We start from the raw sequence: 115343 nt of genomic DNA, 5'->3' as shown, positions 1-115343 counted from the left end.
ATTGATTTCAAAGCTGCTGATGTAATAGAAGATACTCGGAACAGCAAACGACAATGCAACGGTCATGATGCATCCATAAATTTTATATTTTTTCTGGCTGATTACCATAAGCAGAATTCCGGAAAGTACCGTCAGCATAGTATATGTCGCATATTCATAAAAACTGCCGCTGGAACACATGCAAAGCAGTGTATTAAAATAAATTCCGCCTAAAATACCAATCAGCTCATTTCCGCCACAGGAAAGAATCATGACCGGAATCATGACCGGTGCCATATATGCCGGCATAAAAAAGAAACCCACATAACAGGCTGCTGCTGCAAGAAAGCAAAGAAACAGCTGATGAAAATCACTTTTTTCATTCCGGTTCAGATGCCCTCTGATACGTTCCATTTCAATCACTGCAATCAGCAATGGCAGATATAAAGCATTTATAAAAACAAGTACCAGTACACGGTCTATGGTAAACTTGCAGATTATTGCCAGAAAAACAGAATAAATCGCAACGGAAATAAGGATTCCCAGCATACGAATCATTCTTTTGGGTGAAAATCTATCTTCCTTCATTTTTCGTTACTCTTTTCGTTCTTTTATTTGCTTTTGATTCATAATCGTCATAGGCTTTTACAATCTTCTGTACCAAAGGATGTCTTACTACGTCAGCGCTGGTCAATTTGCAGACGGATATCTCATCTACATTTCGAAGTACACGTAATGCCACATCCAGTCCCGACTTCGTTCCCGGAGCCAGATCCTTCTGGGTAGCATCTCCGGTCACCACAACCTTGGAGCCAAATCCAATACGTGTTAAAAACATCTTCATCTGTGCCGGTGTAGTATTCTGTGCCTCATCCAAGATAATAAATGCATTATCTAAGGTACGGCCTCTCATATAAGCCAATGGTGCGACCTCAATAAGCCCCTTTTCCATATTCCGCTGAAAGCTTTCTGCTCCCATAATCTGATACAGTGCATCATACAGCGGGCGAAGATACGGATCTACCTTGCTCTGTAAATCTCCCGGAAGAAATCCTAATTTTTCACCGGCTTCAATTGCAGGACGGGTTAAAATAATACGATTTACTTCTTCATTCTTAAATGCAGTAATTGCCATTGCCATGGCAAGATAAGTCTTTCCGGTTCCGGCAGGCCCGATTCCAAATACAATCATCTGCTTACGGATGGCATCCACATAAGCCTTCTGACCTAAAGTCTTTGGTTTCACCGGTTTGCCGTTTATCGTATGGCAGATGCAGTCCTTATCGATTTCTACCAACGAGCCTTCTTTATGTTCTCCCAAAAGAGAAAGTGTATATGCAACCTTCTGCTCATCAATCATGTTTCCTCTCTCTGCCAGTTGTAAAAGTTCCGAAAACACCTTGCATGCACCCTCTACATTTGCGGTATCTCCAATGACTTTGATTCCTTCATTGCGGGGCACTACCGTAACATTTAAGGTCCGTTCAATCAATTTTATATTATGGTCAAATTGTCCGAAAATATTGGAAACATGCTCTGCCGGTATATCAATTCTTGTTTCATTCAAGCTCATTTAATACTAGCCCTTCCTCTGTGTCTTCTGTATCAGGTGCTGTAAGCTGTTCCGTTTCGTGCCTTAAAGCAGCTTTTGTGCGCACTTTGATGATTCCTTCCATGATACAGTTTTTATCGTCCATATCTATAATAACATTTTTTTCTAAAATTTGAATATTTTTTTCTGCTAAATGTGACAAATAAATATTAAAATTTTCTGTAGCAACCGCTTCTGCCTGCTCTTTCGTATAAATTGCCTGTTCTGTCCGATACTCTTTTAAAGTACTAGAATAGATTCCAAGTGGCAGATAAAAGTCCCCATGGAGGCAAAGCTGTTTATAATCTGTTGTTTTGTCTGCACATTCAAATTCACCGCTTAATGCCGGAAGTGTTATTACTTTTCCAAAGAAATCAATAGCATACCGTTTCTTTTTTGCACCGGTCATTCTTTTTTCTTCATGGACAAGGGAAAATTTATCATGGTAGGAATATTCCGTCAGCAGATATATATCCGCATCTGCATTGCAATATTCATAGGCATACCGTTCCCCGCTGTCATTAGTCAAATCAATCCTGCCACTTACTAATATATCTCCTGCCTTTACTGCATCGCCGTTCTTTACTAGTGGGGTTCCATTTCTTGTAATAATTGATTCCACTGTCGCATCCTCTTCTGCTATCAGGTCTGAAGCTTCATACGGCAATTCTTCCATTGCTTCCTGCTGTACCAGATTTTCCTTGATTAATACCGTCATTTTCGTTCCGTAAATCTGTACCGATGCCCAGATGATTTCCGGAAACTGTGCCCGCAGATCCCGTTCTAACTGTTCGCAGTCAATCGTACGAATCCGGTCTCCGTAACCACAATCCTCCTCATCAAGAAATGTTAAAACGGTTTCTGTCGTAACAGATGAATTACCATCTACCTCCACATTCCAGAGAAATCGTGATAAAAACCACACCAGACCAGCAGCGAGAATTACTCCCATCAGGAAGCATTTTCGTTTCCGGTAACGGTTCATCCAGAACGGAAATCCTATTTTGCGCAGAATCCGAATCCTGCATCCGGTCTTGCTTATGAACGGACGGATACTCCAAAATGCACGAATGCTGATAAAAAAGCGATAAACATCTTCCTCTTTTCGAAGATTCCAGATTAAAATATTGTGATTGCCACACAGATTTAAAAATCGTTCCGGGGCATAACCACTTAAGACTACCTCAAGGTAACCGCCTATATATTTAAACAGGGAAAGTGTTGTCATAGAAAACCTCTATTCATACTCAATACTTTGGATGATTCCTGTTATTTTCATCTCTTCATTCGTATAATAGGAAATGTTGAGATTTTTCCCACGAACAAGAATCCGGCAGCTTTTCGCCTGAATCCTGATATATTCTTTCTCGTATTCTAAGATTCCCTTATAATTTTCCAACAGCAGTTCCCTGTTACCCATAACGGTTACAATTGCTGCCCGGTAGACTAAGTCTTTCGGCAGTTCTAAGGATTCCACCATATGATTTTTAAAATCTTTTTTTAACTCTTTCTTATTGTTTTTCCTCATATATAACTATATGAGTTTTTTCCTTTTCTATGCGGTAATATATTTTAAAACTGTTTCCGGTGCATCCAGTGGCTCTTTACTGAAAAGAAATGCATTTTGAACCAGTTCCTTTGCATCGTTGCATTTTGCTGCATCATTACCATATAATTCGGCCAGACATTCTCCTTTTTTTACGCTGTCTCCTATTTTTTTCTTAAGGCGGATACCGGCAGTTAAATCAATCTGACTCTCCTTTGTCTCTCTGCCGCCGCCAAGGCTCATGCAGGCAGTTCCAATTGCCATAGCATTTAAAGCTTCTACATATCCATCTTCCGGTGCGGTGATGGTTTCTGTAATTGCTGCTTTTGCCAATAACTGCGGATGATAAACCTGTTCCTTTCTGCCACCCTGTGCTTCTACAAAGTCTGCAAATTTATCCAGTGCTTTTCCGCTTGCAATGACTTTCTCCATCATTGTTCTTGCTTCGTTTTCATCTTCTGCTACACCGGCAGTCTTTAACATAAGATACCCTAATGCATAGACAACATCCATCAGATCCTTTGGCCCTTTTCCATTCAATGCTTCAATGGCTTCCTGCACTTCCACAATATTGCCTACTGTATTGCCAAGGGGCTGTGACATATCTGTAATAACCGCATAAGTTTTCTTTCCAGCACCATTTCCGATGGCCACCATAATCCGGGCAAGTTCCTCTGCCTTTTCCACAGTCTGCATGAATGCACCGTTTCCGGTCTTTACGTCAAGGACAATAGCATCCGATCCGCTGGCTAATTTCTTACTCATAATGCTGCTGGCAATTAAGGATTTCTCCGCTACCGTAGCAGTGACATCCCGGAGTGCATACAGCTTCTTATCTGCTGGTGCAAGATTAGCAGTCTGTCCCGCAATTGCAACGCCAACCTCTGATACCTGCTTTAAAAAGGCTCCTTCTGATATGGATGTGCTGAATCCTTCAAAGCATTCTAACTTATCAATGGTTCCGCCGGTATGACCCAATCCTCTTCCGGACATTTTTGCTACCGGAACACCCAGTGCAGCAATGATTGGTGTCAGAATCAGGGAGGTCTTATCTCCTACACCACCGGTGCTGTGTTTATCCACCTTTACACCTTTAATACCGGATAAATCAAGCACATCTCCGCTATCCCGCATAGCAAGTGTTAATGCCAGTGTCTCATCGTGATTCATTCCCTGAAAACAGATTGCCATCAGCATGGCTGACATCTGATAATCCGGAATTTCACCGGTTGTAAATGCATTTATCATCCACTGGATTTCTTCTTTGCTTAAAGCAGCTCCTTCCTTTTTCTTTAAAATGAGGTCGTACATCCTCATAAAATCTCCTCCTTTTATCCGTTTCTTCTATTTATGATACGGTTGCTTATTTGTGATACGGTTCATGATTGATAATCCGATAGCTCCGGTATAACTGCTCCAATAAAATAACACGCATCAGCTGGTGCGGAAATGTCATCTTCGAAAAGCTTATTTTTTCATCTGCACGTTTTAATACTTCATCCGCAATTCCAAGGGAGCCTCCAATCACAAGAACGATATGGCTGTTGCCCTTTACCATCAAGTCACTGACTTTTTCTGATAGTGCAACAGAATCCAGCATTTTTCCGTTGATTGCAAGGGCAATGACGTAGCAGTTCTTTCCCTCTAAATATTTTAAAAGCCGTTCCCCCTCTTTACGACGAATCTGCTGTTCCTCTGCCTCGGATGCTCCATCCGGTGTTTTCTCATCTGCCACTTCCACAATTTCAAGCTTACAGTATCTGCCCAGTCTTTTTTCGTACTCGGCAATGGCATCCCTGAAATATTTTTCTTTGATTTTTCCTACGCATAATATTGTTATCTTCATACTTGCAGTATACCTTATTTCAGAAATACAGACAAGGTTATTGTATCGTCGGATAAAATCACTTATAATAGTATTATTATAACGAAAGGTCAGGTACATAACATGGTATACAAGGAGAAAGATGCCCAGCTGGAAGATAATCGTTCTACCGCTTATACATTCCTTGGAGTTGGAATTGCCGGTCTGATTTTTGTCATTCTTTTTGCTCTGGACATCATCAAATTACCAATGGCTGATTATATGCGTGTTATTATGATTGTTGTAATGTCTGTTCTGTTTGTTATTTTTCTTGGAATCGGAATTACACATTTCCGTAAAATCAACCAGATGTCTGTGGATGCAGATATGGAAAGCAGACGCACCAGCGAAATTATGGAATGGTTCTCTTCAAACTATACTGCGGAAGAAATCGACCATGTCAGTGGTGCTGACAGCGAGCCTTCCATGGAGCAGCGTTACTTTATCCGTTCCGACAAAATTGCCGCACTTCTTCATGCTAAATTTTCCGGTCTGCCGGAGGATTATGAAGAACATATCTTAGAAAAGATTTATGCCGCTTACTATTCAGACAACAATGAATAAACAGCAGATTTCTGCTTAAATATAATACAATCAAAGGAGTAACAAAATGAAATTATTAGAAGACAAAATTCTTGCAGAAGGAATCGCAGAAAGCGAAAACATTTTAAAGGTTGACAGCTTTATTAATCATCAGGTGGATCCTGAATTAATGAAGAAAATGGGCAAAGATATTGCAGAACATTATAAAGGAAAAGGTATCACACGTATTGCTACCATCGAAAGCTCCGGTATTGCTCCGGCTCTTATGGCTGCAGAAGCATTAGGCGTTCCACTTGTTATTTTAAAGAAACAGCCTTCTAAAATTTTAAATCATGATTTATATCAGACTGTTGTAACTTCTTATACCAAAGGAACCAGCTATGAATTAACCATTTCCGCAAAATACATCAGCGAAAATGACCACATTCTTATCGTGGATGATTTCCTTGCCAACGGTGAAGCTGCTACCGGTGCTATCCGCCTAATCCGTAAAGCACATGCCACCATCGCAGGTGTCAGTGTCTTAATCGAAAAAGCATTCCAGCCTGGTCGTGAAAAATTAGAGGAACAGGGCATCGATGTCTATTCTTTAGCAAGAGTATCCAGACTTGACAAGGGTGTCATTGAATTTGTAAAAGAAGACTAATTTTTAAAATCCCCGGAACGAAGGCAGATAAGAAACATTCTTATCTGCCTTCGTTCATCTGCCATAGCTTATTCCGGCAGATAAATATAATTATATCTTACCACCGGGCTTGCCAGTCCATGGTCATCTACCACAAGAACAGACAACACATTATTGCCCTGCGGCATTTCAAGTGGTTCACTGTATACATCAGAATCCTGTGTTGGTGTTGAACCATCCCAGGTATAGTAAGCGGTGGAACCGGCGGGAACCTGTATACTGATGCTCTGTGCATCATAATATGTTCCGGCAGCAGGTGTCACATTAGCAGAATCCGGAGCTTCAAAAGTAATTTCATAATCTGCTTCTGCAATCTCACTATAAAAGCCTCTTGCGTCCTTTGCTACTGCTTTGATGGTATATTCGTTCTCATCCTCTAAAGAAATCGGTTCTGTATATTCCATTCCCTTTTCAATCGGAGAATCACCATTTAACGTATAATAAATGGTACAGTCTGAGTCTGCCATCAGTTCAATTTCAATCGTATCATTGTATTCCCCGGCTTCTTCCGAAAACTCCGGAGCCTTTACTTCATAATTATCAAACAGGGATTTTATCTTATCAGAGTCTGACTGCTCATATAAATCCTGCAGTTTATCATATTCCTTTTGCTTATCATATAAGGCAATCAGCATCTGATATGCTTCTTCATTGTTCTTATCAAGGGTAAGTATCTGTAACAAATACGCTTCTTCCGATGTTTCATCTTTTCGGAGACGGTACAAATCAGCCATCCGCAGTAATACATCCACATTATCCGGCTGCAATTTCTCAGCCTGTTCAAAATAGGTCAATGCCTTGGTATAATTCTTCTCTTCCGTGTAACTGATTCCCTTCTGATACTGATAATCAAAAGATTTCTTATGGCTGTTCTGCACTAGAAGCACAATGATAACACCAATGATTGCAATAGCAATCAGAACTGATACTGTAATCAGAAGTCTTTTCTGTTTCTTTTTCTGTTCTGCCTCTTTCTTTTTCTTCTGGCTGTTTTTCAATGATTTTTTCTTCTTTCCGTTGGAAGAGGTATTCTTATTCGGTTTATCGTCTTCTTCTAATAATTCTTTTAAAATATCCTCTTCCACATTATAATCCGGAACAATCTGTGCTTCTTTTCCACATACAGAACAGTATACACAGCCTAATTTTATTTCTGCTCCACAATTTGCACACTTCATAGCCTTCTCCTATTCATGTCTCATAGCTTCCACACAATTGTTCATTAACATTGCAATGGTCATTGGTCCGACTCCACCCGGAACCGGTGTAATCGCACTACAAAGCTGCTCTACTTCATCAAATTTTACATCACCGGAAAGTTTATTGTTCTCATCGCGATGAATTCCTACATCAATGACAACTGCACCATCTTTTACATAGGATGCATCAATAAATTCTTTTTTCCCAATTGCAACAATCAGAATATCTGCCTCTTTACAGATTTCCTTTAAATTACGGGTTTTTGAATGCGTTACCGTAACAGTTGCATTCTCACGCAGCATTAAGATTGCCATCGGTTTTCCAACAATATTGCTTCTTCCAACGATAACACAGTGTTTTCCCTCAATATCAATGTCAGAACGCTTCAGAAGCTGGATGATTCCGGCAGGTGTGCAGGAAATATATCCTTTCTGTCCAATCATCAATGCGCCGACATTTTCCGGATGGAAACCATCTACATCCTTCTTCGGAGAAATGGCACGGATTACCGCATCCTCATCAATGCCCTCTGGCAATGGAAGCTGTACCAAAATGCCTTTTACATGTTCTTCTTTATTCAATTTATCGATTAAAGCCAGTAATTCATCCTGGGAAGTCTCTTCCGGAAGCTCATAAGAAAGAGAATCTATCCCAATATATTCACAGGCACGTTTTTTGTTTCTGACATATACACTGGATGCAGGATCATTTCCCACCTGGATTACAGCAAGTGCTCCTGTGATTCCCTGTTCCTTTAACTGTGCTACTTCTTCTTTTAATTCATCTTTTATTTCAGCAGAAATTCTTTTTCCATCAATTAATAATGCCATGATACCTCCTAAAATAATCCTGTAATTACGCCATCATTGGTTACATCAATATTATTTGCAGCCGGTACTTTCGGAAGTCCAGGCATGGTCATAATAGAGCCGGTAATAGCTACTACAAAGCCTGCTCCGGCAGATACATATACTTCACGGACATTTACGGTAAAGCCAGTCGGTCTGCCAAGTTTTGATGCATCATCAGAAAGAGAATACTGGGTCTTTGCCATACATACAGGGAAATTGCCCATTCCCATTTCTTCAATATGTTTTAATTCTTTTAATGCAGCCTTACTGTAAGTTACATCATCTGCTCCATAAATCTCAGTTGCAATCGTCTTAATCTTATCCATAAGAGACATCTCATCCTCATACAGAGGTTTGAAATGTGCCTCTTTATGCTCTAAAGTATCCAGTACTTTCTTTGCAAGTTCGATTCCGCCTTCGCCACCTTTTTCCCATACTTCAGATAATGCGAATTCACAGTTTCTTTCCTTACAGAAGTTCTCTACAAATGCAATTTCTTCTTTGGTATCGGTTACAAAGGAGTTTAAGGTAACTACTACCGGTACACCAAATTTTTGAAGGTTCTCGATATGTTTCTCTAAGTTTACAATTCCCTTCTTTAAGCTTTCCAAATCTTCTTTTGCAAGGTCTGCCTTTGGAACCCCACCGTTGTATTTTAATGCACGGATGGTTGCTACCAGTACCACTGAGTCCGGTTTAAGTCCAGCCTTACGGCACTTGATATCAAAGAATTTCTCAGCACCAAGGTCAGCACCAAAACCGGCCTCTGTAATTGCAATATCACCTAATTTTAAAGCTGTCTTTGTAGCACGGACACTGTTGCATCCATGAGCAATATTTGCAAATGGTCCACCATGAACAATGGCCGGATTGTGCTCTAATGTCTGAATCAGATTTGGTTTGATGGCATCTTTTAGGAGTGCTGCCATAGAACCGGTTGCATGTAAATCATCTGCCGTAATCGGATTTCCGTCAAAGGAATAGGCAACTATGATTCTGCCCAGACGGCGTTTCAAATCTTCCATATTGTCCGCCAGACATAAAACAGCCATAATTTCAGATGCCACTGTAATGATGAAATGGTCTTCACGTACCATACCATCCATCTTGCTTCCAAGACCGATTACAATATTTCTAAGTGCACGGTCATTCATATCCATACAACGTTTCCATACTACCTGACGTGGGTCAATTCCAAGCTGGTTGCCCTGCTGGATATGATTATCTAATAATGCTGCCAACAGGTTATTTGCGGATGTGATTGCATGGAAATCTCCGGTAAAATGCAGATTTAAATCTTCCATCGGAACTACCTGCGCATATCCACCACCTGCAGCTCCACCTTTGATTCCAAAGCACGGTCCTAAAGACGGCTCACGAAGTGCAAGTACCGCTTTTTTACCAAGTAAAGCCATCGCCTCACCAAGTCCGATACTTGTTGTGGTCTTTCCTTCGCCGGCAGGTGTCGGGTTAATAGCTGTTACAAGAACCAGTTTGCCATCTTCCCTGTCTTTTACAGACTCCCATAATTCATCGGAAATCTTTGCTTTGTATTTTCCGTAAAATTCCAGCTCATCCTCGTTTATTCCGAGCTTCTCAGCCACTTCCTTAATATGTACCAGTTCTGCTTCCTGTGCAATTTCAATATCTGACTTCATCTTCATTTCCTCCTCATGGATTGTATTCTATAAATCTTTCTTAATTACCCTCTTCAATAAATGCTTCCAGCTGTTCCGGAGACATTAACACCTGTCGCGGCTTGGTCCCTTCATCCGGTCCTACTACACCAGCTTCTTCCAGCTGATCCATAATTCTTGCCGCCCGGTTAAAACCAACTTTAAAATAACGCTGAATCATTCCGATGGAACCTTTATCTTTATCAATCAAAAGCTTTGCAGCATCCAAGAAATAAGCATCTCTGTCATTTCCATCACCAGATGCCGCATCAGCACCAGTGCTTGCGGATACAGAAATATTGTTCATCCGCTCTTCAATATCACTACTGTAGCCTTCTCCCTCATTGTGTTCCTTTAAGAATTCAACCACATCTGATACCTCTTTATCGGATACAAACGCACCCTGTACACGAAGCGGTTTCTGTAAGCCCTGCGGATAATAAAGCATATCGCCTTTTCCTAAAAGCTTTTCCGCACCGTTCATATCAAGAATGGTTCTTGAATCCACACCGGACGTTACAGAAAATGCGATTCGGGATGGCATATTTGCTTTAATCAGTCCGGTAATGACATTTACGGAAGGACGCTGTGTTGCAATGACAAGATGGATTCCTGCGGCTCTTGCAAGCTGCGCCAACCGGCAGATAGCATCTTCCACATCCCCCGGTGCAACCATCATCAAATCCGCCAGCTCGTCCACAATAATTACAATCTGTGGCATCTTCTTTGGCTTATCCGGGTCATCAATATCTTTGATTCCTTCTATTTTCTGGTTATAGCCCTTCAGATCACGGACACCGTATTCTGCAAATTTCTGATAACGGTCTGTCATTTCAGCTACCGCCCAGTGCAATGCACCTGCCGCCTTCTTCGGATCTGTAACAACCGGAATAAACAGATGTGGGATTCCATTGTATACACTTAACTCAACCACTTTCGGGTCAATCATGATAAGCTTTACATCCTCCGGATCTGCCCGGTACAAAATACTCATAATAATTGTATTGATACAGACAGATTTACCGGAACCGGTAGCTCCTGCAATCAATAGATGCGGCATCTTTGCAATGTCCGCAATCATGACTTTTCCGGCAATATCTTTTCCGGCTGCAAAAGCAATCGGTGATTTATTGGCATGAAATTCCTCTGACTCTACCAGATCACGGAACATAACCGGAATACTTTCTTTATTCGGCACCTCGATACCAATGGCTGCTTTACCCGGAATCGGTGCTTCAATCCGGATATCCGCCGCCGCAAGATTCATCTTGATATCATCGGACAAATTTACGATTTTGCTGACCTTTACACCCATTTCCGGCTGGAATTCATATCTCGTTACTGCTGGTCCGCAGTTGATAGCCGTAATTGTAATATTAATTCCAAAATTCTTTAGAGTCTCTTTTAATTTTGCTGCTGTCTGATTCAGATAATCTCTGGTATCACCGGAAGCACCTGTATTTCCTTTTTTCAGCAAATCTACCGGTGGGAATACATATCTGCCACCGGAGCTTTCCTGCTTTACAATGGATTCTTCTACTGCAGCTACTTCATCTTCAATTTCCATCTTATCCTGCTTTTTATTTTTCCTTGGTTTTTCTTCTTCCATTGCAGGTTGCACCAGTTCTTTCTGCTTATAGCTTTCTGTCTTTTCTGCAACAGGTTCCGGCTCAAATGCAGGCTCAATTACCGGTTTTACCTCTGTTCTATGTATGGTTGCCACCGGCTCATTCAGTGTGTGAATTACCGGCTCCCGCCATACCGGCTGTTCCATTCCCCGACTGCCGTTGGCTGCCGTAAGTACAACTTTATTTTCTTCCTGTACCACCGGCATATCTTCGATATCACTCAAAGTAATTTCATTAATATCATCTGATTTGACTTTCTTTTTATCCGGGGATGGTAATTTGGTATCCAATGCTACACCACTTACCTTCTTCTCCATCCGTCGTCTTGCCTGCTCTTTTTCTCTTTCTTTCTCCCGCTCCTCCCGGCGTTCCTTTGCTGCATCCATTCGGCGGATTGCATCATCCTTGGCAGAATCGTAAATGACTTTTCCGCCTTTTTGCATGCCTTTCATAATAGAACGTTCCGTAATCAGCACCAGGGAAATTATCAAAACGATAATATCAATGACATAAGTACCCGGCACACCAAAATTCGGACACAGAAGCTGTTCTAATAATCCACCGATTATACCGCCACCAGCCTTATTTTCAAAGCCATAGCGGAAAGCGGATATTGCTCCTGCTTCCTTGCTGCTGTCTGTTACCATCTGCACAAACAGGCATAAAAAGGATACAAATAATACCGCCGCTACAATTTTGACTGCTGCTACTTTATTTTCCCGGTTAGACACTGCGAACACCACGGCTAAAAAGAAACAGATTGGGAATACATATGCCATTAATCCAAATATTCCAAAGAAAAAGGAACTGACTCCGCTTCCGATTTTTCCACCGATTCCAAAATTGGCAAGCAGCAAAACAATACAGACTGCCAGTGCAATCCAAAGAATCACTTCATTCCGGAAGGATTCCTGCTGTTCCCGCTGTTTTCTTGCCTTTGATGCTGTTGTTCCCGTTGTTTTTTTCTTCTGAGTTGTCTTTTTTCTAGTTCCAGTTGCCATTTCAATCTCCCGTTTACATATAGAAATATCCTCCAATTGATACAAGTCCCATTATGAGACAGTAGATGGAAAATATCGTGAATTTCTTTTTGCGCACTACTACCAGCATGGTCTTAATGCAGATATAACCGACTATCGCTGCCACCAGCGTTCCAACTATGTAATTCAAAATATCTGCAGACTGTAATGCTGCAAATTCAACATCCTTAATCTCTACTACCAGTGCTCCAAGTATTGCCGGAATAGACATGATAAAAGAATATTTTACCGCAAATTTGCGGGTCATTCCGGTAGAAAGACATGCTGTGATTGTGGTTCCTGACCGCGATAAGCCCGGCATGGTTGCGATTCCCTGACTGATACCGATTAAAAATGCATTGGTATAAGTTACCTGCTTTGGTGTCTTGCCGCCATCCGGAATCCGGTCTGCAATAAATAAAAGCACTGCCGTAATAATAAGGCAGATTCCAGGAACCAGTAAAATCTGCTCTGCCGCAGACACCAGATCTTTCGCTGCAATTCCAATAATTCCGGTTGGAATCGTGGAAACAATGACAAGCATCACAAATTTCCGGTAACTATTATGCACGATTTTACGGTATGGTAAATCTTCTTTTGTTATCACACGTTTAAAAAAGGTTGCCACATTTACAAAAAAATCGCCAATAATGGCAAAGCCTTCTTTAATCATGCGGAATATATCTTTATAATATACAATAAATACGGCAATCAGTGTTCCGATGTGAAGCAGAATATCAAAAAACATTCCGCCGCTTTCTATTTGAAAAAACTGTTTAAATATTGCCAGATGACCGGAGCTGCTTACCGGCAGAAATTCGGTTAATCCCTGTATCAGACCTAATAAAACAGACTGTAATAATGACATAGCTGCCTCCTTGGTATCTCTCACTACAGTTACTTGTATAAAATTATCAACACTGTGCATTAGTATACCATATTTTGATGCGTTTGTCATTACAGGCATTCGTTTTTCTGTTCTCGTATAATCTCATGCAATTTATGAAGTGCCTGGTCGATTCCCCCCACTTCGTCAATCAGTCCTTCTTTTACTGCATCCGCTCCTACAAGAATGGTTCCCAGATCCTTTGCCAGCATGGTGGTATTCATCATGAGCTGCTCTAATCTTTTTTCATCCGCTCTGCTGTGAGATGCTATAAAATGAATAATCCGATTCTGCATCTGCTGGAAATAATCATAAGTTGGCGGTGCTCCGATTACTGTCCCGCTCATACGCACCGGATGGATGACCATGGTTCCAGATGGCACAATAAAAGAATAGTCCGTTGAAACCGCCAGCGGCACACCAATGGAATGACTTCCACCTAAGACAAGGGACACTGTCGGTTTACTTAAGGAAGATAGCATTTCTGCAATGGCAAGTCCGGATTCCACATCACCGCCTACTGTATTCAAAAGCACAAGAACACCATCCACCTGGTCAGAATCTTCTATTTCTGCAAGCTTCGGCAGTACATGCTCATATTTCGTTGTCTTGGTATTGGAAGAAAGACATTCATGACCTTCAATCTCACCAATCACCGATAATAAATGAATCTTCTGATGCCATCGGCTGTCAGATAAGGAAATCTGCCCGGATTCCCTGATCAGTTCTTGTTCATCTAACTGTTCCTTTTTCGATTCATCTTTTTTCCGTTCTTTGTTTTCTGTTTTTTCTAGTTTTGATTCTGTATTTTGTAATTCTGCATTTTTGATTTCTGCATTTTTCAATTCCACATTTTGGACTTTTTTCTTTGGCAGCACTTTGTTTTCTTTCTGCTCCATATCAGATGCTCCCTTCTTTCTGTCCGGATTATTTCTCGCTACTCGCGAAAAAAATAAGACAGGCAGTTTTACACTGTCTGTCTTATTATCTACATGATATTCTTTTTTATACCGGCCAGCCCTTTAAATAATTGTAAAGGTTCTCATAACGGCACTTAGAACTCTTCCAGGAGAAGTCTTTTGCCATGCCACGGTCAATAATCTGGTTCCACTGTTTCTTCTTGTCAAAGAAAATGTGTTTGGAATAATTAATGACAGAAAGCATTTCCTCCCCATTGTAATTACTGAATGAGAATCCGTCTCCGGTATTCTCATATTCATTATATGGAACAACAGTATCTTTTAATCCGCCAGTCTCGCGGACGATTGGCACTGTTCCGTAGCGGAATGAAATAAGCTGTGTCAGTCCACATGGCTCAAACCGGGATGGCATTAAGAAGGCATCGGCAGATGCATATAACTTATGCGCCAGGTCATCGGAGTAACAGATATTTGCAGACACACGATCCGGATATTTCCATGCATAATAACGGAACATATTCTCATACTGACCTTCACCAGTTCCGATTACTACAAGCTGTGTAAAGTCATCTACGATACGGTCGATAACGAAGTTAATCAAATCTAAGCCCTTCTGGTCAGTCAGACGGGAAATCAGACCAATCATATATTTCTTCTTATCTACGGTCAGTCCTAAGTCTTCCTGCAATTTCAGCTTGTTATTGACTTTCTTCTTGCGGAATGACTCAGCATCATAGTTACAGTAAATCTTATTATCTGTTGCCGGGTTGTAAACCTGATAATCGATACCGTTTACAATTCCCTGCATATCATAATGACGGGCGGAAAGCAGACCATTTAAACCTTCCCCATAATATTCTGTCTGAATCTCATTGGCATAAGAATCACTGACTGTGGTAATGTAGTCTGCATAAACCAGACCACCCTTTAACATATTAGCATCTTTCTTATATTCCAGCTTATCCGGTGTAAAAAGTGATGCCGGAAGTCCGGTTAACCCCTGCATGGTCTTAATATCCCATACACCCTGGAATTTTAAGTTATGAATAGTCATAACAGATTTCATACCCCAGAAGAACATATCTCCCTGAAACTCGTTTTTCAGATATACCGGAATGAGACCTGTTTCCCAGTCATGACAATGGATAATATCCGGCTGGAAGCCGATAACAGGAAGCATAGATAATACTGCCTTATCAAAGAAACAGAATTTTTCGATATCCTGTCTGATATTTCCATAAGGTGAAAAACAGTCAAAATACTCTTTATTATCAATAAAGTAATATGTAATTCCATCTAATTCATATTTTAATACACCCACATATTTGTTTGGGATATAAGAACCTGTTCCCATGTAAAAATGTGTTACATATTCAAACTGGCTCCGGAAATGTTCCGGTATACAACTATAGTTTGGAATTACCACACGAATATCCCAATACTGAGGGTCAAATTCCTTTGGCAGTGCACCACACACGTCCGCAAGTCCTCCGGTTTTAATAAATGGTACACATTCTGATGCTGCAAATAGAATTTTCTTCATTTTGCTACCCCTTTCTGCTTAAACATTCTCCAATGCCTGTTCCAGGTCTGCTATGATGTCTTTTACATTTTCCGTTCCAACGGAAAGCCGGATTAAATCCGGTGCTACACCTGCTTCAATTAACTGCTCATCTGTCATCTGACGATGTGTATGGCTGGCAGGATGCAGGACACAGGTTCTGGAATCTGCTACATGTGTTACAATTGCAGCTAATTTCAGATGATCCATAAAGGATACGGATACTTCCCTACCACCCTTTAAGCCAAATGCAATAACACCACAGGTGCCATTTGGCATATATTTTTCTGCCAGTGCATGATATTTGTTATCCCTTAAGCCCGGATAATCTACCCATGCCACTTTATCATTTGCATTTAAATATTCTGCTACCTTCTGGGCATTTTCACAATGTCTTGGCACTCTTAAATGTAAAGTTTCCAGCCCGACATTCAGTAAGAAAGAATTCATTGGGGATGGAATGGAACCAAGGTCACGCATAAGCTGTGCTGTTGCTTTTTCGATATAAGCCAGCTTACCAAATTTCTGAGTGTATACAATTCCATGATAAGATTCATCCGGCTGTGTCAGTCCCGGATATTTATCCTTATATTTCTCCCAATCAAAATTACCACTGTCAACGATACATCCACCCACTGCCATGGCATGTCCGTCCATATACTTGGTAGTAGAATGAGTTACGATATCTGCTCCCCATTCAAAAGGTCTGCAGTTAATCGGTGTTGCAAATGTATTATCTACGATAAGTGGTACCCCATGTGCATGGGCAACATGTGCAAACTTCTCAATATCAAGTACTACAAGGGATGGATTAGATAAGGTCTCCGCAATCACCGCCTTGGTATTTGGTAAAAATGCCGCTGAAAGCTCTTCTTCCGATGCATCCGGATCCACAAAGGTACAGGAAATCCCCTGTTTCTTAAGTGTGGTTCCCAGCAGATTAAAGGTTCCACCATATAAGGAGCTGGATGCCACAATATGGTCTCCTGCTTCACAGATATTAAATACTGCAAAATAGTTGGCTGCCTGTCCGGATGAGGTCAGCATTGCTGCTATACCGCCCTCTAAATCTGCAATCTTTGCAGCTACTGCATCATTGGTCGGATTCTGAAGTCTCGTATAAAAATATCCGGCTTCCTCTAAATCAAATAACCGTCCCATCTGGTCACTGGTATCATACTTAAATGTAGTGCTCTGGTAAATCGGTAATACTCTCGGTTCCCCCTTGGTTGGTTTCCAGCCAGACTGAATACATTTTGTCTCAATCTGATAATTCTCTTCCATCTTTCCTTCTCCTTTATACCATATGTAATATATTATTAGAAAATACCTGCATCTATCTATCATTGTCTCTGATAAATGCAGGCATCAGTTTTATTCCTCCCAGTTGTGATATACTTCCTGTACATCATCATCTTCATCCAGAAGATCTAGGATTCTCTGGATATTGGTAATATCTTTCTCGTCTGTTAAAGAAACATAAGTCTGAGGAATCATGGTAACCTCAGCACTTGCCATTGGAATATTTTCTGCTTCCAAAGCTTCACGTACTGCACTGAAATCATCCGGTGCTGTAATTACTTCAAAGCTGTCTTCCTCTTCTGAGAAATCCTCTGCTCCGGCATCCAATGCCATCATCATCAAATCGTCTGCATCCATATCGCAGTCTTCCTTGGCAATGATAATCTGACCCTTCTGGTCAAAAAGGTAAGATACACAGCCCTGTGTTCCGATATTTCCCTGACCCTTTGTAAATGCATTTCTTACATTTGCAGCGGTACGGTTCTTGTTATCGGTTAATGCGTCTACAATAATTGCAGTTCCGCTTGGACCGTATCCTTCATAAGTAACCTGTACATAATTTACGGAATCACCGTCTCCGGCTGCTTTTTTAATACCACGCTCAATGGTATCGTTTGGCATATTATTCGCCTTTGCTTTTGCAATTACGTCTCTTAATTTACTGTTGTTAGCAGGGTCTGCTCCACCCTCTTTTACCGCAATTGCAATTTCACGTCCTATAATTGTAAATATTTTTCCTTTTGCCGCATCATTTTTCTCTTTCTTATGTTTGATATTGGCAAACTTGGAATGTCCTGACATAATAAATCCTCTTTTCTATCCGTATTTCGTGTATTATTCTACCATTTTTTCATCCTGCTGACAAGTCGCAGTGTCAGACTCGGCAGATTCTGACCTTTCCGGAACAACATGTACATATTTTATCATCTTATCTTCCACGGAAAGTACTTCGAAAATATAGCCTTTGTATTTTACTTCAAAGACTTCGTGCTCCGATGGAATTTTATCAATAAGCGAAATCAGAAGGCCATTTAAGGTGTCATAATCCTCATCTTCAAAATCAAGATTCAGTGCTTCCCCTACTTCCTCTAACGGTGTCATTCCATTCATTACAAATGTTCCGTCCGGTTTCTTCTCTATATAGGTATCTTCCTCATCATGTTCATCTAAAATATTTCCGACGATTTCCTCTAAGATATCCTCCATGGTGACCAGTCCGGCTGTCTGACCATATTCATCCACAACAATTACCATATGCTCTTTTGCCGACTGCATCTCCTGAAACAATGCATTGATGTTGCGTGTCTCCGGTATAAAATCCACCGGACGGATTAACCCGTCAATTTCCTTAATCGGCTTCTTTAAAAGCTCCGGTTGTCTGCTGTAGGATAAGGTCTCTTTGATATGTAATACTCCGATAATATTGTCTATGGTATCAGAGTATACCGGCATTCTCGAATAATGGCTGTCTATCACCAGAGTGATTACATCTTCAAAAATGTCATTTCCATCCAGTGCAGAAATATTTTTACGGTGTGTCATAATATCACCGGCTTCTTTATCACCAAATTCAAAGATATTATGTATCATCTCCGCTTCATTTTCCCGAAGGACTCCCTGCTCATGGCCTTCATTTACCATGGAAATAATTTCTTCCTCTGTTACATCCTCGGAATCTTTGAATGGAAGTTTATGAAAAATTTTTTTAAAAAATCCTGTATTCGGACTCCCTCCGTCATCCATTTTTGAATACTCTCCTTTTTATACATATTTCTGAAAAATATAACATTTTAGGCAAAAATAGTCAAGTTATGTATATAATTCCAGACTAATCTTCAGTGCTTTGTCGATTTTCGACAGAATTTTTCCATCCAGATGACACACCTTATCTTTTAATCGTGTCTTGTCAATGGTACGAAGCTGTTCCAATAAAATAACCGAATCTTTTACAATGTCATATTCATGACAGGACAGCTCCACATGGGTCGGCAGCTTCGCTTTATTCATCTGTGATGTGATTGCGGCACAGATAACCGTAGGACTGTGCCGGTTTCCTACATCATTCTGTATAATCAGAACCGGTCTGATTCCGCCCTGTTCCGAGCCTACTACCGGTCTTAAATCCGCATAATAGATATCTCCTCGTCTGATAATCATAATATACACTCCATAGAATAGGTTTTACTGAAAGTATTACCAATTTTATCGAGTGTATACTGTTCTAATCCTGAAAATAATCTTTATGTTCTACTTCTTTGTTGTTTTCGAAATAGATTCTTGGAATACGTTTGCCAAGACAGCAGACAAATTCATAATTGAATCTGCCGGATAAATCCCCGATTTCTTCCGCTGTAATGATTTCATCGCCGTCTCTGCCAAGAAGTGTTACCTCTGTTCCAACAACAACATCCGGCACATCAGTAACATCCACCATAAACTGATCCATGCAGACTCTGCCAAGAATCGGTACTCTTTTTCCCTGAATCAGTACAGAACCTTTGTTAGATAAAGTTCTCGGATAACCATCTCCATAACCGACCGGAATCGTTGCCACCTTCGTCTCTCTGGTTGTGGTATAGGTTCCACCATAGCTGATTTCCCTTCCAGCCGGCAGTGTCTTTACATAAGAAACATGACTCTTTAATTCCATTAACGGGTGCATTGACAGTCTGTCTTTTTGCACTTCATCCGATGGCCAGAGACCGTATAATGTAATTCCCGCTCTTACAATGTCCATATTTGCTTCCGGCAAATCAATAATTCCTGCACTGTTTGAACAGTGTGCATGATGGAAAATAACGCCTTCTTCTTTGCACATTGCAATCATTTTCTGAAACAGTTCAAGCTGCTTATGGGCACCCGTTTTGTCCTTTTCATCTGCCCTTGCAAAGTGGGTAAAAATCCCCTCCATTATTATATGTGGCAGCTTACTGATTTGCGCTACCTCTCCTGCATTTTCTTTTTCCACCTGATAACCAATCCGGCTCATTCCAGTATCCACTGCAATGTGAATTGCCACATCCTGATTTTTCTTTGTTGCAGCTTCAGAAAGTGCAACTGCCATATCATACGTAAATACGGCAGGCTCTAATTTCTGTTCTACAATAATCTCATATTCATCCGGGAATGCAAAACCAAGAATCAGAATCGGCTTCTTAATTCCATGATTTCTTAAAATTACGCCTTCTTCCACTGTGGCCACACAGAAGCCATGGAGATACGGAAGCGGCTCTAATACACGGGCAAGTTCCGTTGCACCATGTCCGTATCCATCTGTTTTAATTACCGCAAACATGCTGGTATCTTTCTTTAAAAGCCGGTGCATTGCCTCCATATTCTCAATGGCCGCATCCAGATTCACGCTGGCATATACCCTGCTATATCTTTTCATTTCATTCACCTCAAATTATTATTATGACAACACATCGGATAATCCGTTTATAATTTCACCTGCAGTCAGTCCATACTTTGAAACTGTTTTGCTCCGTTCATCTGCTGCTGCCGCATGTACATATACCCCAAGCGGTGCCGCCTGCTCTGCAGATAGGCCCTGCGCCATCAGACTTCCAATAATTCCGCTCAGTACATCACCACTTCCCGCAGTAGCCATTCCGTTGTTACCGTTCCGGTTAATAAATGTTTTCCCATAAGGAATTGCCGTTACCGTTCTGCTGTCTTTCAAAACACAGATTACATTATATTCCCTTGCGAAATCTTCCGCAACCTGCTCAATATTTTCTTTGATATAGGAAACGGCAAGCTGTTTTAACCGGGACATTTCCCCCAGATGTGGCGTTAATACCAGTTCTGTATGCGGGCGAAGAAGCTGTTCGGTCTGCTCTGCTATGATATTTAATGCATCGGCATCTACTACCATTGGTACTGCCGCATTCTTAAGTACCGTCTTTACAATACTGTGTGCCACATCACTTTTGCCAATTCCAGGTCCTAAAATAATAACATCTGCCCAGGACAGACATTCTATCAGCTGCTGTGTATCAGCCTTTTTTGCAGAATAGGTAGTAAGAATTGCCTCCGGCACTGCTGTCTGTAAGATAATACGGTTTTCTTCCGGTGTATATATTCTCACCAGACCACAGCCACTGCGATAAGCTGCCTTTGCTGCAAGAACCGCCGCACCTGCCATATTCACGCTTCCGGCAACCAGAAGGACTTTTCCAAAGGTTCCCTTGTTCGAATCAGCAGCACGATTATTTAAAGAATTTAAATCTTCCTTTGTGATTGCATAAGCTGCAGGTCTTTTATCTAACCAGCTTTCTTCTCCGATTCCGATATCCTTAACCGTAATATTTCCGCAGTATTCTGCACCAGGAAATAATACCATTCCGGTCTTGCAGTAAGCAAAGGTTACGGTATCATCTGCTTTGAATGCACCACCTAATACAGCTCCATTATCTGCCGAGACACCGGATGGTATATCCACCGCCAGCCGGTGGGCACTGCTCTGGTTTAGCCGTTCCATCAAGTGCACCAGTTCATCATCTAATTTTCGTGATAATCCTATACCAAATAACGCATCAATAATCAGGCTGTAGGAATTTGCATCCTCCATTTCATCAATAAATGGTACACCATATGATGCCAGGATTTCATACTGTTCTTTTGCCTGCTTTGAAAAATGTGTTTTATTTCCATAGAGATATACTTCAACCGGAATGTGGGATAAGTATAACAATCTTGCAATTGCCATACCATCGCCGCCGTTATTTCCGGTTCCACACACTACCAGCACGCGGTTACATGAAATTTCTTTTTCCTGTATTACTTCTATCGCAGAAAGTGCTGCCCGCTCCATCAGAACCATGGATGGCACTTTAAAATGTTCGATTGTATTGGTATCACATGTTTTCATTTCCCGGGAATTTACAAGATATTCCATAAATTAATTCCTTTCGTCCGCATTTTCCACCGCTTTTTTTCCCTGCAGACGGTCTTCATCTTCCTGCCGCAGATCAAAAATATTTAAAATATCCACACCAAAAATATCATGCATATAAGAATAAATCTGCCGGTTGTTGATTTCACGGTTCTGTTTTTTGATGATATTTTTCTTAAGTTCTACCCTTACCTTATCAATCCAAGCCGTAATTTCATCTGCTTCTTTGCTGTTCTGTCTTAGTCTCTCATAGCAGTAACGCATGCTTTCTAACATAAGTTCCTGATTTGCACTGTTTATATTTCGTGGAAGTTCAATTAATTCATCCTCAATTTCTTCCATTTTGACATTGACTTCATCAATCAGTCTCTTGTCTTCATCTAATTTTCTGGAAGAAATATCCCCCTCATTTTCCTCATGAGTTCCTTCCATGTTGACAACAATGCTTTTCATCAACCGATTCTTTGTCTTTTTCAGTTCTTTCAAATCATTATTAAGCTTTCCCTGCTGTTCTAACAACTGATTTAACTTTTCTTCCAGCTGCTTGATTTCACTGGTTTTTCCGCTTAAAGCAAAAAGCCTGTGCCATTTCTGATCCAATACAAGTATTGGTACTTTTCTGCTTTCTAATGCTTCCAGAAATTCCTTGTCATCTTTCATGCAAAACACCTCTATTCCAGCGTTTCCTTTTTCCTTTTGTTCTTTGTCATGTTATAGGATAACTGCATCAGGCTGTCTGATAAATGTACATTTTCCACTACAACATTTTCATCCAACACTTCCAGATCTACATGGGCAAAATTCCAGATTGCATGTACACCAAGGCTTACCAGCTGGTTTGCCACAGCATCTGCCTTTTCTTTCGGCATAGTCAGTGTAGCAATATCTACCTTATGTGTCTTTACAAATTCTTCCAGTTTATCAATCATTTCGATTTTATTGCCACGAATGGATTTTCCGCATAACTCCGGATTCACGTCAAACAATCCTACTATGACGAAGCCGAGTTTTTCAAACTTCACATAATTGGCAAGTGCCTGTCCTAAGTTACCAGCTCCAATAATAATAATATTATGCTGTTCATTTAATCCCATAATCTTTCCGATTTCTTCATACAGAAATTGTACATTGTAACCATATCCCTGCTGTCCAAAACCACCAAAATTATTTAAATCCTGTCTGATCTGCGATGCGGTCACTTTCATTCTTGCACTCAGTTCATTCGATGAAATACGTTCTACCCCTTCATCTAAAAGTTCCCCCAGATATCGGTAATATCTTGGCATTCTACGAATTACTGCCTGTGATATTTCTTTGCTCATTCTGCCAGTTCCTCCTGCTCTCAATACCCTACAATAATTATAGTTTCTTGCCGAAAGGATGTCAATGTGTTACAACTTTAACAATCTTTCTGTAAACTTAATTCTTCCCATTTTGCATAGAGTTCTTCCAGCGCTGCCTCTTCCTGCATCTGCTCCTCATGGATTTTGTTTAATTCATAGGAATTTGATGCTACCTCCGGCTTTGACAGTTCATCATTTAATGCTTCTATCTTTGCCTCTCTCTTAGCAATTTCATCTTCTGTACGCTTTAATTCGTTTTCCAGCTTACGTTTTGCTGCCTGCTGTTTCTTCATTTCTTCCCAGCTTAACTTCTGTTTTCCTCCGCCGGATATCTGCTCTGTTCCATTATTTTCTCCAGTTCCATCGGAAACAATGACATTTCCTTTTGCCCCTGAATTGTCTGCACGATCCTGTGTAGCTGTGCCAAACGCCGCTAACTCCTGAACTTCCTTTTTCTCCAGATAATAATCGTAATTTCCAATATAATTTAGAATTGTTTCATTCTTTAAATCAAGAATTCTGCTGGCAGTTTTATTAATAAAATAACGGTCATGGGATACATAAAGCACCGTTCCGGTATAGGAATTGATGGCTGACTCTAAAATTTCCTTTGACATAATATCAAGGTGGTTGGTCGGCTCGTCTAAAATTAAGAAGTTCGCATTGGATAACATCAGTTTTGCCAGTGAAACACGGCCTCTTTCTCCACCACTGATATCACGAATCCGCTTAAACACATCATCATCCGTAAATAAAAATGCTGCTAACACATTTCGAATCTTCGTTGCCTTCAGATTCGGATAAGCATCTGCAATTTCATCAAATAACGTCTTATCCGGGTCTAAATTCTGATGCTCCTGATCGTAATATCCGATTTCCACATTGCTTCCAAGCTTTATCTCCCCGGCATCTGCGTCTACAATTCCATTGATTATCTTTAAAATGGTGGTTTTCCCGGTACCGTTATTTCCGATTAAAGCAACTTTTTCCCCTCGCTTAATCTGAAAATCAATGTTTGAAAACAGTTTATGCTCGTAAGATTTTGAAAGTCCTTTCACCGAAAGTACATCATTTCCACTGGTAATTTCCGGCTCCAATGTAATATGCATATCTGTTTTTTCATCGATTGGCTTCTCAATACGTTCTATTTTATCCAATGCCTTCTCACGGCTTTCTGCACGCTTAATGGACTTTTCCCGGTTAAAGGATTTTAACTTGGATATTACTTCTTCCTGGTGCTTGATTTCCCGCTGCTGGTTATAATACTGTCGCAAAAGACTTTCCCGCTGTATTTCCTTCTGCCTCGCATATGCGGTATAATTTCCCGGAAATACCGTTGCCGTATGGCGGGATATTTCCACTACCTTCGTAACAATCCGGTCTAAGAAATAACGGTCATGGGCTACGATAATTACGGCTCCTTTATAATTCAAAAGATAGTTTTCAAGCCATGCAATCGATGCCATATCAAGGTGGTTGGTCGGCTCGTCGAGCATGATAATATCAGGCTTTGTCACCAGAAGTCTGCCTAATGCCACTCTGGTCTTCTGTCCTCCGGATAACTCTGACATTTTCTTTCCGAAATCATTTTCCGAAAAACCAAGTCCCTTTAACACACCGTTTATCTCACTGCGAAAAGTCAGTCCGCCCTCTAACTCAAAGGCATGGCTGAAACGGTTATACTGCTCCATATATTTCTCTAATTCATCTGCGCTTACATGCTGCATGTCTTCTTCCATTTTACGAAGCTTTTCTTCTTTTTCGATTAATGCATCGCAGGCATGAAGCACTTCATTATAAATGGTCTCGTTGCTGTCTTTATCCTGATACTGGGCAAGATAACCGATGGTTTTTCCTTTTGCAACGGTTACCTCGCCACTGTCCGGTGCCAGCTCTCCCACTATAATTTTCAATAACGTAGATTTGCCGGCACCATTGATGCCGACAATTGCTGTTTTCTCATTATCTTCTACATGAAAAGAAACATTCTGTATTATGGTGTCTGTCCCAAAGGATTTACTGATATTCTGACAGGCTAAAATCATGGAAGTCTCCTCACTTTTTCTCTTCGCCCCATAAGTAAAGCATTCTTTACAAGGGGCTTTTTATAGCTGAAAATTCCGGGACGGCACACTATTCTGCCCTCCCGGAGTATAAAATTTATAACATTTTCTCTAATGTAGCACGGATTGCCTTGATAAAGTCTTCACTGTTTAATACAGTCGGATTTTCAATTGTAGTAATCAGTGCAAGGTCTTTGGTCATCTTTCCGGATTCAATCGTATCTACACAGGCTTTTTCCAGTTTATCGGCAAATGTGCTTAACTCCTGGTTGCCATCTAATTCACCTCTCTTACGGAGTGCTCCGGTCCATGCAAAAATAGTTGCTACGGAGTTGGTAGATGTTTCTTCTCCCTTGAGGTATTTATAATAGTGACGCTGAACTGTTCCGTGTGCAGCTTCATATTCATAATATCCTGCCGGTGATACCAGTACGGAAGTCATCATGGCAAGGGAACCAAATGCAGATGATACCATATCACTCATAACATCTCCATCATAGTTCTTACATGCCCAGATAAAGCCGCCCTCTGCTTTCATCACACGGGCTACCGCATCATCGATTAAGGTATAGAAGTAGGTAATTCCTGCTTCTTCGAATTTTTCTTTATATTCTGTATCAAAGATTTCCTGGAAAATATCTTTGAAAGTATGGTCATATTTTTTGGAAATGGTATCCTTGGTTGCAAACCATAAATCCTGTCTGGTAGAAAGTGCATAGCTAAAGCAGCTTCTTGCAAAGCTTTCGATAGAATCATTTAAGTTATGCTGTCCCTGGACAACACCTGCTCCGGTAAAGTTATGAATCAGCTCTCTTGTTTCCGTTCCGTCCTCTGCTGTATAAACCAGTTCACATTTTCCCGGTCCCGGAATCTTCATTTCAGAAGCCTTGTATACATCACCGTAAGCATGTCTTGCAATGGTAATCGGTTTCTTCCAGTTCTTAACACATGGCTCAATTCCCTTTACAACGATTGGTGCACGGAATACCGTTCCATCTAACATTGCACGGATAGTTCCATTCGGACTCTTCCACATTTCCTTTAAGTTGTACTCCGTCATACGTGCTGCATTTGGTGTAATGGTAGCACATTTTACTGCAACACCGTATTTCTTTGTTGCATTTGCAGAATCTACAGTTACCTGGTCATCCGTTTCATTACGATGTTCAAGACCCAGGTCATAATATTCTGTGTTCAAATCAATAAATGGTAATAACAGTTCATCCTTAATCATTTTCCAAAGGATTCTTGTCATTTCGTCTCCGTCCATTTCAACCAAAGGGGTAGTCATTTTAATTTTGTCCATCTTTCTATCCTCCATTTACTATTTCAGCAGATTGTCCCAGCCATAATTATCCATATTTTCAATAGTATTTAACATATGACTTGTCGCAAGCAGTTCTGCTTCTTTTGCATTGTGCTGCTTCAATGCTTCTACAATCTTTTTATGTTCATCATTTGATTTTACCACACGATCCGGCATTGACAAAGTGATTTTTCGAACTCTTTCCACATAATGATGAAATGCAGACAATTCATGCTTTAACATTTTGCTTCCGGAAGCTTCATAAAGCACCTCATGAAACTTATTATCCAGCTCCAATATCTGTGCATAATTTTCCTTCTTGGCATGAAATTCCACCAGAAAAATGTTTTCTTCCAGTTCCGCTATCTGCTCCTTGGTAATTCTGTCTGCCGCCCACTTTGTGCAAAGTCCCTCCAGCCGTGCACGGATTTCATAGATATCTTTTACGTCTTCTTTCGTAATTCCCTCTACGAATGCTCCGCGGTTTGGAATGATTCTGACGAGTCCTTCCAGTTCAAGCTGCCTTAAGGCTTCTCTTACCGGCGTACGGCTGACACCCAGTTCATCACCCAGGGTTTTTTCTTTCAATTCTTCATCGCACTTGTATTTTCCGGATAAGATATTTTCACGAATCGTATGAAATACTCTTCCGCTTAAAGAATATCCTTCTTCACCCACGATAAAGCCTCCTTAATTTATAATACAATTCCGAGTTTTTTACAACAGTCAGTTATCTGTACTACAAGTTCGTTATCTGTAATTACAGTTACACGTCCCTCATCATACTGCTCGTCTACCCACTGTTTGATGGTCTTTACCAGCTCCGAATTCTTATCTACTTTACGGTCATCACTGAGACGGTAATAGGTATTAATCCAGTGTGCAATTCCAGCAAGTCCTGATGTATTGGAAACAGATACCAGTGCCGGACGATTTAAGAATTTTTCGGTATCAAAAATGTTATAAATTTCTTCATTTTTCAAAAGTCCGTCTGCATGGATACCTGCTCTTGTAACGTTAAAATTACTTCCGACAAATGGTGTACGGCTTGGAACCTTATAATTCAATTCCTTCTCATAATATTCTGCCAGTTCTGTGATAACTCTGGTATCCATTCCATCCAGGGTACCCTTTAACTGCGCATATTCAAATACCATTGCTTCCAGAGGTGTGTTACCGGTTCTCTCACCAATACCAAATAAGGAACAGTTTACGCCGGATGCACCGTAAAGCCATGCTGTGGTCGAGTTATTGACTGCTTTATAGAAATCGTTATGTCCATGCCATTCAATCAATTCAGAAGGAACTCCTGCATGTGTGGTAAGTCCGTAAATGATACCCGGTACACTTCGCGGAATTACTGCTCCCGGGAAGTTTACACCATATCCCATGGTATCGCAGGCACGAATCTTAATCGGAATATTGTATTCTTTCATTAACTTCATCAGCTCTAAGCAGAACGGAATTACAAATCCGTAAATATCAGAACGTGTAATATCCTCCAAATGACATCTTGGACTGATTCCAGTCTCTAAGCATTCACGAATCACACTTAAGTAAAGATTCATAACTTCGCTTCTGGTCATTTTCATTTTATAGAAAATATGATAATCGGAGCAGCTTACCAAAATACCGGTTTCACGCAGTCCCAAATCTTTTACCAGCTGGAAATCCTGTTTGCTGGCACGGATCCAGCTGGTGACTTCCGGGAATTTATAACCACGCTCTAAGCATTTATATACGGCATCACGATCCTTCTTGCTATATAAGAAGAACTCGCTCTGACGAATTTTACCCTTTGGTCCGCCTAATTTATGTAAGTAATCATAGATGGTTACAATCTGTTCTGTGGTATATGGTGCTCTTGACTGCTGACCATCACGGAATGTTGTATCAGTAATCCAGATATCCTCCGGCATATTATGCGGAACGATTCTGTCATTAAATGCAATTTTCGGAATTTCCTCATATGGAAAAAGATTGCGGAATACATTTGGTTCCTCAACATCTACAAGCTGATAAAAATGCTCTTCCAACTGTAATAGATTAGTTTTTTCATTCATAACGACTTCTCTCATGGAACACACTCCTTTTGATTCACAAATATTCTTGAATAATTGTATACAATTATACTTGTATGTGTCAAGAGCTTTTTCAAGATTATTCCAAAAAAGTGAATATTTATTAGTATTATCCTTTTTTTATCGGTAGATAATAGTATTGTAACCATTCGGTTATATACAAATGCTAAGGAGGAAATTTACTATGTCTAATCGTTCGAAAAAATCTTCTGTTCCAGAAGCACAAAGTGCATTAAACCGTTTCAAATTCGAAGTTGCAAGTGAGTTAGGTGTACCACTGTCTGAGGGATATAATGGGGATTTAACTTCCCGTCAGAATGGTTCCGTAGGCGGTTATATGGTAAAGAAAATGATTGAGGCGCAGGAAAAGCAGATGGCTGAACGTTAACGCATCTTTTTCATTGCACGCTTAGATGTCAGAAGAGGCTGTCCACCGGAATCGGTGAACAGCCCCTTTCTCAGGTTCCCCCTTTTCTTTCTATATCATTTTTCTATCATGACACATGCAGTAACACTTATTACAATACGAATTTTCCGACAACCTCTTTTAATTCTCCGGCAATCTTTTCCTGCTGGGAAGACATTTCAGACACTTCTCCAACAACTGCAGATACTGAATTTACAGACTTCATAATCTGTCCACTATTATCCACTGTATTCTGGGAAGATTCCGCCACACTGGACACTGCCTGGCTGACCTCGTGAATGATTGTCTCAATATTTGTTGCCATCTGGGCAATATCATTGGAAAATTTTTCAATTGCCTGGGCATCATCTCCATACTGCTGTGCTACATTGACGAAAGTATCGTAGTCCGGTGCGACCGTATCTGTCACGAAGTTTAACATAGACTGTGACTGTTCCACAATTCCGCTAAAGGCATGTTCTACTTCGCCAATTGTTTCTTTAATCTTATTAACTGCAGCTGTAGTCTCACCTGCCAGATTGCCAATTTCTCCGGCAACAACTGCAAATCCCTTTCCCTGTTCTCCTGCCCGGGCGGCCTCAATGGAAGCATTTAAGGACAGTAAGTTAATCTGATCTGCGATTTCGGAAATCACTTCTGCCAATGCGCCAATGGATTTTACAACATCTGCATTCTTAATACTCTCCTCCAGACCAGCTCTGTTCTGCGCTGCAAGCTTATTGGCAAGTTCATAAGCATTGCGGCTGGTATCTTCAATTCCATTTGCACGCTTCTTAATTTCTCCTGCCAGCTCCAGACTCTTTTCTGTCTCAGAAGCCAGCATATTAACAGAGGAATTCACTTCCTCTACCGCAGCATTTACTTCTTCCGTCGCTGCACTGGAGGAAGTCATATCGGAATTAACCTGATTCATCAGTGACTCTATCATCTCATAATCCTTCTTTAATTCCTCTACCGAACGCTTCAGTTCAATGCTGGAATCACTCAGAAGTTTTGCATGACCACTGATTTTTGAAATCATGTCCTTATTATTTCCATACATTTCATTTAAAGACTGTCCCATTGCTCCCAGTTCATCACTGCGTCTGTTCTCAAGCGACTGTACTTTAAAGTTACCCTCTGCCAGCTGTACAGCAAAGTTCTTAACTCTATTAATCTGTCTGGAAACTGATTTTACCTGTGATAAAATCACAAGTATCATAATAATAAGAATCACTGCCGCAATGATTGCCAGCTTAATCCCAAGGCTGATAACCGGTGCATTCAGTTCTGAATTTTCAATCGCAATTCCAAGCTTCCAGTCCAGATCCGGAATTGTCTCATAATATACCGTATATCCGGTAATCCCTTCTGTAAAGCAGGCTTTTCCACTATCAGAATCTAACATTTTTGTTCCTACTTTAGCAAGAGAACTATTTTTAGAATCCGTTATTTTCTCATTCATGATTTTACCGGAATCCTGTGTATAAAGATAGGTTCCATCCGATGAAATCAGAAATGCTTTTCCTGTTTTTCCTACTGACATCTGGCTGACCAGATTCTGAATCTCATCCAGCGTAATATCAACAGTTACGCATCCCATATAAGTTCCATCTGCATTATACATCGGTGCAGAACAGTTTACCATATCACAGTCTAAAACCTCATCATGATATGCCTTTGTAAACTTTGGTTCTGTTTCACCATCCGAAACAATCTTGTAGAAATCCCTGCTTACATAATCATAAGAGGACTGGCTCCTGTCATAAGTCAGAATCGGCGTATCTCCATCCTTATATACATAAGGTCCTACAAAACGCTGTTTGGAGTCATACTTATTCGGTGCAAAATAAATTCCGGCACCATAAATAAAATCCTCCTCATAAATCATGGTATTTAAGAAATTAACATATGCCAGCAGTTCCTCATTTTCATAAGTAATCCCAACAATTCCAGCCATATGTTTTGCAAGGCTTGCCGCAGACTGCATCTGTGACTCTACCTCTGTCTTCTCGTTTTCCAGACTCAGCGTCATTTCCTTCCCAATCTCATCGTCAATAATCTGCTTACTGGAAAATACACTGACTGCCCCTAATACAGCCATACCAAGAATCAGTACCGGGAGCATTGCACTTAACATTTTCGTGCTAATTTTCTTCCCTTTTTTCTTCTTAGCCATAAAAATATATCCCCCGCCTTCACTAAATTGTAATTTTGTACTTATTGTATCAACATTTAGGCAATTTAGCAATAAAAACGAGGGATTTTGCGTTAATTTTCGTAAACTTTTCACAAATTATTCCTTAATTTTTCGAAACTTTCTAAATATTTGTGCTGTATTCTGTCATTTTGTACGCATTTTTCAGTGTTGTTTCAAGTCTCATGTCTTTTTCGCAATCGTTTAAGTTACACTTTTCGACATATTCTTTTGCTTCTTCGGATGCAATAGAAAGCATATCGGCATCCGAAAAAACATCTGCAATTTTAAATTCCATCAAACCACTCTGACGTACCCCGAAGAAATCTCCTGGTCCACGCATTTTCAAATCTTCACTGGCAATATAGAATCCATCATTAGAGCCCGCCAGAATATTCAATCTCTCTTTGGCATTCTTTCCATTGGAAGAATTCATAAGAATACAATAGGATTGTGCATTTCCTCTTCCGACACGTCCCCGCAGCTGATGGAGCTGTGCCAGCCCGAAACGCTGTGCATCCTCAATCATCATAACGGTGGCATTCGGCACATTTACACCTACTTCCACTACCGTTGTAGAAACCAGAACCTGGATTTCACCAGTGACAAAGGCTTCCATTACTTTATTCTTCTCTGCCGGGCGCATTTTTCCATGAAGTAATCCTACGCTGATTCTGTCTCCATAATATTGTTCTAATTTCTTTACATATGAAGTAACATCCTGCAATTCCAATTCCTCATTGGCTTCTACCAGAGGACAGATGATATATGCCTGATGTCCTTTTTGAACTTCATCTAAAATAAAATTCCAGGATTTCTCCCGCATTTTCGGTCCAACGACACAATTTTTGACCGGAAGACGTTCTGCCGGAAGCTCATCTACTACCGAGATGTCCAGATCTCCGTAAAGAATTATTGCAAGGGTCCGCGGAATCGGAGTCGCACTCATAACCAGTACATGTGGCAGCCGGCTGCTCTTATCTGCCAGCGTCTCCCTCTGTCTTACCCCGAAACGATGCTGTTCATCCGTTACTACCAGCGCCAGCTTCTGATAAAGTGCCTTTTCCTGTATCAATGCATGGGTTCCAATTATCATGGCATTCTGTTCTGTTTCCATTCTCGCATATGCTTCACGTTTTTCCTTTGCGGTCAACGAACCGGTAAGAAGAATAACAGGAAAGTCCAGTTCAAACATGGCAATCCATTTCTGAAAAGTGTCATAATGTTGTCTTGCCAGAACTTCAGTTGGTGCCATAATAGCAGTCTGATAACCTTCATGAGCAAATTTTGCCATAATAAGGAATGCAAGAATGGTCTTACCGGAGCCTACATCCCCCTGTATCAACCGCTGCATGGCATAAGGACTGTATATATCTTTTTCCAGATCTTCCAGTGTTTTCTTCTGGGCATTTGTCAGTGGAAACGGAAGCTGTTCTGCCACCACTTCAATAAATTCATCCCTTACTACCGGAAATCCATTTGGCGTCTGCTCATGATGTTCCTTAAACCGCTGTATCTGTAGCAGAAATAAGAAAAATTCGTCAAAAGCAAGACGTTTTCTTGCTCCGGTCAGTTCTTCTAAATCTGTTGGAAAATGCACTTTTTCCAATGCCTCTCTCAATCCCATAAACTGATGGCGGGCTAAGATTTCTTCCGGAATATATTCACCATCTTCTTTTACACTGTCAAGGGCTGTACGTACAAGCTTACCAAACTGCTTGCTGGATATGCCCTTAGTCAGCGGATATACCGGCTGAAGTGATATCTGCATTTTCCTGTATTCATCCGGCTTCCACACTGCCGGCTGTTCCATGACATATTTCTTATTTTTTAAGGTCAGCTTTCCATATAATATTACTTCCGGTTCCCGGTTCAGCTGATTACAGATATAGGGCATCCGAAACCAGACCGCCTCTACTTTCCCTGTTCCATCGCTAAACTGTGCAGTAGATATCTGCATGGCTCTGGTACTTCTTGTTACCGGAGAAGAACACAGCCGTACATGAAAAGCATAGACTTTCTCCGGCTCTGCCACACTGATATGCTCCGGCTCCGGCATCTGCTTATAATCCCTTGGAAAAGCAAGGAGTATATCCCCAACGGTATATACTCCAAGTTTTTGCAATACTTTTTCAGTTTTTGGTCCAACTCCATTCAATTCCTGAATGGGTGCATTTCTGTCCATAAACACTCCTGTTACTCTACTGATATTACATAATAGTAAATTGGCTGTCCGCCAAAGTGAATCTCCACTTCTACCTCCGGATACTTCTCTTCTAAAGCAGCACCTAATGCATTGGCATCTTCTTCTGTTACTTCTTCACCATAATAGATACAGATAATCGCAGATTCTTCATCTATCATCTCAGCAACCATATCTTCTGTAGTGCTCTTGATATCCTTACCAACAGCAAGGATGCTCTTGTCGCCAATTCCCATATAATCGCCCTGTTTAATCTCTTTGTCATCGATTACGGTATCACGGACTGCATAAGTTACCTGACCGGTCTTTACATTTTCTAATTCCTCGGTCATACGCTCTGCATTTTCCTCTGCCGACTGATCCGGAATAAAGTTAATCAGTGCTGTAATTCCCTGTGGAATTGTCTTGGTTGGAATAACAATAATCTTCTTATCTTCTACTAAAGATGCTGCCTGATTTGCAGCCAGTACAATATTCTTATTATTCGGAAGAATAAAGATGTTATCTGCATTCACATGGTCGATGGCATTTAACATATCCTCGGTACTTGGGTTCATGGTCTGACCACCTTCGATGATATAATCCACGCCAAGTCCGTTGAAGATTTCATTGACACCGGCACCAATGGATACGGAAATGAAGCCCATTTCTTTTCTTGGTTCCTCTGCCTTTTCTTCTTTGGTTTCTTCCTCTTTCTGCTCTTTTGCGAGTTTCTCAGCATCCTTGATTAATTTTTCCTGATGCTCTTCACGCATATTATCAATCTTGATTTTGCTTAATGAACCATGTTTCAATGCTTCCTGGATGGCAAGACCAGGGTCATTGGTATGTACATGGGTTTTCACAATCTCATCATCTGCCACAACAACGATAGAATCACCAATGGACTCTAAGAAGTTTTTATATTCATGCTCCTGCTTCTCTGTTAATGGCTGATTTAATACAATGATAAATTCGGTACAATAACCAAACTTAATATCAGCTTCTGTCTCAGCAGTAATCTTCATAACACCTGCAGATGCTGCAGAACCTTCAATGCTGTAATCAATTTCTTTGCCAATCAGGGAATCATAACCGCCCTTTAATACCTGAACCAGTCCCTGTCCGCCGGAATCTACTACGCCAGCCTGTTTTAATACAGGAAGCATATCCGGTGTCTTGCTTAACACATGGTCTGCTTCTTTAATAACTTCATCTACAAAGAATACAATATCATCGGTATCATCACAAAGTTCTAATGCTTTGTTGGCTGCCCCCTTAGCAACAGTAAGAATCGTTCCTTCCTTTGGTTTCATAACTGCCTTATATGCAGTCTCAACAGCCTTCTGCATAGCTTCTGTCAGAATCACTACATCAAGCTCATCATATTCTGCAATCACCTTGGTAAATCCACGGAATAACTGGGAAAGGATAACTCCTGAGTTTCCTCTTGCTCCTCTTAATGAACCCGAGGAAATTGCCTTTGCAAGTTCCTTCATGGTCGGATTTTCAAGCTCGCTTACTGCCTTTGCTGCTGACATAATTGTCATAGACATATTGGTTCCTGTATCTCCATCCGGTACAGGGAAAACATTCAGTTCGTTAATCCACTCTTTCTTTGCTTCAAGATTCTTTGCTCCGGCCAAAAACATTTTAGCAAATACCGCAGCGTTTATTGTACTTACTTCCACTTCAACAGTTCCTCCTTAATCAATCACTCTGACGCCTTCAACTAAAATGTTGACTTTCTTAATCTGCATTCCGGTAAACTCTTCCACTTTATATTTTACCGTATGAATCAGATTGTCTGCTACTGTCTCAATACTTACGCCATAGGCAACAATTACATGGAAATCAATTGTAATTTTATTATTTTCATCCACATCCACATTTATACCATGTGTCAGATAATCTCTCTTTAATAATTTAACCAGGCCATCTTTCATATTAACTGCAGCCATTCCCACAATGCCAAAGCACTCAACTGCAACAGAACCGGCATAGGTTGCAATTACTTCATTATCAATTACGACTTTACCTAATTCGTTTTCCATTTTACCTGTCATTCTATAACCTCCAATTAAAATTAATCTTCTCGCATTTCCGCCAGTATATACATAACATGAACTATATTATAACCTCTTTTTCTGAAAAAAGAAACAGTATTTTTCTTTATTTTCAAAAAATGCAATTTTTTTCTTGCATTCTGTCTGTATTTCTGTTAAGATAGCTTTGTTGTGAGCTTGTGTCATAACAGGCTTAGTGAAGAATTTAAAGGAGGTGCTATCATGGCAAAATGTGCAGTTTGTGGAAAAGGCGCTCATTTCGGTAACAATGTGAGCCATTCTCATAGAAGATCTAATAGAATGTGGAAATCAAACATCAAATCTGTAAAATGTAAAGTAAACGGAACTCCAAAAAGAATGTACGTATGTACTTCCTGTTTAAGATCCGGATCCGTTGAAAGAGCTTAATTAGCATTTTCTATCTGGACTGTCCTTTTGGACAGTCCTTTTTTTACTTTACAGGAAATTGCTTTCCTGTAAAGTAAAAACGCTCCGCGAGGATGCACACTGCGGCGTATAAGGTAGTTGTCGCAAGCGACCGCCGCAGGCGCAAGAATGTGCCAAGGCACATTCTTTGTTCCTTTACAAGAAATTGCTTTCCTATTACTTACAGCAGAAAAGATTATACCCTATCAACAGCAATATCAATATAATAATAATCCCAATCACGTCACTTGGAATAATAAACATAAAAAACATGCCAAATCCCACCATGAAAAAGGAATACCCCATCAAGCGTTTCATGTTTTTTCTCCAATCAAAAAGACATATACCATTATAGTATATGCCCTTCTTTTTCACTTAGCACGCTGTACGTTCTTCTGTTACTATTCTATACTGTTCTTATTCTTCATCCTTATTTACTGCATCAGATAAAATTTCATTCATCTCAGACTCTGCTGCTTTCTTGGATTCTTCATCTAACTTTGCAGTTGCTGCCTCATCCTTCTTTCCCCTGGATGCAAACTTATTTACGAAATCTGGTACCATATCAAGAATTTTGGTCACACCATCCTGATTCTTAATATTTACAAGCTTGGTGGTGCCATTCTGAATGACAAGAACCGCACTCGGTGTAATCTTTCCACCCATTCCTCCTGCTCCGTTGTTCTTCTTCTCCTGTGAAAATGCACCTGCGCCTACACCAAAGGATACATCCACTAATGGAAGAATGATGGTATCTCCGATATGAATCGCATCTCCTACCACTGTCTTGGTTGTAATGAAGCTGTCCATTCCTTTGAATAAAGATTCTACCGTATTGCGAAATGTGTTATTACTGTCTGCCATAATAATTCCTCCTGATTCTACTTCATATTGATTCTGTTAAAATTGCTTTATAAAGTGTTTCACATCCGGATTTCTCCAGATTTGAATTGCAGCCTTTAATAAATGAATCACCTGTATCCGTCCCCTTATATCCCAGCTGCCTTCGATATAAAAACGTTCTGCCTCAAAATCCGGCATAATAGATACCTTATCATAATATAAAAATGGTAATACGCTGAGCACTGCTAAAACCTGTCCTGTGGCTGCCGGATCTTCCATACCATAAGCAACATCTGCCTTCATATGCTTTGGTCCGTATTTTTTTAACAGCCCTATTACATCACCCAGGACAAACCGGACGGCACTTCTATTCTGCTCATCCTGTATCCACTGATTCACTTTTTTTATTTTACTGCCGATATTTTTTAATTTCTGCGGAATTGCTTTTATCTTTTCTACTATCGAGCGTATTGTCTTGCTGATTTTACCAAATGCGAAAACAAACTTTTTCTTATATGTCTTCTTATGGTGTTTCTGTTCATACTGTTTTTCCGTCTGTTCTTCTTGCACTTCAGCCGGTGGATTCTGTTCTTCCAGCCCCGTTACATCTATCTTTTTTTCAATCGCCGGTGCTGTTTGTTCTTCCGGCTTCTGACGTTTCTGCACTAAGTCTTTTTCCGGTTCCTTATGGGATTTTTCCCCGGATTTCTTTTTCTGCTTTTTCTTTACTTTCTTTTTCTCTAATTTCTTTTTGGATTTTTCATCCGATGGATACTTCCATGCTTTTATGCCAAAAATCTTTAAAACTGCAAGCCGCTTTCCCTGCTCCATTAGAAAGGAAAAACGCAAAGCCATAAGACACCATGCTCCATGCACTTTTAACGTAGTCTGTCCCTGCCTTGTCTCTCCACGAATCCGGTAAGATACCGGAGCAAACAGCAAAAGCATGATAAGTAAAACCAGTAAACCTAATATGCATAATAATATTATGCCCAGGATTTTCAAAATAGATAACAGCACTGTCATCCTCATGTCTCCATTTCAGTATTTTTACGAGTCTGCTGTTTCAGTACAAATTTACGCACTTCAAATGTTCCTGTTTTATGATAAATATCATTCACAATTGCTGCTGACATCTCTAATGCTGCGTCATATCCTTTTTCCAGACCGATAATAAAAAGTTCTTTCTTCGGATATGCCTTTTGTAATAAATCTGTTGCCGGTATAATATCCAGAAGATTCTCTTCATTTGACGGAAGGGTCAGAAGATAAAGCGACGGCTGTGGCACATTCCGCTCCACTCTGCTTTTTACCTTTGCTTCCTGATTTTTCAGCCTTTCTCCCAGATATAAATTAGAATACCAATGCATGCTACACCTCATATCTGATTTAAAAAAGCAGTCAGATGGCTGCTCTAATAATATTTGTGGGTTCCCCACAGATTACACTTTTTCAAATCCAGATATTCATTATAAGCTTTTTCCAAAATCTGCTTCTCATTGGCAAATTTTAAAAGATGATAGGCTTCATGATATTTATAATATCCGGAATCTACAAAGAACTCTTCACGTTGTGGCTTACTGTAATAACTGTCTGCCATCATCAGATACCAATGTACCTGTTTCTCCACCGTATCTTCTGGCACAGTAAAGCTATACTGGCTCTTCCCGACATATTTGATTATGGATGCATCTACGCCCGTTTCCTCCAATACCTCTCTTGCTGCGGTATCTTTGAATTCTTCCCCGGGTTCTACTGTTCCCTTTGGAAGCACCCAGCCTTCGTACTTATTCTTATAATTCTTATAAAGGACAAGCACCTTACCCCGAAATATTACCACACCACCACAACTTGTTGCTTCAATCATTGCAATACCTCCTGATGTGGTCACTACCTTTTGTTTAACAAACAGTATACCCCTTTTTTCAGAAGGATGCAACAATCCATTTCAGAAGTCCAGGATGTTTCCTGACGCAACATGTCATCCTATCTGTTTTCATTTATCTGTAATAAGCATCAAAAACCTGTTTTGCTGCCGGAACTGCAACGGTACTGCCTGCACCTGCACCTTCTGCAATTACAACAACTGCAATATCTTCCTTATCCTCCCGGTGTGCATATCCAACAAACCAGGAATGGCTTTCTCCCTTATTGTTATTAAACTCTGCGGAGCCAGTCTTGCCGTATGCAGTATAACTCTGCCCATTTAACTTGGATGCAGTACCATCTGCAACTACACCTGCCATAAATTCCTGCATGGTCTTTGCTTCTTTTTCCGAAAGAAGCTGCTTGCTTGCAGCCGGCTCATATTTCTTTACTTCTATACCATTTTCATTTTCCGTATGGTCTACCACATAAGGTTTCATTAGAATACCATCGTTGGCAATTGCACTGGTAATCAATAACATATGGAGTGGTGTTACCAGCGTCTCTCCCTGTCCGATTGCCGTCTGCATTTTCATACTTTCCGGGGATTCATCTGTTAATTTAAACTGACTTTTACTTGTTTCAAAGTTTCCCGGCAGTGTCTTATCAAACATCAGATCTGAACAAAGGTCCGAAAGAGAATCTGTGTCCAAAGATAATCCGATATTGGCATAAGATGAATTACAGGAATTTGCAAAGGACTGCTTCAAATCCTGCGTTCCATGCACGGCATTATTATAACAGTGTATTGTAAAATCATTCTCTGTAATACTTCCGTTACAGCTATAGCTGTAATTCTCATAATCCGGATTTTCGCGGATATATTCTAAAGTTGTAATTATTTTAAAAGTAGAGCCAGGCGGATATAATCCCTGGGTTGCCCGGTTTAAAAGAACCGAGTTATTATTATCTTCTGAAATAATGGAATCCCAGTCTGCCGCAATAGTATTCGGGTCAAAATCCGGTTTGGACACCATGGCAAGCACTTTTCCGGTGGAAGGCTCCATCACAACAACTGCACCATCATAATTACCCAATGCCTGATATGCAGTTTCCTGCAAAGCGGAATCCAACGTGGTAACCACATTGTCTCCCATGCTTTTTTCATCTTTAATCTCATTAAACATACGTTCTAATACAAAAGAATGGGAACGTAAAAGATTAAAGTTCATATTGGATTCAATACCGGACTTTCCATTGGTGGAAAACCCGACCACATGCGCATACATATTACCATAAGGATATTTCCGGGTTTCATTACCGGCAGCATCCACTACGGTCTCGGCCAAAACTTTGCCATCTGCTGACATAATCTTTCCTCTGACCACACGGTCTGCAAAAGTATCCTGCCTGCTATTATATGGACTATTGATAAAATCTTCGCTTTTTACCGTCTGAAAATATACCATATATCCCATCAGGCAGATAAAGATAGCAAGGAAAAGATAGGTAATCACTGCAAATTCTTTATTCTTACTAACTGAGGTCCCTGACTTCTGTTTCGAATCCCGATTTTGCTTTCTTTTCTGCTGATTTATATTCTCCTTTTTCATTATGTGACACTCCTTCGTCTTCCCGCAAAATATATAATCCCTGAATAATGCCAAATATAATCAATGTACTTAACATGGAGCTTCCTCCATAGCTGACTAACGGAAGGGTTACTCCGGTGGATGGAATAAATTTTGTTACTCCGCCAATGGTTAAGAATACCTGAAATCCGTAAATCGTTCCAAGTCCAAGTGCCACCAGCTTATAAAAGGAATCCTTTAACTGCATGGCAATATTTAAAAACATCAGGAAACAGCTTACACAGACCAAAATAAGACACAGGGCAAACATTCCACCCAGTTCTTCTGAAATTGCTGCGAAAATAAAATCCTGTTCTACTACCGGTATTTTATTTGGCATGCCCTGATATAACCCCAGACCGAAGAAGCCTCCGGTCCCGATTGCAAAAAGTGACTGGCAGATCTGATAGCCCTCTTTGTCAATTACTTTTAGAGGTGTTTTCCATGCCACCACACGGACTCTGACATGGTTAAATAATTTATAGGCAATTACTGCCGCTACACTTCCCGCCAGCAGTCCACCGGCAAAATAGAGTGGTTTTCTCGTTGCCACATAAAGCATTGCCATATAAGCCACAAAGAAAATCAATGCGCCACCTAAATCCCTGGATAATACCAGAATCAATACATGCAGTGCTGCAATCAAAGTGGTAATTACCACCTGACGGAATTCCGTTGATTTATGATACATGGCAGCCACAAAAAACACAAAAAGAATCTTAATAAATTCAGACGGCTGTACCGTAATTCCTGCTATGGTAAAGGAAATCTTTGCTCCATAGCTGGTGCTTCCTGCGATACATACAATACCAAGTCCCACAATACCGATTGCCGCATAAATCCAGGTAAGATTCCGGAAAAATCCCATCCTCCGTATCATCACCGGAATCACAAGGGAAATCACACAGGATACCGCTGCAATCGCAAACTGCTTGATAGCATGTCCAAAATTCAGGCGGGTCAGAATAATAAACCCGATAATCATAAGCATACACATATTATTAACCAAAAGTCTTGAAGCCGTCGGATAACATAATTTGTACACATTCCGTACCACAACAAGAAGAATTATCTGCGCCAGATAAAAAATAAAAGTATATGCATCCTCTGTCACCGCAAATATAACTAAATATGCCGTAAAATGAATCGCATACAAAATTCTTGCCTGCCGCCTGAATTTCTTTTCCTGTTTTCGTTCTGATATATTCCGGAATACCGCAAAACATTCATATGTATACACGGAAAACAGAATAATCAGTGCATATTTTGATAATTCCACAATCAAATGAACCATAAATACCTCTGCTTTATTCTACGCCTCGTTTAAAATGTCCATTGGTGCATTCCATTGGCATCTGCCCCAAAATGCCACCATTTTTATAAATATCGCCATAAATTGTTAAAATCTGTTCTGTCTCTTCTTCCGTCTCTGTCGTAAAGGAAAGCCTTACGGCAGCCGGTGCAATCTTTTTCACGGTTACGTCTTCCTTAAAGAGACAGACCGGAAGCGAATTATAAATTACGTTATAACATTCCGAGCAGAAATTTTTCACCGGAAAATATACAGAATAACGATCTTTTAAGTTCAGCACCTTGAGCTGATGCATACAGCCTAACGTGTTCTTATGAATACACTGTGCCGTTATCATAAGTGGAAGTCTGCCATAGATAATCATTTCAGACCGGCTGTTTTCTCTTCTTAAAATCTCCTTCCGGTTCAATTCAACCGGAATTGTATCCTGTATCATTCCAAGACGATAAAAATATTCTGCCGCTTCATTGGAATAGGTATATAAATTACTGTCGGATACCATCTGCCAGTTTTCATTGCCCCATTCCTTTATAAACGCAATTTCATCAAGACTCCGCACCATAATACCATTTAATGGAAGCTTTTTTAGCTCCGGCATGATTTTTTCATAAAAAAGACTGGTCTGCTGCCGGAAAATAAATGGGAATACATAAAATGCTTTCTTACCGGATGCCTGTACCCTGTCTATATCCGCACTTAACATGCGAATCAGATTTTCTCTTGTATACAACATACAATCAAGATAAACCGTATCCACGAAATCGGCTTTTAATACTGCCGGAAGCTGTTCTGCGTCTTCAATCAGTACCCGGACTTCTGTGGATGAACCGGCGGATTGTTGTCCAGAAGTCTGTGATAATGACTGTCCGGAAATCTGCTTTTCTTTTATGGCATTTCCTGTTGTCTGCCTATCTGTTTCAGCGGAAGAAGTTTCCACCAATTCTGGAAGCGTTCTTTCATAAGGTTTCAACAACGCTTCTTCTAATGCTTCCAACGCACCTCTTCGCAGCTGGTTCAACTGGTTTACCGGCATAAAAATATCATCATCCATTGTAACTTCAAGATTTTCAAAAACAAATGGTGTATTTCCAGTCTTTGTAATCTTTTCTGTTACAACTTCTTCCGTCAACGGACGATTCTGCGCTACAAGAACCATATCTCCCTGATAAGAAACTTTTATTTTTCCATATTGCACTTCTATCTTAGCAGGGCATTCTTTATTTAATATTAACTTTCCTTTAATCTTTTCTTTTAATTCGGTGTCTACATATTCTCTACGGATGTTATCCTGAAGAACACCTTCGCTCTTATTATGGGAAGCACTCTCTCCGCTTAGCATATCACTGTCATTATGATGATAGTAATATCCGTTGGTAAAGCCACCTCGGTTTCCAAGTTCTAAAAGTGCCCTGATATCCTTCTTCTCCACCGGAATGCGGCTTCCATCCAGATAGGAATCCATATATTTCCGGTAAATACTTACTACACCGGCAGCATACTCCGGTGTCTTCATCCGTCCTTCTATCTTAAAGGAATATACCCCATGGTCTGCCAGTTCATACAAAAATGGCAGTGTACACATATCCTTAAGGCTCAGAATCGGTGTTGCATGATGTCCGGTAAGACTTTTTTCTCCCTGCAATACTTCATAGGAAAGGCGGCATGGCTGTGCACATCTGCCACGGTTTCCGCTTCTTCCGCCGATGATACTACTGAAAAGGCACTGTCCGGAATAACAGTAACACAATGCGCCATGAATAAAGCTTTCCAGTTCCACGCCTACTTCATCATGGATTCTTTGAATTTCTTCTAAGGACATTTCTCTCGCTGTCACCACACGCTCTACACCCTGTTCCTTTAAAAGCCTGGCTCCCTCTACATTGGTAATGGTCATCTGGGTACTGGTATGTATCGGAAGATTTGGAAAATGAGTTTTGATAAACTCCATAACGCCCATATCCTGCACGATGACAGCATCTAATCCCGCTTCATAATAAGGGTGCAGATAATCATAGAGCTGTCCTAATTCATATTCTTTTAACAGAGTATTCACCGCAAGAATAATTTTGCGTCCATGAATATGTCCGAAACGGATTGCTTCTAATAATTCTTCTTCGTTAAAATTATTGGCATATGCTCTTGCACCGAACATACTTCCGCCAAGATATACGGCATCTGCTCCGGCATGAATGACTGCCTTTAATGTTTTCAAGGAACCTGCCGGTGCTAAAAGTTCTAACTCTTTCATCTTTCCTCATCTCCTATGGCAACAAAAGGGACAGATAAATGTCTGCCCCCTTTCATAGTTTTTATTCTCTATTACGCTTTCTTTCCGGAAGGCTTTTCCTCTTTCTTTTCTTCCGTATGGTCTGTTTTCTTTTCCTCTGGTTTTTCAGTTTTTTCCGGTTTTTCAAGTTTATCTACTTTACCAAGTAAAGCATCTTCTAAGGTTGCTTCTAATCTGGTCTTATTTAAAAGCAGCTCTTTATTTTCTTTTTCCAGATCCTTTAAAGATTTGGCATCACTTTCCATGCGGATCTGGTTGGAAATCAGTTCATGCTTTAAATCATAGATTTCACGGTCTTTTACCTCTAAATCCTGCTCTAATTTTTCAACCTGATTTTTCGCTTTGAAGTAATCATCTGCAATGTTCAATGCCAGCAATGTGGAACGCATATCACTTGGAATTCTCTTATATTCATCCAGCATTTTAAATTCTGCAATCTTATCATTGATATAAGTTGCTACCTTCTGTAAATACTCCTGACTCTCATATCCACTTAAAGTATATACTTTTCCATCAATAATCACTTCTGTATTATTTTTTGCTGCCATTTTCATTTCCTCTCTGCGTATCTGCCTAAAAATATTCTCTGACTACTACATATAGCATATTATAGCTATAAATCTGTCGAAAAACAACTATTTTCTTAGCCCTCTATTCCAAAGTGATGATATGCAAATTCTGTTGCGACCCTTCCCTTTGGTGTCCGGTTGATAAATCCATTCTTTACAAGATATGGTTCATAAACATCCTCTATGGTTCCGGCATCTTCCCCAATCGCTGCCGCAAGGGTATCCAGCCCTACCGGGCCACCCTGGAATTTTTCAATAATCGTAAGCAAAATGTTCCTGTCATTCTGGTCTAAGCCCATCTTGTCTACTTCCAGTAAATCCAGTGCAAAGGATGCTACTTCTTTGGTAATTTCACCATTGTACTGCACCTGTGCAAAATCACGCACCCTCTTTAAAAGGCGGTTGGCAAGACGCGGCGTTCCTCTGGAACGGCGTGCCAATTCGATTGCACCTTCCTCATCAATCTTTACCTCTAACTTTTTTGCAGAATGGACAATAATTGTCTTAAGTTCCTCCACATTATAAAATTCCAGATGATGTACCACTCCAAAACGGTCTCTTAAGGGTGCCGATAAAAGTCCGGCTCTGGTAGTGGCACCAACCAGCGTAAAATGCGGTAAATCAAGGCGGATTGAACGGGCAGTTGCGCCTTTTCCCACCATAATGTCAATGACATAATCCTCCATGGCAGGATATAATACTTCCTCTACCTGCCGGTTCAGACGATGAATCTCATCTACAAATAAAATGTCACCTTCTGCAAGATTACTCAAAATAGCTGCCATTTCTCCCGGCTTTCCAATTGCCGGACCGGAAGTGACTTTCATATGTACACCCATTTCATTGGCAATAATGCCGGCAAGAGTAGTCTTACCAAGTCCCGGAGGACCATAAAACAATACATGGTCTAAGGACTCTCCACGCTGTTTTGCAGCCTCTATATACACTTTAAGATTTGCTTTTGCTTTCTCCTGACCAATATATTCATCCAAGGTCATCGGACGCAGTGTTTTTTCGATTTTGATATCTTCATCCTGCATCTGCGTTGAAATTACACGTTTTTCCATTTTCTGCTCCTCTTATAAGAATGCCATCTGCTTCAAAGCCAGTTTTAAAATATCTTCTACCGAACTGTCTTCCGTAATTTCAATATCACGAAGAACCTTCAAAGCCTCTGTGGAAGAATAACCCAGTGAAACCAGTGCCTCTACCGCTTCATTGCGGATTCCTTTTAAGCCGTTACCAGAAGCAACTTCCTGTGTATGGCTTAATTTCTGTTCAAAGGCATCCTCTAAACTAAGCTTGTCTTTTAATTCTATAATCAACCGCTGTGCCGTCTTATTTCCAACACCCGGAGCTTTTGCAATTGCTTTTGCATCATCAGATAATACTGCAAAACGCAAATCATCCGTTGACATGACAGAAAGAATTGCCAGTGCACCCTTTGGTCCGATTCCGGATACACCAATCAGCAATTTAAATACATTCAAATCATCTCTGGTAAGAAAACCATATAAAATAAATGCATCCTCTCTGACACAAAGATAGGTATAGATTTTTACTTCTTCGCCAACTCCCGGTAGCAGAGATAATACCTGTCCCGGAATATAAATATTATAGCCGATTCCGCCATTTTCAACGACAATATGATTCTCTGCCACTATTTCGGATAATTCGCCTTTGATATATGAATACATAATCTTCCTCCTACTTCCTTTGCCACAATTCCAATCAGGGCACCCGTCACAAAGCCTGCAATCAATAAAACCGGCATATAGTAAATGACATAGTATGAGCTTACCAGAAATCCTGCTACGATAAGCTGTCCCATATTATGTATGATTCCGCCACAGATACTGACCGTAACTACATGAAAACAGTTCATCCGAATCAGAATAAACATAAGTACAAAGCTTAATAATCCGCCGGCAAGTCCATAACAGATGCTGACCAAATTTCCAAATAAAATTCCGGTAAGCACAATACGAAGCACCGATACACAAAGAGCCTCTCTCCAGCCAATCAGATACAGCATCAGCACCGTAACAAGGTTGGCAAGTCCAAGCTTTACTCCCGGTATTCCAATGGCAAAGGGCAATATTGCTTCCACATAACTTAATATCATGGCCAGTGCCAAAAACACGCCAAGATATGCTACACTTTTCTTCATGCTTTCACCTACCCTGCCACATCATCCAATGTATTTTTCTGCTCACTTTCTACGGTTACTACAACCCGGTTTGGCAGACAGATAATGGATTCTTTATCTTTGGAAATTGCTTTCTGATGCATACACAACTGATCCGGGCAGTCCGCCTCAAGCATATAGGCAGTCCCATTTTCAATCGTTACGATATTGGTAACTTTTCCATCTATTTTAATTGGAATCTCTTTATTTTCTGTCAGGGAATATCTGCCATATTCGCTGCCATTTACCGTAATGATAATACTGTCACCGCTTTGTAATGCAGAGGTCATTCCTACATAGAAAACTAAAATAACTACTGCAAGCATTCCCAGCAACAGGATATCATTTTTTCCAAAACGACGGTTCATTTACTCTGCAACCTCTCCCATATAATAAAAGCCTTTGCATTCTTTTAAATGTACCGGTACGATAGTTCCAATCATGGATACGTCACCCGGCAGATGTACCACTGAGTTATTGGATAATCTTCCGGTCACAAGACCTTCCTGCTGTTCATCTAATTCTTCAACTAATACATCCTGCACGCTTCCGGTTAATGCTCCGGCTTTCTTTGCGGAAATCTCCTGTACCAGTTTTAACAGCCGATCAAAACGGTCTTTTATCACATCTTCCGGAATCTGATTTTCCATTTTGGCAGCAGGCGTTCCGGTACGTTTTGAATAAATAAAAGTAAACGCACTGTCATACTCTACCTGTCTTACCACATCCATGGTCTCTAAGAAATCTTCTTCAGTTTCTCCCGGAAATCCTACAATAATATCTGTTGTAATTGCCAGATCCGGCATTGCTTTTTTGATTTTTTCAACCAGTGCAAGATAATGCTCCTTGTCATAGTGACGGTTCATTTCTTTTAACACTCTGCTGCTGCCGGACTGAAGCGGCAGATGAAGATGTCTGCAGATTTTTTTAGAATTCTTCATTACTTCAATCAGTTCATCGGATAAATCCTTTGGATGGGATGTCATGAACCGGATTCTTTCCAGACCTTCAATCTTTTCTACTTCCTGTAAGAGCTGTGCAAAGGTCACTGGTGTATCTAAGTTCTTTCCATAGGAATTGACATTCTGTCCTAAGAGCATAACTTCTACTACACCATCTGCTACCAATTTTTCAATTTCTCTTATGATATCCTGCGGTTTTCTGCTGCGTTCTCTTCCTCTTACATATGGCACAATACAGTAACTGCAGAAATTATTGCAGCCAAACATAATATTAACACCGGACTTAAAGCTGTATTTCCGCTCTACCGGAAGTTCTTCTACAATTTCTTTCGTATCATCCCAGATGTCAATCACCATTTTCTGCTCTTCAAAGCAGCGTACCAGAAGTTCTGCAAATTTAAAGATATTATGGGTTCCGAAAACCAGGTCTACAAAACGATAACTCTGTTTTAATTTTTCCACAACCTCCGGTTCCTGCATCATACAGCCGCATAATGCAATCATCATATCTTTATTCTTTTTCTTAAAGCCGCTTAAATATCCCAGACGTCCGTAAACCTTATTGTTGGCATTTTCACGTACGGTACAGGTATTATAAATGACAAAATCTGCTTCCTCGGAATCGGTCTCTTCAAAACCTACAGTCTCTAAAATTCCGCATAATTTTTCAGAATCTCTGGCATTCATCTGGCAGCCAAAAGTTGTCACATGAAAGGTAAGCGGTCTGCCTTTCTTCCTGGAAATCTGCGCCACATACTGCTTTGCAAGGTCCATAAAATAAAATTGTCTCTGTGGTTCCATTACCGGAACTTCACCGGTGTGATTTATCTTTTCTATTTCTCTCATTTCTTTTCCTGTTTTCTTTATATTTTCTTATTATTCTCTGATCTGTCCATCCCCGTAAATGATATATTTAGTGGTCGTCAGTGCTTCTAAGCCCATCGGTCCTCTGGCATGCAGCTTCTGGGTACTGATTCCGATTTCTGCCCCAAAGCCAAACTCAAATCCATCAGTAAAACGGGTGGATGCATTTACATAAACAGCCGCAGCATCAATCTCATTTAAGAACTTCTGTGCATGCTCATAATTATTGGTAATGATTGCTTCCGAATGTCCGGTATTATATTTATTGATATGTGTAATGGCTTCATCAATATCTGAAACTGTCTTTGCAGAAATAATATAATCCAAATATTCGGTGCCCCAGTCTTTTTCTGTTGCAGCCACTGCATCTTTTGCAGCTTTCTGAACCCGCTCATCCCCACGGATTTCTACATGGCTTTCGGATAATTTTGCAGAAAGGCGTGGCATCAGTTCATCTACGATGCTCTCATGCAGCACTAAGGATTCACAGGCATTGCATACACCGATGCGCTGTGTTTTGGCATTATTAATGATATTCACCGCCATATCAAGGTCTGCGGTTTCATCCACATAAATGTGGCAGTTACCGGTACCGGTCTCAATCACCGGAATTGTAGCATTGGCTACCACAGCACGAATCAGTCCGGAGCCACCTCTTGGAATCAGTACATCCACATACTCATTCATTTTCATAAATGCAGTAGCAGTTTCCCGGCTGGTATCTTCGATTAAAGAAAGCACTCCTTCCGGCAGCTGGTTATTACTTAAAGTTTCATTGATGCTCTTTACGATTGCCATATTGGAATGAATGGCATCACTTCCACCTTTTAAAATCACGGTATTTCCAGTTTTAAAGCACAAAGTAAAGGCATCTGCTGTTACATTTGGACGTGATTCATAAATAATTCCAATGACACCTAATGGTACACGCTTCTTTCCAATCATAAGTCCATTCGGGCGCTGTTTCATGGAAAGGACTTCTCCTACCGGATCTTCTAATTCTGCTACCTGGCGGATTCCTTCTGCCATCTGTGCAATGCGCTCTTTATTTAACATCAGACGGTCTAAAAGTCCCTGATGCATTCCGGCTTCTCTTCCTGCATCCATATCCTTCTGGTTTGCTGCTAAAATAGCATCGGTATCTTCTACTAAATGTTCTGCAACTTCAAGCAAAATCTTTTCTTTTTCTTTCATGCCCATATTCCGCATGATGACTTCTGCTGCTTTTGCTCTCTTACCTAATTCCTGTAATTCCATAATTCCCTCCTGCTACTTATTTTCGTCTCTGTTATCCGTTACTTTATAAATCTTCTCCGGTGTTACAAGATAATCCATCAGAATATCATAAGCCTCCATAGGTACCTGTTCTGCAAGCTGACAGGATAATGCAATTCCAACCCGGGTTACTTTCTTATATTTCTGAAAAAAACGATCATAAAAGCCCTTACCATATCCGCTTCTTCCACCGTTAATATCAAAGACCAGTCCCGGTGTGAATACAATTGTTTTCTCCTGCTCAAGTTCTGCTAAATCCATCGCCGGTATCTCATCCTTTGGCTCCATCACATGAAAATACCCTTCCTGAAAATCATCTGTACGATTGACTTCACAAAAGTCCATTTCTTCTCCACGTACCCGGGGAAAAGCTGCTCTTTTTTGAATACTTTCTTTAAAAAAAGGCAATAAAGAAGCTTCTTTCCCAAGGGGATAATAAAAGAAACAATTTTTTGCTTTCTGAAAGATTTCCCAGGTACTGATATTCTGACAAATCCTTTGGGATTCTTCTCTTACAATATTATCCGGCATTGCATTTCGCAGTGTCTTATACTTAGTTCTGATGCTTGCCTTTGTTTCCATATTTTTCTCCCAGATTGGTTACCGTTCCATCTGCATTTACCATATCAATATTATCTAACTGTCCCTTCAGATTCCGCTTTACACTTGCTATGTATTCCTTGCGAAGTGCTGCCTGTTCTTCCTTTTCTTCCGGTGTCAGTCCTTCTTTCTGAGATTTATGATATAATTCATTGATTCTTGCTATTGTATTTTCAATCATCTTTTTACCCCATGCTTTCTTCTACATAATCTGCAATATAGAAATCATCATTTTTATTGGCTTTAAAAAAGGTTCCCACCGGTTTTCCTTCGAAAATCTGATGCAGAACTCCCACATCCTTTGCATTGGCAATAATCATATCTGCTCCGGATAAGGTTGCAATCCTTGCTGCCGTTAATTTGGTGGTCATTCCACCGGTACCAACATCACTACCTACTGTATCTCCTGCCATGTTTTCAATCCGATTATCAATTTTTTCTACTACCGGTATCAATTCTGCTTTTGGATTCTTTCTCGGATCATCCGTATACAACCCGTCAATATCAGATAAAAGAATCAACAAATCTGCTCCTACCAATGAGGCTACAATAGCCGACAGGGAATCGTTATCACCAAACTGCATCTCATAAGTAGATACGGTATCATTTTCATTTACAATTGGTATAATTCCCATTTCAAACAATTCTTCAAAAGTATTCTGGGCATTTTTTCTCGACACGTTATCAACCATAGTTTTTTTTGTCATAAGAACCTGTCCCACATTCTGGTGGTACTCTGAAAAAAGCTTTTGATAAGTCATCATAAGTCTCGCCTGTCCCACTGCCGCACATGCCTGTTTTACAGCTATTTTCTCCGGTCTTTCTTTGAATCCCATGGACTGTCTTCCTACTGCAATAGCCCCGGAGCTGACCAGACATACATCCATGCCCTGATTCTTAATATCACATAATTCTCTTACCAAACGTTCCAGTTTTAAAAGATTTAATTTTCCGGTCTCTTCATGTAAAAGAGATGAAGAACCGATTTTTACAATTACACGCTTCTTATTCTTTAATGTTTCACGCAACTGTGTATCCATTTTTCCGCCTCTTAATCATCTACGGCATATTCACTATCTGAATGCCGGTTATAATTTTTTATTAATATGCATACATTTTATACTTTATCATACCTTTCGAAAAAAATCATCTGTAAATTTTATCTTCCTTGTGCTATGCTTGTGCTATATGATTTTAAAAGAACCGGAGTATACATGATGAAAACAAAAAAGACGATATTTTCTTATAAATTAGCCTGCAGTTTACTTGCTTTCTTTCTCTTCTTCTGCTCCTTCTCCTTCGTGGGATGCGGACGCAGCAAAGAACCTGTTTCCAAATCTGATTTTTATTTTAATACAGTCATTACCATTACACTATATGGAGAAGAAAATGCTTCTTATATTGATGACTGCTTCAAGCTTGCTTCCCATTATGAGAACCTTTTCAGCAATACCATCGCAGACAGCGATATCAGTAAAATAAACAATGCTGGTGGCACACCGGTTACTGTGGATGATGATACGATTGAATTATTACAAAAAGGTATTTATTATGGTGATTTAAGCCTGGGACAGTTCGATATCACCATTGGTAAATTGTCTTCCCTCTGGGACTTTCCAAATAACAGCGGTACGGTTCCATCTGAATCTGATATTGAAGCCACACTTTCCACCATCGACTATCATGCGATTGTTATTAATGGAAACGAAGTTAGTCTTTCCAATCCGGATGCCATGATTGACTTGGGAGGCATCGCCAAAGGTTATATTGCTGATAAAATGAAAGATTATTTAAATGAAAAAGACATTACCTCCGGCATGATTAACCTTGGAGGCAATGTCCTTACGCTGGGTGATAAACCAGATGGAAGCAACTATAATATCGGTATCCAGAAACCATTTTCCGATGACGGCACTGCCATTGCCAGTGTTGAAGTCTCTGATGAAACGGTAGTAAGTTCCGGTGTTTATGAACGTTATTTCTATGTGGGTGATAACTTCTATCACCACATTTTAAATCCGAAAACCGGTTATCCTTATGACAATAACCTGCTGGGTGTCACCATTATCTGTCCGAAATCCGTAGATGGTGACGGACTTTCCACCACCTGTTTTGCTTTAGGATTAGAGGACGGCATGAAGCTGATAGAATCCTTGGATGACACGGAAGCCATTTTTATCACCGACAATTACGAACTTCATACCACTTCCGGCATCGGCAGCAATATTCCATTTCATGAAATGTAAGCCTTTTTCCTGTCAATGCTCCATAACCATATTGTTGACCCAGATTTTCTTCTTTACCATAACATATCCGATGATGCATTTTATAATCTCTATTAACTGACAGGATAAATAAATAGATACAATCGGAAGTCCTGTAAATCTGGTTAACACAAATGCCAGTGGAATATCTACCACCCAGATATAGACACTGTCAAAAAGGAAGGTAATGACTGTCCTGCCACCGGAACGCAGTGTGAAATAGGTTGCATGCATAAATCCATATAACGGCATGCAGGCTGATGCAATCCGGATAAATTGTTTTGCCAGTCCACGTACTTCTTCTGTCGTATTGTATATTCTTGGAAAGAACGGAGCAATCGCAAACATGCAGGCTCCTATAACAAAACAACAAAATACAGAAAATACAATCATCTTGCGGTCCGTATCCACCGCCTCTTCCAATTTACCAGCACCAAGCTGCTGTCCTACAATGATGGATATCGCACTTCCCAACGCAATAAATACAACATTAAAAAGATTGGCTACTGTATTTGATATATTAAATCCAGCTACAACAGCAAGACCTCTTGTGGAATAACACTGCATCAGGACTGCCATTCCTCCAGCCCATAAAGTCTCATTTAAAAGCAATGGTGTTCCTTTTATGATAATCTGTCGTACCAGTGTTCCCGGTATTTTAAAATCACGGTAAGCTCCTACAATAAAATGATTCTTATCTGCTCTCGCATGGGTCCACAAGACAACAATAACGCATTCCACAACTCTTGCCAATACGGTTGCTGCCGCTGCACCTCTTACTCCTAATGCAGGCAGTCCAAATGCACCAAATATTAATACATAGTCAAACATCAGATTTACTGCTACAGAAGCAATTCCGGCTTTCATCGGAAGAACCGTTTCTCCTGTTTCACGTAATGTCTGGGCATATGCCTGAATCAATGCAAAAGGAACCATGGATGGCATTACCGTCTGTAAATACTGTTTTGCATACAATAATGTAGCTTCAATATCTCCCGTGCTTCCTCCTTCATGCAAAAACAGCCGAATTAACGGTTCATTTGCAAAGCCAAATATCAGCATCCATATGACTGCTAAGAAACCACAGGCTACAATTTTAAAACGGAAGGCATTCCGCACTCCTTTATGGTCCCCTTTTCCATAAAACTGTGCCCCAAAAATGCCTGCACCTGATACTGCTCCAAAAATACAGATATTGTAAACCAGCATCAACTGATTGATGATTGCGACACCGGACATCTGCTCCGTTCCAACCAGTCCTACCATGATATTGTCCAAAAGACTCACAAAGTTAGTGATGGCATTCTGTATCATAATTGGAATAGCTACCATCAGAACCATTTTATAAAAATCTTTATTTCCAATATACTTTTCTCTAAATTTTCTCATATCCAATCCTCATATAACATCAACTACGCAAAACGGGACTGCCAAATCAATGACAATCCCGTTCTTTCTATCACAGAAACGATTATAAAATAATCTTCTTCGGACATTTCTCGGCACAAATGCCACATCCGGTACATTTCTCCTGGTCGATATAAGCCACATTATCTACGACATGAACTGCATCATTTGGACAGTTCTTCTCACAGAGATGACAGCCAATACAACCTACGGAGCAGGCTTTCATAACGTCTTTGCCTTTATCCTTGGAACTGCACTGTACCAGATGCTTTGCTTCATATGGTACCAGCTCAATCAAGTGCTTCGGACAGGCTGCAACACATTTTCCACATGCCTTACATACTTCCTTATCCACCTTTGCAATACCGTCTACAACATGGATCGCATCAAACGGACATGCCTTTACACAGTTTCCAAAGCCAAGGCAGCCATAGCTACAGCTCTTTGCTCCGCCGCCCGGAATAAATGCCATAGCAGCACAATCTTCTACTCCGGTATATTCATAATCATGACCGGCTTTTTCACAGGTTCCTGCACATTTTACAAAGGCAACCTGCTTTGTGCCTTCTTCTGCAGCAACACCCATGATTTCACCGACTTTTGCTGCAACCGGCGCACCACCAACAGGACATCCATTGACCGGGGCATCACCTTTTACAATAGCAGCTGCAAGACCGGAACATCCGGCATAACCACAACCACCACAGTTATTTCCAGGAAGAACACCAACAATTGCTTCTTCCCTTTCATCTACTTCTACTTTGAACTTTTCTCCGGAAACGCCGAGGAAAAATCCAATAAAAAGTCCTACGCCGCCTACAATAACGGCTGCAATAATAATTGCCTGTACACTCATCTTTTCTTTCCTCCTAAATCATTCCTGAGAAGCCCATAAATGCAATGGACATCAAACATGCTGTAATTAATACAATTGCTGTTCCTTTAAATGGCTTAGGGATATCATTATATTCAATTTTTTCACGAATTCCTGCCATAATTGTAATAGCAATAAAGAATCCAAATGCGGTTGCAAAACCGTTTACAACGCCCTCTAAGATACCATACTCTTTGGTTACGTTGGTAAGTGCTACACCTAATACTGCACAGTTGGTTGTAATCAAAGGAAGATACACTCCAAGGCTCTTATAAAGAGCAGGCATGGATTTCTTTAAGAACATTTCTACAAACTGTACCAGCGCTGCGATTACAAGAATAAATACAATAGTCTGTAAATACTGTGTTCCCGTCGGAATCAGTATAAACTTATAAATCAATGAGGTAACAAAGGAGGATATCGTTATGACAAAGATAACGGCTCCACCCATTCCAGCGGCGGTCTCTGTTTTCTTTGATACACCCAAGAAAGGACAGATACCAAGGAACTGGCTTAATACTACGTTATTTACAATGGCTGAACCAATTGCAATCAATAATAATGTCTGCATCTGTCATATTCCTCCTATTCACTTTTTTCCTCTGCATCTGCAGCTTTCTTCTCTTTTTCGCTGCAGGTTGCAGACATGCTGCATCCGGCACAGTCTCCACTGATACAGCCGGCAGGCTCTGCCAGTGGTTTGCCTTTTGCTTCCATCTTCTGACGAACAATACTCATTAAAGCAACTAAGAATGCCAGTACCAAGAATGCACCCGGTGCCATAACAAAGATATTGATTGGTGTATACCATTTCAGTGAAAGAATCTGGAATCCAAACAACTGTCCTGCGCCTAAAATCTCACGGACAATACCGATACAGGTTAATCCGAAGGTAAATCCAAGTCCCATACCAACACCGTCTAAGATAGACAATACAGGTGGATTTTTAGATGCATAGCTTTCTGCTCGTCCAAGGATAATACAGTTAACAACAATAAGAGGGATATATACACCAAGCTGTTTAGCCAGTGCCGGTGTATAAGCCTTCATAATAAATTCTACAATGGTTACCAAAGATGCTACGATAACAATGTATGCCGGCATTCTGACACCATTTGGAATTGCTTTACGGAATAAGGAAATCAACAGGTTAGAGAAAATCAATACCACTGTTGTAGATAATCCCATTCCCAGTGCATTCATTGCTGATGTTGTTACTGCCAGTGTCGGACACATACCAAGCATCAGTACAAAGGTAGGATTTTCTTTAATCAATCCGTTATATACGCGTTCTAAATACTTATTCATTATTCAGCGCCTCCTTCCAATTCATTCTGGAAGTATGTAATGCAGGCATTTACACCATTGGTCATTGCTTTTGATGTAATGGTTGCACCGGAAATTGCTTCAATCTCGTTATCAGCAGATGGTGCCTGTTTCACAACGGTAAAGCTGTCTACATTCTTATTCTTATACTGTTTGGAGAAGTCTTCTGTCTTTGCCTTGTCTCCAAGTCCAGGTGTCTCTGACATACTGGTAACGGAATAGCCGTTTACGGTTCCATCATTCTTTATGCCAACAGAAAATGTGATATTACCCTGGCTTCCGTCTTTAGCTGTTACAGTAATCACATAGCCTAATACATTGCCATCTTTATCTAATGCTTCCTGCACACCATTGATTTCATCACTGTAACCATTCTGCTCTAACAGGCTGGCTGCGGCTTCTGCATCAAAATCATAGGTGGAAAAAGAATCTGCATCTTCAAACACTGCTTTGTATGCAGCCTGTGCAGTTGCCTCTTCTGCCTTTGCAATCGGATCCTTGGTAATCTCATATACCAGTCCGAGAATAAATCCGATTACTACGGTAAATACGGTTAAAATCAACGCGTCATGTACAATCTTCTTATTCATGCTGCTTTGCCTCCTTTACCTGTCCAAAGGCCTTTGGAATTGTAATCCTTTCAATCATAGGAACCAGAAGGTTGCTTAAAATAATTGCAAAGGATACACCTTCTGCGTTTGCTCCAAAGATACGGAATAATCCGGTAAGAATACCTAAAAGAATTCCATATAAAATCTGTCCCTTCGGTGTGATCGGTGATGTTACATAGTCGGTTGCCATAAAGAATGCACCAAGCATTAATCCACCACCACAAAGCTCAGCAACGATATAGTCGATGTCAAAGCCATGTCCGCCGAACAAGCTGATAAATACTACAAATGTAATGATATAGGTTCCCGGAATCCGAAGTGTAATGACACCCATCAGGATTAAGAACATTGCTCCAATTAAGATAGCAATAGCGGATGTCTCTCCGATGGTTCCGGCTGTCTTACCAATTAACATATTCATGGTATTAACAGCTCCAACGCCCTGTTCTCTGATCAGAGCCAGTGGAGTTGCTCCTGAATATCCATCTACGGTAAAGTTTGTCATGTCTGCGGCAAATGCTATCAGTAAAAAGCATCTTGCACCCAGTGCCGGGTTCATAAAGTTCTGTCCCAGTCCGCCAAACATCATTTTAACAATAACGATTGCAAATACACTGCCGATTACAGCTTCCCACCATGGAAGGGATGCCGGCAGGTTTAATGCAAGTAACAGTCCGGTAACTACCGCACTTAAATCACTGACGGTATTCTTCTTATGTACAATCAGATTGAAAATCCACTCTGATGCAATACAGCTTGCAACAGATACCAAAATCAATACTGCTGCTTTATATCCAAAATTAACAATACCAAATATACTTGTTGGAAGCAGAGCTATAATTACATAAAGCATGATTCTGCTTGTTGTATCTTTGGCTCGTACATGTGGTGATGATGATACATGATATAACTCACTCACAATAGTCCACCTCTTTCTTTGTTATTTATTTTTTTTCTTTTCAGCAAGAACCTGTTTTTTCATTGCCTTAATAAGCTGTGCTAACGGACGTTTTGCCGGGCAGATAAAACTGCAGCTTCCACATTCCACGCACTCAAGACCATGCCATTTTTCAAATTCTGCCATATCTCCATGCTCTGAGAATTTAGATAATCTGGATGGAACAATCTGTTCCGGACATGCTTCTACGCAACGACCACAATTGATGCATGCTGTTGCATCTGCATCTGCTTCTGCCACTTCATCTTTGGTCATACAAAGGAGTGCCGAGGTAGTCTTGGTTGTCGGCACATCTAATCCGAACATGGAAAAGCCCATCATTGGTCCACCGGAAATAATTTTCTCCGGCTGCTCTTTAAATCCACCGGCAGCATCTAAAAGTTCCTGGAAACTGGTTCCGATTAAGAACTCAAAGTTACCCGGATCTTCTACTGCATCACCAGTAACTGTAAAGATTCTGCTTGTAACAGGTTTTCCTTCTTTTACTGCATGGTATACGGCAACCATGGTTGCAACATTATCTACGATACATCCTGCATCTGCCGGAAGCATCTTGGAATTAATTGCACGTTTGGTTACTGCATAAATAAGCTGACGTTCACCACCCTGTGGATATTTTGTCATAAGAGGTGCGACCTCCATACGAGGCTCATCTTTCGTTAATTCTAATAATTTTGCGATACAATCCGGTTTATTATTCTCGACTGCAAATACACCCTTGGCATGTTCAAACATACTGAGAATGATACGCATGCCTTCTACCAGTTCTTCCGTGTGATCTAACATGATGCGGTAATCAGATGTCAGATATGGTTCACACTCTGCACAGTTGGCAATAATATAGTCGATTTTTTCCGGTTCCTTCGGAGATAATTTTACGTGGGTTGGGAATCCTGCTCCACCCATACCAACAACTCCCGCTTCTTTTATACGGTTAATAATTTCTTCTTTGGAAAGAGCACTGACGTCTTCTACTGCCTGATACTCTACCTCCTTAAATTCACCATCGCTTTCAATTACAATGGAGTTCACCATATCACCTGTTGGAACTCTTCTTGGCTCAATTTTCTTAACAGTTCCGGATACGGACGCATGGATTGGTGCAGATACGAAGCCGCCTGCTTCTGCTATCTTCTGCCCTTTCAAAACGGAATCTCCTACCGCTACGATTGGTGTTGCCGGTGCTCCAATATGCTGCGATAACGGATATACCAGTTCACCTTTGGGTAATAATTCACGTATTGGCTTATCTTTTGATAAATCCTTTCCTTCGAAAGGATGGACGCCACCTTTAAATGTCATTAAACCCATCTTATGTGCCCCTCTTTCTATGATAGTATTGCACTGCATATGCAATGCGTTTAACATAAAATGTATTATAACACAAATTAGGATTTTTTGACACACTAAAAAGATTTTTTCTCAATATTTTTGTCGATTTTAAACAAGGAATGATTACTTTTTTCCAACATATCGTGTATAATAAAAAAATGACAGGAGGACAGATATGAAAACAATTGTACATGAAATTCCATATAGTCCGGCTTCGAATTTAGATGAGGAAATATTCACTGCTTCCTCTGTCTTTTTCGATATCGAAACTACCGGATTTTCCCCGGCTCATACCAGTCTTTATCTGATTGGATGTGCCTATCACATAGAACAGATGCTTTATATCAAACAGTTTTTTGCCGAAACACCGGAAGAAGAAAAAGAAGTACTTGAGCAGTTTCTTTTGCTATTAGACGGTTTTGATACAATTATCACTTTCAATGGAATCGGCTTTGATATTCCTTATCTGAAAGCGAAATGCAATACTTATGGATGTAACGAGCACTTTGCTGATTTTACTTATGTGGATATTTTCAAATCAATTTCCCAGATAAAGCATATTCTCCAGCTGCCAAATTACAAGCAGAAGACCATCGAAGCTTTTCTTGGTATTGGCAGGGATGACTTATATTCCGGCGGTGAATTGATTGAGATCTATCATTCGTATACCAAGGAACCACGTCCGGATAAATTGGAAATTCTTCTGCTCCACAACTACGAAGATGTTCTGGATATGCCTGCATTACTTCCCGTCTTATCCTATGTCCATCTGTTTTACGGACAGTATTTATCCTGCAGTGCTTCTGTTTCTGAATATACAGATTATAAGCAACAGAAAAAGAAAGAACTGATTCTTTCTATTGAGCCGGAATTTCCATTTCCAAAGCATATTTCCTGCCGCATAGGTTCTGTTTATTTCTATGCAAAGGGCAAAAAATGCACCCTCTCCGTCCGTTTAGAAGAGGATGCCCTGAAATATTTCTTTCCAAATTATAAGGATTATTATTATCTTCCGGCTGAAGATACTGCAATGCACAAAAGTGTAGCATCATATGTCGATAAAGAACACCGCAGACAGGCTACCGCTGCCACCTGCTATACCCGGCATGAAGGAAGCTTTCTTCCACAGTACGAAGAGCTTATTTCTCCTTCTTTTAAACACGACTATAAGGAAAAAATTTCTTACTTTGAACTTACGGAAAAATTTCTTTCATCTCCGGAGCTTATTCATAGTTATGTAAACCACTTGTTAGACGCTATAAAAAACAAGAAAATTAAGTGATACCTACATTATACGCCGCAGTGTGCATCCTCGCGGAGCGTTTTTTACTTTACAGGAAAGCAATTTCCTGTAAAAAAAGACCTCTTTCCCAATTTTGAGAACGAGGTCTTTACTATGTCATTATTATTTCTGAAAGAAAAATGACTGATGCCTTTTTAAATTCAACTCACGATAATTCATAATCTGCTCTGTACTTCCGATAAATAACATTCCATCTTTTGCCAAAGAATCATAGAACTTGCGATAAATCTCGTCTTTTGCTTCTTCTGTAAAATAAATTACTACATTTCTGCAGACAATCAAATGACAACCTGATGGATATGGATCCCGCAAAAGATTATGTTCCCGAAATTCTACATGCTTTTTGATTTCATCGGAAATCTTATAGGATTTTCCTACCTGTGTAAAATACTTACGCTTCAAATCATCCGGTACAGATTCAATGCTCTTTTCGTTATAAAGTCCAACTCTTGCTTTCTCAAGTACCTGTTTATCAATATCAGTAGCAATTATATGTATCTGGTTCAGCGGAACATGCTTTGATAAAGCCATTACAAGAGAGTATGGCTCATCTCCGGTAGAACACGCTGCACTCCAGATTTTCAAATTGCTGCCAAACTGTTTTATAAGTGCCGGGAAAACCTCTTCGTCCAAAAACTTCCACTGTTCCGGGTTCCGGTAAAATTCTGAAACATTAATAGTCAGGAAATTAATAAACTGGTCAAACTTCTCTTTATCTGTATGAAGCAGATGTACATACTCATCATAGGACTGAGCCTTATTCTTTACCAAAAGGCTGTCAATCCTACGACGCATCTGTTTCTCTTTGTAAGCGTTTAAGTCAATCGTGGTCATTGCATATATATCTTTTTTAAACTTTTCATAGCCTTCAAACATATATGCTACCTCCTACCTTATTATTCTTCTGTAGGAACTTCTTCTGTATCAGCTTCCTCTTCTGGCAGAAGTGCTTTCATGCTTAAGCTGATTTTCTTGTCTTCTTCATTAAAGTCAACTACTTTAGCTTCTACTTCCTGACCTACTTTTAATACATCAGAAGGTTTCTCAACATGCTCTCTAGAAATCTGGGATACATGAAGTAATGCATCTACTCCAGGAGCTAATTCTACGAATGCACCAAAGTCTGTCATTCTTGCAACAACACCTGTTACCACATTACCTACTGCATATTTCTCTGCAGCATTATTCCAAGGATTCTCATCCTCAAATTTCATGCTCAGTGCAATCTTACTCTCATTGATATCTTTGATGAATACTTTTACAGTATCGCCAACTTTGAATACTTTCTTAGGACTTTCAACACGTCCCCAGGACATTTCAGAAATATGTAACAGTCCGTCTGCTCCACCAAGGTCGATGAATGCGCCAAAGTCTGTTACGTTCTTTACTGTACCTTCTACAACATCACCAACATGGATTCTCTCCATGAGTTCTTTCTGTTTTTCAGCTTTCTCTGCTACTAAAAGCTGTTTTCTGTCACCAATAATTCTTCTCTTTCTTGGGTTGAACTCAGTGATTACAAATGAAATTTCCTGTCCTTCATACTTAGATAAATCTTTCTCGTAAGTATCTGATACAAGGCTTGCAGGAATAAATACTCTTGCTTCGTCAACTACAACACTTAATCCACCGGATAATACCTGTGTAACCTTTGCGGTAAGCACTTCCTGATTGTTGAATGCTTCCTCTAAACGCTTGCTTCCTTTTTCAGCAGCAAGACGTTTATAAGTAAGAAGTACCTGTCCTTCTCCATCATTTACCTTTAAAACTTTGGCTTCCATAGTGTCACCTACGGATACAACGGTGGTCAGGTCTACATTTGCTTCGTTCGTATATTCATTACGTGTAATAATTCCGTCTGACTTATATCCAATATTAAGGATGATCTCATCTGGCTTAACACCGATAACGACGCCTTCGACTACCTCTCCATTTCTTATTGTTTTAAAAGATTCTTCCAACATTTGTTCAAAACTCATTTCTGACATTATTTTGAACCTCCTCAATAATTTTATTTGGGGTAGATGCCCCTGCGGTAATACCTACGTTATCAATGGTCCGAAGCACTGCCGGATCCAAATCATCTATGGTTTGTATATAGTAAGTATTTGCACATTCGTTTTTACATATTTCAAATAACTTCTGTGTGTTAGAACTGCTCTTCCCACCAACCACAATCATCGCTTCAACTTCTTTTGCCAAAGCCCTCGACTGGGTCTGCCGCTCTTCCGTTGCATTACAGATTGTATTTAAAACAATTATATCATAACCTTTTTTATTTATAATTTCAACTAATTCTTGAAATTTATTGTAGTTAAATGTCGTTTGTGATACGATACAAACCTTTTTTCCTGCTGAAACCCGGAAATTTTCTGCTGCTTCCCTCGTTCCAATTACCGTAATTTCCTCTTCATTTCCCCATCCACGGATTCCTTCTACCTCCGGATGGCTGGCATTTCCGATAATTACAACATGATAACCGGCATCTCCATATTCCCGTACATGACGATGTATCTTCTTTACAAAAGGACAGGTGGCATCCACGATATGGTAACCGGCATTTTCTAATGTCTGATATATTTTTTCGCCTACACCATGGGAACGGATGACGATGGTTCCTTTTTCTGATTCTTCTATTTCTGAAATATCATGGATTACGGTTACGCCCTTTGCCTCTAAATCCTTTACCACTTCTTCATTATGAATAATCGGTCCGTAAGTATAAATCGGGTCTTTTATTCCATCCTTTGTTTCATCGTTTGTTTCAAGCTGTGCATAAACCATATCTACTGCACGCTTTACGCCAAAGCAGAAACCTGCACTTTTTGCAACTCTGACATTTTTCATATTAACATTTTTCCCTATAAATATTTTTGATGGTTTCTACCACTTCTTCAATTCCCATATCCGAAGAATCTACAAGAATGGCATCTTCTGCCTGCTTTAATGGTGAAATCTCCCGGTGCATATCCTGATAATCACGGTCCGCAATATCTTTTTTAATCACTTCCAAGTCACAGGCAGCACCTTTTTCCTGCAATTCCTGATATCTTCTCTCGGCTCTTGTTTCAACACTTGCAGTAAGATAAATCTTTACCTGGGCATTCGGCAGCACACAGGTTCCGATATCTCTTCCATCCATGATAACATCTTTATTTGCTGCAAGCTTCTGCTGTAATTCAACCAGTTTTTTGCGGACTTCCTTATAAACACTGGTGGCAGATGCCATTTTTCCAACTTCTTCTTTCCGGATTTCTTTGCTGACATTCTCACCGTTTAAAAGCACCTGCTGTTCTCCGTTCTCATAGGCAATAGATACTTCCACGGTTTTACAGGCATCTGAAATTGCTGCCTCATCTTCCTTTGCAATGTCATTTCTCATAAAATACAATGCCATACTCCGATACATGGCTCCTGTATCTACATATATAAAAGAAAGTTCCTTTGCAAGCTGTTTTGCTATAGTGCTTTTTCCGGCTCCTGCCGGTCCGTCAATTGCTATATTAAAGCTCATTTTTTATCCTCCGATTTTTCTGCTTTTTTATTCTCTTTATTCATTTCCAATACTGCTTCCTGCCAGATATCCGGTAGACCAGGCAATCTGCAGATTAAAGCCGCCGGTAAATGCATCCAAATCCAATACCTCTCCGGCAAAATAAAGATGCTTTGTTAATTTTGATTCCATGGTCGATGGATTTACTTCTTTTACGGAAACACCACCCTTTGTAATAATGGCTTCCGAAAAGCCCCGTAAACCAGTCAATGTAACCGGGAACTTCTTTGTCAAGTCCACCAGTCGCTGCCGTTCCTCTTTGGTTACTTCATTGACACGCTTTTCTGCTGGAATCTTAGCAAGTCTTAAAATAATCGGCAGGAATTTGGACGGATATAATTTTTCAATTCCATGAATCACCTGCCGGTTCTTTGCTTCTTCAAAGTCCCTTAAAATTCTGTGATCTAACTGTTCTTCCGAGAGTGCCGGTTTCCAGTCAATATATAATTGCAGCGGCTGTTTTCTTACTGCATCATTTACCACGCTGCTGGCACTTAACATCAGCGGTCCACTTACGCCAAAATGGGTAAATAACATTTCTCCAAAAGCTTCATACAAAAGCTTTTTGCCCTGATAAATGCTCGCCTTTACATTTTTCAACGATAGCCCCTGCAATTCTTTGACATATTCCTCTTCTGCGTTAAAAGGCACAAGGGATGGACTGCAGGTTTTTATGGTATGTCCGCAGGCTTCTGCGAAACGATAACCATCCCCGGTAGAACCGGTAGATGCATAAGAACAGCCACCTGTTGCAATAACTACTGCATCTGCCGGCATTTTCTTTCCCTCTGCAGTAATTACTCCATGTACACAATTCTCCGATACCATAAGTTTTTCTACCGTTGTATGATACATAATCTTTACTTTATGTGCATTCAGGGAGCGTTTTAAGGCTGCAATGACATCCGATGAATGGTCTGATACCGGAAATACACGGTTTCCCCGTTCCACCTTTACCGGTGTTCCATTCTGTTCAAAGAAATCCATGACCCGGAAATTGTCATAAGAATAGATTGCGCTGTATAAGAACTTGGAATTCCTTGGAATGTTTGAAAATAGTTCTTCCGTATCACATGCATTGGTAAGGTTGCATCTTCCTTTTCCGGTAATGAATAATTTTTTCCCGATTTTCTCATTGCGTTCTAACAATACGACCTGATGTCCCTGCTCTGCCGCAGCAATTGCTGCAAAACAGCCCGCCGGTCCACCACCGATTACAAGTACCTTACTCATCTGCATCTCCTAATTTGGCATATCTCATTTTGATTTTATCATCAATATAATTAATTTCATCATTTTCATATACCTGATATTCATTCCAGATATCCTCTAGGGTCTCCAATGTCTTGGCAACCTCACCCTGCTTCTTCATACACAGAGCAACAATCAGTGCGTTGATAACACTAAGCGGTGCCACCAGAGAATCCACAATAGATGCCATATCACTTCTTGCAATCAGATTACAGGAAGAATATAAATTCATTGGGGAATGCACACTATCTGTTAATGTAATTACTTTTGCATTCCGGTTATTGGCAAATTCCATTGCCTTTAAGGTACGCATGGAATATCTTGGAAAACTGATTCCGATAATGACATCATCCTTACTGATTCGCACCATCTGTTCAAATAATTCACTGGAATTATTGGTCTGAAGCAATGTCACATTTTCAAACATCAGATTAAAGTAAAACGCCATAAAAGCTGCCAGTGGAGCGCAGCTTCGTATTCCAACAATATAAATATGTTTTGCTTTGATAATGGTATCTACTGCCAGTTCAAAAGCATGCTCATCAATATGTTCCAAGGTATCCTTAATTTTCTCCTGATCCGACTGCAATACCGTTTCTAATATATGCGACTGGCTGATTCTTCCATAAGTCACTTCCATACGCTGAATGGAGTTGAGCTTATTGCGAACCATCTCCTCTAAAGCCTTCTGAAATTCCGGATAACCCTTATAGCCTAAATGTGTAGCAAATCGTACTACAGTCGATTCGCTCACACCTACTACCTGTCCCATTTTTGCTGCCGTAAGAAATACCGCCTTATCATAATTATCCGTAATATAGGTTGCTAATATTTTCTGTCCTTTGCTTAAACTTCCATAACATTCGTTGATTCGACTGGTCAAATCATTGGTATTCCCATTCATAGTTCCTTCTTCTCGATTCTACAAATATTTTGCATTTTTTATGTCGTTTTAACATCTTTTTGCAGGATTTTCGTCAGTTTCCATGTCGTCTGGCAATTTCCTGCTTCTGCTTGGAGGCGACATAAGTCCCCAAGTCGAGATTTGCCTGCTTTACCGTACATCCTACAATCACTTTCGTTTCATCTACCGGCTCCTGACGAACAGCCATACCGGATAACTGCACTTTAAGCCTGCTTGCTTTATCTTCAAACGTCAAATGAAACGGTCCCATGGAAAGATAATTCATATCCGGCATCCCCACAAATGACACTCCGGTAGCACTGATATCCTTCACAACCACAGAACGATTTGCTCTGGTACTGTCAATGGACAACATTCCATCCAGTCCCAGATACTGGCGATACGCCTGTCTGCGGTTCCATTTTATTCCTTCACGCTTGCATACAATTGCATGATATTTTTCTTTTCCTGCCTGGACGGTCTGCATTCTGCACCCCTCCCATATCAGCGGTTTGATTCCATCTTCCATATAAATTACACTGATATGCACCTTATCTCCGGAAAAATTAATAATTTTTCCATCATAACGTATTGGCTCAATTAATAAAATGCCTTCTTTTCCAAAAGCAACTGTACTATCATATTCTGCTGAAGCATTCTCCACTTTCACCAGCACCTGCACCGGCTCCCCTGTCCCCAATTCATACAGTTTCATTGTCCTTCACCTTTTTCCTCTCCAAATACCGTGAAAGAACTGCCACAATATTTTCAAATGCTTTGCAATTAAAATTGTCTACCCCATGACAAATCATGACTTCATCATAGCAATCTTTTGTCCTCTTGTCCATAGAATTTTTATGTAATTCTGATATTCCATTATACCAATCAAAAGGAAAACAGCTACAGACATATTTGTCTGTAGCCGCTTCTTTACTGCTATAGATAGCAAGGTACCCTATACCGGATATGCTCCGTTCTTTGTATCTGCAATTGTTGTATCAACTTTCGTCTGCTGTGCCTGACGATATTTGAAGAACTCAGTAGCAACCTGTGGGAATAATGCATAGGATAATACATCTTCATCCTGCTGTTTGTACTGTTTCATTTCAGCTTCAATCTTATCTAGTTCAGGCTCAAGTAAGTCTGCCGGACGGCAGGTAATTGCCTTATCTTTGTCAGCACCGAGAACCTTATCCACAACTTCCGGATTGAAAGGTTTAACAGTCTGACCATATTTTCCAAGAAGAATATCCTTGGTCTCTTTGGTAGCAACTTTGTAACGCTCACCCATTAATACGTTAAATACAGCCTGTGTACCAACAATCTGGGAAGAAGGTGTAACAAGTGGTGGCTCACCAAGGTCTTTACGAACGCGAGGTACTTCAGCCAGTACTTCTTCGTATTTATCTTCCTGTCCCTGCTCTTTTAACTGGGAAATCAGGTTGGATAACATTCCACCCGGTACCTGATATAACAAAGTCTTGATATTAACACCAAGTACCTTTGGATTCATCAGGCCGCTGTCTAATGCTTCCTCACGCATTGGGCGGAAGTAATCAGCGATTTCAGCCAGTTTGTTCTGGTCAAGACCAGTATCATACTGTGTTCCCTTGAATGCTTCTACCATAACTTCGGTTGCAGGCTGGCTGGTACCAAGTGCAAATGGTGACATTGCGGTATCGATAATGTCACATCCAGCTTCTACTGCTTTCATGTATGTCATGGAAGCAACACCGGAAGTATAATGTGTATGCAGTTCGATTGGAAGGCTGGTTGAAGATTTCAGAGCCCGAATCAGTTCGGTTGCTTTCTGAGGAACCAAAAGTCCTGCCATATCCTTAATACATAAGGAATCAGCACCCATGTCTTCTACTCTCTTTGCCATTTCCATCCAGTAATCCAAGGTATAAGCATCACCTAATGTATAGGATAATGCAACCTGGGCATGTCCTTTTTCTTTGTTACATGCTGTTACTGCTGTCTGAAGGTTACGAACATCATTTAAGCAGTCAAAAATACGGATGATATCAATTCCGTTTGCAATGGACTTCTGTACGAAATACTCAACCACATCATCTGCATATGGACGATATCCCAAGATATTCTGTCCACGGAACAGCATCTGAAGTTTTGTTTTCTTAAATCCATCTCTTAATTTACGAAGTCTCTCCCATGGATCTTCTTTTAAGAAACGAAGGCAGGCATCAAATGTTGCTCCGCCCCAGCACTCTACTGCATAATATCCAACTTCATCCATTTTCGGGATAATTGGAAGCATCTGTTCTGTTGTCATTCTGGTTGCAATCAGAGACTGATGTGCATCACGAAGAACAGTTTCTGTAATTTTTAAAGGTTTTTTCATTTCTTCTGACATTTCTATCCTCCTATATACCAAAGATTGCCATAAATACACCGGCAGCTACTGCTGTACCGATAACACCGGCAACGTTTGGTCCCATTGCATGCATAAGTAAAAAGTTTGTCGGGTCTTCTTCTGCACCGACCTTCTGCGATACACGCGCAGCCATAGGCACAGCGGAAACTCCGGCAGAACCAATCAACGGATTAATTTTTCCTTTGGTAATCCAGCAAAGCAGTTTTCCAAAGAGGACTCCGGCTGCAGTACCAAACATAAATGCAATCAGTCCAAGAGCAACAATCTTAAGTGTACTGAAATTTAAGAATGCTTCTGCACTGGTAGATGCACCAACGGAAGTACCCAGAAGAATAACTACGATATACATCAAAGCATTGGATGCTGTATCTGTAAGCTGTCTGACTACACCAGACTCACGGAAGAGGTTACCAAGCATAAGCATACCAACCAACGGAGCAGTTGTCGGAAGAATCAGACATACAATTGTAGTAACTACGATTGGGAACAAAATCTTCTCCAGTTTGGATACCGGACGAAGGTTCTCCATCTTGATTGCACGTTCTTTCTTTGTTGTAAACAGTTTCATAATTGGCGGCTGAATAATCGGAACCAGAGACATATAAGAATATGCTGCCACCGCAATCGGTCCCATCAATGCAGCCTGTCCTAATTTACCGGCAAGGAAGATAGAGGTCGGACCATCTGCTCCACCGATAATAGATACGGCTGCTGCTCCCTTGTCATTGAATCCCATCAGAATTGCAAGCAGGTAAGCTCCGAAAATACCGAACTGTGCTGCTGCTCCTAAAAGGAAGCTGATTGGGTTTGCAATCAAAGGGCCAAAATCTGTCATCGCACCAACTCCAAGGAAAATCAGAGAAGGTAAGATTGACCACTCATCCAGAGTATAGAAATAATAAAGTAAACCACCGACACCATTGCTGGTCTCTTCCGGACTTGCAATAATGTCCGGATAAATGTTAACCAGAAGCATACCAAATGCAATCGGAACCAGAAGAAGAGGTTCATAACCTTTCTTGATTGCCAGATATAAGAATACGCAGGCAATTACAATCATAAGGTAGTTACCCCAGGTCAGGTTAAAGAATGCAGTCTGATGCAGGAGGTTACTCATTGTGTCTCCAACATAACTTAACATAATTTTCCTCCTAGTTGTTCATTGTAGCAAGTAATGCTCCTGCTTCTACGCTGTCACCAACTGCAACTTCGATGCTTGCAACTGTTCCGTCTTCCGGTGCAACAACAGGAGTCTCCATTTTCATAATTTCAAGAATCAGAACTGCATCACCTTTCTTTACTGCTGTTCCAGGCTGAGCCTCAATCTTGAATACTTTTCCGGCTGCTCCGGCTTCAATCTTAATGCTTCCTGCTCCGGCTGCTGCCTTAGGTGCTGCTGCTTTTGCTGCAGGAGCTGCTGCCTTTCTTGGTGCAGCTACAGGTGCAGATGCTCCGTTCTCTTCTACGGTAACATCATAAACATTTCCATTTACTGTAATTGTATAGTTTTTCATCTTTATATCCTCCTAATTATTCTTCAAACTATCTTCTCTTAATGGAACGTACTACAAATCCATCTGTAGAACTTCCTGTTGCTGCCGCAATTGCAGCAGAGATAACTGCAACAAGTTCCAAATCATCCTGAACCAGCTCTTCTTTCTGAGCTATCTGTTCTACTACTTTATCTTCTTTTGCAGCAGTTGCATCAGCCGCATTCTTTTTCTTATTCTGTAAATAAGGAATGATACGGAATGCATAAATAATAATACTGATTAAAATTAAGATTACAAATACGGTACCCATGCCCATAAGTGTATTCATTCCGGCTTTGCCCATTTTCTCGCCAAGTGAATATACCTTGTCAAATGTCATACTGGTAAGTTCCGGTGTGTCTGTAGTTGTATCAAATACAACAGTAAAACTCAAATCACGGTTGGTATAATTCAATGTCTGTTCCATTACCATTGTCTTATTTGACTCTGTCATGGTAAAGTCACCAAATCCCTGGAAATCTCCTTCGTCAGCAACAGCTTCTTTCCAACTGCTATAGAAGTTGTAGTTTACTGCATCGCTCTTCTCTGAAATGGAAGAAAGAGCATTATCAATATCAGCTTCTGACACAGTAGTTATCTGCTGTACTGTCTGTTGTACTGTATCCTTCCACTGGTCATAGGTGCCTCCATTGAATGTTATTGAAGTCTGATCTGTCTTACCACAGGCCGTAACAGAAAATGCAAGCAGACAAACACATACAAGCATCCACAATTTTTTCTTCATAAGATTCACCTTTCTATTTTGTTCCATGTTTCTTATATGGAGTATCCATACGTTTTGTAAACAGCATTTCAAAAGCTGCTACAAGATATTTTCTGGTATCAGCAGGCTCAATAATCAAGTCTACATATCCTCTCTTAGCTGCAGTTACAACGTTAGACTGTAATGCCTCATATTCTTTTGCTTTCTCAGCAAGCTTGTCCGCATCAGCGTCTGCATACATAATCTCTGCTGCAAGACGTGCATCCATCATACCGGTCTTAACATCCGGCCATGCGTATACAAGGTCAGCACCGATTGCTTTGGAGTTCATCATTACTGCTGCACTTCCGTAAGCATTACCGGTAAGCAGGCTAACCTTAGGAACGGTAGCATTTGCAAATGCATATGTAAGTTTAGCCAGAGCTTTTGCAAGTCTTCTTTCGCTGCATTTTGTTGCTGTAAATCCAGCCACATTGGTAAGAGATAATACAGGAATATCAAATGCATCACAGAACTGGATGAATTCAGAAGCTTTTTCACAGCCTTTTGCACAAAGTGCTGCATCATGCTCTGCGACTTTCTTTCCTTCTTCATCATATTCTTCTGTGCAGTTAGCAACAGCACCGACAGTCAGTCCGTTTAACTGGATGAATCCGGTTACCATGCTCTTTGCATAATCCTTCTTTGTCTCTAAGAAATTGTGATTATCAGAAATCTCGCTTAATACGAAACGAGGATCGCCTTTCATGGTATCCACATTTTCGCATGCACGGTTCAAATCATCTTCACAGTCTTCCATATAACCATTCTCTGTGTTATCTGCCGGAAGCATGCAGACCAGTTCACGAATCTGTGCAAAGATTTCTTCTTCAGAACCTGCCATATCAATGATGCCGGTCTCTGTGCTCTGGAAATCTGCAGAAGAAGTATCACATTTTCCAACGTAATTTCCTTCGATTGCGTTTGGTGCATTTACAAACATTTTGGCTTTATCAGCTTCCATATATGCAAAATCACATAATCCAGGTACTACGGTAAGTCCGCCGCCACAGTTGCCGAATACAGCACAAATCTGTGGAATTACTCCGGATGCCATAACCTGTTTTTCATAAATCATTCCTAATGCATTCAAAGCATCTACTGATTCCTGAAGACGAACTCCGGCACAATCCAAAAGTCCGATTACCGGTGCACCCATCTTCATTGCTCTGTCATAAACAGCTGCAATTTTCTTTGCATGCATCTCGCCAATTGTTCCATTTAATACGGAAGAATCCTGACTGTAGACAAATACCAGATTACCATCAATCAGACCATGTCCGGTAATGACACCATCTGATGGCGTAGCTTCATCTGCCAGATTAAAATCCGTATTTCTTGCGGTTACCAGAGAACCGATTTCCATAAAGCTGTTTTCATCCAGCAAACGGCAAATTCTCTGTTCTGCTAAGTTATTACTTCTGTTGCTCATCTCTTAGTCCTCCATCTATTTTAGAAAAAATAAAATTTTTCGCTAGGGTAATTGTAGTACATTGACCAAAACTTTTCAATAGCAAATTGTTAATTTTTTCACAGATTTTACATATCGCATTTTATGGCTGATTTTCTGACTTTATAAAGAAAAAAGGTCAACCATTCTGAGGCAGCTGTAGCGGTAATCCCATGCCGAAACACTGTCTTTTAAGACAAGTTCTTCCTCTCTCACCACCTGCCCGTTCAGTATATACTTAAGGGTTCCAACAGTAGTTCCTGCTTCCACCGGAGCCTCAAGTCTCTGCTTTCTCTCCAATTTAAATTCAATGGATTCATCCTTACGAAGCAGTATATTTTCTATCTGTTTTTCCTCTGTCCTGTTCTGAACCTCTGTCATCTTAATTCTGCTATAGTCGTCTGTCTTTGCTCCCTTTATCTCAAGCGGATACTCTGCTTCCTTGGGGATTTCCAACTCCAGAAGATTTACCTTTTCAAAAGAATCAATTCCATACTGCATCAACTGTTTTGTGTCTGACCATTTATAATTCTTATTGTTTGGCCAGCCGCAGCCTAAAAGTGCCACCACATAGGTACGGTCATCCCGCCGCAATGCTCCCACATAACAGTATCCGGCATTGCCCGTAAAACCGGTTTTACCACTGATTGCTCCGTCCATCATCGTAAGGAAACGGTTATGATTATTGCAGCTGTAGTTTCGTGTTCCTTCTATATTAGAAAAGGAATAGGACGGTGTCTGCGTAATTTCAAGAAAAGTCTCTTTCATGGGAGACTCATTGATGCAATAGCTCATAATCCGGGCAAGGTCGGCTGCTGTCGTTCCATGGAATCCGTTTTCATCTTCCTTATCCAGTCCGTTTGGCGTAATGAAATAGGTATCCATGCAGCCAAGCTCCGCCGCCTTCTCATTCATCAAGCCAGCAAATGCCTCCACACTTCCTGCCACATGTTCCGCAATTGCCACTGCCGAATCATTGTGGGATTCTAACATCAGAGAGAAACAAAGGTCTTTTAATAAAAACTGTTCCCCACTTGCTCCATTCAGCTGCACATCCGGCTGGGAGGCTGCATAATCAGAAAATGTAACCACGTTATTTAAATCTGCATGCTCTAAGGTTACAATCAATGTCATAATCTTTGTCGTACTGGCATTTGCCCGGCGCACATCCTCTTCTTTTCCAAACAAAATACGCCCTGAATCCGCATCCATTAAGCATGCAGACAGCGCGTACAAATTCTTTGGTTCTTTGATTTCTATTTCTATTTCATTTTCTTCCTGCGTTTCATCCGGATTATCCTGTGGCAGCGGTTCTGCCGGAATATGATTGGAACTAAAAAATATAAAAAGCAGAGATAATGCTGTCATTTTCTTCCACCGTCTCTTTTTCATGACCGCTCCGAAATACATTTTCTCTGCATTCTATTCATTTCTTTCTATGATTATACTTCGATTATACTTCCGCTTACTACATTCCCTGTTGCTATACTTCAAGCTTCATTTCTGCTTCCTGTTCAGCCTGATGCTTGAATTCTTCCACCTGGTCTTCATTCAGCACCGGGAGTTCATCGATGGAATGCACACCAAAGCTCCGTAAGAATTCCTCTGTTGTGCCAAATAGCATAGGTCTGCCCGGAGCATCCAATCTTCCCACTTCATTGACCAGATTATATTCCACCAGTTTGCTTACTGCATGGTCGCAGGATACGCCACGGATTTTTTCAATCTCCGCCTTGGTGATTGGCTGCTTATAAGCAATGATGGATAAGGTCTCTAACAGTACGTCTGTAAGGACACGCTTCTTTGGCTGTTTTGCAATCCGAATCAGATATTCATACATTTCATTCTTCGTACACATCTGATAAGCACCGTCCAGTTCGATAATCTGGATACCTCTTTCTTCCTGCTCATATTTCTGCTGGAGTGCTTCTATTTTCTTTTTGGTTTCCTGTTTGTCTAATTCAATTGCATTGGCAATTTTATCCAATTCTACCGATTCCCCCATGGTAAATAAAATTGCTTCTATAATTGCTTCATAATTCTTTTCTTCCATTACTACCCTCATATAATAAGAGCCTAGGCTGCAACCTTGGACTCTATTCTGATATCATCAAATATTTTATCCTGATAAATGGTTATCTTGCCCATCTTCATCAGCTCAAGCACTGCAAGGAAGGTCACGATAATCTCCATCTTGCCACACTGTGCTTCTAAAAGACTGCGGAAGCTGAAATGTGGATGTGTCATTGCATACTGCTCTAAATATACCATTTTATCGGACAGTGATACTTCTTCTTTCTCAATCTTGCCAAATTTGGAACGAACCGGGTCAATCTTATCTTCCTGCTTACGCATGATGGATTTGAAAATATCATTCAATTTCTTCAATGTGACATCTGCCATCAGTTCCTCTAAATCCACCGGCTCTTCATAGGCAGCTACCTCGTCCGGAATCGTCGGCTCCTTAAACATCACCTTTTCCGCATCCATCTGACGGTCTTTTAATTCATAGGAAATACATTTATACATCTTATATTCCAAAAGCTGTTCTACCAGTTCTGCTCTCGGGTCTTCTGCTTCCTCTTCTTCTGTCTCTTTTGCCGGAAGAAGCATCTTTGATTTAATATCAATCAGTGTGGCTGCCATAACTAAGAACTCACTCATAACATTTAAATCCTGCCGCTTCATTTCCCGGATATATTCCATATACTGATTGGTAATCTCCACAATTGGGATATCATAGATATTTACTTTATTCTTATCCAGCAGATGAAGGAGCAAATCTAACGGTCCTTCGAACACCTGCAGCTTTACTGTTAATTCCATTTCAAAACCTCTCCATTCTTTCCTAGCACATCTATTTTAACGGTATCTAAGAAAAAACGCAAGTGTTTTCACAAGATTTAGTGTTTTTCACAACTTTATACCACAAATCAAGCAATATCTTGTGGTTTTATAACCATAAACACAAGTTCCGCCCGGTTGAAGATTCTGATATGAAAGGTATGGGTTCCAAGCCCCCGGCTTACGATTACTTTCTTTCCCTCAAAATCAAAGGCTCCTGCATCATATTTCGGGAACCACTGAAACTGCGGAGAAATCAGGCTTCCAACGCCAGGAATCCGTATCAGTCCTCCATGATTATGTCCGCAAAGAGTCAAATCCGCTCCCCAGTCTGCATATTCCTTCGCGTATCTTGGATTGTGTGCTAACAGCACCTGAAATGTATCTTCCGTCTGCTCCGGAAGCGTTTTCTCAAGATAATCCTGTGGAAGTGGCACATCCACTCCTTTTTTATAACAGGACAATGGAATTTCAAGCCCGGTAACCGCCAGTTCTCCAAAAGCTTCTGTTTCATTATGTAGTACATGGATGCCAAGCTCTTTTACCTTATTTTCAAAAGCGAAAAATTTCTCCTGATACTCACTTTTTCTTATGTGGGCACGGGATTCATGATTTCCGTAAGAATAATAAACCGGTGCAATCCTGCACAGTTCTTCCAATATTTTTAACGCTGTCTCATAGGTGTCACTTTTCCTGCTAACCACCATATCTCCTGGAATCAGAATCAGATCCGGCTGTCCACTTCTAATTGCATCTAAAAGCCGGATGTTGTCTTTTCCATACTGAAAACCATGCAAATCTGCCAGTACTGCTGCCTTATATTCTCTTTGCACTTTACCACTTTTTATCTCATAATCCGTTCTTGCAAATTTTTTTAATTCCTGCCACTGCCAGATTATGTAAACCAAAATCACACATGCTATTACAATAATGATTTTTAATAACATCTTTCACCTCTTTGCATCAACAAAATAAACCATGCTTTATCTGCATATTTCTTTCTCTTCTCTATTAAAATGTAATAGAACATACCGGAGGTATTCTTATGCATACCATTCTTTCCATTTTCATAAGCCTGTCTCTTCTTGGCCCGGCCTTTTTACCAATGGCATCACAATTTTCTGTTCTTGCAGAAAACGAAACTCCTGCAGAATCCAACAATCCATCCCCTGATGCTTCCATGCCAGATGCTTCCAATCCGGATGCTGCTTCCGATGCATCTGCTCCGGTCACATTGTCTGCTCCCAGCGCTCTTTTAATGGAAGCATCTACCGGAACCATCATCTATGAAAAGGATGCTCATTCCATCCTGCATCCTGCCAGCATTACGAAAATCATGACACTGATTCTGATTTTCGATGCTCTGGACGCACAAAAAATTTCCCTGGATGATGTTGTCACAGTTTCGGAACATGCTGCAAGCATGGGCGGTTCCCAGGTCTTCTTAGAGCCGGGTGAAACCCAGACCGTTGATACCATGATAAAGTGTATCAGTGTTGCCAGTGCCAATGACGCCTGCGTTGCCATGGCAGAATTCATTGCCGGTTCGGAAGATGCCTTCGTTGCCCAGATGAATGAGCGGGCTGCCGGTCTTGGTATGAAGGATACCAACTTTGTTAACTGCTGCGGTCTTGACGTTGACAATCATATGACCAGTGCCTATGATGTTGCTCTAATGTCCCGGGAATTAATCACAAAATATCCGCAGATACATAATTATTCTACCATCTGGATGGAAAATATTACCCATGTCACGAAAAAAGGGTCTTCCGAATTTGGTTTAACCAACACCAATAAGCTCATCAAACAATACGCCTATGCCACTGGATTAAAAACCGGTTCCACCGGTCTTGCCAAGTACTGTGTCTCAGCCACTGCTGAAAAAGATAACATTAAACTCATCGCAGTCATTATGGCTGCACCGGATTATAAAGTGCGTTTTGCTGATGCGTCCGCCCTTTTAGACTATGGTTTTTCCGTATGCCGGCTCTATCAGGATACCACACCGCCCGCTCTGCCGGAATTATCAGTACGGGGTGGCACTGATAAAAAGGTCAGTCTTTCCTATGAAGGAACCTTTTCATATCTTGATACTGCAGGAAATGACTTAAATCTTATTGAAAAAAAGCTTTCTCTTCCAGAAGAAATAAAAGCTCCGGTAACACAGGGAAAAGAAGCCGGCACACTTTACTATACATTAAATGAAAAAGAAATCGGCTCCATCCGTGTCTTATATGATACTACAATTCCAAAAGCTACCTATCAGGATTATTTTCGTAAGACGCTTACTTATTTCTTCTCCCTGTAAAACCTTTTCTACAAAAGCGGGGCCAGCAGACGCAGACAGGTCTGTATCATCCGTACTCCTACAAATCTGTGTTTGCAGAATTCCAGATCAATCTGCTGTGACTGTCCGATTACCGCAAGTGCATCTTCTTTTAACTGCAGCACTGCCTCGGTCTTATAGCACCAGACTCCGCATTCAAAATGCAGATACATACTGCGGTAATCCAGATTGATACTGCCTACGGTAGCAATTTTATCATCACAGACAAAACTCTTTGCATGAATAAATCCCGGTGTATACTGATAAATCTTTACACCACTTTCAATAAGAACACCATAATCTGCCTGTGTCAGAAGATAAACAAATTTCTTATCCGGAATTCCAGGTGTTACAATCCGCACATCCACACCACGTTTTGCCGCATTCTGAAGGCTTACCAGCATTTCATGGTCAATAATCAGATACGGGGTGAAAATGTAGACATACTTCTGTGCTGAATTAATAATGTTCATGTATACATTCTCGCCGGTATTTTCGTGATCTAACGGTGTATCACTATACGGCTGCACATATCCAACGGATGGAATCTTTGCCACATAGTCTGCATCCGGCCGGAACTTCTCATAATCCTCCGTGGAATTTATTATATAATTCCACATTTCAAGAAACATACAGGTAAAGCTCCATACCGCTGCACCTTTCATACGGATTCCGGTATCCTTCCAGTATCCAAACCGCTCAATTTCATTGATATATTCATCTGCAATATTGATTCCACCAGTAAATGCAACATTTCCATCAATAACGAGGATTTTTCTGTGGTCACGGTTATTCATAATGACAGCCAGTCTCGCCCGCAACGGATTAAACGCCGCACATTTAATTCCGATTTTCTGCAATTCCTTATAGAAATTATTCGGCAGTGTCGTAATGCAGCCAACATCATCATAAATCAGACGTACTTCTACGCCCTCTTCCACTTTTTCCTTCAAAAGCTGAATCAGCTCCCGGAACATCTTTCCATCATCTAAAATAAAATATTCCAGAAAAACAAACTTTTTCGCTTTCCGGATTTCTTCTAACATAACTGGAAACATTTCTTCTCCGGACGGATAATAATTTGTTGCTGTATGTTCATAAACTGGAAAATGCGCCCAGTCACTGATATATGAAGACTGTCCAGCGGCAACCGAATCTTCTTCTGCCAGCCGTTCTCTGCACGCTCTATCTTCTGTAAGAAGCGGTTCTACTTCCTCATTTACACGGTTCATTTTCTCTCTTGCCTTTCTGGTGAGTTCCGGTCTTCCAAATACCACGTACAGCAATAATCCGAGCAATGGAAACATCAGAATAATAAATACCCATGCCAGCCGGTATGCCGGATTCATTCTTCGATTTACAACGAATAAAGCTACGATAAATGCAAGTATATTGAGAATCAGGTTGATGTAAGTAGACATTTTACCAACTTCCAGCAGCAGATAAAATAAATATCCAAACTGAAGTAAAATAAGTAAAACTGTGATAAAAAGTCTGCTGATTAAAACTTTAACTATTTTCTTCACCTTATTCCCTCCTCTTTCTTTTCTACCCCTTGTTTTATGCGTATTCTTCATTCTACCGCATTTTCTCCCAGAAATCAAATGTCCGGCGTATTCCTTTCCCTCTGTCTCTGTCTCTTTCTCTTTCTTTCTGCTTTTTATCTCTTCCAGGCTATTTTCTTTTATCGAATCAGCCGCATGACATCCAGCCTCCCCCAGCCCTGTGCATGCTTGGATTTTCCAGTATCTACACTCGTCTCATAAAGCCGCAGTTTTACTTCTGCCGGTTTTAGATTTGGATAACGGCTTAAAAGCACCGCGACCGCCCCCGCCACCACCGGTGTTGCCATAGAGGTTCCACTTTTCATCTCATAACCATTTCCCATCCGCTTACAGCTGACAATCGCTGTTCCAGGAGCCACTACTTCTGGTTTCATAATGCAGGCTTCCGTCGGACCCCTCCCACTATACCCACGCATCAGACCCAGATTTTTTACTTCTCCTTCCTCATCATCACTGCTGCCCACCGTTATAATCTTCCGGCATAGCCCCGGTATCGTAATACTCTTATCCTTTGGCCCGTTATTTCCTGCAGCAGCAACCACTACGATTCCTGCGTCCCAGACTGCTTCAATTGCTGCTAACAATTCCTCCTGTTCTTCCCTTCTGGCCGAAGCAAGCATTCCTACGGAAATATTTAAGATTCTTATATTCATTTTCCCATAATTTGCAATCAGCCATTTTAATGCAGATACCACCAGTCTGGTATTTCCCTTTCCCATACGGTCTAATACTTTTATCGCATATATCGCTGCTCCCGGTGCCATCCCCCGGTAACGTCCATGAGAAGCAAAACCGGAACCTGCAATAATTCCGGAAACATGGGTTCCATGACCGTTATCATCATAAAGTATCTTCTTATCACCTACATAATCACGAAATCCTCTGATTCTTTGTCCAAAATCAATATGAGTTCCAATTCCTGTATCCATCACGGCTACCGTGACATTATTTCCAATATATCCTAGTTTATGAGCTTCATTCACCCTTGTAATCTGTCTGACCCGTTCCATACTGCACCATTTTATGTTTTCTTATAATATATGCAGTGCAGCATTTTTGACCACCTGCAGTGCTTTCCGGATACCCGAAAAAAGTTTACCCAGCAAACTCGGCTCTTTTTTTCTGCCAGACTTTTTTCTTCGCTACTTACGTAAAAAGGCGTATACCCTTGTGGATTTTCATCCGCAAAAGCATACGCCTTATTTTATTTATGTGAGTATTGAAAAATCACATGCCACGAATCTGCAATTAGTTCTGAGCAGGAACATCCTTGATGGAGAAGCTGATTCTTCCCATTCTGTCTTTGCCCATGCAGATACAGGTTACTGTATCACCAAGAGTCAGAACATCTTCTACATGTTCGATTCTCTCTTTCGCAATTTTGGAAATGTGAACCATTCCCTCTTTGCCCGGTGCAAATTCGATGAATGCACCAAATTCTTTGATGCTTACTACTTTACCAGTGAAAATCTGACCTTCTTCAAAATCAGTTGTAATGATACGGATCATGTCAGCAGCTTTCTCAAGCATTGCTTTATCGGTACCACAGATGCTTACTGCACCTTCATCATTGATGTCAATCTTAACACCAGTGCGGTCGATAATCTCGTTGATTGTCTTACCCTTCTGACCTACTACATCACCAATCTTAGCCGGGTCAATCTGAACCTGAAGAATCTTTGGAGCATACTGTCCAACTTCTTTTCTTGGCTCAGCAATTGCTTTGGACATAACTTCGTCCATGATATAAAGTCTTGCTTCCCTGGTTCTTCTGATTGCTTCTTCTACGATAGGTCTTGTTAATCCGTGAATCTTAATATCCATCTGGATTGCAGTAATACCGTCATGTGTACCAGTTACCTTGAAGTCCATATCTCCGAAGAAGTCCTCAAGTCCCTGAATATCGGTTAATACGATGTAATCATCATCTGTCTCACCAGTTACCAGACCACAGGAAATACCTGCAACCATTTTCTTAATCGGAACACCTGCAGCCATAAGTGCCATACAGGATGCACAGGTAGATGCCATAGAGGTAGAACCATTAGATTCAAAGGTCTCGGATACGGCACGGATTGCATATGGGAATTCTTCTTCAGAAGGAAGAACCGGAACCAATGCTTTCTCAGCCAGTGCTCCATGTCCGATTTCACGACGTCCCGGTCCTCTGGAAGGTTTTGTTTCTCCAACAGAGTAGGATGGGAAATTGTAATGGTGCATATATCTCTTGGTGGTAATATTCTCATCTAATCCATCGATTTTCTGAACTTCAGATAATGGAGCTAATGTTACAACATCACAGATCTGAGTCTGTCCACGGGTAAACATAGCAGAACCATGTACTCTAGGAATAATATCAACCTCAGATGCCAGCGGACGAATCTGGTTGATTGCTCTTCCATCCGGACGTTTGTGGTCTTTTAAAATCATCTTACGAACGGTCTTCTTCTGATACTGATATACAGCCTCACCAACTAATGGAAGCCACTCTTCGTTATCTGCAAATGCCTCTTCCATTTTCTCTGTTACTTTACGGATATTTTCTTCTCTGGTCTGTTTGTCGTCAGAGAATACTGCTACTTCCATCTCATCCGGTGTAACAATCTCACGCATAGCTGCAAACATTTCCTCTGGAACTGCACAGCTTGTATATTCATGTTTTGGTTTACCAACTTCGTTTACCAGTTTCATAATGAAATCATTAATGGTCTGGTTGATGTCGTGTGCCATGTAAATTGCTTCAATCATTTTATCTTCCGGAATCTCATTTGCTCCGGCTTCAATCATGATTACTTTCTCTCTGGTAGAAGCAACCGTCAACTGTAAATCACCATTGTCCCAAACTTCCTGGGATGGGTTGATTACAAATTCACCATCTTTCATTCCGACCTGTGTCATAGCACATGGTCCGTCAAATGGGATGTCCGAAATGCAGGTTGCAATCGCAGAACCAAGCATTGCTACGATTTCCGGACGGCATTCCGGGTCAACGCTCATAACGAGGTTGTTTAATGTTACATCATTACGATAATCCTTTGGGAATAACGGACGCATAGGTCTGTCAATTACACGGGAAGTAAGAATTGCATTCTCAGATGCTTTTCCTTCTCTCTTATTAAATCCGCCAGGGATTTTTCCTACTGCATAAGATTTCTCTTCGAACTCTACGCTAAGAGGGAAAAAGTCGATTCCGTCTCTTGGCTTTTCAGATGCTGTTGCAGTAGATAATACAGTGGTATCACCGTAGTGCATGAATGCACATCCATTTGCCTGTTTACCCACACGGTTAATATCAACCGTAAGAGTTCTTCCGGCAAGTTCCATTGAATAACTCTGGTACATATCATTTCTCCTTTTTTGTATACAGGATATTCCTGCTTATTATGGCAGAAGTTCCGAAATGGTGCTGTTTGCAGCCATCCGGAGGTGTATCGACCGAAACTACTGATTAACACAATCTGTAATTGCACTAATCAGTGGTCTCGGAATCGTCCTTCTGCCGTTCTTACATTGTCATCCATAAGACTCTGTACTTGCAGTTCCTTACGGATATCCGGCAACCTGTGGAAGCCTAGCAACCGAAAAATAGAGCGGACAACTCCGCTCTATTCTATACGGTTTCCTTTTACAAGAAATTACTTTCTTAAACCTAAACGTTCGATTAAAGAACGATATCTTTCAATATCAACTTTCTTTAAGTAAGCCAGTAAACGACGTCTCTGACCAACCATCTTTAAAAGTCCTCTTCTGGAATGATGATCCTTCTGATTTACTTTTAAGTGCTCATTCAGCTCATTGATTCTGGCTGTTAAAAGTGCAACCTGTACCTCTGGTGAACCTGTGTCTGTAGCAGTTTTACCATATTCTGCGATGATTGCTTCTTTTCTTTCTTTTGATAACATTTACGTTTCCTCCTTATATTTTCTTATCGCCTGATAATCAGCAAAAGGTCGGAGTGTCCATCTACCGAATATCGGCTAAATCATACCTAACAAATATAACATACTACTTATTATTTGTAAACAAAATTCTGTTAGTTTCCTTATCTAGTTTCCTAATACACGGACAACACATACTGGTGAACGATAATATGCATTGGAAATCTTGATTCCGGTAGAAGGTGAACTTGCATGAACAATCTGACCATTTCCGATATAGATTGCCACATGGTTGATGCCCTTACCGCTACCATAGAAGAACAAATCTCCCGGCTGTGCTTCGGATGCACTGATTCTGGTTCCGCATCCTGCCTGTGCTCTGGATGAGTGTGGCAGATATACGCCATAATTTGCATATACGGATAATACAAATCCGGAACAGTCCGCTCCTCTGGTAAGGCTGGTTCCGCCCCATACATATGGATTACCGACAAACTGTGTTGCATAAGCCACCAGTGATACTCTTGTATCTGAAACACCCTGACCATATTTTAATTCTGTCATGGTCTGTGCCTTTGGCAGCTGCTGTGAAATCTCTACATAGTCGGTGCTTGCATATCCTACATCACCATCTAAGTCTACTTCCACCCAGCCATCATACTGATTTAAAACCTCTAATTCTTCTCCTTCCGGCATCAATGCCAGTTTGGTACAATCGGTATTCATCTCAGCACGTACATTTAAAGTCTGTGTTGTAACGGTTGCAATGGTCTTCATTACTTCCTGGGCTTTTGCTACAGCTGCCTCTCCGGTAATGATATATTCTGCTTTTACATATCCGGTTACCTGACCAGATTCAATTTTAAGCCACTCGCCATCGTCCTCTAAAATTTCACATCCGGCATCACTCTGCATCTTTCCTACGATATCAGAATTGGTATCCGGCTGTTCCCTTACATTTAAACTGCTGTCAACCTGTGCAATACCAAGATTGGTATATCCACAGATTGTTGTATCTACAGGTACCGCTGTATCGGTTGCTGCTGTATCTGCAGGTACCGTTGTATCAGTTGCTGCAGCATCCTCAGACTGTCCTTCCATCGTTGTAACAGTATTGGTTGCTGAAACAACAATATCTGTATTATAATAGGAATCCATTGTAGCAAATATTCCTGCATTTAAGCCGGAACCTGCTGATGTCTGTGCAGCTGCGCCACCCTCAAGCGCCACTGTAAGTCCACAGGTAAGAATAAATGCTGTTGTCTTCCACTTTCTATTGTTCTTCATAAAAATATGCCTCCTGACATTGTAACGATGCAAAATGCACCCTGCATTTCCGCATCTGTTCGAATCAATATGCTTCTCCATATTTTAAGATTATAGCAACGTGATTTCATAATGTCAACATAAATATGTAACAATTATGTAACAATTGTTCGAAATTTTACGAAATTCATATATTTAATGCTGCTGTACATAAAATCTGCCATAGGCAATATCCTGTTCGAGCTGTTGCTTTAAAGCCTCTAAGGATTCAAACTTCATCTCGCTGCGCTCTCTGCTCCGGAAGCAGACACGCACTTTCTTTCCATAGAGATTCTCATTAAAATCAAAAATATTGGTTTCCACTGCCACCGGATTAACCCCTTCGATAGTCGGCTTACATCCAACATCTGCGATTCCATGATACGTCTTATCCCCTACTACAACATCACAAACATAGACACCAAACGGCGGAAGCAGTTTGTTTTCCGGCGGTATGATATTTATGGTCGGGATTCCAAGTACCTTCGCGCCCATTTCTCTGCCATGTATTACAACACCTTCCACAAAATAATCATAGCCAAGAAGGTATTTTACTTTTTCCATATTGCCCTTTTCTACTTCTTCCCGGATAAAGGTACTGCTGATATCCCGATTCTCATACTGAACCTTATCTATTACCTTAAGTTCATAATGCAGCTTCTTCGCATATATTTCCAGCAGATGGTAATCTCCGCGGCGGTTATGTCCGAAATGAAAATCTGTTCCAACCACAATGCCACGGATTTTCATGGAAGAAGCCAGCATTTCAATAAATGCTTCCGGTTCCATGGTCATGACTTCTTTGGTAAAAGGATATTCAATCAGATAATCAATGCCCTGCTCTTCACAGATTGCAACCTTCTCTTCATTCGTCGTAAGCACCTTCTGGACTTCATTTATCCTGCCCGGTCTCGGCGGAATGGCAAAGGTAAATAGTACCGTTGCACAGCCTTTATTCTTCTGCTCCATCATATGTTCTAATAAAGTCTCATGTCCTCTGTGCAGACCGTCAAATTTGCCAAGGGAAAGCACGCATTCTTCTTCAATATGAAATTCTGTTGTTCCATGTATATACTTCATTTTTTATACCTGCTTAAATGTCTTTTTCCTTCTCATTGCTGTGTAAAGAAAAGTTTTACCGGCTTAAACAGCCTGTCCGCTGTACGGTATTCATATATTCCAACAAAATGATTTGCATTGTCATACACTCTGACTTTTTTGCAGTCATCTTCTTTATAAAAAGAAGCAAGCGTATGCTCTATCGTCTCTGCCTCTGCTATCACAGGCAACGGCAGCTTATTTCCATTATATAAAAGTGCAGTACTATCTTTGCGGCTGTGAATCTGTGGCAGATTTTTAAATACGGTATCAATGGGATATAAAATCTCTTCTATCTTACCACTTTTCATTATTGTCTCAATTTCCTGCAGTGTTTTTGCATCTTCTATTTGAAAATCTGAAACTCTTGTCCGTACCAGGTACTCCATACAGGCTCCACAACCTAATTTTTCTCCGATGTCATGGCACAATGTACGGATATAAGTTCCTTTGGAACAGTGCACCCGCATGGTCACTCGTGGCAAGTCGATTGATAAAATTGCAATATCTAATATCTGAACCTTCCTTGCCTTGCGTTCTACTTCCACACCTTCTCTTGCTAAGTCACATAATTTCTTTCCATTGACCTTCAGTGCAGAATACATCGGCGGAATCTGTGCATATTCTCCCACAAAGCTTTCAATACACTGCTTTACTTCTTCTATGGAAAGATTTACCTCGGATTCCTTTAATATGGTTCCTGTCATATCCTGGGTATCCGTTTCTTTTCCCAAAAGCATGACTGCCTCGTATACCTTGTCCTTATCAGTTAAAAGGTCACAGACTCTGGTTGCTTTTCCTATACATACAGGAAGTACGCCCTCCGCATCCGGATCAAGCGTACCTGTATGTCCAATCTTTTTCATTTTTAAAATTCCACGCAGCTTTGCAACTACGTCAAAGGACGTAAATCCTTTTTCTTTTCTTACATTAATAATTCCGTCCATACGTTATCCTGTCTATTTCAAAAGCTGTTTTTCAACGTCCTTTACGATTCCCTCAAGAATCTCTTTGGCATTGCCTTCTATGGTTGCTCCGGCTGCCCGTATATGACCGCCTCCACCATAGGACATCATAATAACTGCCACATCTACCTTACCACTGGAACGCATGCTTGCTTTAAAGCTTCCATCCTCATTTTCGTAAAGAAAGATTGCAGCTTCCACATCTTTGGTAGCACGAAGCTGCTGTACGATTCCTTCTAAATGTTTCGGAAGAACCTGGTATTTTTCCATTTCTTCTTTGGTTACGATAGATGCAATGCATTTTCCATCTAAAAAGAGCTGGCTGTCCACCAATGCCTGACCTAAAATCCGGTTCTGCTCGTAAGTTTTCTCATAATAAGTCTTATCCACGATACGGCTGAAATCAATTCCCATTTCCATCAGCCTGCCGGCAATGTTCATGGTCTTTGCAGAAGTACAGGAATACTGGAACACACCGGTATCATGCACAATTCCCACATAAATACATTCTGCAATTTCCTTTGTAATCTTCTCTTCATCTATGAGTTCATATACAAGCTCACAGGTTGAACTTGCCTCCGGGAAAATGTAGTTTGCATCTGCAAAGCTCTGATTGCTGATATGATGGTCAACACAGAAGGTACGTTTTGCTGCATGAAAATATTTCACTGCATTTCCCAGTCGTTTCTCATCGCCGCAGTCCAATGCAATAAATAAATCGTATGGCTCTTTTTCTATATAAGAGCTGTCAATTTTATCTGCATTTGCAAGGAATTTGAAAATGTTTGGAATCGGTTCCAGATGGAGTTCCACTTCCATTTCCGGATGATATTTTCTGATATAGTTATATACTGCTAACGTGGAACCTACACAGTCTCCGTCAGGTTTTACATGACCGGCTATTGCTACACGCTTCACATCATAAAGCTGTTCCTCTAATTTCATTGGCAACACCTGCTCTCTTTCTCTTCGGATGAGGCTTAGGACTCTTCCTGTCCAATCACCTCATCAATTTTCTTTGACATGTTTACACCATACTCAATGGACTGATCCAGAATAAACCGAATCTCCGGAGTATTTCTTAAATTGATACTTTTTGCGAGGGCATGACGAATATACCCTTCTGCACTATTAAGACCTTTGATTGTATTATTCTGAGCTTCTTCGTCTCCGAATACACTGATATACGCCTTACAGGTTTTTAAATCCGGTGCCACTTCTACGGCGACCACACTGGTCATCGGTGCAATACGCGGGTCTTTTACTTCACTCCGGATAATGTTGGAGAGTTCTCTTTGAACTTCTCCATTTATCCGCATATTTTTCATACTATTTTTTTGCATAATTTTCCTGTCCTTCTATCAGATTATCTGGCAACCTCTACCATCTTATATGCCTCTACCTGATCCAGTTCTGCAATATCATTAAATCCTTCGAATACAAGACCACACTCATATCCGGCTTTTACTTCCTTCACATCGTCCTTGAAACGTTTCAGGGAAGCAAGATTTCCTTCAAATATCTGTGTTCCCTCACGGGTAATACGGACTTTACATCCACGCTCAAAGTTACCATCCAATACATATGAACCTGCAATGTTACCAACACCGGATGCTTTGAAAATCTGACGGACTTCTGCATGGCCGATTACTTTTTCTTCGTATACAGGATCTAACATTCCCTTCATAGCAGCTTCTACGTCTTCAATTGCGTTATAGATAACTTTATAAAGACGGATATCTACACCTTCATTTTCAGCAGTAACCTTTGCTGTAGGGTCCGGTCTTACGTTAAATCCAATGATGATTGCGTTAGATGCAGATGCTAAAGTAACATCAGATTCGTTGATTGCACCAACACCACCATGGATAATCTTAACCACAACTTCGTCGTTGGAAAGTTTTACAAGACTCTGTTTTACGGCTTCTACAGAACCCTGGACGTCTGCTTTAACGATGATATCCAGCTCTTTTACATCTCCGGACTGAATCTGTGAGAACAGGTCATCTAAAGACATTCTGGAACGGGTCTCCTCTAACAGTTTTGCCTTTCCTTCGGAAATATATGTCTCTGCAAAGTTTCTTGCATCTTTTTCACTGTCACATGCTACGAATGTTTCTCCTGCATCTGGTACACTGGAAAGTCCTAAAATCTCTACCGGCATGGATGGTCCGGCTTCTTTTACTCTTCTTCCCTTATCGTCAATCATGGCACGCACTTTACCATATGCACTACCACAGGCAATCGGCTCACCAACTGTAAGGGTTCCCTTCTGTACTAAAACAGTTGCTACAGCTCCTCTTCCTTTATCCAGCTGTGCCTCAATGATAACACCACGGGCTTTACGTTTTGGATTTGCCTTTAACTCGCTGACTTCTGCTGTTAATAATAACATTTCCAATAACTGGTCAATACCTTCGTGGGTATGAGCAGATACCGGTACAAAAATGGTGCTTCCACCCCAGTCTTCCGGAATCAGTTCGTATTCGGATAACTCCTGTTTTACTCGGTCGATATTGGCATTTGGCTTATCAATCTTATTGATTGCTACTACGATTTCAATTCCGGCTGCTTTAGCATGGTTAATTGCTTCTACAGTCTGCGGCATGACACCATCATCTGCTGCAACTACAAGAATTGCGATGTCGGTGGATTTTGCTCCACGCAGACGCATTGCGGTAAATGCTTCATGTCCCGGTGTATCTAAGAAGGTAATCTTCTGTCCATTGATACTTACCACATAGGCTCCGATATGCTGTGTGATACCACCAGCCTCACGGTCTGTTACATGTGTATTACGGATTGCATCCAGAAGGGATGTTTTACCATGGTCAACGTGACCCATTACACAGACAACAGGTGGTCTTGGAACTAAATCTTCTTCTCTTTCTTCATCCTCTTTTAAGAGTTCTGCAATTACGTCTACCTTTTCTTCCGGCTCTGCAATACAGTTAAATTCCAGTGCAATTTCTTCTGCACTGTCATAGTCGATTTCCTGGTTTACGGTAACCATCTGTCCCTTCATAAAGAGCTTCTTGATGATTTCAGAAGCCTGAACCTTCATCTTATCTGCCAGTTCCTTAATCGTCATACGCTCCGGCAGGGATACGCTGCGGATGGTATCTTCTTCCTTTGGTTTCGGCTGTGCAGGACGTTTCTTCTTACCGCCGTTTTTCTCAAGATTTACATATCTTTCCTGTTTCTTGCTTCCTAACTTATCGTGCTCCTGCACCTGTTTCTTACGGGTATTGTCACGGTCACGGTTCTCACGGCTTTCTTTTCTTAAATCGTCCGGTCCTGCCTGGATTGCTTCTTTATTGAAACGGTTTAATTCCTGATCGAATCTTCCACCATTTCTTCCGCCTCTTCCATTTCTGTCGCCTTGTGGACGGTTATTATTGTATGGTCTGTCTCCCTGTGGGCGGTTATTGTTGTACGGTCTGTCTCCCTGCTGGCGGTTGTTATTGTACGGTCTGTCTCCCTGCGGGCGGTTGTTATTATACGGTCTGTCTCCCTGCTGACGGTTATTATATGGTCTGTCCCCCTGCGGGCGGTTATTGTTGTACGATCTGTCTCCCTGCTGACGGTTATTATACGGTCTGTCTCCCTGTGGGCGGTTGTTATTATACGGTCTGTCTCCCTGTGGACGGTTATTGTTGTATGGTCTGTCTCCCTGCTGACGGTTATTGTTAAAGTTTCTTGTCTCCGTCTTCTTCTCTTCTGTTTTCACTACCGGTTTCTCCTGAACAGTTTTTGTTTCCGTAGTCTTTACTTCTGCAGTTTTCGTTTCTGCTGGTTTTACTTCTGCAGCCTTAACTTCTGTTGCCTTTACCTCTGCCGGCTTAACTTCTGCAGCTTTTACTTCTGCAGGCTTTGGTGCTGCCGGTTTTGCAGGCTGAGCTGGTCTTGCAGCCGGTGCCGGTCTTCTTGTTTCTCCGGTCTTGGCATTGGTGTGATAAGCCTGACGTCTGCTTCCCGGATTGGTCTTGCTGTTCTGTGGGTTAAATACAGCAGAAATGCTTGCTTTTTTCTTTGGACGAGCCGGTGCTTCTGTTGATTTTGCCTCGCCTGCAGCTTTTGTTTCACCTGCTGGCTTTGCTTCTGTTGCAGCTTTTGCTTTGCCTGCCGGCTTTGTCTCTGCTGCTGGCTTTGCTGCCGGTTTTGCTGCTCCTTTTACTTTAGAACGTACCAGTTTCTGTGCATCTTCATCTATACTATTACTGGATGTCTTTACTTCATACTGGGTTCCTTTTAAGGAATCCAAAACATCCTGCGGCTTTATATTTAATTCTTTTGCGAGTTCATATACTCTGAGTTTTGACATATATAACTACCTCCGTTATTCAGTTGTTAACAGTTTCAATTGCTTTATGACGGCTTTGGCAAGACCTTCGTTGGTAACTGCCAATGATGCCCGAAATTCTTTTCCAATATGATGTCCGAGACTCTCCTTATCAGCATAAGCATAAAATGGCACTTCATAAAAGCTGCACATATCACGGAAATGTTTCTTCGTATTATCTGAAGCATCTCCTGCGACAATGACCAGATGAGCCTTTCCTTCTTTTACCGCTTTCTCTGTTGAAAATTCTCCGCTTGCAACATTTCCTGCCTTGGCAGAAAGTCCAAGCATGGATAACACCTTATCTTGTTTCAATATTCTGCATCTCCTTTTGCAACTCCTCATATATTTCTTCCGGAATCGCCATTTTCAAAGATCTTTCCAAGCCCTTTGTCTTTTTTGCTGCCAAAAAGCAATCCATATTCGGACAGATATATGCGCCTCTTCCATTCTTCCTTCCAGTGGAGTCCACTACAAGTTCATCTTCCGGCGTATGAATAATCCGAATCAGTTCTTTCTTGCTTTTCATTTCCTGGCATCCTACACATTTCCGCATAGGAATCTTCTTATTCGTTGCCATCTATGAACTCACCATCTCCTGCGTTTTCTTCTTCATAACCTTCCTCATAACCCTCTTCATACTCCTCATCATAGTCCTCGTAATCATTTTCATAATCCATGAATTCACCGGACTCTCTTGCCTGTGTCTCACTCTTGATATCAATCTTGAATCCGGTCAGTCTTGCAGCAAGTCTTGCATTCTGTCCTTCTTTACCGATAGCAGGGGATAACTGATAATCCGGAACAACAACCTTTGCGCTCTTCTCTTCGCCATCTGCGATTACGGAAATAACTTTTGCTGGGCTTAATGCGTTCTCGATTAACATAGCAGGATTCTCATTCCAGTTAATGATATCAATTTTCTCACCGCGTAATTCACTTACGATAGCATTTACCCTGGCTCCGTTCATACCTACACATGCTCCTACCGGATCTACATCAGGGTCATTGGAGTAAACAGCAATCTTTGTTCTGCTTCCTGCTTCACGGGCAATACTCTTAATCTCTACAATACCATCTTTTACTTCAGTAACTTCTGCTTCAAACAGACGTTTTACTAATTCCGGATGTGTTCTTGAAACCATAATCTTTGGTCCCTTTGGTGTAGATTTTACTTCCAGAATATATACCTTGATACGTTCGGTCGGTTTGAATACTTCACCCTTTACCTGCTCATTTTCAGTAAGAATGGCATCTGCTTTACCAAGATTAATGGAAATATTTTTTCCAACATATCTCTGTACAATTCCGGTTACAACGTCTTTTTCCATGCTATAATATTCGCTGTAAATTGCTTTTCTTTCTTCCTCACGAATCTTCTGTAAAATTACGTTCTTTGCATTCTGTGTTGCAATACGTCCAAATTCTTTGGATTTAACTTCTACATTTACCACATCACCAAGATTGTACTCAGAATCAATCATGCGTGCATTTGCAAGGCTGATTTCTGTTACATCATCTTCTACTTTTTCCACTACGGTCTTCTCAGCAAGCACATGGAACTCGCATGTTTCCGGGTCAATATTTACTTTAATATTATCTGCCTTTCCAAAATGGTTTTTGCATGCAGTCAGCAGAGAATTCTCAATTGCCTCAAGTAAAGTCTCTTTGCTGATATTTTTTTCCTGCTCCAGTATTGTCAATGCTTCCAACAACTCGTTATTCATTTCTTTATCCTCCTATATACTTATTTTCTAAGTTGTATGCTATGTTAATGATTAAAAATCGATGGCAAGACGGATTAATGCAATATCCTTCTTATCAAATACCTTCTGTCCATAAGATTCGTCTTCAATTGTTACGGTATTCTCATCATATGCACTTAAGACTCCACAAAATTCCTTTTCATGATCTATGGCACGATACAGACGTATCTCCACTTCTTTTCCCATAGAACGGACATAGTCCTTTTCTTTCTTCAACGGTCTGCCAAGTCCCGGCGAACTCACTTCAAAAATATAAGAGTCTTCCACATAATCTTCCCGATCCAGAATCTCATTCATTTCCCGTGCTACCATTTCACAGTCATTGACGGTAATTCCGCCTTCCTTATCAATGTAAGCCCGTAAGTACCAGTCGGAACCTTCCTTGACATATTCCACATCTACCAGTTCAAAATGATACTTATCAACGATTGGCTGAATGAAGCTTTCTGTCTTCTGTTCATAAATTTCTTTTCTGGACATGTAACCACCTTTCCATCTGCTTAAATTTTGTTCTAAACATGAATTGAGAGTGGACGCAACGCCCACTCTCAAAGCCTAAATCATCATGTACTGTATTATTATAGCACTATTTTCTTAAATTGCAAGATTTTATTTCCAAATTATCTACTTTCTGCCGGCTTTTCCTGCCTTTTTCTGTGACCAGACAGAACATGCTCCAATCACTACGGCAACCAGAATTGTAAATACATATGCCATCCATGCTGGTAATGTTCCTGCAGATACTACTGCTGTGCTGCCGTTTCCATCACCTTTTACTAAAATCAATGCAGAAACCGGAGCTACTTCTGCTGTTCCAGAAATTGTTTCAATCGTATCTTTTCCTGCTAAGGTATCATTAATGCATACATTCCAGTTTCCTTCCGGAAGAGTTACTTCTTTTTTCTCATTATTGGCATTGAAGATCACATACATTCCATCTGCTGTCTCTCCGTCAACATCACCGGTAATTGCAAACGCTACTACATTATCATCTAAATCTTCTACCGGAGTCACATGTGCTTTTACATCCTCTGCATTGTCAAGGCGAAGCACCGGATGTGCCTTACGGAATGCAATCAGTCCTTTATAATACTGGTAAACATTCTGATACTGTTCATCTTCCAGATTGCTCCATTTTAAGCTGTTTACTGAATCTGGTGAGGCATAGCTGTTTTCATCAAGACCACCATCTGCTTTCACTTTGCTTCTTAAGAATTCTTCTCCTGCCTGCATAAACGGAACACCCTCTGCCGTCATATAAATGGCTGCTGCAAGATTGTTCATGCGGATTCGCTCCTCCACGGAAGCTTCCGGAGTAGAACGGATAATACGATCCATCAGGGAAAGATTATCGTGACAGGATGCGTAGTTAACGGACTGGGAAGGTGTAGTACACCATTCCGGTGATAATCCCATAAAGCATTTTTGTAAGGTCTTCTCTTTGCCATTTGCTCCGGATACAAAACCTTTTTCTGTAGTTGAAAATGTATTTCCTTTTAACAAATCTCTTAAAGTATCACTGAAAAAAGCCATTTCCGGTACTTCTGTGGAATTGGTCTGTGTTGTCATGGAATATCCTTCTTTGGTAAGGCTTGTCTGCATCGACCATCCTTCTCCGTAGAAGATAACATCCGGGTGGTCTTTGTGCACTTCCTCGATTACCTCGTTCATGGTTTCCGTATCCAAAAGTCCTACCAGGTCAAAACGGAAGCCATCAATATGATATTCATCTGCCCAGTATTTCACAGAGTCCACAATATATTTCTTCACCATGGAACGCTCGGATGCTGTGTCATTTCCACAGCCGGAACCATTAGAATAAGTCCCATTATCATTTACTCTTGAGAAATACTCCGGCACAATTACGTTAAAACAGAATTCTCCTGCATTGTATACATGATTGTAAACCACGTCCATAACGACACTGATATCATTATCATGTAACGTCTTTACCATTTCTTTAGCTTCTTTCACCCGGACTTCTCCATGATATGGATCCGTGGAATAAGAGCCTTCCGGTACGTTGTAGTTGACCGGATCATATCCCCAGTTAAACTGTGGTGTATCCAGCTTTGTTTCATCTACGGAACCATAATCATAAAACGGAAGTAAATGTAAATGTGTGATTCCCAAATCCTTGATATGGTCAAGTCCGGTCGGAACACCATTTTCAGTTGTGGTTCCGGTCTCTGTCAGTCCTAAATATTTTCCAACGTTTTCAATTCCGGAACTGGAATCTGAAGAGACGTCACGGATATGCATTTCATAAATAACAGCATCATTAATACCCTCTCCGGCATGTGGGTTACCGTCACTGTCCCACCCTTCCGGATTGGTGGATTCCAAATCAATTATCATGGCACGTTTTCCGTTGACACCTGTGGTTCTTGCATATGGGTCATTGGCTTCTTTTTCCTCACCATTAATGGTAACGGTATAAGTATAATAGGTACCATTTAAATCTCCATCCTTTGATGCCACCCAGGTTCCGTTTATATCTGCAGTCATTGGAATGGATTCGATTAAATCATCGGTTCCTTCTATTCCTGATTCATAGAGATTTACAGAAACAGCCTGTGCGGTTGGTGCCCAGAGACGGAACGCTGTGCTGTCTTTTGTCCAGGTTGCACCAAGGTCATCTCCGTCATAAGTATATTCTTCTTCAAATTCTTTGGTGGAATATACGCTCGGCATCACTACTTTATATTCAGTTCCTTCGTATGTAATCTGATAGCTCTTATAAGCATCTAATGGTTTTTCCACAACTACCTGATATACGAAATCTTCATCTTGTGTTACTTCTTTGATAGTAACCGCCACACCATCGGCACTCTTAATGGAAAATGCCTGCATCAGATCCCCTTCAACTGCTCCGGTCATCTGAACGGTTACTGCGCTTTCCCCATCATATTTGGCTCCGGATAATTTAGTTCCGGTTACAGCATCATCACCATATTCTTTGGTATATCCTTTCACACCGGACTCCACATAAATATCCACAGTGCCGGATACCATCTCGGAAATATCAATAAACTGGTCTTCATCAACATCCTTGGTCCAGTCTGCTGTACGCACAATAAATCCAACAGAGGTTGTACCCGGTGTTACTTCCATGGTTGCCACATGGTCACCATCTTCCTCTGCCAGTTCATAAGCTGCACCATCCGCACCTTCTCCCCACATCCAGACATCCCATCCATCGTAATTGTCGTCTGCTCTGTGGTAATGCAGCTTAATCAAAAGTTCGTCAGCCTTTACCATTGCCGCATCTGAGACTACTGAAAAAACAGTCATCATGATAAGCAGCAATGCCATCCCCAATGCTTTTCCTCTTCTCTTCATGTCACCCTCCATCATACATTTGTTAGATTTGCTTATTTTTTCCTTGTTTGTTACCGGAAACATAGTAAATTGTAACATAATATATGCTGATTTGGAAGAGAAATTTTCGTAAATTTTAGTATTTTTACATTTTTTAGTTATAAAAAGAAACATACCAAATCCTATTTTGATATGTTTCTTTCATTTACTTATTCATCTTCTTCATCACTACTCCAGGATGAAATCAGATGTATTTCTCCAGTATCTAAATCCAGTGCCATGTTGTCTGACACTCTTGACATCAAATGTCCCTCCATATCCATTGCGATATTATCTGATGTCTGACAGAGCATATCTCCATCATTGTAATCAAGCATATTTCTATACATATTCTATTTCTCCTCTAAAACCATCTTTAACATTTTAAATGCAGCTCTTTTTTTTGCTTCTTTTTTTGCTGTTGCATCTGCCATGCAAATATTATCATATTCTTTAATTACACATTCACAATGCCAGATTGGATTACCATTCGAATCATATTTCTCCGCAAAGTTATATTGCGGAATGGAAAAATAGCCTCTCCTTGCAAGAATTTCAAGTTGATTAATAGAATCTTGTTTATTTGGGTGTTCTATTTCATCCCTAATAGTAAACAATAAGTTATTCTTTTCCAGGTACTGGTATACATATTTTGCCGCAGCCTTTCTGGCTTCTTTCTGCGAGTCACCAAACCCACGAATAATATTGTCAAATTCTTCAATTTTTAGATACGCCTTATATAGTGGCCTTTTTCCGTTTATCGGCCACTCACTACACACATAATCCTCCATATACCAATGTGCAGTATTGTATTTTTCCACATGATATAATGGTAAAACTCCATATTTTCGTAATGACCACTCCTGCAAAAGTTGAATATAATTGTCATCTTCATTCTCCAAATCAGGTTCCAGCATCTGCTCAATCACTTGTTTAAAGATTTTCATATCCCAATTACAATCCAATACTACTGCCCCAATGATTGCTTCAAACAAATCTTCTTTTACAGCATCTTTTTCTTCCGCATGTCCGTTAATATCACTTTTTCCCATAATAAGAAAATCAGCGAACCCTAGCATATCAATTCTTTCTGCCAGATTCTTCCTTTGAACAAGTTTGCTCTTAATTTCTGTCAATTCACCTTCATCACATTCAGAATAAAATTCATTACACTCATCCCTGTTGAAATCATCGCACTCAGATGCCATATAACCGTACTCTTCTGTAAGCAATTGAACCACAACAAAATCAAGAGCCTTATCACCAATGAACTCTAAAACTTCGTTATTTGCCCCGCCATTTTCTGCAGAATACGACCTGCGAACAAATGCCTGTTGTAACAAGTCCCGATTTTTAAATTTGTAATCAATTTGGTTTTCGATACCAATTAAATCATTTGTATCCATATGATACCTCCTAGTTTTTTTACTAGAAGACATAAAGAGTCCAATAATAAACAATCCATTCTTATAATGCATTGCTAAATTGAACAAGATAAGATAAATTTGAATCTTTGTTTTTCTATGTTTACATCATTTCACTTTCATAAAATGAAATAAACCTATGAAAACAATGGTTTTAATTTATAATATTATGCCCTCTGCTTTTAATATAACAGAAAGCATGCTGTTTTTCAATTCTTATTTTTCATATTCCTACCAATCCAAAATCGAAATTGATTTGAATTCAAGTATTCTCCCCCCTTAATCATTTTGTACAAATTCAAGCATTTTAATTGTGTATACATTTCCACAAATTTACCTTTTCTTTTTTTGTAGAATCTCCTTTATTTTTTAATTTTTAAACATATTGCTTTTATCCAATATTTTAAGGAGGTAACGATATGTTGCAGTTTTTAACAGCGGTTCTATATGTATTCTTCAACATTGCAAATTATTATTTTGATAATTTTTTAACATTTTCTTACTAATATTTTTGAAGAGCACTATGAAAAAATAACACAATTACTTTTACAAAGCATCAAACACTATAGGGACATCCACTTTATTTTTCTCCGCCTGCAGCTAGCCTTCTCCATTTGTGATGCAATCAATATTCAAGGCAAACCTCTTTTTATTCCATTGCATTTTCATGCAAACTAGAAAGCTGTCAGCATACCTATAAAAAGGTTATTGGCACTGTCACTAGAATTACTGTGTCAACTAATAATGCCTTACATAACTTTCAACTGTTGCAGACTACTATGCAGCTGCGTCCTCCACCACTGCTACATTACACGAATAATACGAATCCAATTAAATATCATCTCAGCTTTTCAACTGTCCCAGCTACACTTATAGCTCATAAACTATCCATATCCTTATCAACTCAGCAATCCGGAGTAGCATAATAAAACGATTGCTTCATTCCTTTTTAATACACACACCACAACTTTCTCGCTTAAATCAGAAAGCAAATTATAAAAATCAAAATTGGCATAAGAACTATTACCCCATAAAGAATATTGATACAAACAACTTTTATTTGCTGTAAAAAAGGATTATTTTCGCTTAGATAATTGTTTAACTTATCCAATTGTCTTATTCTTTCTTTTTCCAATGTACATCTTTTTGCTTCTATTATATCATTCTTATAACAGTACCATCTTATGCTATACTCTTTGCATCTTTGCTTAAGCGTATTAAAAAAGTCTACCTCCGCCCGATATTCCATTCTGTCAATCACTTCGTTATATTCGGACTTTTTATCAGAAAGATTTTCATCAGTAAGTTCTCTTTTTAACACTTTGATTGCATTCAACGTCGATTCTGTTGCTTTAATTCTTTCAGAGTATTTTGAATTTCCATTTATAATAGAAAATGCCAAGATTACAACAGAAATGATTATGCTAAAATATCCAGACAATATTTCATCATAATATTTAGGAAAATACAATGAAGTTAACGAATAAATAATCAAGACTATACTGTAATAAATAAGCACAAAACTTGAAAATTTTGAGTTCTTATCTAATCGCTTCAACATATTGGCTTGATTGCATTGAGTCACATTCATGATATCATATATTCTATCTCTCGTATATTCTTCCATAATTCTCCTCTTTTCCTCTGTATAAAACAATTATATTTCATATCGGTATAAACTGCAACTACACTTATGACATACCATATACCCTTTTATTTAAGGTCAAAAACTAAACCGATTTGTGGTCGATTTATCTTGGGTAAGCACTTTTGCAGGACTCTCCTTTCCTGCGTATTTTATCAATCGAACTTATGTTAGAATACCTTTTTGAATACCTCGCACTTTTAGTAATGTATTTTTAAGGCTTTTTAGAACAACTACGAGAAACAAACTTTGCGAGTTTCTCGAGTTATCGCAGTGCTTGCCAAATATGCATGCAAGCATGCGATTTTTCTCGCTACTCGCGTAAATAAAAAATGCTGTAAAACCATTATCTGGCTTTCAGCATCTTCTATGGGTTGGGCTATTAAATTATTAATAGTGAGCAGTTCATAGGGGAATCGAACCCCTGTTTCCGCCGTGAGAGGGCGGCGTCTTAACCGCTTGACCAATGAACCGGACAAGTGATACTATAACACGACGCCCTCTAAATTGCAAGCACTTTTTTTAATTTTTTTGTAATTTTTTTCTTCAGCTTCTTTCTAGTCCTCATATCCATTCGGATTATTCTTCTGCCATCTCCAGGAATCGGCACACATTTCACGAATGCCAAACTCTGCTTTCCAGCCAAGCTCCCGCTCTGCCTTTGAAGGGTCGCAATAACAGGTCGCAATGTCGCCGGCACGACGTGGCTTAATGGAATAAGGAATCTTTACGCCTGTTGCTTCTTCAAAATTCTTTACAATATCAAGTACACTATAACCATGTCCGGTACCAAGATTGTAAATACTTAATCCGGCATTTTCCTCAATCTTCTTTAATGCCTTTACATGTCCCTTTGCCAGGTCTACTACATGAATGTAGTCTCTTACCCCGGTTCCGTCCGGTGTATCATAATCATTTCCAAATACGCCAAGCTCTTTTAACTTTCCAACTGCCACCTGGGTAATATATGGCATCAGATTGTTCGGAATTCCATTCGGGTTTTCTCCCATAGTTCCGCTCTGATGTGCTCCGATTGGGTTAAAATATCTTAATAAGATAACATTCCATTCCGGATCAGCTTTCTGCATATCCATAAGAATCTGCTCTAACATGGATTTCGTCCAGCCATATGGATTGGTACACTGTCCCTTCGGGCATTCCTCTGTGATTGGAATCTGTGCCGGATCACCATATACGGTCGCGGAGGAAGAAAAGATAATATTCTTGCAGCCGTGCTGGCGCATCACATCTACTAATGTCAATGTTCCTGCAATGTTGTTATTATAATATTCCCATGGCTTTACCACAGATTCTCCAACTGCTTTTAATCCTGCAAAATGAATGCAGCAGTCAATCTTCTCTTTTTCCATGATTTCATTTAAGATATCACGGTCTAATATATCTCCACGGTAAAATGTAACTTCTTTTCCAGTAAGCGCTTTTACACGCTCCAATGATTTTTCGCTGGCATTGGATAAATTATCCAGCACTACTACGTCATAGCCTGCCTGCTGTAATTCCACGCAGGTATGACTTCCGATATAACCTGCTCCACCTGTAACTAAAATAGACATATTCTCCACTCCTTTGTACTAAAATATGTATTTTCGTGTTCCTTACAAATAAGAGTATACCTTATATTCCTGTATTTGAACAGTATCTATTGTATAAACAATATGTATTTTTGTTGCATCTGCAAAGGACAGCCTCTATAATATATCTATAATCTATCTGCAAATTCCAGAAGGGAGGCATACGATGGACCCAAAATATAAGAATTCTTATAAAGTAAATAAAAAAGAACTGGTTTCCCTTTCCGTCTATAATGTCGGTTTCCAGAAATGTGAACCTCTTTACCAGTGGGGACCGGGAATCCGTGACCATTATCTGATTCATCACATTCTATCCGGCAAAGGATATTATTCTGTTGGTGGTAAAGTTTATGCCCTTTCCACCGGAGATACCTTCCTTGTCTACCCTCAGACCGAAATCACCTATTATGCAGACGAAAAAGACCCGTGGGAATATGCCTGGGTAGGCTTTAATGGCAGTGACGCTGCCATTATTTTGAATGCCACAGATTTTTCCAGGGAGTTTCCACTGATTCACCAGACGCCGCTTTCCGAATCCATCCGGGAACACCTTCTCGGTATCTATGAAGCCTGCGGAAATGATTTCATGGATTCTGTAGAAATGACCGGACGGCTCTATCAGACGCTGGCTCTTTTTATGAAACATGCCAGCAATAATGAACAGTATAACAGTTCCAGCAACTATGTCCAGAAAGGAATTGCCTATATTTCCGCCAACTATTCCTACCCGATTCACGTAGAAGATATTGCTGATTATGTAGGCGTAAGCCGGAGCCATCTGTACCGCTCTTTTGAAACCATACTGGGTCAGTCGCCGAAAAATTATCTGACCCAGTTTCGTTTAAAACAGGCATGCTATCTCTTAGAACACTCCAGCCTATCCATTACTGCTGTAGCTAATTCCGTAGGCTTTGACAATGGGCTGCATTTTTCCAAGACGTTCCATAAGCTGAAAGGAATATCGCCCCGGGATTACCGGCTTGCATCCTTAAATAATAATACAGACTAATCCGCCATTATTATCATTTACAACTTTCTGCATGGTATCCTGCAGTTTCATCTGGCTTTCATCATCCATCATGCCAATCTTGCTGCGGATACCGTCTTCCATCAGTTCTCCAATGGATTTTCCAAAAATGCTGGTTCCCCAGACTCCATCTTCTGTGCTCTGTCCCTCTTTGATATAATGAATCAGGTCGTTTGCCTGCTCTTCACTTCCTACAATCGGTGCAATCTCCGTTTCAATATTTGCCCGGATCATATGAACAGACGGTGCTACTGCCTTGATTTTTACACCAAACTTATTGCCATGTTTAATCAGCACCGGATCATCCATTTTAATATCTGAAAGCTTCGGACTCACCACTCCATATCCTTTCATTTCTACCGATTGTACCGCATCCGCTACCTTCTCATATTCCTTACGTTTCTCAGAAAGCTCTTTTATCATGGAAATAAGCTGGTATTCCCCGGTCACTTCTGTTCCGGTCAGTTCACTGATATTTTCATAATAATACTGATCTGCAATATCCAGCCGGATATCTGCTGTGCCATTTTCCAGATTCACCGCCTGCATCATCATATTGGAAATGTAATCTCCCTCCGGAGCCATCTTGTAATCCATCAAATCTTTAATCAGAGTTACTTCCGACAGCATTTTTCCAGCATTTGCAACCACATTTTCTTTGATTGGATGACTCATTTCCAACATTTCTACCCATTTCGGAAGAAAGAAATTCATCTTCACCACCGGGAATTCATAGAGGATACCCTTCAGCACTGCATAGACATCTTCTTTTCGAAGCTGCTCACAATTCAGTGGAAATACACTGACTTCATATTTTTCTTCTAATTCTTTTGCCAGTTGTGCCGTTTCCTCGCTGTATGGTTTTACGGAATTCAGTACCATAACAAAGGGTTTTCCGATTCTCTGCAGCTCTTTTATGGTTTCTTCCTCACCTTTCACATAATTCTCCCGCGGGATATCTGTGAAACTGCCATCTGCAGTTACTACAATTCCAATGGTTGCATGGTCATTAATAACCTTTCTGGTCCCGACCTCTGCTGCCTTTGTAAAAGGAATTTCCTCTTCAAACCAAGGCGTCTTTACCATTCGCTCCACACCATTTTCCAGATGTCCGGTGGCACCCTCTACCATATAACCCACACAGTCAATCAGCCTCACTTTTACTTCGGCATCTTCGCCAAGCCGGATTTTTGCAGCATCTTTTGGAATAAACTTCGGCTCTGTTGTCATAATGGTTTTCCCCTGGGCCGCCTGTGGCATTTCATCCACCGCACGCTGGCGGCTGTTTTCATCCTCCATAAACGGAAGTACCATCAGCTCCATGAAACGTTTGATAAAAGATGACTTTCCGGTCCGCACAGCTCCAATCACACCTATGTAAATTTCCCCATTTGTCCTTGCACTGATATCTTTATACATATCATAAGTGCCTGTATTAAAATTTTCCATATAAATTCCTCCTGCCTATACTGTTATATGTATATGCAGGAGGAAGTCACCTTTATAACAAAATATTCAGTTTTCCAGAAAGACATCTAAACTCTGCGTGCGTCACATCCCCACAATATTCTCCGTCAGCATGCAATACCATTGGTTTTTCCAAATCCACGCTGAATTTTCTACAATTATGGATATCAAAGCACTTAAATCCTGTATGTTTTCCCTTTACCAGAAATGGCAGCAGAAAAAAGGTACGCCACCTTGCCACTCCATAGCCACAGCAGACCGAAAATTCTCCGTCCGTAGCCACTGCATCCGGAGCCATCGGCACTCCACCGCCTTCACAATACTGATTCATTCCAGCAATAAAAATCATCCGGGAAATCGGCTCTTCCACTTCATCATCAAATACTATCTTCGCCTCTGCTGTCGGCATGGTAAACAAGGATTTTATCGTAAGACAGACGTAGGTTAATGAACCAAGTCCCAGTTTATTTAATGCTTTCTTTAATCCGGAATGCAGTGCCTGTTTACATACATCCGCATCCAGTCCAAGACCGGAACTAATTGCAAAAATCTTCTGTTCCTTCTGTCCTTCTTCCACCCAGCTGACACAGCCCAAGTCAATCGGCGTTGTCTCTTCCGCCTGAAGTATCCGCTCTAAATTTTCTGTAGGTGTTCCATTGATTTTCATACCTCTTGCGAAATCATTCCCAGAGCCGGTCGGTATGTAGCCAAACCGGATTTTTTCAAAATCATGCATCCCGTTCAGTACTTCATTTAACGTACCATCACCACCGACCACAATAAGATACACTTTTTCTCTATCAATATCACATACACGGTCTGCAAGCTTCTTCGCATGGCCCTCATACTCTGTAAAATGTGCTTTATACCTTATTTCATGCTCCAGAAGGTAATTCTGCAGTTCCTCCCAGACCCGTTTGGACCTGCCGCCTCCCGAGGTATTGTTTACTATAAAATGATACATTTTATTCTGCTGTTTCTAAAGCTTCCAGCTCTTCTTTTGTTTTTCTCTTTCTACAGTAGATTTCCATATTTTTGCAGACTTTCTTTGCAAGTGCCGAAGTAATCTGTCCATCTACTGCACGCCATTTCCAGTTCATGCCAAGTGTAGATGGTGTATTCATACGTCCTTCACTGCCAATTCCAAGAATATCCTGCATCGGAACAATAGCCATATCACCAACACAGCCCCATACTGCTTTCATGGTGCCCCAGTTATATCCTTCTTCTTTGTTTAATCTTAAATATTCTTTGGCATATTTAACGCTTTCCTTTGGAGCCGTCTTGAACCATCCCATAATGGTATCATTATCATGAGTTCCAGTATAAACAACACAATTCTTTTGATATGTATGTGGAAGGTAATCACTCTCTTCTCTGCTGTCAAAAGCAAACTGGATTAACTTCATTCCAGGGAAACCGGTATCCTTTAACAACTGTTTTACGGACGGTGTTAAATAACCCAGATCTTCTACAATAATATTTAATCTGCCAAGTTTCTTTTCCAGAGCATTGAACAGGTCCATACCAGGACCTTCTCTCCACTCTCCATTTCTTGCTGTCTTATCCTTTGCAGGAATTGCGTAATATGAATCAAAACCTCTGAAGTGGTCAATACGAACAACATCATACAATTCAGACATTGCTTTGATACGTTTTGTCCACCAGGTATAACCATCCTTCTTCATAGCATCCCAACGGAATAACGGGTTACCCCATAACTGTCCATCATCGGAGAATGCATCTGGAGGACATCCGGATACATCAATCGGATCCAGGTTCTCATCTAAATAGAACTGTCCCGGATTTGCCCATACATCTGCGCTGTCACCAGCAACATAAATAGGTACATCACCGATAATCTGAATGCCTTTTTCATTAGCATATGCTTTCAGCTCTGTCCACTGTTTGAAGAACAGATACTGCAGCATTTTCCAGAATTCAACATCATCTGCAAATTCTTCTTTCGCATTTTCAATTGCTGATGGTTTGCGGAGTTTTAAATCTTTCTTCCATTCAAACCATGCAACCCCGCCATTTGCATCCTTCAATGCCATAAACAGTGCATAGTCCTCTAACCAGTCACTGTTTTTCTCACAAAAGTCCGCAAAATCATCCGGTAATGCTTTTTTAAAGCGCTGATATGCTTTTTTCAATAAAGGAAAACGGTTTTCATAAAGTGTTCCATACTCTACAAATTCCGGATTTTCTCCCCATTCATAGCTTAAACATTCCTTTTTTGTCAGTAACTTATCCTTACAAAGATAATCTAAGTCAATAAAATATGGATTCCCCGCAAAGCTTGAAAATGACTGATACGGAGAATCTCCATAACTGGTTGGGCATATCGGTAATATCTGCCAGTAAGTCTGTCCTGCTTTATCCAAAAAGTCTACAAATTTTCTGGCTTCCTTTCCCATTGTACCAATTCCGTATGGTGACGGAAGTGAAGATATATGCATTAATATCCCACTTGTTCTCATAATTAAATTCCTCCTGCAAACTAGATTATTTTCCTATCTCACGAACACTTTCCCCCAGTGCAAGTTCAAAAGGTATTATCTCATGTACTGCCTTGGTTTTCAAGTCAATTGTACGAAATAGTATTTCAAGACTGCGTTGTGCCATCGTCTGGTACCGCTGTCTTATAGTGGTCAGCTTTGGATTATAGTAATCCGCCATTGGTATTCCGTCAAACCCCACAACGGAAATATCATCCGGTACCAACAGACCTCTGTCTCGTATCGCACGAATTGCTCCAATTGCCATGACATCACTCATCGCAAATATAGCAGTCACATCCTTTGCCTTCTCCAAAAGTTTTTCCGTAGCCCGATATGCACTTCCAAAGTCAAATCTTGCTTTCACAAAATATTTATCGTAATCAAATATTCTTCCCTTTTCACCAAAGCATTTCTCGCACCCGATATAACGCTGTTCACTGACATAAGAGGAACTTAAATTTCCTCCAATTACCCCAATATGAACATGCCCCTGATTCACCAGATAATTCATGGCACATTTCGCTGCTTCCACATCATCTGTTGCTACACTGGACAGGTTCGGAAAGCCAAGATCTTTTCCTGCTGTAGACACTAATACCGATGGAACTTTTACTTCATGAAACTTTTCCCTGAAAAATGCAGGATTACCTCCGAGGAATAAAATCCCCAGAGGTTTTCTTTCACGACACTGAATAATTGCCTGTTCTACTTCATTTTCTTCTTCATCCAGATATATCATATTCAATGTATAACTGGTCTTATTTACAATCGTCTGAATTTCTTCTGCTATCCCTGAAAAAACCATATTTGACGTACCTTTTACCAGTACGCAGATGGTTTTAGAGGCAATCTGTTTCAAATGTTTGGCATTTCCATTTGGAACAAAATTGTGTTCTGCAACAATCCGCCGAATCTTCTTTTCTGCTTCCGGACTCACATCATCCCTGTTATTCAGAACCCTCGACACAGTACTTACTGAATATCCGGATTCTTTTGCAATATCTTTTATTGTCATGTTTTGTCCTGCCTTTACACTATATCTATAGCGAAATACTTATTATATAAATGCTTAACCTTTTACAGCTCCTGCAACAACGCCTTCGATAATATATTTCTGGCAGATTCCATAGAAAATGATAATTGGAAGAATTGCCAGTACCAGCATAGCCATCATTGCACCCCAGTCGATAGAGCCATATCCACCTTTCAAATACTGAATTGCAATCGGAATCGTTTTCCATTTTCTGATATCGAGTACCAGATATGGAAGAAGGTAGTCATTCCAAATCCACATTACCTGAAGAATTGCAACTGTAATTGCCGTAGGCTTTAAAATCGGGAATACAACCTGGAAATATGTCTGAATCGGGCTGCATCCATCAATCATTGCTGCTTCTTCGATTTCAAGCGGGATACTCTTTACAAAGCCGGTAAACATGAATACCGCAAGTCCTGCTCCAAATCCAAGATATACTAAAATGATTCCAACCGGATTTCCAAGATGTAACATATTTGACAGCTTGGATAATGTAAACATTACCATCTGGAAAGGTACAATCATGGAAAACAGGCAAAGGCAATATAAACCTTTTGAAAACTTATCATTCACGCGGATGATATACCATGCACACATAGATGTGCAGAGAATAATTACTGCAACAGAACATACTGTGATAAATAATGATGTTCCAAACGCATTAAAGAAGTTAATCTTGCGGATACCTTCTGCATAGTTGGTTAATCCAACAAATGCCTTCTGTACTCCGGCAACAAATCTGTCCCATCCGTCAGTCATTTTAAACGGTCCTAACTGGAACGGGAATCGGTTAATATATGCCTTTAATTTAAAGGAGTTCATAAATACGATTACAATTGGAAGTACCCACAGTACACTTAAAATAGTAAATATAATGGTAAAAATCCAGCCATGTTTTGCTTTTCTTACATTACTCATTACTGCTGCACCTCCTTACGTCTGGTCAGATAGTTCTGTCCAAGTGCAATTATTGCTACCAGAATAAAGAATACAACTGCTTTTGCCTGACCAACGCCTTCCCATCCGTTTCTACCATAGAAAGTATCATAGATGTTCAATGCTAAAAGCTGTGATCTCTTTGCAGGTTCACCTGCTGTCAATGCTAAGTTCTGGTCGAATAATTTAAATCCGTTGGTCAGTGTTAAAAATGTACATACGGTAATAGATGGCATTACCATCGGTAAGGTTACATTTTTAAGTACCTGCCAGGAAGTTGCCCCGTCGATTTCTGCAGCTTCAATCAAATCTCCAGGAATATTCTGGATACCTGCGATATAGATAATCATCATATAACCTATCTGCTGCCAGCACATCAGGATAATCATACCCCAGAAACCATATTTTTCATTATATACCAATGTTCTGCTGTAATTTGCGAGAATACCATTGAAAATCAACTGCCAGATATATCCTAATACAATACCACCAATCAGGTTCGGCATGAAGAAAATGGTACGGAACGCATTTGTTCCTCTAATACCCTTTGTTAAAAGCATCGCAATTACGAATGCAAAAAAGTTAATGGCAAGCACAGAAACAATTGTAAAGAGTGCTGTATACCATAATGAGTGAACAAATGTCTCATCTCCAAAGATTTTGGTATAGTTAGATAGTCCTACAAACTTTGCATCCGTAACAGTTGTGAATTTACAAAAAGAAAGATAGATACCCATAGCAAAAGGAATTATAAAACCAATTGTAAATGCAACTAACGTTGGAAGTGCAAAAAGAGGAAAATATTTTTTAATTGATTTGTTCATAATATTTTTCCTTTCCCTTTATAAAGGGCAGGCGATATCCGCCCGCCCTTTTTTCACATATTGTTTTAATTATATGCGATAAGTCTTACTCGTTTGCTGCTGCGTACTCAGAAGCCCAGCCATCAACGAATGCAGTTACAACATCATCCCAGGAACCTGTTCCAGCAGCATAAGCTGTTAATGCAGAACCTACGCCATCTTTCCAAGCCTCAGAAGGCATTGTTGTAAAGCACCAAGCTACAGAAGTCTTACCATCTGCAATGTACTGGTTAGCTGCATCCATGAATGCATTGCTTGCCTGATATCCATCATCAAATGAATCAAATGGTGTTGTGAAGCCCATCTGGTTAGCAACAACGTCACGTCCTGTGTCACTTGTAATAACCCAGTTCAAGAAATCTTCTGTTGCTTTGATGTTTTCTTCAGAAGCATTAGCATTAATACACCAGTAGTTCTCAGATCCTGTACAAAGTCCCTGATTCTCTTCTCCATCAACTCCGATGTAGATAGGCATCATTCCAAGGTCATCATCTGTTAATACACCAGCATTGATAATATCATTGTATGCCCATGTACCATTCTGATAGAATACAGCTTCGCCTAAGCCAAATTCAGCTGTTGCATCATCACCAGTCTTGCTTGCTAACATAGAGCCTTCGCAAGTAGAATCTGTTGTGTATAAATCCCAGATCTGTTTGTAGTTATCAAGGTAAGTTCCTTTGATAGCATCTGTAGATCCGATTCCATCTGCTTTGTATTCATAGTAGATTGGAAGGTTTGCTAAATGGGTTTTGAATCTCCAGTCAGAAGATGAATCCATACCAGCTGAAGTAAATGCACCCTTAAGGTCATATTCAGGACCAGCTGCTTCACTTACTTCTGCAAGTCTTGACTGAATATCATCTGCTACTTCTTTTAATTTTGCAAAGCTGTTGATTTCATCGATAGAAGTAACTTTAGCTCCGTCCATTCCGCAATATGCGTTTAATACGGTTTTGTTGTAAATAAGACCATAAGTCTCAAGTACATATGCGATACCTTTTACTTCGTCTCCATCTTTCAGTACAAAGTCATCACTCTTAACATGTGAATAAACATCTGTTCCTGATAAGTCTGCGCAGTAATCTTTCCATGTTGCAAGACCAACCGGTCCGTTTACCTGGAAAAGTGTAGGTGCATCAGATTTAGCCATCTCAGACTTTAAAGTCTCTTCATATGTACCAGATGCTGCTGTAACAACTTCAACTGGAACACCAGTCTCATCTGTGTAAGCTTTTGCAAGATCCTGCCACTGCTGATCCTGTTCTGGTTTGAAGTTCAAGTAGTAAACAGAACCACTTGCTGCTTCTTTGCTGTCATCTGTCTTCTCTGTTCCTGCTGCATTATTGTCAGCTGTTTTCTTGTCGTCGCTTCCACATCCAGCAACCATAGCTGCTGTCATAGATACAACTAACATAAGAGATACTAATTTTCTTTTCATAGTACATCCTCCTAAAATATAATATGCTGTCCTTCCTGAAAACCTCTTCCCCAATCTGTATACCGACTTGTCTGAAAACTGGTTGGTTACGTTCTCGGTAACGTTTTCAGTGGATGTATATAATATAACCCCATTACTCAAAAATAGCAATGGGGTTTTCAACATTTTGTACACTTATATAATTTTGGCATTCCTTTTTTGTGCACTTTTACCATTAAATTGTGTTTTTTCTATGAAAACAAGCGCTCTGCAATACGGACTGCATCTTCAATACAGCCATCGCAGCTCCGCAAAACCTTTCCGGTTTCAATTCCTTTCAATTCTTTACAGATATGAGAGCCGTTTTTTTCATCAAATGCTGCTGTCAGTCCCTTTACTGTCTGATATGTTCTGCCTTTGGTCATGCCCTTTTCAATTGCTCCCGAGCTTCCCAGTGCTCCTGCAATCATATACATGCCGGTTACTGCTCCACAGGTTCCCTGCATATCTGCCATTCCTGCGCCGAATCCTTCGGACAGACGGAATAAAGTTTCCTCGTCAATTCCAAGCTTATCACTGTAACTGCATAATACTGCCTGCGCACAGTTATAACCACTGTGATGTTTTTCTTCTGCTAATTTTACTCTTTCTTCTATTGTCATCTTCTAATCTCCTTTTTCTGTTTCCTGCTATTCTCTGTAATAACTTTTTCTTGCTTATAAAATGCTGCCTTCTGCCAAACGTTTTCTTTTCTATCCATCTGGTAAAAGATTTTTCCTGCGGATACACTCACGGCAGCTTTCAAATAATAATTTCTTACTGCCACAGACTGTTTCCGGATTCTTCATTCCTGCCTTTTCCCGCATCAGACATAATTTGTGTACCGTATCTGCATCCAGCTCCCGGTCCATTTCCATCATTTTACTCTGGTAAAGAAGTCTTGCATATAATTCTACCGACTCCATCCGGTAATAAGCTTCCGTCAGGTCCTTTCCATAAGTCAGTGCCCCATGATGCGCTAAGAGCAACGCATCAAAATAGTCAAGATATGGTGCAATGGCATCCGGTATTTCCTGCGTAGACGGCAGCCCATATTCTGCTACCGGCACACAGCCAAGACTTACAATGGATTCTGATATGATTGCACGATTTAATGCCTGACCGCCAATCGCAAAGGTTGTGGCATATGGCGGATGCGCATGTACAACTGCTCTTACATCCGGACGTTTTTCATATACTTTCAAATGCATCTTCATTTCAGAAGACGGGCGGAACCCATCCTGACAGGATAAGACTTCTCCCTGCAGATTTATCTTACATAAACATTCTTCCGTCATATATCCTTTAGATATTCCGGTTGGCGTACACAAAATTTCATTCTCTGATATACGCACAGAAAGATTACCATCATTGGCAGCCACCATTCCACTCTGATAAATTCTTTTTCCAATCTCTATCATCTGCCGGCGTATCCTGATTTCTGATTCCATCTTTCTTCCTCCATTGCCTGTAATTTCCAGATTTTATAGAAAGCCTTCACTTATTATAGTCACCCCGGTTATTTTTTGCAAATAAAATTCTCTTCATTTATCTCTTCATTCATCTTGTAAATTTATTTCCAGAATGCTACTATTTCTTATAGAATATATATTTTTCAAAAAATACAAACAATTTCTGCTTATAATATTTACTTTATATAAAAAAGGAGTTACTACATCATGAACGAACCAGTTACCAAAGAACTTGTGATACATAAAATCAAACACAATCTGCGTCGTCTGCGTACCGCCATAAAATGGATTATTTTTTCTATTCTGTCCGGTCTTCTCATCGGTATGGTGGGAATTGCCTTTTACTTTGGCATGACATGGGTCACCGATACAAGAACTGCTTATCCATGGCTCATCTTCTTTCTTCCGCTGGGTGGAATCGTGATTGTACTGCTCTATCATCTTCTCCATGATGAAAAGGATACTGGAACCAACCTGGTGCTTTCCGCCATCCACTCTGGGGATGAAATTCCACTGCGTATGGCTCCGCTTATTTTTATCTCCACCTTAATCACACACCTCTTTGGTGGTTCTGCCGGCCGGGAAGGTGCAGCACTTCAGCTTGGCGGAAGCATCGGAAATTCTCTCGGAAGACTTTTCCGTTTTGATGAAAAAGATAAACATATTATGATTATGTGCGGCATGAGTGCTGCTTTTTCCGCCTTATTCGGAACACCGATGGCTGCCGCTATTTTTCCGCTGGAAGTAGTCAGTGTCGGCATCATGCACTATTCTGCATTAGTGCCATGCGTTATCTCTGCTTTAGTAGCACATGGTCTGGCATTACACTTTCAGATTGCGCCGCCGTCCTTTGCTATTTCAGACATTCCGGAATTCGGAATTTCTTCTGCAGTTACCGTAACGATTCTTGCCGTTTTATGTGCATTGGTCAGTATCCTGTTCTGTATTTCCTTACATTACAGTGAAACCATTTACCGTAAATTTATCAAAAATCCTTACCTTCGTGCTGCGGCAGGCGGCTGCATCATTATTCTCCTCACCCTTCTGGCAGGTAATCAGGATTACAACGGAACCGGCGTTAATATTATTTCCAAATGCTTTGACGGCACAGTGGCACCGGAAGCTTTTCTTTTAAAAATTATTTTTACTGCCCTGACTCTTGGTGCCGGCTTCAAAGGTGGCGAAATTGTTCCTACTTTCTTTATCGGTGCAAGCTTCGGCTGTCTCTTTGGAACGTTGACCGGTTTCTCCCCAACCTTATGTGCCGCCATCGGTATGGCCGCCATTTTCTGTGGTGTCACCAACAGCCCGATTACTTCTTTGCTGATCAGCTTTGAAATGTTCGGCTTTGCTGCAATGCCGTTCCTGCTTCTTGCGATTGCATTCAGTTATATGCTCTCCGGCTATTACGGACTGTACCGCAGCCAGAAGATTATGTATTCAAAATTTAAGACAAGCTATATTAATAAACAGACGCACTAACTACGAGAAACACGCTTTGCGAGTTTCTCGAGTTATCGCGGTGCTTGCCAAATCTGCATGCAGGCATGCGATTTTTCTCGCTATTCGCACAAAAAGAACTTCTGCTGATTGTTTTCCAACCGGCAGGAGTTCTTCTCATATCATTCACAATATGCTATTTTTAATCTCTTCTTATAAGTATTTCTGAATCTCTTCAAATACGTTTTCTACCGGAACCTGTTCCTTTAAGGTCTTATCACGGGATGTCACTTCTACGATTCCCTGCTTCATATTTCTAGGACTTACGATAACACGAAGTGGAATTCCAAGAAGGTCTGCATCGGCAAACATAACGCCGGCACTTACGGTACGGTCATCATAGATAACTTCAATACCGGCATTCTGCATTTTCTCATATAAATCATCAGCAAAAGCCTTTACTTCTTCATTGTCCGGTCTTACTGCACAAAGGTGGACCTGCCATGGAGCAATTTCCTTTGGCCAGATTGGACCATACTCATCATGATGGGCTTCACATACAGCAGCAGCAAGTCTTCCGACACCGATTCCATAGCAGCCCATGATTGGAGTCTGTCTCTCACCATCTTTATCTACATAAGTCATCTTCATGGACTTGGTATATTTGGTTCCGAGCTGGAAGATATTTCCCACTTCAATACCTTTAGAAATACGGACGGTCTTCTTACCACATTTCGGGCAGATTCCACCTTCGTATACCTTAGCAAAATCATGATATTCTGCGTCTTTTACATCACGCTCCATATCAAGTCCTTTGAAGTGGTATTCCTCTTCATTTGCTCCGCAGGATAAGTTATTTCTTCCTTCCAGAGACTTATCATATAAAACCACATGAGGTGCATTGATATGTAAGCCAACTGGTCCGATATAGCCTGCATTTAATCCGCACTCTTCTGTAATAACAGCAGCATGAATCTGATCTCCAAGATAATTAACAAGCTTGGTCTCATTGATTTCCAGATCGCCACGGATAAATACAACCACATAGCTGTCATCTGAATTTTTCTGATAAACAACTGCTTTACAGGAGTTGTTTGTCTTATCGCCAAAGAATTCACAGATATCTTCAATGGTATGGATATTTGGTGTATGAACCTTTTCCAGTTCTGCTGATTCTGCGGCTCTTGGAATGTCAGAAATATTTTCTGCAGCTTCCATATTTGCTTTGTATCCACAATCATCACAAAGTACAATGGAATCTTCTCCAATCGGAGTAAGAAGCATGAACTCATGGGAAAGACTTCCACCCATCATACCGGAATCAGATGCAACGGATACCACTTCCGGAATACCGGCTCTTTCAAAAATACGCTCATATGCCTTGTGTACTCTCTGATAATACTGTTCCAAATCTTCCTGGCTGGTATGGAAGGAATATGCATCCTTCATGGTAAATTCTCTCACACGGATTAATCCGGCACGAGGTCTTGCTTCATCACGGAATTTGGTCTGAATCTGATAAATCATAAAAGGATATTTGGTATAGCTCTGTGCATACTCACGAACCAGCTGTACGGCTGCTTCTTCATGGGTCATACCAAGTACCATCCTGGCACCGTTTCTGTCTGTGAAACGAAGCAGCTCGTCTCCGATGCTTTCATATCTTCCGGATTCTTCCCAGATAGATGCAGGCATAACAACCGGGAACTGAACTTCCTGTCCGTCTACCTTGTCCATCTCTTCACGAAGAATCTGCTCAATCTTACGTGTAATTCTCTTTAATGGCAGGAATGAAGAATAGATACCATTTGCCACATATTTGATGTATCCACCTTTTACCATAAGTGCATGACTGTCAATCACACAATCTGCCGGTCTCTCTTTAAACCGGTCACCAACTAATTTTTCCAGTTTCATTTTCTTATCTCCTTTTTCTATTCTTGCAACTCATCTGCTTAAAGCAATATAAAAGCCCTAAGCTATGATTTAGCTTAGGGCGAATGTTTCATCCGTGGTACCACCTAAATTCAGGACTGCTCCTGCACTCCGGCACATCTTCTTATGCCTTCTCTCTGTAACGGGAGAACCCGACATACCTTCACTTCTGCTTGGATATGCAGCTCCAAGACTGGTTCATCATCTTCCGTCAAAAACTCTCACCTGCCGTTTTCTCTCTGAAGGCTTCCAATGATTACTATTTCTCTTCCACACTTTCTCATATATTTTACCAACGGATATTTTACTTGTCAATCCTTTTATTCCGCAATTTCGGTTGTGTTTTCCGTATCCCCGTCTTGTAGAGTATCAGCTTCTTCTGTCTCTTCCGGCTGTTCAGTCGCCGATTCCTCAGTACTCTCCGTTACTGTAAGATCCGCGATTCCTTTCTGATAAGTGGTATATACTGCACTTCCTGCCAGATAAATACTGTCAGACTGATCTGTCTTTACATAATACTGGCTCAGCATGTCATTTTTATTTCCGATCAGAAGTG

The 115343-nt window shown here is 40.5% G+C and carries 108 protein-coding genes, 1 tRNA gene and 1 other annotated feature (2 of these 110 cut by a window edge); of the genes, 9 read left to right on the top strand and 100 right to left on the bottom strand.

Features of this window, described 5'->3' with window-relative positions; translation table 11 throughout:
* The 6 genes in view from DXB43_RS04700 to rlmH are tightly spaced (at most 46 nt apart) and all read right to left on the bottom strand, a layout consistent with a single transcriptional unit that may run on beyond the window.
* Positions 1–567, bottom strand: partial view of a hypothetical protein gene (locus DXB43_RS04700; RefSeq protein ID WP_117946942.1) — the beginning only. It extends 615 nt beyond the left edge of the window; only the first 567 of its 1182 coding nucleotides appear in the window; its start codon is at positions 565–567; the stop codon falls past the left edge of the window.
* A complete protein-coding gene (locus DXB43_RS04695; protein WP_117946941.1) occupies positions 554–1552 on the bottom strand; it encodes a PhoH family protein in 999 nt (332 codons plus the stop codon). The genes DXB43_RS04700 and DXB43_RS04695 overlap by 14 nt, the downstream gene beginning before the upstream one ends.
* The gene (locus DXB43_RS04690; RefSeq protein WP_117946940.1) at positions 1539–2798 is read right to left on the bottom strand and encodes a sporulation protein YqfD; all 1260 of its coding nucleotides are present in this window, start codon (positions 2796–2798) and stop codon (positions 1539–1541) included. Before DXB43_RS04690 ends, DXB43_RS04695 begins: the two co-directional genes overlap by 14 nt.
* 9 nt (positions 2799–2807) lie before the next feature.
* A complete protein-coding gene (locus DXB43_RS04685; RefSeq protein ID WP_227700104.1) occupies positions 2808–3098 on the bottom strand; it encodes a YabP/YqfC family sporulation protein in 291 nt (96 codons plus the stop codon).
* 27 nt (positions 3099–3125) lie between these two features.
* Positions 3126–4433 carry a pyrimidine-nucleoside phosphorylase gene (locus DXB43_RS04680; protein ID WP_199535081.1) on the bottom strand — a complete coding sequence of 436 codons (1308 nt, stop codon included), beginning with the start codon at positions 4431–4433 and terminating at the stop codon, positions 3126–3128.
* Between the two features lie 46 nt (positions 4434–4479).
* Positions 4480–4962, bottom strand: a complete 483-nt coding sequence (gene rlmH, locus DXB43_RS04675) for a 23S rRNA (pseudouridine(1915)-N(3))-methyltransferase RlmH (protein WP_022243789.1) — start codon at positions 4960–4962, stop codon at positions 4480–4482.
* A 102-nt stretch (positions 4963–5064) separates the two neighbouring features.
* On the opposite strand from rlmH, the gene DXB43_RS04670 reads away from it, so the two are divergent.
* Positions 5065–5544 carry a hypothetical protein gene (locus DXB43_RS04670; protein ID WP_117946939.1) on the top strand — a complete coding sequence of 160 codons (480 nt, stop codon included), beginning with the start codon at positions 5065–5067 and terminating at the stop codon, positions 5542–5544.
* A gap of 46 nt (positions 5545–5590) precedes the next feature.
* On the top strand, positions 5591–6169 hold the full coding sequence (locus tag DXB43_RS04665) for a xanthine phosphoribosyltransferase (protein ID WP_117698389.1): 579 nt from the start codon (positions 5591–5593) through the stop codon (positions 6167–6169).
* A gap of 68 nt (positions 6170–6237) precedes the next feature.
* On the opposite strand, the gene DXB43_RS04660 is transcribed toward DXB43_RS04665, so the two are convergent.
* The 19 genes from DXB43_RS04660 to DXB43_RS04570 all read right to left on the bottom strand — a co-directional run bounded on the left by DXB43_RS04660 (position 6238) and on the right by DXB43_RS04570 (position 28938).
* Entirely contained in the window at positions 6238–7386 is a 1149-nt protein-coding gene (locus DXB43_RS04660; protein ID WP_117946938.1) for a chitobiase/beta-hexosaminidase C-terminal domain-containing protein, read from the bottom strand.
* A 9-nt stretch (positions 7387–7395) separates the two neighbouring features.
* Positions 7396–8238, bottom strand: coding sequence for a bifunctional methylenetetrahydrofolate dehydrogenase/methenyltetrahydrofolate cyclohydrolase FolD (gene folD / locus DXB43_RS04655; protein ID WP_117841038.1), 843 nt, complete (start codon positions 8236–8238; stop codon positions 7396–7398).
* A gap of 8 nt (positions 8239–8246) precedes the next feature.
* Positions 8247–9917 carry a formate--tetrahydrofolate ligase gene (locus DXB43_RS04650; RefSeq protein WP_117946937.1) on the bottom strand — a complete coding sequence of 557 codons (1671 nt, stop codon included), beginning with the start codon at positions 9915–9917 and terminating at the stop codon, positions 8247–8249.
* A gap of 40 nt (positions 9918–9957) precedes the next feature.
* Positions 9958–12564 carry a DNA translocase FtsK gene (locus DXB43_RS04645; protein WP_117946936.1) on the bottom strand — a complete coding sequence of 869 codons (2607 nt, stop codon included), beginning with the start codon at positions 12562–12564 and terminating at the stop codon, positions 9958–9960.
* Positions 12565–12577: 13 nt separating this feature from the next.
* On the bottom strand, positions 12578–13450 hold the full coding sequence (locus DXB43_RS04640; protein WP_199535080.1) for an undecaprenyl-diphosphate phosphatase: 873 nt from the start codon (positions 13448–13450) through the stop codon (positions 12578–12580).
* 89 nt (positions 13451–13539) lie between these two features.
* Complete coding sequence (locus DXB43_RS04635; RefSeq protein ID WP_117946935.1) at positions 13540–14367, bottom strand: ClpP family protease; 828 nt, start codon at positions 14365–14367, stop codon at positions 13540–13542.
* Between the two features lie 106 nt (positions 14368–14473).
* A complete protein-coding gene (glgA, locus tag DXB43_RS04630; RefSeq protein ID WP_117946934.1) occupies positions 14474–15931 on the bottom strand; it encodes a glycogen synthase GlgA in 1458 nt (485 codons plus the stop codon).
* An 18-nt stretch (positions 15932–15949) separates the two neighbouring features.
* A complete protein-coding gene (locus DXB43_RS04625) occupies positions 15950–17233 on the bottom strand; it encodes an O-acetylhomoserine aminocarboxypropyltransferase/cysteine synthase family protein (protein ID WP_022243779.1) in 1284 nt (427 codons plus the stop codon).
* Between the two features lie 90 nt (positions 17234–17323).
* Positions 17324–18052 (bottom strand): YebC/PmpR family DNA-binding transcriptional regulator, encoded by a 729-nt coding sequence (locus tag DXB43_RS04620; RefSeq protein ID WP_022243778.1) that lies wholly within the window; start codon positions 18050–18052, stop codon positions 17324–17326.
* A gap of 33 nt (positions 18053–18085) precedes the next feature.
* Positions 18086–18994: a hemolysin family protein gene (locus DXB43_RS04615; RefSeq protein ID WP_022243777.1), complete on the bottom strand. Its 909-nt coding sequence runs from the start codon at positions 18992–18994 to the stop codon at positions 18086–18088.
* 66 nt (positions 18995–19060) lie between these two features.
* Complete coding sequence (locus DXB43_RS04610) at positions 19061–19408, bottom strand: type II toxin-antitoxin system PemK/MazF family toxin (RefSeq protein ID WP_022243776.1); 348 nt, start codon at positions 19406–19408, stop codon at positions 19061–19063.
* A gap of 64 nt (positions 19409–19472) precedes the next feature.
* On the bottom strand, positions 19473–20642 hold the full coding sequence (gene alr, locus DXB43_RS04605; protein WP_117946933.1) for an alanine racemase: 1170 nt from the start codon (positions 20640–20642) through the stop codon (positions 19473–19475).
* 21 nt (positions 20643–20663) lie between these two features.
* Positions 20664–22151: an NAD(P)H-hydrate dehydratase gene (locus DXB43_RS04600; RefSeq protein WP_117946932.1), complete on the bottom strand. Its 1488-nt coding sequence runs from the start codon at positions 22149–22151 to the stop codon at positions 20664–20666.
* A gap of 3 nt (positions 22152–22154) precedes the next feature.
* On the bottom strand, positions 22155–22808 hold the full coding sequence (locus tag DXB43_RS04595) for a hypothetical protein (RefSeq protein WP_117946931.1): 654 nt from the start codon (positions 22806–22808) through the stop codon (positions 22155–22157).
* Positions 22809–22819: 11 nt separating this feature from the next.
* Complete coding sequence (locus DXB43_RS04590; RefSeq protein WP_022243772.1) at positions 22820–23470, bottom strand: redox-sensing transcriptional repressor Rex; 651 nt, start codon at positions 23468–23470, stop codon at positions 22820–22822.
* Between the two features lie 77 nt (positions 23471–23547).
* Positions 23548–25536 carry an ABC-F family ATP-binding cassette domain-containing protein gene (locus DXB43_RS04585; RefSeq protein WP_117946930.1) on the bottom strand — a complete coding sequence of 663 codons (1989 nt, stop codon included), beginning with the start codon at positions 25534–25536 and terminating at the stop codon, positions 23548–23550.
* Positions 25537–25651: 115 nt separating this feature from the next.
* The gene (locus DXB43_RS04580; RefSeq protein ID WP_117946929.1) at positions 25652–26860 is read right to left on the bottom strand and encodes an NADP-dependent isocitrate dehydrogenase; all 1209 of its coding nucleotides are present in this window, start codon (positions 26858–26860) and stop codon (positions 25652–25654) included.
* An 18-nt stretch (positions 26861–26878) separates the two neighbouring features.
* Positions 26879–27538, bottom strand: coding sequence for a GntR family transcriptional regulator (locus DXB43_RS04575; RefSeq protein WP_117698399.1), 660 nt, complete (start codon positions 27536–27538; stop codon positions 26879–26881).
* A 17-nt stretch (positions 27539–27555) separates the two neighbouring features.
* Complete coding sequence (locus DXB43_RS04570; protein ID WP_022243768.1) at positions 27556–28938, bottom strand: isopropylmalate/homocitrate/citramalate synthase; 1383 nt, start codon at positions 28936–28938, stop codon at positions 27556–27558.
* A 187-nt stretch (positions 28939–29125) separates the two neighbouring features.
* Here DXB43_RS04570 and DXB43_RS04565 point away from each other — a divergent pair, with 187 nt between their 5' ends.
* Positions 29126–29329 (top strand): alpha/beta-type small acid-soluble spore protein, encoded by a 204-nt coding sequence (locus DXB43_RS04565; protein ID WP_022243767.1) that lies wholly within the window; start codon positions 29126–29128, stop codon positions 29327–29329.
* Positions 29330–29459: 130 nt separating this feature from the next.
* On the opposite strand, the gene DXB43_RS04560 is transcribed toward DXB43_RS04565, so the two are convergent.
* The 4 genes from DXB43_RS04560 to DXB43_RS04545 all read right to left on the bottom strand — a co-directional run bounded on the left by DXB43_RS04560 (position 29460) and on the right by DXB43_RS04545 (position 35792).
* The gene (locus tag DXB43_RS04560; RefSeq protein ID WP_117946928.1) at positions 29460–31526 is read right to left on the bottom strand and encodes a methyl-accepting chemotaxis protein; all 2067 of its coding nucleotides are present in this window, start codon (positions 31524–31526) and stop codon (positions 29460–29462) included.
* 142 nt (positions 31527–31668) lie between these two features.
* The gene (gene recG, locus DXB43_RS04555; RefSeq protein ID WP_117946927.1) at positions 31669–33729 is read right to left on the bottom strand and encodes an ATP-dependent DNA helicase RecG; all 2061 of its coding nucleotides are present in this window, start codon (positions 33727–33729) and stop codon (positions 31669–31671) included.
* Positions 33730–33740: 11 nt separating this feature from the next.
* The gene (locus tag DXB43_RS04550; RefSeq protein WP_117698402.1) at positions 33741–35417 is read right to left on the bottom strand and encodes a DAK2 domain-containing protein; all 1677 of its coding nucleotides are present in this window, start codon (positions 35415–35417) and stop codon (positions 33741–33743) included.
* 15 nt (positions 35418–35432) lie between these two features.
* Positions 35433–35792, bottom strand: coding sequence for an Asp23/Gls24 family envelope stress response protein (locus DXB43_RS04545; RefSeq protein ID WP_022243764.1), 360 nt, complete (start codon positions 35790–35792; stop codon positions 35433–35435).
* Between the two features lie 222 nt (positions 35793–36014).
* Here DXB43_RS04545 and rpmB point away from each other — a divergent pair, with 222 nt between their 5' ends.
* Positions 36015–36200: a 50S ribosomal protein L28 gene (rpmB, locus tag DXB43_RS04540; RefSeq protein WP_117698403.1), complete on the top strand. Its 186-nt coding sequence runs from the start codon at positions 36015–36017 to the stop codon at positions 36198–36200.
* Positions 36201–36635: 435 nt separating this feature from the next.
* On the opposite strand, the gene DXB43_RS04535 is transcribed toward rpmB, so the two are convergent.
* The 17 genes from DXB43_RS04535 to proB form a co-directional block, all read right to left on the bottom strand.
* Positions 36636–37082: a GerW family sporulation protein gene (locus DXB43_RS04535; protein ID WP_117698404.1), complete on the bottom strand. Its 447-nt coding sequence runs from the start codon at positions 37080–37082 to the stop codon at positions 36636–36638.
* A 36-nt stretch (positions 37083–37118) separates the two neighbouring features.
* Positions 37119–38087: a DUF2953 domain-containing protein gene (locus tag DXB43_RS04530; protein ID WP_117946926.1), complete on the bottom strand. Its 969-nt coding sequence runs from the start codon at positions 38085–38087 to the stop codon at positions 37119–37121.
* A gap of 2 nt (positions 38088–38089) precedes the next feature.
* Positions 38090–38431: a hypothetical protein gene (locus DXB43_RS04525; RefSeq protein ID WP_022243761.1), complete on the bottom strand. Its 342-nt coding sequence runs from the start codon at positions 38429–38431 to the stop codon at positions 38090–38092.
* 44 nt (positions 38432–38475) lie between these two features.
* Complete coding sequence (locus tag DXB43_RS04520; RefSeq protein ID WP_022243760.1) at positions 38476–38928, bottom strand: NUDIX hydrolase; 453 nt, start codon at positions 38926–38928, stop codon at positions 38476–38478.
* Between the two features lie 133 nt (positions 38929–39061).
* Entirely contained in the window at positions 39062–40540 is a 1479-nt protein-coding gene (locus DXB43_RS04515; RefSeq protein WP_117946925.1) for a peptidoglycan D,D-transpeptidase FtsI family protein, read from the bottom strand.
* A complete protein-coding gene (locus DXB43_RS04510; RefSeq protein ID WP_117946924.1) occupies positions 40464–41852 on the bottom strand; it encodes an FtsW/RodA/SpoVE family cell cycle protein in 1389 nt (462 codons plus the stop codon). Before DXB43_RS04510 ends, DXB43_RS04515 begins: the two co-directional genes overlap by 77 nt.
* A gap of 13 nt (positions 41853–41865) precedes the next feature.
* Positions 41866–44118, bottom strand: a complete 2253-nt coding sequence (locus DXB43_RS04505) for a peptidase U32 family protein (protein WP_117946923.1) — start codon at positions 44116–44118, stop codon at positions 41866–41868.
* Between the two features lie 71 nt (positions 44119–44189).
* Positions 44190–44705, bottom strand: coding sequence for a cell division protein ZapA (locus DXB43_RS04500; RefSeq protein WP_117698409.1), 516 nt, complete (start codon positions 44703–44705; stop codon positions 44190–44192).
* A 95-nt stretch (positions 44706–44800) separates the two neighbouring features.
* Entirely contained in the window at positions 44801–45793 is a 993-nt protein-coding gene (gene ruvB, locus DXB43_RS04495) for a Holliday junction branch migration DNA helicase RuvB (RefSeq protein ID WP_022243755.1), read from the bottom strand.
* Positions 45794–45805: 12 nt separating this feature from the next.
* Positions 45806–46423, bottom strand: a complete 618-nt coding sequence (gene ruvA, locus DXB43_RS04490; RefSeq protein ID WP_117946922.1) for a Holliday junction branch migration protein RuvA — start codon at positions 46421–46423, stop codon at positions 45806–45808.
* Positions 46387–46896, bottom strand: a complete 510-nt coding sequence (locus DXB43_RS04485; RefSeq protein ID WP_117698410.1) for a Gx transporter family protein — start codon at positions 46894–46896, stop codon at positions 46387–46389. The genes ruvA and DXB43_RS04485 overlap by 37 nt, the downstream gene beginning before the upstream one ends.
* 8 nt (positions 46897–46904) lie before the next feature.
* On the bottom strand, positions 46905–47282 hold the full coding sequence (locus DXB43_RS04480) for a NusG domain II-containing protein (RefSeq protein WP_117946921.1): 378 nt from the start codon (positions 47280–47282) through the stop codon (positions 46905–46907).
* On the bottom strand, positions 47283–48722 hold the full coding sequence (gene miaB, locus DXB43_RS04475; protein WP_117946920.1) for a tRNA (N6-isopentenyl adenosine(37)-C2)-methylthiotransferase MiaB: 1440 nt from the start codon (positions 48720–48722) through the stop codon (positions 47283–47285).
* Between the two features lie 30 nt (positions 48723–48752).
* Positions 48753–49997: a glutamate-5-semialdehyde dehydrogenase gene (locus DXB43_RS04470; protein WP_117946919.1), complete on the bottom strand. Its 1245-nt coding sequence runs from the start codon at positions 49995–49997 to the stop codon at positions 48753–48755.
* Between the two features lie 12 nt (positions 49998–50009).
* Entirely contained in the window at positions 50010–50597 is a 588-nt protein-coding gene (locus DXB43_RS04465; RefSeq protein ID WP_117946918.1) for a 5-formyltetrahydrofolate cyclo-ligase, read from the bottom strand.
* Positions 50569–50796, bottom strand: a complete 228-nt coding sequence (locus DXB43_RS04460) for a DUF896 domain-containing protein (protein ID WP_117946917.1) — start codon at positions 50794–50796, stop codon at positions 50569–50571. The genes DXB43_RS04465 and DXB43_RS04460 overlap by 29 nt, the downstream gene beginning before the upstream one ends.
* A 4-nt stretch (positions 50797–50800) precedes the next feature.
* Complete coding sequence (gene proB / locus DXB43_RS04455) at positions 50801–51655, bottom strand: glutamate 5-kinase (protein ID WP_117946916.1); 855 nt, start codon at positions 51653–51655, stop codon at positions 50801–50803.
* Positions 51656–51829: 174 nt separating this feature from the next.
* Between proB and DXB43_RS04450 the strand changes: the two genes are divergently transcribed.
* Positions 51830–52861, top strand: coding sequence for an FAD:protein FMN transferase (locus tag DXB43_RS04450; protein ID WP_243006640.1), 1032 nt, complete (start codon positions 51830–51832; stop codon positions 52859–52861).
* A gap of 12 nt (positions 52862–52873) precedes the next feature.
* On the opposite strand, the gene DXB43_RS04445 is transcribed toward DXB43_RS04450, so the two are convergent.
* The 7 genes from DXB43_RS04445 to rsxC form a co-directional block, all read right to left on the bottom strand.
* Positions 52874–54268 (bottom strand): MATE family efflux transporter, encoded by a 1395-nt coding sequence (locus tag DXB43_RS04445; protein ID WP_117946914.1) that lies wholly within the window; start codon positions 54266–54268, stop codon positions 52874–52876.
* A gap of 82 nt (positions 54269–54350) precedes the next feature.
* On the bottom strand, positions 54351–55142 hold the full coding sequence (locus DXB43_RS04440) for an RnfABCDGE type electron transport complex subunit B (protein WP_117946913.1): 792 nt from the start codon (positions 55140–55142) through the stop codon (positions 54351–54353).
* 13 nt (positions 55143–55155) lie between these two features.
* Positions 55156–55731 carry an electron transport complex subunit RsxA gene (gene rsxA / locus DXB43_RS04435; protein WP_022243743.1) on the bottom strand — a complete coding sequence of 192 codons (576 nt, stop codon included), beginning with the start codon at positions 55729–55731 and terminating at the stop codon, positions 55156–55158.
* A 14-nt stretch (positions 55732–55745) separates the two neighbouring features.
* On the bottom strand, positions 55746–56468 hold the full coding sequence (rsxE, locus tag DXB43_RS04430) for an electron transport complex subunit RsxE (RefSeq protein WP_022243742.1): 723 nt from the start codon (positions 56466–56468) through the stop codon (positions 55746–55748).
* Positions 56468–57076, bottom strand: a complete 609-nt coding sequence (locus DXB43_RS04425) for an RnfABCDGE type electron transport complex subunit G (protein WP_117841015.1) — start codon at positions 57074–57076, stop codon at positions 56468–56470. The genes rsxE and DXB43_RS04425 overlap by 1 nt, the downstream gene beginning before the upstream one ends.
* Positions 57069–58016: an RnfABCDGE type electron transport complex subunit D gene (locus tag DXB43_RS04420; RefSeq protein ID WP_022243740.1), complete on the bottom strand. Its 948-nt coding sequence runs from the start codon at positions 58014–58016 to the stop codon at positions 57069–57071. The genes DXB43_RS04425 and DXB43_RS04420 overlap by 8 nt, the downstream gene beginning before the upstream one ends.
* Before the next feature lie 21 nt (positions 58017–58037).
* Positions 58038–59366, bottom strand: coding sequence for an electron transport complex subunit RsxC (gene rsxC, locus DXB43_RS04415; RefSeq protein ID WP_117946912.1), 1329 nt, complete (start codon positions 59364–59366; stop codon positions 58038–58040).
* A 196-nt stretch (positions 59367–59562) separates the two neighbouring features.
* On the opposite strand from rsxC, the gene DXB43_RS04410 reads away from it, so the two are divergent.
* Positions 59563–60669, top strand: coding sequence for a ribonuclease H-like domain-containing protein (locus DXB43_RS04410; RefSeq protein ID WP_117946911.1), 1107 nt, complete (start codon positions 59563–59565; stop codon positions 60667–60669).
* 123 nt (positions 60670–60792) lie between these two features.
* Here the strand turns inward: DXB43_RS04410 and DXB43_RS04405 are convergent, their stop codons facing one another.
* The 16 genes from DXB43_RS04405 to DXB43_RS04330 all read right to left on the bottom strand — a co-directional run bounded on the left by DXB43_RS04405 (position 60793) and on the right by DXB43_RS04330 (position 76329).
* Positions 60793–61566 carry a CheR family methyltransferase gene (locus tag DXB43_RS04405; protein ID WP_022243737.1) on the bottom strand — a complete coding sequence of 258 codons (774 nt, stop codon included), beginning with the start codon at positions 61564–61566 and terminating at the stop codon, positions 60793–60795.
* Between the two features lie 20 nt (positions 61567–61586).
* Positions 61587–62678 (bottom strand): 30S ribosomal protein S1, encoded by a 1092-nt coding sequence (gene rpsA, locus DXB43_RS04400; protein WP_117946910.1) that lies wholly within the window; start codon positions 62676–62678, stop codon positions 61587–61589.
* Positions 62659–63537 (bottom strand): 4-hydroxy-3-methylbut-2-enyl diphosphate reductase, encoded by an 879-nt coding sequence (ispH, locus tag DXB43_RS04395; protein ID WP_022243735.1) that lies wholly within the window; start codon positions 63535–63537, stop codon positions 62659–62661. Before ispH ends, rpsA begins: the two co-directional genes overlap by 20 nt.
* Position 63538: 1 nt before the next feature.
* Positions 63539–64204, bottom strand: coding sequence for a (d)CMP kinase (gene cmk, locus DXB43_RS04390; protein WP_117946909.1), 666 nt, complete (start codon positions 64202–64204; stop codon positions 63539–63541).
* A gap of 36 nt (positions 64205–64240) precedes the next feature.
* Entirely contained in the window at positions 64241–65476 is a 1236-nt protein-coding gene (locus DXB43_RS04385; protein ID WP_117946908.1) for an NAD(P)/FAD-dependent oxidoreductase, read from the bottom strand.
* Entirely contained in the window at positions 65469–66398 is a 930-nt protein-coding gene (locus DXB43_RS04380) for a MurR/RpiR family transcriptional regulator (protein WP_022243732.1), read from the bottom strand. The genes DXB43_RS04385 and DXB43_RS04380 overlap by 8 nt, the downstream gene beginning before the upstream one ends.
* 73 nt (positions 66399–66471) lie before the next feature.
* Positions 66472–67113 carry a hypothetical protein gene (locus DXB43_RS04375; RefSeq protein WP_117841009.1) on the bottom strand — a complete coding sequence of 214 codons (642 nt, stop codon included), beginning with the start codon at positions 67111–67113 and terminating at the stop codon, positions 66472–66474.
* Between the two features lie 240 nt (positions 67114–67353).
* Positions 67354–68772: an oxaloacetate decarboxylase subunit alpha gene (locus DXB43_RS04370; RefSeq protein WP_117946907.1), complete on the bottom strand. Its 1419-nt coding sequence runs from the start codon at positions 68770–68772 to the stop codon at positions 67354–67356.
* Between the two features lie 10 nt (positions 68773–68782).
* On the bottom strand, positions 68783–69934 hold the full coding sequence (locus DXB43_RS04365) for a sodium ion-translocating decarboxylase subunit beta (protein ID WP_117697187.1): 1152 nt from the start codon (positions 69932–69934) through the stop codon (positions 68783–68785).
* 10 nt (positions 69935–69944) lie between these two features.
* The gene (locus DXB43_RS04360; RefSeq protein WP_117946906.1) at positions 69945–70307 is read right to left on the bottom strand and encodes a biotin/lipoyl-containing protein; all 363 of its coding nucleotides are present in this window, start codon (positions 70305–70307) and stop codon (positions 69945–69947) included.
* Positions 70308–70335: 28 nt separating this feature from the next.
* Positions 70336–71070, bottom strand: coding sequence for an OadG family protein (locus DXB43_RS04355; RefSeq protein ID WP_117697185.1), 735 nt, complete (start codon positions 71068–71070; stop codon positions 70336–70338).
* 13 nt (positions 71071–71083) lie between these two features.
* Positions 71084–72520, bottom strand: a complete 1437-nt coding sequence (locus DXB43_RS04350) for an acyl-CoA carboxylase subunit beta (RefSeq protein ID WP_117946905.1) — start codon at positions 72518–72520, stop codon at positions 71084–71086.
* 141 nt (positions 72521–72661) lie between these two features.
* Positions 72662–73930, bottom strand: coding sequence for a D-alanyl-D-alanine carboxypeptidase family protein (locus DXB43_RS04345; protein ID WP_243006639.1), 1269 nt, complete (start codon positions 73928–73930; stop codon positions 72662–72664).
* 91 nt (positions 73931–74021) lie between these two features.
* The gene (gene scpB / locus DXB43_RS04340) at positions 74022–74591 is read right to left on the bottom strand and encodes an SMC-Scp complex subunit ScpB (RefSeq protein ID WP_117841006.1); all 570 of its coding nucleotides are present in this window, start codon (positions 74589–74591) and stop codon (positions 74022–74024) included.
* A gap of 23 nt (positions 74592–74614) precedes the next feature.
* Entirely contained in the window at positions 74615–75364 is a 750-nt protein-coding gene (locus tag DXB43_RS04335) for a segregation and condensation protein A (RefSeq protein ID WP_022243723.1), read from the bottom strand.
* A 107-nt stretch (positions 75365–75471) separates the two neighbouring features.
* On the bottom strand, positions 75472–76329 hold the full coding sequence (locus tag DXB43_RS04330) for a metallophosphoesterase (RefSeq protein WP_117946904.1): 858 nt from the start codon (positions 76327–76329) through the stop codon (positions 75472–75474).
* Between the two features lie 98 nt (positions 76330–76427).
* Here DXB43_RS04330 and DXB43_RS04325 point away from each other — a divergent pair, with 98 nt between their 5' ends.
* Positions 76428–77690 (top strand): D-alanyl-D-alanine carboxypeptidase family protein, encoded by a 1263-nt coding sequence (locus DXB43_RS04325; protein WP_117946903.1) that lies wholly within the window; start codon positions 76428–76430, stop codon positions 77688–77690.
* Positions 77691–77698: 8 nt separating this feature from the next.
* Here the strand turns inward: DXB43_RS04325 and cls are convergent, their stop codons facing one another.
* From cls to galE, 20 genes are all read right to left on the bottom strand, one after another.
* Complete coding sequence (cls, locus tag DXB43_RS04320) at positions 77699–79234, bottom strand: cardiolipin synthase (protein WP_117946902.1); 1536 nt, start codon at positions 79232–79234, stop codon at positions 77699–77701.
* Between the two features lie 158 nt (positions 79235–79392).
* Positions 79393–80283 carry a S8 family peptidase gene (locus DXB43_RS04315; protein ID WP_117697177.1) on the bottom strand — a complete coding sequence of 297 codons (891 nt, stop codon included), beginning with the start codon at positions 80281–80283 and terminating at the stop codon, positions 79393–79395.
* A 238-nt stretch (positions 80284–80521) separates the two neighbouring features.
* Positions 80522–82615: a polyribonucleotide nucleotidyltransferase gene (locus tag DXB43_RS04310; RefSeq protein ID WP_117697175.1), complete on the bottom strand. Its 2094-nt coding sequence runs from the start codon at positions 82613–82615 to the stop codon at positions 80522–80524.
* A 293-nt stretch (positions 82616–82908) separates the two neighbouring features.
* Entirely contained in the window at positions 82909–83175 is a 267-nt protein-coding gene (rpsO, locus tag DXB43_RS04305) for a 30S ribosomal protein S15 (RefSeq protein WP_022242572.1), read from the bottom strand.
* Between the two features lie 144 nt (positions 83176–83319).
* Complete coding sequence (locus tag DXB43_RS04300; RefSeq protein WP_117946901.1) at positions 83320–84438, bottom strand: C40 family peptidase; 1119 nt, start codon at positions 84436–84438, stop codon at positions 83320–83322.
* A 174-nt stretch (positions 84439–84612) separates the two neighbouring features.
* Positions 84613–85536: a bifunctional riboflavin kinase/FAD synthetase gene (locus DXB43_RS04295; protein WP_022242574.1), complete on the bottom strand. Its 924-nt coding sequence runs from the start codon at positions 85534–85536 to the stop codon at positions 84613–84615.
* 32 nt (positions 85537–85568) lie between these two features.
* The gene (truB, locus tag DXB43_RS04290; RefSeq protein ID WP_022242575.1) at positions 85569–86501 is read right to left on the bottom strand and encodes a tRNA pseudouridine(55) synthase TruB; all 933 of its coding nucleotides are present in this window, start codon (positions 86499–86501) and stop codon (positions 85569–85571) included.
* A 12-nt stretch (positions 86502–86513) separates the two neighbouring features.
* Positions 86514–87464, bottom strand: coding sequence for a DHH family phosphoesterase (locus tag DXB43_RS04285; protein ID WP_117841001.1), 951 nt, complete (start codon positions 87462–87464; stop codon positions 86514–86516).
* Positions 87465–87499: 35 nt separating this feature from the next.
* A complete protein-coding gene (gene rbfA / locus DXB43_RS04280) occupies positions 87500–87862 on the bottom strand; it encodes a 30S ribosome-binding factor RbfA (protein ID WP_022242577.1) in 363 nt (120 codons plus the stop codon).
* 23 nt (positions 87863–87885) lie between these two features.
* Positions 87886–90843, bottom strand: a complete 2958-nt coding sequence (infB, locus tag DXB43_RS04275) for a translation initiation factor IF-2 (RefSeq protein ID WP_117946900.1) — start codon at positions 90841–90843, stop codon at positions 87886–87888.
* Positions 90844–90858: 15 nt separating this feature from the next.
* The gene (locus DXB43_RS04270) at positions 90859–91176 is read right to left on the bottom strand and encodes a L7Ae/L30e/S12e/Gadd45 family ribosomal protein (protein ID WP_022242579.1); all 318 of its coding nucleotides are present in this window, start codon (positions 91174–91176) and stop codon (positions 90859–90861) included.
* Positions 91163–91441, bottom strand: coding sequence for an RNase P modulator RnpM (gene rnpM, locus DXB43_RS04265; protein WP_022242580.1), 279 nt, complete (start codon positions 91439–91441; stop codon positions 91163–91165). The genes DXB43_RS04270 and rnpM overlap by 14 nt, the downstream gene beginning before the upstream one ends.
* Entirely contained in the window at positions 91428–92588 is a 1161-nt protein-coding gene (nusA, locus tag DXB43_RS04260) for a transcription termination factor NusA (protein WP_117946899.1), read from the bottom strand. The genes rnpM and nusA overlap by 14 nt, the downstream gene beginning before the upstream one ends.
* A 51-nt stretch (positions 92589–92639) precedes the next feature.
* Positions 92640–93107 carry a ribosome maturation factor RimP gene (gene rimP, locus DXB43_RS04255; RefSeq protein WP_022242582.1) on the bottom strand — a complete coding sequence of 156 codons (468 nt, stop codon included), beginning with the start codon at positions 93105–93107 and terminating at the stop codon, positions 92640–92642.
* Between the two features lie 144 nt (positions 93108–93251).
* Positions 93252–95969: a type I pullulanase gene (pulA, locus tag DXB43_RS04250; RefSeq protein WP_117946898.1), complete on the bottom strand. Its 2718-nt coding sequence runs from the start codon at positions 95967–95969 to the stop codon at positions 93252–93254.
* Between the two features lie 188 nt (positions 95970–96157).
* Positions 96158–96337: a hypothetical protein gene (locus tag DXB43_RS04245; RefSeq protein ID WP_022242584.1), complete on the bottom strand. Its 180-nt coding sequence runs from the start codon at positions 96335–96337 to the stop codon at positions 96158–96160.
* A gap of 3 nt (positions 96338–96340) precedes the next feature.
* Positions 96341–97393: a ribonuclease III family protein gene (locus DXB43_RS04240; protein ID WP_158567191.1), complete on the bottom strand. Its 1053-nt coding sequence runs from the start codon at positions 97391–97393 to the stop codon at positions 96341–96343.
* 994 nt (positions 97394–98387) lie between these two features.
* On the bottom strand, positions 98388–99038 hold the full coding sequence (locus tag DXB43_RS04235; RefSeq protein ID WP_117946896.1) for an SLATT domain-containing protein: 651 nt from the start codon (positions 99036–99038) through the stop codon (positions 98388–98390).
* A gap of 419 nt (positions 99039–99457) precedes the next feature.
* Positions 99458–99529 (bottom strand) — tRNA-Glu (locus tag DXB43_RS04230).
* Between the two features lie 84 nt (positions 99530–99613).
* Positions 99614–100630, bottom strand: coding sequence for a UDP-glucose 4-epimerase GalE (gene galE, locus DXB43_RS04225; protein ID WP_022242586.1), 1017 nt, complete (start codon positions 100628–100630; stop codon positions 99614–99616).
* A 184-nt stretch (positions 100631–100814) separates the two neighbouring features.
* Here galE and DXB43_RS04220 point away from each other — a divergent pair, with 184 nt between their 5' ends.
* On the top strand, positions 100815–101657 hold the full coding sequence (locus tag DXB43_RS04220) for an AraC family transcriptional regulator (RefSeq protein ID WP_117840997.1): 843 nt from the start codon (positions 100815–100817) through the stop codon (positions 101655–101657).
* Here the strand turns inward: DXB43_RS04220 and spoIVA are convergent.
* From spoIVA to DXB43_RS04175, 9 genes are all read right to left on the bottom strand, one after another.
* Positions 101637–103124: a stage IV sporulation protein A gene (spoIVA, locus tag DXB43_RS04215; protein ID WP_117840996.1), complete on the bottom strand. Its 1488-nt coding sequence runs from the start codon at positions 103122–103124 to the stop codon at positions 101637–101639. The two genes, DXB43_RS04220 and spoIVA, sit on opposite strands and share 21 nt — an antisense overlap.
* 52 nt (positions 103125–103176) lie before the next feature.
* Positions 103177–104106: a diacylglycerol/lipid kinase family protein gene (locus DXB43_RS04210; RefSeq protein ID WP_117840995.1), complete on the bottom strand. Its 930-nt coding sequence runs from the start codon at positions 104104–104106 to the stop codon at positions 103177–103179.
* Position 104107: 1 nt separating this feature from the next.
* Positions 104108–105625 (bottom strand): 4-alpha-glucanotransferase, encoded by a 1518-nt coding sequence (malQ, locus tag DXB43_RS04205; protein ID WP_117840994.1) that lies wholly within the window; start codon positions 105623–105625, stop codon positions 104108–104110.
* A gap of 25 nt (positions 105626–105650) precedes the next feature.
* The gene (locus DXB43_RS04200) at positions 105651–106661 is read right to left on the bottom strand and encodes a LacI family DNA-binding transcriptional regulator (protein WP_117697153.1); all 1011 of its coding nucleotides are present in this window, start codon (positions 106659–106661) and stop codon (positions 105651–105653) included.
* A 54-nt stretch (positions 106662–106715) separates the two neighbouring features.
* On the bottom strand, positions 106716–107600 hold the full coding sequence (locus DXB43_RS04195; RefSeq protein WP_117840993.1) for a carbohydrate ABC transporter permease: 885 nt from the start codon (positions 107598–107600) through the stop codon (positions 106716–106718).
* Positions 107600–108442 carry a carbohydrate ABC transporter permease gene (locus DXB43_RS04190; protein WP_117697151.1) on the bottom strand — a complete coding sequence of 281 codons (843 nt, stop codon included), beginning with the start codon at positions 108440–108442 and terminating at the stop codon, positions 107600–107602. The genes DXB43_RS04195 and DXB43_RS04190 overlap by 1 nt, the downstream gene beginning before the upstream one ends.
* A gap of 85 nt (positions 108443–108527) precedes the next feature.
* Positions 108528–109922, bottom strand: a complete 1395-nt coding sequence (locus tag DXB43_RS04185) for an ABC transporter substrate-binding protein (RefSeq protein ID WP_117946895.1) — start codon at positions 109920–109922, stop codon at positions 108528–108530.
* Between the two features lie 230 nt (positions 109923–110152).
* The gene (locus DXB43_RS04180; RefSeq protein WP_117946894.1) at positions 110153–110563 is read right to left on the bottom strand and encodes a C-GCAxxG-C-C family protein; all 411 of its coding nucleotides are present in this window, start codon (positions 110561–110563) and stop codon (positions 110153–110155) included.
* A gap of 90 nt (positions 110564–110653) precedes the next feature.
* On the bottom strand, positions 110654–111391 hold the full coding sequence (locus DXB43_RS04175; RefSeq protein WP_117697145.1) for a class II aldolase/adducin family protein: 738 nt from the start codon (positions 111389–111391) through the stop codon (positions 110654–110656).
* 228 nt (positions 111392–111619) lie between these two features.
* On the opposite strand from DXB43_RS04175, the gene DXB43_RS04170 reads away from it, so the two are divergent.
* Positions 111620–112894 (top strand): chloride channel protein, encoded by a 1275-nt coding sequence (locus tag DXB43_RS04170; RefSeq protein WP_117697143.1) that lies wholly within the window; start codon positions 111620–111622, stop codon positions 112892–112894.
* A gap of 171 nt (positions 112895–113065) precedes the next feature.
* Here the strand turns inward: DXB43_RS04170 and DXB43_RS04165 are convergent, their stop codons facing one another.
* Together DXB43_RS04165 and DXB43_RS04160 are read right to left on the bottom strand one after the other, a co-directional pair.
* Positions 113066–114769 carry a proline--tRNA ligase gene (locus tag DXB43_RS04165; RefSeq protein ID WP_117697141.1) on the bottom strand — a complete coding sequence of 568 codons (1704 nt, stop codon included), beginning with the start codon at positions 114767–114769 and terminating at the stop codon, positions 113066–113068.
* Positions 114770–114841: 72 nt separating this feature from the next.
* Positions 114842–115069 (bottom strand) — a binding site (T-box leader).
* Between the two features lie 38 nt (positions 115070–115107).
* On the bottom strand, positions 115108–115343 hold the end of the coding sequence (locus DXB43_RS04160) for a DUF4340 domain-containing protein (RefSeq protein WP_117946893.1). Its footprint extends 403 nt past the window's final position; only the last 236 of its 639 coding nucleotides appear in the window; the start codon falls outside the window, past its right edge; its stop codon occupies positions 115108–115110.

Origin of the sequence: Roseburia sp. OM04-10BH, from assembly GCF_003462605.1 — a bacterium.
In the GTDB taxonomy this organism is placed as follows: domain Bacteria; phylum Bacillota; class Clostridia; order Lachnospirales; family Lachnospiraceae; genus Roseburia_C; species Roseburia_C amylophila.
This window is presented reverse-complemented; position numbering and strand designations above follow the sequence as displayed.

Bases quoted from the DNA above. Each gene is read 5' to 3' on its own strand.
- DXB43_RS04645 (WP_117946936.1), bottom strand. From the start codon at position 12,564: ATGGCAACTGGAACTAGAAAAAAGACAACTCAGAAGAAAAAAACAACG.
- DXB43_RS04640 (WP_199535080.1), bottom strand. From the start codon at position 13,450: ATGTCATTATTACAGTCTGTTTTATTAGGTCTGATACAGGGATTAACC.
- rsxC (WP_117946912.1), bottom strand. From the start codon at position 59,366: ATGGGTTTAATGACATTTAAAGGTGGCGTCCATCCTTTCGAAGGAAAG.
- recG (WP_117946927.1), bottom strand. From the start codon at position 33,729: ATGGACAGAAATGCACCCATTCAGGAATTGAATGGAGTTGGACCAAAA.
- rsxA (WP_022243743.1), bottom strand. From the start codon at position 55,731: ATGCAGACATTATTATTGATTGCAATTGGTTCAGCCATTGTAAATAAC.
- DXB43_RS04300 (WP_117946901.1), bottom strand. From the start codon at position 84,438: ATGAAGAACAATAGAAAGTGGAAGACAACAGCATTTATTCTTACCTGT.
- DXB43_RS04515 (WP_117946925.1), bottom strand. From the start codon at position 40,540: ATGAAAAAGGAGAATATAAATCAGCAGAAAAGAAAGCAAAATCGGGAT.
- DXB43_RS04445 (WP_117946914.1), bottom strand. From the start codon at position 54,268: ATGAGAAAATTTAGAGAAAAGTATATTGGAAATAAAGATTTTTATAAA.
- DXB43_RS04665 (WP_117698389.1), top strand. From the start codon at position 5,591: ATGAAATTATTAGAAGACAAAATTCTTGCAGAAGGAATCGCAGAAAGC.
- DXB43_RS04355 (WP_117697185.1), bottom strand. From the start codon at position 71,070: ATGAAGAAAAAATTGTGGATGCTTGTATGTGTTTGTCTGCTTGCATTT.
- DXB43_RS04200 (WP_117697153.1), bottom strand. From the start codon at position 106,661: ATGACAATAAAAGATATTGCAAAAGAATCCGGATATTCAGTAAGTACT.
- DXB43_RS04165 (WP_117697141.1), bottom strand. From the start codon at position 114,769: ATGAAACTGGAAAAATTAGTTGGTGACCGGTTTAAAGAGAGACCGGCA.
- folD (WP_117841038.1), bottom strand. From the start codon at position 8,238: ATGGCATTATTAATTGATGGAAAAAGAATTTCTGCTGAAATAAAAGAT.
- DXB43_RS04535 (WP_117698404.1), bottom strand. From the start codon at position 37,082: ATGGCAGACAGTAATAACACATTTCGCAATACGGTAGAATCTTTATTC.
- nusA (WP_117946899.1), bottom strand. From the start codon at position 92,588: ATGAATAACGAGTTGTTGGAAGCATTGACAATACTGGAGCAGGAAAAA.
- DXB43_RS04690 (WP_117946940.1), bottom strand. From the start codon at position 2,798: ATGACAACACTTTCCCTGTTTAAATATATAGGCGGTTACCTTGAGGTA.
- DXB43_RS04650 (WP_117946937.1), bottom strand. From the start codon at position 9,917: ATGAAGTCAGATATTGAAATTGCACAGGAAGCAGAACTGGTACATATT.
- rlmH (WP_022243789.1), bottom strand. From the start codon at position 4,962: ATGAAGATAACAATATTATGCGTAGGAAAAATCAAAGAAAAATATTTC.
- DXB43_RS04610 (WP_022243776.1), bottom strand. From the start codon at position 19,408: ATGATTATCAGACGAGGAGATATCTATTATGCGGATTTAAGACCGGTA.
- DXB43_RS04370 (WP_117946907.1), bottom strand. From the start codon at position 68,772: ATGTCAGAAGAAATGAAAAAACCTTTAAAAATTACAGAAACTGTTCTT.
- DXB43_RS04405 (WP_022243737.1), bottom strand. From the start codon at position 61,566: ATGTTTGAAGGCTATGAAAAGTTTAAAAAAGATATATATGCAATGACC.
- DXB43_RS04480 (WP_117946921.1), bottom strand. From the start codon at position 47,282: ATGAACCGTCGTTTTGGAAAAAATGATATCCTGTTGCTGGGAATGCTT.
- DXB43_RS04625 (WP_022243779.1), bottom strand. From the start codon at position 17,233: ATGGAAGAGAATTATCAGATTGAGACAAAATGTATTCAGTCTGGCTGG.
- spoIVA (WP_117840996.1), bottom strand. From the start codon at position 103,124: ATGGAAAATTTTAATACAGGCACTTATGATATGTATAAAGATATCAGT.
- DXB43_RS04520 (WP_022243760.1), bottom strand. From the start codon at position 38,928: ATGATTGAAGCAACAAGTTGTGGTGGTGTGGTAATATTTCGGGGTAAG.
- DXB43_RS04525 (WP_022243761.1), bottom strand. From the start codon at position 38,431: ATGCATTGGTATTCTAATTTATATCTGGGAGAAAGGCTGAAAAATCAG.
- DXB43_RS04585 (WP_117946930.1), bottom strand. From the start codon at position 25,536: ATGATTTTAGCCTGTCAGAATATCAGTAAATCCTTTGGGACAGACACC.
- DXB43_RS04325 (WP_117946903.1), top strand. From the start codon at position 76,428: ATGCATACCATTCTTTCCATTTTCATAAGCCTGTCTCTTCTTGGCCCG.
- DXB43_RS04180 (WP_117946894.1), bottom strand. From the start codon at position 110,563: ATGACAATAGAAGAAAGAGTAAAATTAGCAGAAGAAAAACATCACAGT.
- DXB43_RS04500 (WP_117698409.1), bottom strand. From the start codon at position 44,705: ATGGCAGCAAAAAATAATACAGAAGTGATTATTGATGGAAAAGTATAT.
- DXB43_RS04620 (WP_022243778.1), bottom strand. From the start codon at position 18,052: ATGTCAGGACATTCCAAGTTTGCCAATATCAAACATAAGAAAGAGAAA.
- DXB43_RS04380 (WP_022243732.1), bottom strand. From the start codon at position 66,398: ATGAATGGGAATACCAATGATTTGACCAGTCGAATCAACGAATGTTAT.
- proB (WP_117946916.1), bottom strand. From the start codon at position 51,655: ATGGATACACAGTTGCGTGAAACATTAAAGAATAAGAAGCGTGTAATT.
- rsxE (WP_022243742.1), bottom strand. From the start codon at position 56,468: ATGAATAAGTATTTAGAACGCGTATATAACGGATTGATTAAAGAAAAT.
- ispH (WP_022243735.1), bottom strand. From the start codon at position 63,537: ATGAAAAATGTCAGAGTTGCAAAAAGTGCAGGTTTCTGCTTTGGCGTA.
- DXB43_RS04570 (WP_022243768.1), bottom strand. From the start codon at position 28,938: ATGAGAGAAGTCGTTATGAATGAAAAAACTAATCTATTACAGTTGGAA.
- DXB43_RS04345 (WP_243006639.1), bottom strand. From the start codon at position 73,930: ATGAAAAAGAGACGGTGGAAGAAAATGACAGCATTATCTCTGCTTTTT.
- DXB43_RS04375 (WP_117841009.1), bottom strand. From the start codon at position 67,113: ATGAAACTGTATGAATTGGGGACAGGGGAGCCGGTGCAGGTGCTGGTG.
- alr (WP_117946933.1), bottom strand. From the start codon at position 20,642: ATGAAAAGATATAGCAGGGTATATGCCAGCGTGAATCTGGATGCGGCC.
- DXB43_RS04615 (WP_022243777.1), bottom strand. From the start codon at position 18,994: ATGGATGACGGAGGGAGTCCGAATACAGGATTTTTTAAAAAAATTTTT.
- DXB43_RS04600 (WP_117946932.1), bottom strand. From the start codon at position 22,151: ATGGAATATCTTGTAAATTCCCGGGAAATGAAAACATGTGATACCAAT.
- rnpM (WP_022242580.1), bottom strand. From the start codon at position 91,441: ATGGCAACGAATAAGAAGATTCCTATGCGGAAATGTGTAGGATGCCAG.
- DXB43_RS04510 (WP_117946924.1), bottom strand. From the start codon at position 41,852: ATGGTTCATTTGATTGTGGAATTATCAAAATATGCACTGATTATTCTG.
- DXB43_RS04485 (WP_117698410.1), bottom strand. From the start codon at position 46,896: ATGAAGAAAAGTGTAGCATATCTTGGCGTGTTTTTGGCACTGGCCATG.
- DXB43_RS04195 (WP_117840993.1), bottom strand. From the start codon at position 107,600: ATGAGTAATGTAAGAAAAGCAAAACATGGCTGGATTTTTACCATTATA.
- rpsO (WP_022242572.1), bottom strand. From the start codon at position 83,175: ATGTTATCAAAAGAAAGAAAAGAAGCAATCATCGCAGAATATGGTAAA.
- DXB43_RS04220 (WP_117840997.1), top strand. From the start codon at position 100,815: ATGGACCCAAAATATAAGAATTCTTATAAAGTAAATAAAAAAGAACTG.
- DXB43_RS04235 (WP_117946896.1), bottom strand. From the start codon at position 99,038: ATGGAAGAATATACGAGAGATAGAATATATGATATCATGAATGTGACT.
- rbfA (WP_022242577.1), bottom strand. From the start codon at position 87,862: ATGCAAAAAAATAGTATGAAAAATATGCGGATAAATGGAGAAGTTCAA.
- DXB43_RS04450 (WP_243006640.1), top strand. From the start codon at position 51,830: ATGATGAAAACAAAAAAGACGATATTTTCTTATAAATTAGCCTGCAGT.
- ruvB (WP_022243755.1), bottom strand. From the start codon at position 45,793: ATGGAAAAACGTGTAATTTCAACGCAGATGCAGGATGAAGATATCAAA.
- pulA (WP_117946898.1), bottom strand. From the start codon at position 95,969: ATGAAGAGAAGAGGAAAAGCATTGGGGATGGCATTGCTGCTTATCATG.
- DXB43_RS04685 (WP_227700104.1), bottom strand. From the start codon at position 3,098: ATGAGGAAAAACAATAAGAAAGAGTTAAAAAAAGATTTTAAAAATCAT.
- rpsA (WP_117946910.1), bottom strand. From the start codon at position 62,678: ATGTCAGAAATGAGTTTTGAACAAATGTTGGAAGAATCTTTTAAAACA.
- DXB43_RS04335 (WP_022243723.1), bottom strand. From the start codon at position 75,364: ATGGAATTAACAGTAAAGCTGCAGGTGTTCGAAGGACCGTTAGATTTG.
- ruvA (WP_117946922.1), bottom strand. From the start codon at position 46,423: ATGTATTCATATATCAAAGGCGAATTATCCGAAATAGTGGCAGAGAAT.
- rimP (WP_022242582.1), bottom strand. From the start codon at position 93,107: ATGTCCAGAAAAGAAATTTATGAACAGAAGACAGAAAGCTTCATTCAG.
- DXB43_RS04470 (WP_117946919.1), bottom strand. From the start codon at position 49,997: ATGGAATTACAGGAATTAGGTAAGAGAGCAAAAGCAGCAGAAGTCATC.
- DXB43_RS04560 (WP_117946928.1), bottom strand. From the start codon at position 31,526: ATGGCTAAGAAGAAAAAAGGGAAGAAAATTAGCACGAAAATGTTAAGT.
- DXB43_RS04245 (WP_022242584.1), bottom strand. From the start codon at position 96,337: ATGTATAGAAATATGCTTGATTACAATGATGGAGATATGCTCTGTCAG.
- DXB43_RS04460 (WP_117946917.1), bottom strand. From the start codon at position 50,796: ATGATTGAAAATACAATAGCAAGAATCAATGAATTATATCATAAATCT.
- DXB43_RS04680 (WP_199535081.1), bottom strand. From the start codon at position 4,433: ATGAGGATGTACGACCTCATTTTAAAGAAAAAGGAAGGAGCTGCTTTA.
- DXB43_RS04240 (WP_158567191.1), bottom strand. From the start codon at position 97,393: ATGGATACAAATGATTTAATTGGTATCGAAAACCAAATTGATTACAAA.
- DXB43_RS04595 (WP_117946931.1), bottom strand. From the start codon at position 22,808: ATGAAAGATGACAAGGAATTTCTGGAAGCATTAGAAAGCAGAAAAGTA.
- DXB43_RS04210 (WP_117840995.1), bottom strand. From the start codon at position 104,106: ATGTATCATTTTATAGTAAACAATACCTCGGGAGGCGGCAGGTCCAAA.
- DXB43_RS04670 (WP_117946939.1), top strand. From the start codon at position 5,065: ATGGTATACAAGGAGAAAGATGCCCAGCTGGAAGATAATCGTTCTACC.
- DXB43_RS04315 (WP_117697177.1), bottom strand. From the start codon at position 80,283: ATGGAACGGGTCAGACAGATTACAAGGGTGAATGAAGCTCATAAACTA.
- DXB43_RS04565 (WP_022243767.1), top strand. From the start codon at position 29,126: ATGTCTAATCGTTCGAAAAAATCTTCTGTTCCAGAAGCACAAAGTGCA.
- DXB43_RS04170 (WP_117697143.1), top strand. From the start codon at position 111,620: ATGAACGAACCAGTTACCAAAGAACTTGTGATACATAAAATCAAACAC.
- DXB43_RS04505 (WP_117946923.1), bottom strand. From the start codon at position 44,118: ATGAAAGAGTTAGAACTTTTAGCACCGGCAGGTTCCTTGAAAACATTA.
- DXB43_RS04635 (WP_117946935.1), bottom strand. From the start codon at position 14,367: ATGGAGCAGAAAGAAAACAAAGTGCTGCCAAAGAAAAAAGTCCAAAAT.
- DXB43_RS04580 (WP_117946929.1), bottom strand. From the start codon at position 26,860: ATGGACAAAATTAAAATGACTACCCCTTTGGTTGAAATGGACGGAGAC.
- DXB43_RS04330 (WP_117946904.1), bottom strand. From the start codon at position 76,329: ATGTTATTAAAAATCATTATTGTAATAGCATGTGTGATTTTGGTTTAC.
- scpB (WP_117841006.1), bottom strand. From the start codon at position 74,591: ATGGAAGAAAAGAATTATGAAGCAATTATAGAAGCAATTTTATTTACC.
- DXB43_RS04660 (WP_117946938.1), bottom strand. From the start codon at position 7,386: ATGAAGTGTGCAAATTGTGGAGCAGAAATAAAATTAGGCTGTGTATAC.
- rpmB (WP_117698403.1), top strand. From the start codon at position 36,015: ATGGCAAAATGTGCAGTTTGTGGAAAAGGCGCTCATTTCGGTAACAAT.
- DXB43_RS04410 (WP_117946911.1), top strand. From the start codon at position 59,563: ATGAAAACAATTGTACATGAAATTCCATATAGTCCGGCTTCGAATTTA.
- DXB43_RS04185 (WP_117946895.1), bottom strand. From the start codon at position 109,922: ATGAAAAGAAAATTAGTATCTCTTATGTTAGTTGTATCTATGACAGCA.
- DXB43_RS04295 (WP_022242574.1), bottom strand. From the start codon at position 85,536: ATGAAGTATATACATGGAACAACAGAATTTCATATTGAAGAAGAATGC.
- DXB43_RS04310 (WP_117697175.1), bottom strand. From the start codon at position 82,615: ATGTACCAGAGTTATTCAATGGAACTTGCCGGAAGAACTCTTACGGTT.
- DXB43_RS04285 (WP_117841001.1), bottom strand. From the start codon at position 87,464: ATGAAATTAGAGGAACAGCTTTATGATGTGAAGCGTGTAGCAATAGCC.
- DXB43_RS04530 (WP_117946926.1), bottom strand. From the start codon at position 38,087: ATGACAGTGCTGTTATCTATTTTGAAAATCCTGGGCATAATATTATTA.
- DXB43_RS04590 (WP_022243772.1), bottom strand. From the start codon at position 23,470: ATGAGCAAAGAAATATCACAGGCAGTAATTCGTAGAATGCCAAGATAT.
- infB (WP_117946900.1), bottom strand. From the start codon at position 90,843: ATGTCAAAACTCAGAGTATATGAACTCGCAAAAGAATTAAATATAAAG.
- DXB43_RS04190 (WP_117697151.1), bottom strand. From the start codon at position 108,442: ATGAACAAATCAATTAAAAAATATTTTCCTCTTTTTGCACTTCCAACG.
- DXB43_RS04385 (WP_117946908.1), bottom strand. From the start codon at position 65,476: ATGAGTAAGGTACTTGTAATCGGTGGTGGACCGGCGGGCTGTTTTGCA.
- DXB43_RS04695 (WP_117946941.1), bottom strand. From the start codon at position 1,552: ATGAGCTTGAATGAAACAAGAATTGATATACCGGCAGAGCATGTTTCC.
- malQ (WP_117840994.1), bottom strand. From the start codon at position 105,625: ATGAGAACAAGTGGGATATTAATGCATATATCTTCACTTCCGTCACCA.
- DXB43_RS04350 (WP_117946905.1), bottom strand. From the start codon at position 72,520: ATGAGCAACAGAAGTAATAACTTAGCAGAACAGAGAATTTGCCGTTTG.
- DXB43_RS04360 (WP_117946906.1), bottom strand. From the start codon at position 70,307: ATGAAAAACTATACAATTACAGTAAATGGAAATGTTTATGATGTTACC.
- DXB43_RS04545 (WP_022243764.1), bottom strand. From the start codon at position 35,792: ATGACAGGTAAAATGGAAAACGAATTAGGTAAAGTCGTAATTGATAAT.
- galE (WP_022242586.1), bottom strand. From the start codon at position 100,630: ATGTCTATTTTAGTTACAGGTGGAGCAGGTTATATCGGAAGTCATACC.
- cmk (WP_117946909.1), bottom strand. From the start codon at position 64,204: ATGAGCTTTAATATAGCAATTGACGGACCGGCAGGAGCCGGAAAAAGC.
- miaB (WP_117946920.1), bottom strand. From the start codon at position 48,722: ATGAGAGAAATAGAAAAGATAAATCACACCGGTGAAGTTCCGGTAATG.
- DXB43_RS04440 (WP_117946913.1), bottom strand. From the start codon at position 55,142: ATGAGTGTACAGGCAATTATTATTGCAGCCGTTATTGTAGGCGGCGTA.
- truB (WP_022242575.1), bottom strand. From the start codon at position 86,501: ATGGACGGAATTATTAATGTAAGAAAAGAAAAAGGATTTACGTCCTTT.
- DXB43_RS04175 (WP_117697145.1), bottom strand. From the start codon at position 111,391: ATGGAATCAGAAATCAGGATACGCCGGCAGATGATAGAGATTGGAAAA.
- glgA (WP_117946934.1), bottom strand. From the start codon at position 15,931: ATGAAGAAAATTCTATTTGCAGCATCAGAATGTGTACCATTTATTAAA.
- DXB43_RS04425 (WP_117841015.1), bottom strand. From the start codon at position 57,076: ATGAATAAGAAGATTGTACATGACGCGTTGATTTTAACCGTATTTACC.
- DXB43_RS04465 (WP_117946918.1), bottom strand. From the start codon at position 50,597: ATGGAAACAAAGGCAAGCATCAGAACTAAGTATAAGACACTGCGAAAT.
- DXB43_RS04365 (WP_117697187.1), bottom strand. From the start codon at position 69,934: ATGTTAAGTTATGTTGGAGACACAATGAGTAACCTCCTGCATCAGACT.